The organism is Hymenobacter sp. DG01, assembly GCF_006352025.1.
Taxonomy (GTDB): domain Bacteria; phylum Bacteroidota; class Bacteroidia; order Cytophagales; family Hymenobacteraceae; genus Hymenobacter.
On sequence record NZ_CP040936.1, the window covers coordinates 1,600,252 to 1,715,594 of the forward strand.

92 protein-coding genes, 3 tRNA genes and 1 pseudogene (2 of these 96 only partly in view) are annotated in these 115,343 nt (G+C 60.1%); 54 read left to right on the top strand and 42 right to left on the bottom strand.

What is annotated here, in order from left to right; genetic code table 11:
* The 3 genes and pseudogenes from FGZ14_RS06865 to FGZ14_RS22330 form a co-directional block, all read right to left on the bottom strand.
* On the bottom strand, positions 1 to 408 hold the 5' portion of the coding sequence (locus tag FGZ14_RS06865; protein ID WP_139922601.1) for a hypothetical protein. Its footprint begins 132 nt before the window's first position; 408 of the gene's 540 nt are visible here — the first part of the coding sequence; its start codon is at positions 406 to 408; its stop codon lies beyond the left edge, outside the window.
* Positions 392 to 1,021: an ATP/GTP-binding protein gene (locus FGZ14_RS21700; protein WP_180754321.1), complete on the bottom strand. Its 630-nt coding sequence runs from the start codon at positions 1,019 to 1,021 to the stop codon at positions 392 to 394. Before FGZ14_RS21700 ends, FGZ14_RS06865 begins: the two co-directional genes overlap by 17 nt.
* Before the next feature lie 405 nt (positions 1,022 to 1,426).
* Positions 1,427 to 1,492: pseudogene (locus FGZ14_RS22330) on the bottom strand (hypothetical protein); the annotation flags it as partial.
* A gap of 86 nt (positions 1,493 to 1,578) precedes the next feature.
* Between FGZ14_RS22330 and FGZ14_RS06875 the strand changes: the two are divergent.
* The 3 genes from FGZ14_RS06875 to FGZ14_RS06885 all read left to right on the top strand — a co-directional run bounded on the left by FGZ14_RS06875 (position 1,579) and on the right by FGZ14_RS06885 (position 7,340).
* A complete protein-coding gene (locus FGZ14_RS06875) occupies positions 1,579 to 5,286 on the top strand; it encodes an Eco57I restriction-modification methylase domain-containing protein (RefSeq protein WP_139922608.1) in 3,708 nt (1,235 codons plus the stop codon).
* 250 nt (positions 5,287 to 5,536) lie between these two features.
* Positions 5,537 to 6,727 (top strand): lactonase family protein, encoded by a 1,191-nt coding sequence (locus FGZ14_RS06880; protein ID WP_139922611.1) that lies wholly within the window; start codon positions 5,537 to 5,539, stop codon positions 6,725 to 6,727.
* A gap of 115 nt (positions 6,728 to 6,842) precedes the next feature.
* The gene (locus FGZ14_RS06885) at positions 6,843 to 7,340 is read left to right on the top strand and encodes a hypothetical protein (protein ID WP_139922614.1); all 498 of its coding nucleotides are present in this window, start codon (positions 6,843 to 6,845) and stop codon (positions 7,338 to 7,340) included.
* A gap of 34 nt (positions 7,341 to 7,374) precedes the next feature.
* Here FGZ14_RS06885 and FGZ14_RS06890 read toward each other — a convergent pair whose 3' ends face one another.
* Together FGZ14_RS06890 and FGZ14_RS06895 are read right to left on the bottom strand one after the other, a co-directional pair.
* Entirely contained in the window at positions 7,375 to 8,925 is a 1,551-nt protein-coding gene (locus FGZ14_RS06890) for a carboxylesterase/lipase family protein (RefSeq protein ID WP_180754518.1), read from the bottom strand.
* 195 nt (positions 8,926 to 9,120) lie between these two features.
* Positions 9,121 to 10,329: an acetate/propionate family kinase gene (locus FGZ14_RS06895; protein ID WP_139922619.1), complete on the bottom strand. Its 1,209-nt coding sequence runs from the start codon at positions 10,327 to 10,329 to the stop codon at positions 9,121 to 9,123.
* Positions 10,330 to 10,563: 234 nt separating this feature from the next.
* On the opposite strand from FGZ14_RS06895, the gene FGZ14_RS06900 reads away from it, so the two are divergent.
* From FGZ14_RS06900 to FGZ14_RS06910, 3 genes are all read left to right on the top strand, one after another.
* Positions 10,564 to 11,667, top strand: a complete 1,104-nt coding sequence (locus FGZ14_RS06900; protein ID WP_139922623.1) for a serine hydrolase — start codon at positions 10,564 to 10,566, stop codon at positions 11,665 to 11,667.
* Positions 11,668 to 11,784: 117 nt separating this feature from the next.
* Positions 11,785 to 12,219, top strand: coding sequence for a hypothetical protein (locus FGZ14_RS06905; RefSeq protein ID WP_139922626.1), 435 nt, complete (start codon positions 11,785 to 11,787; stop codon positions 12,217 to 12,219).
* A 42-nt stretch (positions 12,220 to 12,261) separates the two neighbouring features.
* Positions 12,262 to 12,468, top strand: coding sequence for a LamG domain-containing protein (locus FGZ14_RS06910; protein ID WP_139922628.1), 207 nt, complete (start codon positions 12,262 to 12,264; stop codon positions 12,466 to 12,468).
* 160 nt (positions 12,469 to 12,628) lie between these two features.
* On the opposite strand, the gene FGZ14_RS06915 is transcribed toward FGZ14_RS06910, so the two are convergent.
* Together FGZ14_RS06915 and pta are read right to left on the bottom strand one after the other, a co-directional pair.
* Positions 12,629 to 13,567 (bottom strand): DUF808 domain-containing protein, encoded by a 939-nt coding sequence (locus FGZ14_RS06915; protein ID WP_139922631.1) that lies wholly within the window; start codon positions 13,565 to 13,567, stop codon positions 12,629 to 12,631.
* Positions 13,568 to 13,696: 129 nt separating this feature from the next.
* Positions 13,697 to 15,787, bottom strand: coding sequence for a phosphate acetyltransferase (gene pta / locus FGZ14_RS06920; RefSeq protein WP_139922634.1), 2,091 nt, complete (start codon positions 15,785 to 15,787; stop codon positions 13,697 to 13,699).
* A 351-nt stretch (positions 15,788 to 16,138) separates the two neighbouring features.
* Here pta and FGZ14_RS21990 point away from each other — a divergent pair, with 351 nt between their 5' ends.
* The 3 genes from FGZ14_RS21990 to FGZ14_RS06935 all read left to right on the top strand — a co-directional run bounded on the left by FGZ14_RS21990 (position 16,139) and on the right by FGZ14_RS06935 (position 20,205).
* Positions 16,139 to 17,617 carry a DNA/RNA non-specific endonuclease gene (locus tag FGZ14_RS21990; protein WP_139922637.1) on the top strand — a complete coding sequence of 493 codons (1,479 nt, stop codon included), beginning with the start codon at positions 16,139 to 16,141 and terminating at the stop codon, positions 17,615 to 17,617.
* Between the two features lie 285 nt (positions 17,618 to 17,902).
* Positions 17,903 to 19,012, top strand: a complete 1,110-nt coding sequence (locus FGZ14_RS06930; RefSeq protein ID WP_139922640.1) for an MFS transporter — start codon at positions 17,903 to 17,905, stop codon at positions 19,010 to 19,012.
* A gap of 104 nt (positions 19,013 to 19,116) precedes the next feature.
* Positions 19,117 to 20,205: an AI-2E family transporter gene (locus FGZ14_RS06935; protein ID WP_139922643.1), complete on the top strand. Its 1,089-nt coding sequence runs from the start codon at positions 19,117 to 19,119 to the stop codon at positions 20,203 to 20,205.
* 96 nt (positions 20,206 to 20,301) lie between these two features.
* Here FGZ14_RS06935 and FGZ14_RS22230 read toward each other — a convergent pair whose 3' ends face one another.
* From FGZ14_RS22230 to rsmA, 5 genes are all read right to left on the bottom strand, one after another.
* Positions 20,302 to 21,192 (bottom strand): nuclease A inhibitor family protein, encoded by an 891-nt coding sequence (locus FGZ14_RS22230; RefSeq protein ID WP_139922646.1) that lies wholly within the window; start codon positions 21,190 to 21,192, stop codon positions 20,302 to 20,304.
* Between the two features lie 193 nt (positions 21,193 to 21,385).
* On the bottom strand, positions 21,386 to 21,859 hold the full coding sequence (gene greA, locus FGZ14_RS06945) for a transcription elongation factor GreA (protein WP_139922648.1): 474 nt from the start codon (positions 21,857 to 21,859) through the stop codon (positions 21,386 to 21,388).
* Positions 21,860 to 22,125: 266 nt separating this feature from the next.
* A complete protein-coding gene (locus tag FGZ14_RS06950) occupies positions 22,126 to 23,067 on the bottom strand; it encodes an NAD(P)-dependent oxidoreductase (RefSeq protein ID WP_139922652.1) in 942 nt (313 codons plus the stop codon).
* Between the two features lie 25 nt (positions 23,068 to 23,092).
* Positions 23,093 to 23,422: a hypothetical protein gene (locus FGZ14_RS21910; RefSeq protein WP_139922655.1), complete on the bottom strand. Its 330-nt coding sequence runs from the start codon at positions 23,420 to 23,422 to the stop codon at positions 23,093 to 23,095.
* Between the two features lie 106 nt (positions 23,423 to 23,528).
* Positions 23,529 to 24,320: a 16S rRNA (adenine(1518)-N(6)/adenine(1519)-N(6))-dimethyltransferase RsmA gene (gene rsmA / locus FGZ14_RS06960; RefSeq protein ID WP_139922658.1), complete on the bottom strand. Its 792-nt coding sequence runs from the start codon at positions 24,318 to 24,320 to the stop codon at positions 23,529 to 23,531.
* Between the two features lie 243 nt (positions 24,321 to 24,563).
* On the opposite strand from rsmA, the gene FGZ14_RS06965 reads away from it, so the two are divergent.
* The 10 genes from FGZ14_RS06965 to accC all read left to right on the top strand — a co-directional run bounded on the left by FGZ14_RS06965 (position 24,564) and on the right by accC (position 33,747).
* Positions 24,564 to 26,012 carry a M17 family metallopeptidase gene (locus FGZ14_RS06965; RefSeq protein ID WP_139922661.1) on the top strand — a complete coding sequence of 483 codons (1,449 nt, stop codon included), beginning with the start codon at positions 24,564 to 24,566 and terminating at the stop codon, positions 26,010 to 26,012.
* 169 nt (positions 26,013 to 26,181) lie between these two features.
* A complete protein-coding gene (gene pdxA, locus FGZ14_RS06970; protein WP_139922664.1) occupies positions 26,182 to 27,234 on the top strand; it encodes a 4-hydroxythreonine-4-phosphate dehydrogenase PdxA in 1,053 nt (350 codons plus the stop codon).
* A gap of 335 nt (positions 27,235 to 27,569) precedes the next feature.
* A complete protein-coding gene (locus FGZ14_RS06975; protein WP_139922667.1) occupies positions 27,570 to 27,938 on the top strand; it encodes a helix-turn-helix domain-containing protein in 369 nt (122 codons plus the stop codon).
* A gap of 77 nt (positions 27,939 to 28,015) precedes the next feature.
* The gene (locus FGZ14_RS06980; RefSeq protein WP_139922670.1) at positions 28,016 to 28,555 is read left to right on the top strand and encodes a DUF177 domain-containing protein; all 540 of its coding nucleotides are present in this window, start codon (positions 28,016 to 28,018) and stop codon (positions 28,553 to 28,555) included.
* Between the two features lie 70 nt (positions 28,556 to 28,625).
* Positions 28,626 to 28,850 (top strand): 50S ribosomal protein L32, encoded by a 225-nt coding sequence (rpmF, locus tag FGZ14_RS06985; RefSeq protein WP_139922673.1) that lies wholly within the window; start codon positions 28,626 to 28,628, stop codon positions 28,848 to 28,850.
* A 142-nt stretch (positions 28,851 to 28,992) separates the two neighbouring features.
* Entirely contained in the window at positions 28,993 to 29,934 is a 942-nt protein-coding gene (gene plsX / locus FGZ14_RS06990; RefSeq protein ID WP_139922676.1) for a phosphate acyltransferase PlsX, read from the top strand.
* Positions 29,935 to 29,999: 65 nt separating this feature from the next.
* On the top strand, positions 30,000 to 31,013 hold the full coding sequence (locus FGZ14_RS06995) for a beta-ketoacyl-ACP synthase III (protein ID WP_139922678.1): 1,014 nt from the start codon (positions 30,000 to 30,002) through the stop codon (positions 31,011 to 31,013).
* A gap of 186 nt (positions 31,014 to 31,199) precedes the next feature.
* The gene (gene efp / locus FGZ14_RS07000) at positions 31,200 to 31,763 is read left to right on the top strand and encodes an elongation factor P (RefSeq protein ID WP_139922681.1); all 564 of its coding nucleotides are present in this window, start codon (positions 31,200 to 31,202) and stop codon (positions 31,761 to 31,763) included.
* Between the two features lie 28 nt (positions 31,764 to 31,791).
* Positions 31,792 to 32,280: an acetyl-CoA carboxylase biotin carboxyl carrier protein gene (gene accB, locus FGZ14_RS07005; RefSeq protein ID WP_139926040.1), complete on the top strand. Its 489-nt coding sequence runs from the start codon at positions 31,792 to 31,794 to the stop codon at positions 32,278 to 32,280.
* Positions 32,281 to 32,400: 120 nt separating this feature from the next.
* A complete protein-coding gene (accC, locus tag FGZ14_RS07010) occupies positions 32,401 to 33,747 on the top strand; it encodes an acetyl-CoA carboxylase biotin carboxylase subunit (RefSeq protein ID WP_139922684.1) in 1,347 nt (448 codons plus the stop codon).
* Positions 33,748 to 33,901: 154 nt separating this feature from the next.
* On the opposite strand, the gene FGZ14_RS07015 is transcribed toward accC, so the two are convergent.
* From FGZ14_RS07015 to FGZ14_RS07025, 3 genes are all read right to left on the bottom strand, one after another.
* Complete coding sequence (locus FGZ14_RS07015; RefSeq protein WP_139922687.1) at positions 33,902 to 34,438, bottom strand: hypothetical protein; 537 nt, start codon at positions 34,436 to 34,438, stop codon at positions 33,902 to 33,904.
* Between the two features lie 123 nt (positions 34,439 to 34,561).
* Entirely contained in the window at positions 34,562 to 35,140 is a 579-nt protein-coding gene (locus FGZ14_RS07020; RefSeq protein ID WP_139922689.1) for a DUF3109 family protein, read from the bottom strand.
* Between the two features lie 105 nt (positions 35,141 to 35,245).
* Positions 35,246 to 36,403, bottom strand: a complete 1,158-nt coding sequence (locus tag FGZ14_RS07025; protein ID WP_139922692.1) for a glycosyltransferase family 4 protein — start codon at positions 36,401 to 36,403, stop codon at positions 35,246 to 35,248.
* 223 nt (positions 36,404 to 36,626) lie between these two features.
* On the opposite strand from FGZ14_RS07025, the gene FGZ14_RS07030 reads away from it, so the two are divergent.
* The 4 genes from FGZ14_RS07030 to FGZ14_RS07045 all read left to right on the top strand — a co-directional run bounded on the left by FGZ14_RS07030 (position 36,627) and on the right by FGZ14_RS07045 (position 42,235).
* Complete coding sequence (locus FGZ14_RS07030) at positions 36,627 to 38,879, top strand: ATP-dependent helicase (RefSeq protein ID WP_139926041.1); 2,253 nt, start codon at positions 36,627 to 36,629, stop codon at positions 38,877 to 38,879.
* 255 nt (positions 38,880 to 39,134) lie between these two features.
* Complete coding sequence (locus FGZ14_RS07035; RefSeq protein WP_139922695.1) at positions 39,135 to 39,839, top strand: DUF4290 domain-containing protein; 705 nt, start codon at positions 39,135 to 39,137, stop codon at positions 39,837 to 39,839.
* A 124-nt stretch (positions 39,840 to 39,963) separates the two neighbouring features.
* Positions 39,964 to 41,268: a UDP-N-acetylglucosamine 1-carboxyvinyltransferase gene (gene murA / locus FGZ14_RS07040; RefSeq protein ID WP_139922698.1), complete on the top strand. Its 1,305-nt coding sequence runs from the start codon at positions 39,964 to 39,966 to the stop codon at positions 41,266 to 41,268.
* Between the two features lie 184 nt (positions 41,269 to 41,452).
* Positions 41,453 to 42,235, top strand: a complete 783-nt coding sequence (locus tag FGZ14_RS07045; protein WP_139922700.1) for a DUF4349 domain-containing protein — start codon at positions 41,453 to 41,455, stop codon at positions 42,233 to 42,235.
* Positions 42,236 to 42,298: 63 nt separating this feature from the next.
* Here the strand turns inward: FGZ14_RS07045 and FGZ14_RS07050 are convergent, their stop codons facing one another.
* The 8 genes from FGZ14_RS07050 to FGZ14_RS07085 form a co-directional block, all read right to left on the bottom strand.
* Entirely contained in the window at positions 42,299 to 42,640 is a 342-nt protein-coding gene (locus tag FGZ14_RS07050; protein ID WP_139922704.1) for a phage holin family protein, read from the bottom strand.
* A gap of 150 nt (positions 42,641 to 42,790) precedes the next feature.
* Positions 42,791 to 43,882 carry an agmatinase family protein gene (locus FGZ14_RS07055; RefSeq protein WP_139922707.1) on the bottom strand — a complete coding sequence of 364 codons (1,092 nt, stop codon included), beginning with the start codon at positions 43,880 to 43,882 and terminating at the stop codon, positions 42,791 to 42,793.
* A gap of 139 nt (positions 43,883 to 44,021) precedes the next feature.
* Complete coding sequence (locus tag FGZ14_RS07060; protein ID WP_257883364.1) at positions 44,022 to 44,660, bottom strand: chemotaxis protein CheC; 639 nt, start codon at positions 44,658 to 44,660, stop codon at positions 44,022 to 44,024.
* 60 nt (positions 44,661 to 44,720) lie between these two features.
* A complete protein-coding gene (locus FGZ14_RS07065; RefSeq protein WP_139922710.1) occupies positions 44,721 to 46,352 on the bottom strand; it encodes a chemotaxis protein CheA in 1,632 nt (543 codons plus the stop codon).
* Positions 46,349 to 47,383 carry a chemotaxis protein CheB gene (locus tag FGZ14_RS07070; RefSeq protein WP_139922713.1) on the bottom strand — a complete coding sequence of 345 codons (1,035 nt, stop codon included), beginning with the start codon at positions 47,381 to 47,383 and terminating at the stop codon, positions 46,349 to 46,351. Before FGZ14_RS07070 ends, FGZ14_RS07065 begins: the two co-directional genes overlap by 4 nt.
* 109 nt (positions 47,384 to 47,492) lie before the next feature.
* Positions 47,493 to 47,885: a response regulator gene (locus tag FGZ14_RS07075; RefSeq protein ID WP_139922716.1), complete on the bottom strand. Its 393-nt coding sequence runs from the start codon at positions 47,883 to 47,885 to the stop codon at positions 47,493 to 47,495.
* A 46-nt stretch (positions 47,886 to 47,931) separates the two neighbouring features.
* Positions 47,932 to 48,459 (bottom strand): chemotaxis protein CheW, encoded by a 528-nt coding sequence (locus FGZ14_RS07080; protein WP_139922719.1) that lies wholly within the window; start codon positions 48,457 to 48,459, stop codon positions 47,932 to 47,934.
* A gap of 72 nt (positions 48,460 to 48,531) precedes the next feature.
* A complete protein-coding gene (locus FGZ14_RS07085; RefSeq protein WP_257883365.1) occupies positions 48,532 to 52,902 on the bottom strand; it encodes a HAMP domain-containing protein in 4,371 nt (1,456 codons plus the stop codon).
* Between the two features lie 332 nt (positions 52,903 to 53,234).
* Here FGZ14_RS07085 and topA point away from each other — a divergent pair, with 332 nt between their 5' ends.
* The 6 genes from topA to FGZ14_RS07115 all read left to right on the top strand — a co-directional run bounded on the left by topA (position 53,235) and on the right by FGZ14_RS07115 (position 63,007).
* Positions 53,235 to 55,700, top strand: a complete 2,466-nt coding sequence (topA, locus tag FGZ14_RS07090) for a type I DNA topoisomerase (protein WP_139922722.1) — start codon at positions 53,235 to 53,237, stop codon at positions 55,698 to 55,700.
* Between the two features lie 122 nt (positions 55,701 to 55,822).
* Positions 55,823 to 56,710, top strand: coding sequence for a DUF4846 domain-containing protein (locus tag FGZ14_RS07095; RefSeq protein ID WP_139922725.1), 888 nt, complete (start codon positions 55,823 to 55,825; stop codon positions 56,708 to 56,710).
* Positions 56,711 to 56,771: 61 nt separating this feature from the next.
* The gene (locus FGZ14_RS07100; RefSeq protein WP_139922730.1) at positions 56,772 to 57,461 is read left to right on the top strand and encodes an NAD-dependent deacylase; all 690 of its coding nucleotides are present in this window, start codon (positions 56,772 to 56,774) and stop codon (positions 57,459 to 57,461) included.
* A 36-nt stretch (positions 57,462 to 57,497) separates the two neighbouring features.
* Positions 57,498 to 58,058 (top strand): metal-dependent hydrolase, encoded by a 561-nt coding sequence (locus FGZ14_RS07105; protein ID WP_139922733.1) that lies wholly within the window; start codon positions 57,498 to 57,500, stop codon positions 58,056 to 58,058.
* Positions 58,059 to 58,150: 92 nt separating this feature from the next.
* Complete coding sequence (locus FGZ14_RS07110; RefSeq protein WP_139922736.1) at positions 58,151 to 61,879, top strand: hypothetical protein; 3,729 nt, start codon at positions 58,151 to 58,153, stop codon at positions 61,877 to 61,879.
* Between the two features lie 135 nt (positions 61,880 to 62,014).
* Entirely contained in the window at positions 62,015 to 63,007 is a 993-nt protein-coding gene (locus tag FGZ14_RS07115) for a Ppx/GppA phosphatase family protein (RefSeq protein WP_180754520.1), read from the top strand.
* A gap of 159 nt (positions 63,008 to 63,166) precedes the next feature.
* On the opposite strand, the gene ppk1 is transcribed toward FGZ14_RS07115, so the two are convergent.
* The 6 genes from ppk1 to FGZ14_RS07145 form a co-directional block, all read right to left on the bottom strand.
* A complete protein-coding gene (ppk1, locus tag FGZ14_RS07120; RefSeq protein ID WP_139922738.1) occupies positions 63,167 to 65,452 on the bottom strand; it encodes a polyphosphate kinase 1 in 2,286 nt (761 codons plus the stop codon).
* A 53-nt stretch (positions 65,453 to 65,505) separates the two neighbouring features.
* Positions 65,506 to 65,886: a RidA family protein gene (locus tag FGZ14_RS07125; protein WP_139922741.1), complete on the bottom strand. Its 381-nt coding sequence runs from the start codon at positions 65,884 to 65,886 to the stop codon at positions 65,506 to 65,508.
* Positions 65,887 to 66,024: 138 nt separating this feature from the next.
* A complete protein-coding gene (gene gyrB, locus FGZ14_RS07130) occupies positions 66,025 to 68,013 on the bottom strand; it encodes a DNA topoisomerase (ATP-hydrolyzing) subunit B (RefSeq protein ID WP_139922744.1) in 1,989 nt (662 codons plus the stop codon).
* A gap of 435 nt (positions 68,014 to 68,448) precedes the next feature.
* A tRNA-Arg gene (locus FGZ14_RS07135) sits at positions 68,449 to 68,522 on the bottom strand.
* 47 nt (positions 68,523 to 68,569) lie between these two features.
* Positions 68,570 to 68,643: transfer RNA gene (locus FGZ14_RS07140), tRNA-Pro, on the bottom strand.
* 92 nt (positions 68,644 to 68,735) lie between these two features.
* Positions 68,736 to 68,823, bottom strand: a tRNA-Ser gene (locus FGZ14_RS07145).
* Positions 68,824 to 69,015: 192 nt separating this feature from the next.
* Between FGZ14_RS07145 and FGZ14_RS07150 the strand changes: the two genes are divergently transcribed.
* From FGZ14_RS07150 to FGZ14_RS07170, 5 genes are all read left to right on the top strand, one after another.
* Positions 69,016 to 69,999, top strand: coding sequence for a VWA domain-containing protein (locus tag FGZ14_RS07150; protein WP_139922747.1), 984 nt, complete (start codon positions 69,016 to 69,018; stop codon positions 69,997 to 69,999).
* Positions 69,996 to 70,961: a tetratricopeptide repeat protein gene (locus FGZ14_RS07155; protein WP_139922750.1), complete on the top strand. Its 966-nt coding sequence runs from the start codon at positions 69,996 to 69,998 to the stop codon at positions 70,959 to 70,961. The genes FGZ14_RS07150 and FGZ14_RS07155 overlap by 4 nt, the downstream gene beginning before the upstream one ends.
* 138 nt (positions 70,962 to 71,099) lie before the next feature.
* Positions 71,100 to 72,281 (top strand): acetyl-CoA C-acyltransferase, encoded by a 1,182-nt coding sequence (locus FGZ14_RS07160; RefSeq protein ID WP_308217170.1) that lies wholly within the window; start codon positions 71,100 to 71,102, stop codon positions 72,279 to 72,281.
* Positions 72,282 to 72,528: 247 nt separating this feature from the next.
* Entirely contained in the window at positions 72,529 to 73,986 is a 1,458-nt protein-coding gene (locus FGZ14_RS07165) for a toxin-antitoxin system YwqK family antitoxin (protein ID WP_139922754.1), read from the top strand.
* Positions 73,987 to 74,168: 182 nt separating this feature from the next.
* A complete protein-coding gene (locus FGZ14_RS07170) occupies positions 74,169 to 75,833 on the top strand; it encodes an SBBP repeat-containing protein (RefSeq protein ID WP_139922758.1) in 1,665 nt (554 codons plus the stop codon).
* A 95-nt stretch (positions 75,834 to 75,928) separates the two neighbouring features.
* Here the strand turns inward: FGZ14_RS07170 and FGZ14_RS07175 are convergent, their stop codons facing one another.
* The 9 genes from FGZ14_RS07175 to FGZ14_RS07215 form a co-directional block, all read right to left on the bottom strand.
* Positions 75,929 to 77,248, bottom strand: coding sequence for a PAS domain-containing sensor histidine kinase (locus FGZ14_RS07175; protein ID WP_139922760.1), 1,320 nt, complete (start codon positions 77,246 to 77,248; stop codon positions 75,929 to 75,931).
* A gap of 106 nt (positions 77,249 to 77,354) precedes the next feature.
* A complete protein-coding gene (locus tag FGZ14_RS07180) occupies positions 77,355 to 78,737 on the bottom strand; it encodes a sigma-54 dependent transcriptional regulator (RefSeq protein ID WP_139922763.1) in 1,383 nt (460 codons plus the stop codon).
* A gap of 119 nt (positions 78,738 to 78,856) precedes the next feature.
* Positions 78,857 to 80,050: an ABC transporter permease gene (locus FGZ14_RS07185; RefSeq protein WP_139922766.1), complete on the bottom strand. Its 1,194-nt coding sequence runs from the start codon at positions 80,048 to 80,050 to the stop codon at positions 78,857 to 78,859.
* Positions 80,051 to 80,079: 29 nt separating this feature from the next.
* On the bottom strand, positions 80,080 to 81,333 hold the full coding sequence (locus FGZ14_RS07190) for an ABC transporter permease (RefSeq protein WP_139922771.1): 1,254 nt from the start codon (positions 81,331 to 81,333) through the stop codon (positions 80,080 to 80,082).
* Positions 81,323 to 81,910, bottom strand: a complete 588-nt coding sequence (locus FGZ14_RS07195) for an RNA polymerase sigma factor (RefSeq protein WP_139922774.1) — start codon at positions 81,908 to 81,910, stop codon at positions 81,323 to 81,325. The genes FGZ14_RS07190 and FGZ14_RS07195 overlap by 11 nt, the downstream gene beginning before the upstream one ends.
* Positions 81,911 to 82,018: 108 nt before the next feature.
* Positions 82,019 to 82,762: an ABC transporter ATP-binding protein gene (locus tag FGZ14_RS07200; RefSeq protein WP_139922777.1), complete on the bottom strand. Its 744-nt coding sequence runs from the start codon at positions 82,760 to 82,762 to the stop codon at positions 82,019 to 82,021.
* Between the two features lie 449 nt (positions 82,763 to 83,211).
* Positions 83,212 to 84,666 carry a TolC family protein gene (locus FGZ14_RS07205; RefSeq protein ID WP_139922781.1) on the bottom strand — a complete coding sequence of 485 codons (1,455 nt, stop codon included), beginning with the start codon at positions 84,664 to 84,666 and terminating at the stop codon, positions 83,212 to 83,214.
* Between the two features lie 50 nt (positions 84,667 to 84,716).
* Positions 84,717 to 86,222, bottom strand: coding sequence for a serine hydrolase (locus tag FGZ14_RS07210; protein WP_139922784.1), 1,506 nt, complete (start codon positions 86,220 to 86,222; stop codon positions 84,717 to 84,719).
* A gap of 47 nt (positions 86,223 to 86,269) precedes the next feature.
* Positions 86,270 to 87,517, bottom strand: coding sequence for an efflux RND transporter periplasmic adaptor subunit (locus tag FGZ14_RS07215; RefSeq protein ID WP_139922787.1), 1,248 nt, complete (start codon positions 87,515 to 87,517; stop codon positions 86,270 to 86,272).
* A 580-nt stretch (positions 87,518 to 88,097) separates the two neighbouring features.
* Here FGZ14_RS07215 and FGZ14_RS07220 point away from each other — a divergent pair.
* The 14 genes from FGZ14_RS07220 (at position 88,098) to FGZ14_RS07285 (ending at position 104,356) form a co-directional block, all read left to right on the top strand.
* Positions 88,098 to 88,712 (top strand): RNA polymerase sigma factor, encoded by a 615-nt coding sequence (locus FGZ14_RS07220; protein WP_139922790.1) that lies wholly within the window; start codon positions 88,098 to 88,100, stop codon positions 88,710 to 88,712.
* Positions 88,709 to 89,149 (top strand): hypothetical protein, encoded by a 441-nt coding sequence (locus FGZ14_RS07225; RefSeq protein ID WP_139922793.1) that lies wholly within the window; start codon positions 88,709 to 88,711, stop codon positions 89,147 to 89,149. The genes FGZ14_RS07220 and FGZ14_RS07225 overlap by 4 nt, the downstream gene beginning before the upstream one ends.
* Positions 89,150 to 89,214: 65 nt before the next feature.
* Positions 89,215 to 89,652, top strand: a complete 438-nt coding sequence (locus FGZ14_RS07230; protein WP_139922797.1) for a hypothetical protein — start codon at positions 89,215 to 89,217, stop codon at positions 89,650 to 89,652.
* Between the two features lie 79 nt (positions 89,653 to 89,731).
* A complete protein-coding gene (locus FGZ14_RS07235; RefSeq protein ID WP_139922801.1) occupies positions 89,732 to 90,202 on the top strand; it encodes a hypothetical protein in 471 nt (156 codons plus the stop codon).
* Between the two features lie 166 nt (positions 90,203 to 90,368).
* On the top strand, positions 90,369 to 92,792 hold the full coding sequence (locus FGZ14_RS07240) for a TonB-dependent receptor domain-containing protein (RefSeq protein ID WP_180754521.1): 2,424 nt from the start codon (positions 90,369 to 90,371) through the stop codon (positions 92,790 to 92,792).
* On the top strand, positions 92,785 to 92,988 hold the full coding sequence (locus tag FGZ14_RS22335) for a Tn3 family transposase (RefSeq protein WP_139922808.1): 204 nt from the start codon (positions 92,785 to 92,787) through the stop codon (positions 92,986 to 92,988). The genes FGZ14_RS07240 and FGZ14_RS22335 overlap by 8 nt, the downstream gene beginning before the upstream one ends.
* A gap of 803 nt (positions 92,989 to 93,791) precedes the next feature.
* Entirely contained in the window at positions 93,792 to 96,254 is a 2,463-nt protein-coding gene (locus FGZ14_RS07250; protein WP_139922812.1) for a TonB-dependent receptor domain-containing protein, read from the top strand.
* A 444-nt stretch (positions 96,255 to 96,698) separates the two neighbouring features.
* Positions 96,699 to 97,085, top strand: coding sequence for a hypothetical protein (locus FGZ14_RS07255; RefSeq protein WP_139922814.1), 387 nt, complete (start codon positions 96,699 to 96,701; stop codon positions 97,083 to 97,085).
* 237 nt (positions 97,086 to 97,322) lie between these two features.
* On the top strand, positions 97,323 to 97,784 hold the full coding sequence (locus FGZ14_RS07260) for a carboxypeptidase-like regulatory domain-containing protein (RefSeq protein WP_139922817.1): 462 nt from the start codon (positions 97,323 to 97,325) through the stop codon (positions 97,782 to 97,784).
* Positions 97,785 to 98,007: 223 nt separating this feature from the next.
* A complete protein-coding gene (locus FGZ14_RS07265; protein WP_139922820.1) occupies positions 98,008 to 98,652 on the top strand; it encodes a TIGR02117 family protein in 645 nt (214 codons plus the stop codon).
* Positions 98,653 to 98,837: 185 nt separating this feature from the next.
* Entirely contained in the window at positions 98,838 to 99,230 is a 393-nt protein-coding gene (locus FGZ14_RS07270) for a hypothetical protein (protein ID WP_139922822.1), read from the top strand.
* Positions 99,231 to 99,326: 96 nt separating this feature from the next.
* The gene (hisS, locus tag FGZ14_RS07275; RefSeq protein WP_139922824.1) at positions 99,327 to 100,724 is read left to right on the top strand and encodes a histidine--tRNA ligase; all 1,398 of its coding nucleotides are present in this window, start codon (positions 99,327 to 99,329) and stop codon (positions 100,722 to 100,724) included.
* Positions 100,725 to 100,817: 93 nt separating this feature from the next.
* Positions 100,818 to 102,317 carry a histidine ammonia-lyase gene (hutH, locus tag FGZ14_RS07280; RefSeq protein ID WP_139922826.1) on the top strand — a complete coding sequence of 500 codons (1,500 nt, stop codon included), beginning with the start codon at positions 100,818 to 100,820 and terminating at the stop codon, positions 102,315 to 102,317.
* A gap of 134 nt (positions 102,318 to 102,451) precedes the next feature.
* Entirely contained in the window at positions 102,452 to 104,356 is a 1,905-nt protein-coding gene (locus tag FGZ14_RS07285) for a gliding motility-associated C-terminal domain-containing protein (RefSeq protein WP_180754522.1), read from the top strand.
* Between the two features lie 43 nt (positions 104,357 to 104,399).
* Here the strand turns inward: FGZ14_RS07285 and FGZ14_RS07290 are convergent, their stop codons facing one another.
* Both FGZ14_RS07290 and FGZ14_RS07295 read right to left on the bottom strand, forming a co-directional pair.
* On the bottom strand, positions 104,400 to 105,212 hold the full coding sequence (locus FGZ14_RS07290) for a universal stress protein (RefSeq protein ID WP_139922830.1): 813 nt from the start codon (positions 105,210 to 105,212) through the stop codon (positions 104,400 to 104,402).
* A gap of 98 nt (positions 105,213 to 105,310) precedes the next feature.
* Positions 105,311 to 105,658 (bottom strand): hypothetical protein, encoded by a 348-nt coding sequence (locus tag FGZ14_RS07295; protein ID WP_139922832.1) that lies wholly within the window; start codon positions 105,656 to 105,658, stop codon positions 105,311 to 105,313.
* Between the two features lie 149 nt (positions 105,659 to 105,807).
* On the opposite strand from FGZ14_RS07295, the gene FGZ14_RS07300 reads away from it, so the two are divergent.
* The 3 genes from FGZ14_RS07300 to FGZ14_RS07310 all read left to right on the top strand — a co-directional run bounded on the left by FGZ14_RS07300 (position 105,808) and on the right by FGZ14_RS07310 (position 109,034).
* Entirely contained in the window at positions 105,808 to 107,400 is a 1,593-nt protein-coding gene (locus FGZ14_RS07300) for a PAS domain-containing sensor histidine kinase (protein ID WP_139922834.1), read from the top strand.
* Positions 107,400 to 108,455, top strand: a complete 1,056-nt coding sequence (locus tag FGZ14_RS07305) for a response regulator (protein WP_139922836.1) — start codon at positions 107,400 to 107,402, stop codon at positions 108,453 to 108,455. The genes FGZ14_RS07300 and FGZ14_RS07305 overlap by 1 nt, the downstream gene beginning before the upstream one ends.
* A gap of 270 nt (positions 108,456 to 108,725) precedes the next feature.
* The gene (locus FGZ14_RS07310) at positions 108,726 to 109,034 is read left to right on the top strand and encodes a cupin domain-containing protein (protein ID WP_139922838.1); all 309 of its coding nucleotides are present in this window, start codon (positions 108,726 to 108,728) and stop codon (positions 109,032 to 109,034) included.
* An 84-nt stretch (positions 109,035 to 109,118) separates the two neighbouring features.
* Here the strand turns inward: FGZ14_RS07310 and FGZ14_RS07315 are convergent, their stop codons facing one another.
* On the bottom strand, positions 109,119 to 109,496 hold the full coding sequence (locus FGZ14_RS07315; protein ID WP_139922841.1) for a group III truncated hemoglobin: 378 nt from the start codon (positions 109,494 to 109,496) through the stop codon (positions 109,119 to 109,121).
* A 36-nt stretch (positions 109,497 to 109,532) separates the two neighbouring features.
* Entirely contained in the window at positions 109,533 to 110,027 is a 495-nt protein-coding gene (locus tag FGZ14_RS07320) for a hypothetical protein (RefSeq protein ID WP_180754523.1), read from the bottom strand.
* A 282-nt stretch (positions 110,028 to 110,309) separates the two neighbouring features.
* Between FGZ14_RS07320 and FGZ14_RS07325 the strand changes: the two genes are divergently transcribed.
* From FGZ14_RS07325 to ccoN, 3 genes are all read left to right on the top strand, one after another.
* Positions 110,310 to 112,766 carry a heavy metal translocating P-type ATPase metal-binding domain-containing protein gene (locus tag FGZ14_RS07325; RefSeq protein ID WP_139922843.1) on the top strand — a complete coding sequence of 819 codons (2,457 nt, stop codon included), beginning with the start codon at positions 110,310 to 110,312 and terminating at the stop codon, positions 112,764 to 112,766.
* Positions 112,767 to 112,778: 12 nt separating this feature from the next.
* Positions 112,779 to 112,943, top strand: coding sequence for a cbb3-type cytochrome oxidase assembly protein CcoS (gene ccoS / locus FGZ14_RS07330; protein WP_139922846.1), 165 nt, complete (start codon positions 112,779 to 112,781; stop codon positions 112,941 to 112,943).
* 190 nt (positions 112,944 to 113,133) lie between these two features.
* Positions 113,134 to 115,343: the 5' portion of a cytochrome-c oxidase, cbb3-type subunit I gene (ccoN, locus tag FGZ14_RS07335; protein ID WP_139922849.1), read on the top strand. The gene runs 40 nt beyond the window's last position; the window shows 2,210 of its 2,250 coding nt (coding positions 1-2,210); it begins with the start codon at positions 113,134 to 113,136; its stop codon lies off the right edge, out of view.

The window sequence follows — 115,343 nt, forward strand, 5'->3', positions numbered from 1 at the left end:
CTGAATACGACTCAGGCCGGCGGTATCTTCTTCCAGGAATAGCACCACATCCAGGTGCTCCGGCGGGGGTAGCACATAGCCACGCAGAGGCGCAAACTCCGGCTGCCCAAGGCGCAGGCCCAGGTAGAGGGCGCTCAGGGTATGCAGAAATTTCTGGCCCACTTCTTCTGCCAGTTCTCCCGATGTGATGCGCCTGCGGTTCGCCACGGCGTAGCCCCGAAAGTCCTTTACTTCCAATAAAACCAAGCGCCCGGCAACGGAATCAGCCGCTACAATATCTACGGCTTTTATATCGATGAAATTTCTGTCGATGAGCTGCTTATAGAATCCGGCAGGTTCATCGTACTTCAGCGCTACCCAGGTGCCCGGAAAATCAAACGTCAGGCGGTCCTCAGTTATCGTCGGCATCCTCCTGGTCTAAGACTTCCTGAAAACGATCCGCCAGATCCAGCTCCGCATCCAGGGCGGCAATGTCGGGCAGCTGCTCCAGGTCGTTGGTTGCGGTTACCTCCACGCCTTTGCCGGGCCGCTCATTCAGGCCGAAGTAGCGTACCTGGCCCGCCGGGTGCTGCCGGGACAGAATGTGAAACTCCTTGAGCAGAAACAGACTGTGGGTAGCCAGGATAATCTGAAAGCCCTGGGCGGCCAGCTGCACCAGCAGCTCCGCCAGCTTCCGCAGCAGCGCGGGGTTTAGGTTGGCTTCAGGCTCGTCCCAATACAGTGTGGTTTCCTTGGTGAGGGTGCCGTTGCCGAGCAGGTAGGCCAGAGTGCCCAGCTTGCGGAATCCTTCTGCCACCAAACCTATTTCAAAGGCTTCCCCTTCCGATGGCTGCAGGTAGAAGCGGCCGTTTTCTGCCTTGATGGTACCGCCCATAGCTTCGCCGAGCGCCTGTATCACCGGCTGCGCGGCGGCGGGTGGCTCGGATTTTAGGCGGATGGTGAGCTTGCGGGCAAGATTGATGTAGGTGGTATCTAGTAAATCAGGATACTGGTCACTCAGCCCAATTATATCGGGCATCATAGTTAGAATCTCCTTAGCAGGGATAAAGATGGGGTTGTCAAACTTTCCATTTTTTAGAGGAGGTGTCGGCTCGTCAAATTCCATTCCCCCTTTATAATCTTCACTATCATTGGGTGGTATAATTTTTACCATAAAACTCCCATGCTGCATAATATCCAGCTCAAATTCTATTACAGCTGGCTCACTACTACTTTCTCGTCTAACTAAACTGTGCCAATGCTCAGCTCGAAAATTCTTTTCTAAGAAAATTAAGCTCATCATCCAATGATGATTGATAATAGCCTTGTCTGCTGTCCGCAGCCGTGAAGATCGACCCACCGTTACCGCCGCTACCTCCACCGCATACCCCAGCTTCAAGACATGGCTCTTGCCCGTACCATTAGCCCCGACAAGCACGTTCAGGCCGGGACTGAAGTTGAATTCGGCATCCTCAAAAACGGTGAAATTGCGGACGTGAAGGCGTTTTAGCATGTGGCGAAGCTACCGATTTATTTCTGGTACGGAAACCGCGCGGCCGGGCCGCCCTCCCCGCCCGGCTGCGTATCTTGCCGTTTCCTATGAAACTCCATTCTCTGCTACCCTCCCAGGCCCTCGACCTGGCTTATCGTCGTCAGAAGGCGCACCGCGCTACCCTCGATACGTTTGAACAAGCCCGCCGCCAGCTGCTGCCCGAGCTGGATGCGGCCCAGGATGAGGCCGATATGGTGCTGCCCCTCACCAAATTTTTGAACGCGGTAGGCTTTGCGGGCTACTACATCAACTCACACAAGAAGCGCGACCTGGTGATGCGCACCGGCCCCCAGGCCACCGACCCGTTTGGGGTACTGTTCGAGCTGAAGCACCAGAAAAACAAGGCCGAGATGGTGCAGCCCGGCAACCTCAACCGCAAGGCCCTGCACGAGCTGCTGCTCTACTACTTTCAGGAGCGCACTTCGGAGCAGCAGCTGCCCGAGCTGCGCCAGCTTGTTATTACTTCTGGCTACGAGTGGTTTATCTTCGATGCCCACGAGTTTCACCGGGTGTTCTGGAAGTACCCCGAGCTGCGCCAGCAGTTCCAGAAGTTCAAGCAGGGCCAGACCACGGCCGGTGACACCAGCCACTTCTACCAGGACATTGCCCGGCCCCTGCTGGATAAGCTGGAAACCGAGGTAAAATTCACCTACTTCACCCTTGACCCCCGCGACGAGAAAGGCCAGCGCAAGGAGCTGGGTGAGCGGGGCCGGGTGTGGCTGAGCAAGGTATTCTCGGCGCCCCATCTGCTCAAGGAGCCCTTCGCCCAGGATGCCAACACCCTCAACCGGGCCTTTTACGAGGAGCTGCTCTACCTCATGGGCCTGGAGGAAATCAAGGACAAGGGCCGCAAGCTGATTCAGCGCTGCGCCCCCGAGCGGCAGCAGCGCGGCTCCCTGCTGGAAAACACGCTGGTGCAGCTGCGGGCCGAAGACATGCTGCGCAACCTGCCCGCTGACGAACTGAGCACCTACGGCGACACGCCCGAAGCCCAGGCCGAGGGCGTGGCCCTGGCCCTGTGCCTGACCTGGGTGAGCCGCCTGCTGTTTCTGAAGCTGCTGGAGGGGCAGTTGCGCCGCTACCACCAGCCCGGCCCCGACCAGCCCTTCCGCTTCCTCGACCCCCAGCAGCTCAAGGAGTACGACCTGCTTAACCGCCTGTTCTATCGCATCCTCAACCGGCCCACGCCGGAGCGCGAGCAGCCCGAGGCCGGCCTCTACCCCCACGTTCCCTACCTCAACTCCTCCCTCTTCGAGCCCTCGGCCCTAGAGCGCGTCACGCTGCGCATCTCGGGGCTCGATGATATGATTCCGCTACCCCTGCTGGGGAGCAAAGGCAAGGGCAAAGGCAGCCGCTCGGTGCTGCGCCAGGATGCCGCCGGCCTCCACCCCACGGCCCTCACCTACCTGCTGCGCTTTCTCGATGCCTACGACTTTGCCTCCGAGGGCTCCGAGGCGGTGCAGGACGACGAGCGGCCCCTGATTTCGGCGGCCGTGCTGGGCCTCATCTTCGAGAAGATTAACGGCTACCGCGACGGCTCCTTCTACACGCCCGGCTTCATTACCATGTACATGTGCCGCCACACCCTGCGCCGGGCCGTGGTGCGCCACTTCAATGAGCGCTACGGCTGGCAAGCCGACGACGTGAGCAGCCTGGCGGAACAAATAGCCGACGAAACCAAGCGCCGCCCCGAGTTCAGCCAGGCCTTTAACGAGCTGCGCGTGCTGGACCCCGCCGTGGGTTCGGGCCACTTCCTGGTGTCGGCGCTCAATGAGCTGCTAGCCATCAAGAGCGAGCTGGGTTTGCTGCTGGATGATGAGGGCAAGCGCCTGCGCTACCGCCTCACGGTGGCCCGCGACGAGCTGGCCGTAACTTCCGACGAGGACGACACCCTGTTTGAGTACCGCGCCACCTGGGACGAAACCGCCCAGACCCGCCGCGTGGGCCGCGAGCATACCCGCCTGCAAAGCGCCCTGTTCCGGGAAAAGCGCCACCTCATTGAGCACTGCCTCTACGGCGTGGACCTCAACCCCAACTCGGTGCGCATCTGTAGGCTGCGCCTCTGGATTGAGCTGCTCAAGCACGCCTACTACACCCCCGAAAGCCAGTTCCGGGAGCTGGAAACCCTGCCCAACCTGGAGCTGAACGTGCGCGCCGGCAACTCCCTCATCAGCCGCTACCCCCTGGGAGCCGACCTCACGGAGGTGTTCCGCAAAAAAGACTTCTCGCTGGCCGCTTACCGCCGGGCCGTGGGCGAGTTCTTCTCGGCCAGGGGCCGCGAGCAGAAACAGGTGCTCGAAGACTTCCTGCAGCGCCTCAAAGACCAGTTCCGGACCGATATTCAGCGCCACGACCCGCTGCTCAAGCGCATTACCCGCGCCAAGGAAGACCTGCTGCGGGCCGAGCTGGACCAGAAGCCCGACCTGTTCGGGAAGGCCCGCCTCTCGGCCGACGATGCCTGGGCCAAGCAAACCACCGCCCGCCTCAACCTGGAAAAGCTAGAGCAGGAGCGTCAGCAGCGCGAGCAGGGCACCCTGTTCCGCGACGCCTTTGAGTGGCGCTTCGAGTTTCCGGAGGTGCTGAACCCCGATGGCTCCTTCCGCGGCTTCGATGCCGTGCTGGGCAACCCGCCCTATGTTGCTCAGATTCAAGATAAACAAATAAAAGAAGCTCTTAAAAAGACCTTTGTTACATCACAGTACCAATTAGATCTATATGTAGCATTTATCGAAATGAGCGTCCGGCTTCTCAAAGGGGGCGGAATGATTAGTTTTATCACTCCAAATTCTTGGCTTAAGAATATGATGTTTAGCGAAGCCAGGAAATTTATATTAAATAATTTATCTATAAATGAGCTTGTTCCAAATTTACCTAACGTATTCACTGAAGCAAATGTAGATTCAGCAATTTTCATTGCAGAAAAGAACGCAACAATAGAGCCGCTTCAAGTGATACGATTTGAAAAAGGGCAATTCAACCAAGGTCACGTCGTAGATACAACACGTTTCCTTTCAAATGAAAGATATGTTTTTGATGTAGAGTCTGACAGCGACACTTCCGTTGTTTTAAATTCCATGAGGAAAGTAGCAGTCCAGCTGCAGGATTTATGTGACATCACGCGTGGCGTTAATTCATATGACAAAGCTCGTGGACAAACAGATGAAATTATTAAAAACCGTGGGTATCATGCTGATTTTAGAAAAGATTCAACTTACGTTCCTGAACTGAAAGGAAAACATATTAGACCTTTCAGCTATAAATGGGATGGTACAAGTTATATAAGCTACGGCACATGGTTAGCCGCGCCAAGAGAACCTAAGTTTTTTACCGGAAGCAGATTAATAATGAGACAGGTATTAGGAGATACTCTATTCTGTACAATCATTAAAGAAGATATGGTAATTGATCAAAGTGTGTTTATTGCAAAATTGAATACTAACACAAACAATAAATACAGCCTTGAATATATTCTTGGCGTTCTTGCCTCTCCAACATTAGCTTACTATTTTAAGCGTGCAGCTAATGAATTCGATGATTTGTTTCCAAAAATAAAAATCGGAGAATTCCGTGAACTCCCCATCCCCACCGCCACGGCGGAGCAGCAGGCGCCCATCGTGGCGCTGGTGGAGCAGGTGCTGGCCGCCAAAGCCGCCGATGCCACCGCCGATACTCAGCCCCTGGAGCAGCAGATTGATGCCCTGGTGGCCGCCCTCTACGGCCTCACGCCCGCCGAAACCGCCCTGCTCACGGCCTAGGGCCCGGGGGCAAAACCAGTAGCTAAAAGAACGTCATTCCGAGCGAAGTCGAGGAATCTCGCGTGCTGATGTTGCAACGCTATTCAGACGTCAGCACGCGAGATTCCTCGACTTCGCTCGGAATGACGTTCTTGCTTGCCCGGCGCTCTTGCTTTGCTGATTTCTGGCGTGCTGACGTTATTTCGGTGGTGTTCACTTATTCTTATCGGGCCCTGCCGGCTTTCCTTTCCGCATCCCTACCCCCTTTCCTATGCCCCAACCCTTCCGCAGCCGCCGCAATTTTCTCCTCACCCTCGGTGCCGGTCTGGCGGGTAGCGCCCTGCTGGCCGCCTGCACCCGCGCGGGCCTGAGTGCCTCCGACCAATCGTACCTGGTGTACGTGGGCACCTATGGTCCTCAGGATCAGGAGAACATTCTGCTCTACCGCCTCACGCCAGCCACTGGAGCCCTCACGCGGGTTACGGGCGCGAAAGGCGGGGCCAGCCCGTCGTTTTTGACGGTAGATGCCGGCCGCCGCACCCTGTATGCCGTGAACGAGGTAGATAATTTCCAGAACACGCCCAACGGCGGCGTCAGCGCCTTTGCCATCGATGCCAAAACCGGCGGCCTCACGCTGCTGAACCAGCAGGCTTCGGGCGGCACCATCCCCTGCTACATCAGCCTGGATAAACAGGGAAAGCACGCGCTGGTAGCCAACTACGGCAACGGCACCGTGGCCGCCCTACCCCTCGGCGAGGGCGGAACCCTGCGGGCCGCATCGTCGGTAGATCAGCACACGGGCCACGGTCCGCACAAAAACCAAACGAATCCGCGCGGCCACTGCATGCTCCCCGACCCGGCCGGCAAGTACTGCTTTGCCGTGGATTTGGGCAACGACACCGTGTACGGCTACACCCTGGCCCCCGGCGGCCAGCTGCAGCGCCTCCCTACCCCGGCCCACCAGACCAAGCCCGGTGCCGGGCCGCGCATCCTTACCTTCCACCCCAGCCAGCCCTGGGCCTACCTCATCAACGAGCTGGACTCCACAATGACAGCCCTGGCCTACGACGCCAGCAAGGGTACTTTCCAGGAAATCCAGACCCTGACGACCCTGCCCGCTGGCTTCACCGAGTGGAATGCCTGCGCCGACGTGCACGTGTCGTCCAGCGGCAAGTTCCTGTACGGCTCCAACCGCGGGCACAACAGCCTGGTGGTGTACGCCATTGACCCCGGCAGCGGCCGCCTCACGCTGGTAGAGCACGTGATGCTACCCGGCAAAACCCCGCGCAGCTTCACCTTCGACCCCAGCGGGCGGGTAGTGTTGGTAGCCCATCAGCAGTCCGATACGGTGGTTACCTACTTCGCCGATGCCCGCACCGGCCGCCTCACCCCCACCGGCGTGAGCGTGCCCATGACGGCTCCCGTGTGCCTGCAGGTGTACCCCGATTTTCTGCGAGGCTAAGGGGGTAGTACCTACAACTGAGTAGTGGTACTATTTCGGCTGGCCTGACGTTTGCTTAGCGACTCCTGCGCTTTGCATCAGCAAGCCAGCCGATTCCTATTTTCTACCGGTTTTTATGAAACGCTTTAGCAGTCTGGCTTTGCTGGCCCTTCTCCCTCTTTCCGTGCACGCTCAGCAGGCCGGCTCGGTACAGCGCTTAGATGAGAGCAACGGCTTCCGGGGGCTGCGCTTCGGCGCGCCGCTCACCGAGGCCCTGCACCTGCGCCTGGTGCAGGACAGCGGCGACGAGAAGATTTACGAGCGCACCGACGAGGATTTGCGGCTCGGCTCGTTTTCGGCCACCCGCATTCACTACAAGTTTTTCCGGGGCCAGTTTGCCGCCGTCACCATCATCGTGAAGGGCACGGAACACGCCCAGCGCGTGCTGCCTACCTTCCAAAATGTGTACGGGCCAGGCAAGATGGAGGGCTTTAGCTGCAAGTGGCAGGGCCGGCAAGTGGCCCTTTCCTGCGCTTCCTGGAGCGACGACAACGCCATTCTGGCCATGTCGAGCCTACCCCTCGCGGCCCAGATGAAGCAGGCCAAAGCCACACCTAAGCTCACGGGTAAATAGCCCGCTACCTTCTAGCAGACGAACTGCCCTGGGTTTACCGGCGGTAGCCCTGCACCGGGAAGGCTGGGTCTTCGTAGGGAGTCAGCACGGATTCCGGCTGGCTGTTGGCGTTGAAAATCATGACTTCGCGCCGCGCCGGGGTGTAGCGCGGCCAAGTGGGGCCGGGCAGCCCGGTCTTGATGAAGCGGGCCCAGTGTGCGTGCATGGCCGCGGCCAGCGCGGGGTTAGAGGCCTTGCTGGGGGCACCGGGGGTAGTGGCCGCCGTGGCCGCGGCGGAGCTGCCCTCCGGGGCATTCCACACGAAAGCCAGCTCCTGGGCGTGCGTAGGCTGGGTGCGGGCATCGGTGTAATCGAAACGGTAGAGCCAGGTGGGCGTGCCCTGCGCCGCCAGCTGGTTAGCCAGGCGGTAGGTGGCCAGGCGGTAGAGGTAATCGGTCAGAACAATGTTCCAGGCGGCTTCGTCGGGTTCCTGGCGGCGCTGCTGTTGGTAGGCCCGCCACACGAATGGGCTGTTGGCGGGGCCGAAGGTGAGACGCAGGGCCTCTTCGCTGGGCTGATGCAGTACTGAGCCAGGCCCACTAAACAGGCGGGCTTCCGTCAGGTTAGACCCTAGCAGCACCCGCACCGGCCGCGCCTGGCGCAGATACTCCGCGGGCGGGGCCGTGATGGTGTGCCCATCCAAAACCGGCCCGAACACCTGCAGCCCCCCCGACCCATTGGCGAAGCGGCCCTGGGCCCGCACCAGCGAGTCGGCGGGCAGGCGGAGCAGGGCGCGGGCATCGGTGGTGTTCAGCTCCTGCAGCAGCTGCCGGGTTACGCTGGCGGCCGTGGCCGTGTCGCGGACGGCCTGCACGGCGCCGCTTTCCAGAATGGCCTGCTGAAACAAGCCCTGGGCGGCGGGCGCCACCAGCAGGCCACCCACCAGCTTCGCTCCCGCCGACTCGCCCATGATGGTTACCCGCTCAGGGTCGCCCCCGAAGGCGGCAATGTTCTGGTGCACCCAGCGCAGGGCCGCCACGGCATCGAGCAGGCCGCAGTTGCCGGCCTGGGCGTAGTCGGGCCCCAGCTGGCTGCCGAGGTGCAGAAAGCCCAGGCTGCCCAGGCGGTAGTTGATGCTCACGGCCACTACGGTATCCTGCGCGGCAAAGGTCCAGGAGTCGTTGTCCTGCCCTGCGCCGCCGGTAAAGGCCCCGCCGTGCATCCACACTACCACCGGCCGCCGCTTAGCTGCAGCTGGCGCCCACACGTTCAGGTACAGGCAGTCCTCGGAGCCCTGCACGCCCGTGGGCCCGCCCGTTTGGGTGGCCCGGCTACTGAACTGCGTGGCCACAACGGTGCTGCCGTAGCGCTTGATGAGTTGGGGCGGCCGAAACCGCAACGACCCCACCGGCGGCTGCGCGTACGGAATCCCGCGGAATACCCGCAGCCACCCCTCCTGCACGCCCTGAACCTTACCTTGCTTGGTTTTCACCACCGGCGCGTTGCCTCGGCTCTGGGCCGATAGCATGCCAACGCCTGGCGCCAGGCTCAAAAGCACCACCCACAACACCCGACGGTAGGAACGATGGCTAGAGAAGCACGTCATGTAGTACTGGAAGAATGGGCACATATTGAGAAATGACGCTCTGAACTCTGTTTAGCACGTGTCATCCTGAGCAGAGCGAAGGACCTCGACCGCTGACTTACTAGGTAGCTACGAAGCGGTCGAGGTCCTTCGCTCTGCTCAGGATGACAAACGGCTTAATACTGTCTGGCTTTCTAAACAGCTGTACTACACTGTTCAATGTTCATTGTGCTTCAGCAGCTCCGCGCACTGGCGGGCAATTTCCAGCTCCTCGTTGGTGGGCACCACCAGCACCTTCACGCGGGAGCCCGCCCGACTAATTTCCCGGATGCCGGGGCGGCGCTGCTGGTTTTCGGCCTCATCCAGCTCAATGCCCAGGAACTCCAGACCCTGACAGGCTTTCTGGCGCACCAACGCGTCGTTTTCGCCTACCCCCGCCGTGAACACCACTGCATCCAGGCCCTCCAGCGCGGCCGCGTAGGCCCCCACGTACTTGCGGATGCGGTAGGCGTAGAGGTCGTAGGCCAGGCGGGCGCGGGCATCGCCCTGCTCCAGGGCTTTCGTGATGTCGCGCATATCACTGAGGCCGGTGAGACCCAGCATGCCGCTTTCCTTGTTTACAAGGTTGCTGATCTGCTCGGCCGAGTAACCCAGCTGGCCCATCAGGTGGAGCACGATGGAGGGGTCCAGGTCGCCGGTACGGGTGCCCATCACCAGTCCAGTAAGGGGCCCGAAGCCCATGCTGGTATCGAGGCAGCGGCCAGCGCGCACGGCGGCGGCGCTGCAGCCGTTGCCTAGGTGCAGGGTAATCAGGCGAGCCTCGGGGCGGCCCAGGTGGGCGGCAGCCTGCTGGGCCACGTACTGGTGGCTGGTGCCGTGGAAGCCGTACACCCGGATGCGCTCCTCGGTATAAAGCTGCTCGGGCAGGGCGTAGCGGAAGGCGTGCTCGGGCAAAGTCTGGTGAAACGCCGTGTCGAACACCGCTACCTGCCGGGCCTGGGGAAAGATGCGCTCGGCCACCTCAATGCCCAGCAGGTTGGCCGGGTTGTGCAGGGGAGCCAAAGCAAACAGCCGCCGGATTTCATCTTTTACTTCGGCGCTTATTTCCGTGGTGGCCGCAAAGGTTTCGCCCCCGTGCACCACCCGGTGCCCTACCACCTCCACCTCGGCGGGGTCGCGCAGCACGCCTTGCCGGGCATCCGTCAGCAGGGCCACCACCTCGCGCAGACCGGCTTCGTGGTTGGGCAGGGGTAGGGTGCGGCGGGTTTGCTGGGGCGCATCAGCCGTGAATACGTTGTGGGTGATAGTGGCATGGGGGTAGCCGATGCGCTCTACCAGTCCGCTGCACAGGGGCTGCCGGGCGGGCCACCGAAACAGCTGGTACTTGATGGAAGAGCTACCGGAGTTAACGACGAAGATGTTCATGCAACGTGGCTTGCCCCGCTGGTTGTCAGAGGTTTCACGGCTGTGCGCAATGACGGGGGCAGGTTTGTTTGGTGAAGGGAATATGCGGTATTTGGGCGCCAAAGTACAAGGCTTTGCCCGTAGCGCCCGTGCCGCGCCTGGCTGCGCTGCTCCGGGCCCGCCTATTCTACGCAGCCGCCTGCTTCTATAGCCACTTCCATTATTCTCTACCCCCTACTCCCTTCCCATCCCCTCATGAAACGCCTAATTACCCTGCTGATCGTTGTGCTGTGCAGCAGTACTTGTTATGGTCAATCCTCTGAAAAAGCCGCCAACAAACAGGTAGATGCCTTTATTGAAGGCAAAATGAAAGCCCTGAAGATTCCGGGCATGGCCGTGGCCGTTATCCGGAACGGGCAGCGGGTGAAGGTATCGACCTACGGCATGGCGAACCTGGAGTGGAACGCCAAAGTCACCCCGCATACCAACTTCCAGATTGCCTCCTGCACCAAGCTGCTTACCTCCACGCTGCTGCTAAAAGCCATTCACAGCCAGAAAATCCAGCTGGAAGATTACGTCAGCAAGTACCTCCCCGACGCGCCGGCCGCCTGGCGCACCCTGCAGATCAAGCACCTGATCAGCCATTCCAGCGGCATTCGCAACTTCAACGGCGACGCCTACCTGCCCACGGCGGCCGTGCTGCGGGCCCTGCAGGACTCCACGCTGGAGTACGCGCCCGGCCAGGGCCAGCATTACGCCCAGTTCGACTTCATGACCCTGGGCTACATTCTGGAGAAGCTCTACAACAAGCCGTTTCCGCAGCTCCTCCACGACGAAGTAGCCGCGCCGTTGGGCATGACCGACGGGGCCTTTGATATGGAGCAGCGGGTAGGCACCTTTATGCGCACCGATCTGGTAAAGGAAAAAGCCTCTACCTACTACGACCTCAACGGCAAGCTGCAAGCCTACAAGTTTATTTACCCGCAGTACACCTACACGGCCGGCGGCTACTTCGCCTCTATTGATGATATGGCTAAGTGGGCCGTGGCCCTCGACAAGGAAACCCTGTTTCCGGCCAGCTTCGCCAGTAGCTACATCTACGGGCTGGACAGCATCGGCCGCAAGCCTTCGGAGTTTACCAGGGTAGGCTGGGCCCTGGAAAGGGAGAATAACGTGCTGTACGCCGGCCACAGCGGCGGCCCCGGCCTCGGCGACGTCTGGCGCTTTCCCAAGGAAGGCTACACGTTCATCGTGCTGTCTAATGATGGCGAGCTGCTGCCCAACTTCGCCCGTGCCATTGCTGGTTTCTACATCAAGGAGCTACCCGCCAAAACCGACATCGAGAAGTTTGAGCGGTAACGCGCCTACCCCGCCCGCACGGCCCAACCCTGCCAGGCAGCAGACCAAGCCGGCAGCTGACGACCCGGATTTTCAGTTGCTTCAATTTTCGTTTGGCAGCGGTAAACCAGCGTTCCGATGAAATGTATTCTGCTCACTTTTCTGCTGCTGGTGGTTGGCGGCGCTGCTTTCGGGCAAGCTACCACGAAAGCCTACCCTCTAACTAAAACCACCGGCCTCCAGCCAATCCGGGTGCGGTTGGGGCCCGCCGTTTATGAGGGCAAAAAGTCCGTTATGGTCCTCGATACGGCCCGGGGCATCAGCTCGGAGCTGAAGTACGCCAGGCTGACCGATGCTTCTTTTCATAACGGCACCATTGAGGTAGAGCTGGCGGGTAAGCCTTCCGGCAAGGCTGGCGCTACGGCCCGGGGCTTTGTGGGCATTGCCTTTCGCATTGATGAGCAGAACACGGCCTTTGAGTGCATTTATCTGCGTCCTACCAACGGCCGGGCCGAAGCCCAGGTGCGCCGCAACCACTCCGTGCAGTATATTTCCTACCCCCACTACCCCTGAGAAAAGCTCCGCCAGGAAAGCCCCGAGAAGTATGAGTCCTACGTGGATTTGGAGGTAGGCAAGTGGACTAAGGTGAAGATTGTGGTGCAGGACGCTACTGCCCGGCTCTACGTGCACGGAGCCGCTCAGCCTACCCTGCTGGTGCTGGACTTAAAGCACGGCCCGGCCCAGCGGGGCGGCATTGGCCTCTGGATTGGCTCCGGCACGGAGGCCTACTTCCGGAACTTGGTAGTAACCCCGGCGAAGTAAGAAAGGCTACCTGTATCTCCCTACCCTCTTCATGATGCTGAAAAGAGTAGCGGCTCTGAATGACGCCAGTAAATACGTCATTCAGAGCCGCTGCTCTTTGCTTATGGTAGGCTCACGCTCCGCAGCGCGTGGGCACTGGCTGGGGTGCCAGTGCCGTAGGTTATGCTGTGTGCGCCTCTGTTTTCTTGGGCAATACTTTCTTCACCAGTCCCACTATCTTTTCAATTACGAAGCCCACCATCAGCCCGAAGATTCCGCAGGCCAGCACCTTGACCAGCCAGGCCACAGCCGGTATATTAGCCAGCGACTCTTCCAAATCGTGCAGCAGGTGGGCGGTAAATGGAATACCGTGAGCAATGATTTCGGCGCCTACCCACAGCATGGCTGCCGTACCTACGTAGCTCAGAATCTGCAGAAAGCGGGGCATAAACTTCACGAGGCCGCGCCCGAATTTCCGGGTAGCGGGGCCGTATGACTCGCCGGCCAGGTGCAGGCCAATGTCATCGGCCTTCACAATCAGGCCCACAAAACCGTACACGGCAACGGTAATGAATACGGCCACGGCCAGCATCACCAGCACCTGGTTGAGAATGGGTTGCTCGGTTACCTGGCTGTAGGCAATGGCCATAATTTCGGCCGACAGAATAATATCGGTTCTGACGGCACCTGCTACTCGCTCTTTCTCTAACTCCTCGGGGGTAATGGCCTTTACCTCTTCGCTTTCCGGATTTACCTCATGGTGCTTGCTGAACATGGAGTGTACCTTCTCGTACCCCTCGAAGCACAGGAAAGCCCCACCCATCATGAGAATGGGCGTAATGGCCCAGGGGGCAAAGTAGCCCAGCACCAGCGCCGCCGGACTCAGGATAAGAATCTTATTAATGAGGGACTTTTTGGCAATCTGGTAGATGATGGACAGCTCGCGGGAAGGGTCTAGCCCCACCACGTACTTGGGCGTCACGGCTGTGTCGTCAATTACGATGCCGGACACCTTGCCGGTGGTTTTGGCTACCTGCGCCGGCACGTCGTCGAGGCTGGCGGCGCTGACTTTCACCAGGGCCGAAATATCATCTAGTAAAGCAAAAAATCCTGAAGGCATAGGGTAAGTGGTGCGCTGTTTTTGTTTGGGAGAAGCAACCGGGCTTCTTTGTATGCTATGATTGAGGCGGCAAGCTACGGGAAACTGAACGAGGTAGCCGCATGGTGGGCTGCCGGCGGGGCCCGCGGCCTACCCCTGCTGGCTCTGGATAGCCGTGATGATGACCGTGTTATACACATCGTCCACGGTGCAGCCGCGGCTGAGGTCGTTTACGGGTTTGTTCAGGCCCTGCAGTACCGGCCCGATAGCCAGGGCCCCGGTTTCGCGCTGCACGGCTTTGTAGGTATTGTTGCCCGTGTTAAGGTCGGGGAAGATGAGCACGCTGGCCTGACCGGCCACTTCGGAGTCGGGCAGCTTCTGGCGACCCACGATGGGGTCCACGGCGGCATCGTACTGAATCGGGCCATCCACCTTCAGGTCGGGGCGCTTCTGGCGAACCAGCTCGGTGGCTTGGCGCACCTTCTCCACATCGGCCCCCGCCCCGGACGTGCCGGAGGAGTAAGACAGCATGGCAATGCGGGGCTCAATGCCGAAGGCCTGGCTGCTCTCGGCCGAGGAAATGGCAATTTCCGCGAGCTGCTCGGCCGTGGGGTTGGGGTTCACGGCGCAGTCGCCGAATACGGCCACGCGGTCGGGCAGGCACATAAAGAACACCGACGACACCACCGACACGCCCGGCTTTGTTTTGATAAACTGCAGGGCCGGCCGGATGGTGTGCTGGGTGGTATGCACCGCCCCCGATACCATGCCGTCGGCGTGGCCCTGGTGCACCATCATGCTCCCAAAATACGATACGTCGCGCATCATGTCACGGGCCATATCTTCGTTCACGCCCTTGCTGCGGCGCAGCTCATAGAAGGCCTGCACGTAGCCGGGGTAGTAATCGGAATTGACTGGGTCGAGCACCTGCAGATGCTCGCCTACCGGCAGATTTAGGCCCAACCGCTTAGCCGAAGCTGCTACTTCCTGGGGGTTGCCGAGAATGGTTAGGTCCACGATATCCTGGTGTAGGAGCAAGGCCGCGGCGCGCAGAATCCGGTCGTCGTTGCCTTCGGGCAGCACAATGTGCTGGCGCTTCCGCTTGGCCCACTGCAGCAGTCGGTACTGGAACATGTGGGGCGTGATGCCCTCGGGCTGGTAGCTCACCATACGCTCCTGCAGGGCCCGCACATCCACGTAGCGCTCAAATGTTTGGATAGCCAGCTGAATCTTCTGCGGATTATCGGGCGAGATGCGCGACTTGATGGCTCCTACCCTCGTGCTCGTCTCGAAGGTGCCGGTGGGCACGGCCAGAATGGGCACTACCGTCTGCAGGCCTTCAATCAGGCGAAGCACCGGCTCCTCCGGCTCCGAGCCGGCCGTGAGCACAATGCCGGCCACCCGGGGGTAGCTGGCCGACAGGTTGGCCTGTAGCGCCCCGATAATGATGTCGCCCCGGTCGCCGGGGGTTACGATGAGCACGTTTTCCTTGAGGTAGTTCAGGAAGTTGGGCAGCTGCATGGCCCCAATCACGTAGTTATCTACCTGGTTGCCCAGCTCCGCCTCGCCCAGCAGCAGCCTACCCCCCAGTCCCTCGTGAATCTCGCGCATGGTGGGGTGGAGCAGGTTTCTATCTTCCGGGATGACGGCCAGCAGCACTTCCTGGGGCAGCTGGGTGCGCAGCAGCTCGCGCACGTCCTCCACCTGCTCGGGCCGGACACGGTTGGCTACGGCGGCCAGCACCTGCACCTCGCGGGCCTCGAAGCTGCGCAGCACCGTCAGCACTGCACTAACCACCTGAGCCGTCGTTTTGCCCTCGCCCGACACGACCATAATCACGGGTACGCCCAGGTTTTTGGCGATGGAGACGTTGGCATCAAACTCAAACGCGGCGCCGGGCCCCACGAAGTCGCTGCCCTCCACCACCGTGAAGTCGTACTGCTCCTCCAGCTGCTTGTACTTGTGAATGACGGTGTCAATCAGCTCGCCTTGGGCGTCGGCTTCCAGCAGGCGCAGGGCTTCGGGACGGGTGTAGGCAAAGGTATCTTCGTAAGCCAGTGGGAGCTTGAAGTAGCTGAGCACGGTAGCAATGTGCGGGTCCTGGGGCTGGTCGCCGGCAATGATGGGCTTGAAGTAGCCAACCCGTTGGGCCTGGCCCAGCAGCAGATTTACCAGGCCCAGGGCCAGCACAGATTTGCCGCTGTACGGCTCGGCGGAGGCAATAAAGACGGTTTTGGTCATACCGAAACGGAGGTAGAGGCCAACTGCACCTAAGCGGCAGCGGGCATTTTCGGGGTAGAGTGGAGCTAGTGCCTACGCAGGCGGCCCGTGCAAGGATAAGACTCCTGCGCGGAATGGGAGCCGTAACTGCTGTCGTTTGGGCAATTTCCTGATCAGAATCATCCAAGTGCCGGACCCCGCTGTACTCGCCTGCCTGGGTCAAGCACCATCTGATACTTGAGCAAAACGCTTCCATTTCTATATTCCGGCACATGAAATGCTTGGGCCCTAGCCCAACCGCAGTGGCGGCTGTTTCACGTTCTTGCAGTGTACCAGTTCTGCTACCTTCGCCCGGCAGATTTCTTTTCTCTTATGCGTCGCTTCTCTCTCCCCCTGTTCTCCGGCCTCTTGCTCAGCCTTACGGCCCTGGGCTGCTCGCAAAACTCCCGCGAAACCTCCCGCCCTACCACCGCTCCTGGTGCCGACGCGCCACCCGCCATTCCGCTAGAAACTGGCGCAGCTGCTATAGTTCAGGGCGCCGGCCGCTTCCCCGAAACTTTTGAGGATGCCGACAAAGGCGCCTACGCCACCGCCGACGAAAACCTGACCACCGGCTCCTGGCACTTCGAGGACGCCCTGATTGGCTCTTCGGATGAAGACCACAAAAACGGCCAGCACGCCGCCCGTCTGCGCGGCCAGGGTCGTCTGCGCATGAACTTCGACGCGCCCCGCGGGGTGCAAACCATTCGCATTAAAAGCGCCGCCTACGGCAATGACCCGGCCAGCACCTGGGAGCTGTGGGGCAGCGTGGACGGGGGCCGCAGCTTCCGCCGCATCGGGCAGCCCGTGAAGGTGCAGGGCCCGCGCCTGCTCACTACCACATTTCAGGGCGGAGCCGCGGGTAGCCTACGCCTGGAAATCCGCAAAACCGATGGTGGCAAGGGCCGACTGAACATCGACGACATTGCCCTGGAAATGGCCAGCGGCGCGGCGGCTTCGGGCGGTTCGGTAGCTACCAGCCCTACCCCCTCCCCGGCACCGAAACCTTCCGGTTCGCAAGTCCCGTCTTCCTCCGGTCCGCAGGCCGGGCAGCGCGACGATAACATGGCCCTGGGCAACCCCAGCGGCGCCACGGCCAACGTGAACATGCCCACTAATTACCTGTTGGTGAAGCCCCAGTTTGCCATCGGCTATAACGCCCAGCGTGGCACGCCTACCTGGGTGAGCTGGCACCTGAGCCGGGCCTGGATGGGCGAGGCCCCGCGCCAGGACGACTTCCGCCCCGACCCCGCCCTACCCCGCCAGTTCTACCAGGTTACGCGCAGCTCCTACTCGGGCTCCGGCTTCGACAAAGGCCACAACTGCCCTTCCGCCGACCGCACCACTGACCTCGACGACAACTCGGCGACCTTCCTGATGACCAACATGATTCCGCAGGCCGGCAACAACAACCAGCGCACCTGGAGCAGCCTGGAGGAGTGGACCCGCGACCAGGTGCGCCAGGGCCAGGAAGTCTATGTCATCATGGGCAGCTACGGCAAGGGCGGCACCGGCCAGAACGGCAAAATGACGACCATCGACCAGGGTCGCGTGACGGTACCGGCCCGCGTCTGGAAAGTACTAGTGATTCTGCCCGAGGGCACCAACGACATCCAGCGCATTGCTGCCGGCCAGGCCCGCATTGTGGCCGTAGATACGCCCAACGACCAATCCGTCAGCCCCGACTGGAGCCGCTACCGCGTGAGTGTGGATGCCATTGAAGCTGCCTCGGGCCTCGACCTGCTCAGCAAGCTACCCCTGGCGGCGCAGGAAAAGCTGGAAGCCCAGGTAGATACCCGCCCAACCAAGTAGCCTGCTTCGCGCAGGTCGGGTTGCCGATGCGGCTATATCTCGGCAGCAACATCAGCAGGGGGTATGCGCACTACGGGGCACCTGGAAATTGTTTTTTTGCTTTCCTGATCTTTGCTCTAGGTACGTTTCCCACCGCGCCCACTCTGCTCCTACCTTGCCTGTCTCCCACCCATCATGCCCTCAAACAGGGGCTGATGGGTGTTTTTTTGACCTGCCTATCACAACTCTACTATGCTGACTCAAGCCTTCCCTACCCCTCAGCAACGTCCCCGAAGTACCCATCGTATGGCCGTTAGCGCCACCTTCCTGCTGCAGGGGCTATGCTTTTCTACCTGGGCGGCGCGTATCCCTACGGTACAGCAGCAGCTGGGCCTTTCGGATACCGAGCTGGGTGGGGTGCTGCTGGCCGTGCCGGTGGGCTCTATGGCCTCCTTGCCGCTTTCGGGGTGGCTGGTGGCCCGCTATGGCAGCCGGCAGCTGACGGTGCTGGGCTTGTTTCTGTACGCCGCCTTCCTACCCCTGCTGGGGCTGGCAACCTCTGTTCCGGTGCTGCTGGGCGCCCTGGTTTTGTTTGGGCTAGCCAGCAACATGGCTAACATCAGCATCAACACCCAGGCCGTGGGTGTCGAGGCCCTCTACGACAAGTCCATCATGGCCCGGTTCCATGGACTCTGGAGCCTGGCGGGCTTTGCCGGGGCCGCCATTGGCTCCTTCATGATTTCGCACGCCATTGCGCCCCTACCTCACTTCCTGCTGATAGCAGCGCTAGTAATAGGAGGCTTGCTTACCGCCCGCCCCTTCCTGCTGCCCGCCGATGCACCGCGGGAAGCCGACGCCCCCATTTTCGTGCTGCCCGATAAGTCGTTGCTCTTGCTGGGGGTGCTGGCTTTCTGCTCCCTGCTCTGCGAAGGCACTATGTTCGACTGGAGCGGGGTGTATTTCCGCAAGGTGGTGCAGGCCGATAAGGACCTGGTGGGGGTGGGCTTCGCGGCCTTCATGAGCACCATGGCCGCCGGCCGCTTTGTAGCCGACTGGTTCACGGACCGGTTTGGCCGGCAGCGCACTCTGGTGCTGAGCGGTTTGCTGGAAGCGCTGGGCCTGGCCCTGGCTGTGCTGCTGCCCGGCGTGGTACCGGCCACCGTGGGGTTCATGCTGGTGGGGCTGGGCGTATCGTCGGTGGTACCGCTGGTGTACGGGGCGGCGGGCCGGTCTAAAACGATGTCGCCGGGGGTGGCGCTGGCGGCAGTTTCCACGGTGGGTTTCGCCGGTTTTCTGCTGGGGCCGCCGGTTATTGGCCTCGTGGCCGGGGCTACCAGCCTGCGCGTGTCGTTTGGTCTCATTGCCCTGATGGGCCTGGCCGTGGCCGGGTTGGCGCGCCGGGCTGAGGTAGAGTAAAACCGATGGCTGCCGCAATAGCTATTTCCGGGCATATATAGCGTGCTGCCACTATACTCCACAACTCAAATCCGTACTTTGCGGCTGCTTTCTTTGCTGCTGCCATGTCTGCTTCCTCCCCTACCCCCGATACCAACATCTACACCCCGCGCCAGCAGTACGTGCTTCTGATTCTGTGCCTGGTGGGCATCAGCGTGCTGATTCTGGTGGGGCTGGGCAGCTACATCACGGCATTTCTGGGAGCGGGCATTTTGTTTGTGGTGTTCCGGCCCTGGTTTGTGGGGCTGGTGCACCGGCGGGGCTGGAACCGGCAGTTGGTAACGGTGGGACTCTTGGTGTTTGCCTTCGTGGTGATTATTCTGCCGTTCATGGCGCTGAGTCTGATGCTGGTGGACCGCATCCGCTTCTACGGCCAGGATACCAGCCAGATTATGGCGGTGCTGCACAAGATTGAGCAGAAAACCGGCTACACCTTCACCAACGAGCAAAGCGTCCGGACGCTGTTGCAGCAGGCTGTCAGCTGGCTGAGCCAGCGGCTGCCGTCCCTGGCCAGTGGGCTGCTGCACTTCACGGTTATCATTGGCCTGATGCTGTTTACGCTGTACTTCATGTTCACCCAGGAAGCCGGCTTTCTGCGCGGACTGCGGCGCTACCTCCCCTTCCGGCCCAGTACCCTGCACGAGCTCGGCGACTCCCTGAAAAACAACGTGAATGCCAACGTGCTCGGCCAGGCCCTCATTGCACTGGTTCAGGCCATCCTGACGGGCGTAACGCTGCGGATTTTCGGCGTGCCTGATTCTACGTTCTGGGGGGTGGTGGCCTTCTTTATGGCATTTATTCCGGTGCTGGGCACGCCACTGGTGTGGGGCCCGGCTGCCATCATCAAGCTAGCCCAGAACCAAACCACCCAGGGCGTGGGCATTCTGCTGGTCGGCGTTATCATCATCATGAACATCGACAACCTGCTGCGCATCCTGCTGGCTAAGCGTATCGGCGACATTCACCCCTTGATCACCCTGGCTGGGGTAGTATTAGGCGTCAACATTTTTGGTATTCTGGGGCTGGTGCTGGGCCCGCTGCTGCTCTCCTACTTCATCGTGCTCATCAAAGTATTTGAGCGCGAAAACCGCATCCTGCAGCGCTTGCGGGCGGGCAAGCCCGAACAGGATATGCTACCCCCAGCCAGCGGCTAGAGCGCTCCATTGAAAGCCCCTACCCCTGTATAAACGCCAAAGGGTCGGCTTTGCAAGAAAAGCCGACCCTTTGTGCAACATGTGGTGCTGCCGGGCTTAGGTTTCCGTCAGTACGGTTTTGAAGCCGGCCAGCTTGCCGCCTTCAGCCTCCCCGAGCACCAGCACGGGTACCTGCGGGCCGCTGCCGAAGCGGTACACCTGCACTTCGTTCAGCTCCTGCTTCAGGTACATCTGCAGGGCCTTGAAGCGGTTGGCCAGGTCGGCATTGCCGAGCACGCCATCGTCGGCGGTGTGGTTGCGCAGGAAGTAGGTCAGCTCCTGCTTTTCTACTGTGGTGCCCGCCGGTACGCCGGCCAGCTGGGCCAGGGCCGCATCCGTGAGGCCGCCGGCCGGAGCCGCGTAGCTCACCGGCTCCAGCGCCGCCTCCGATTCGCTCATGTACACCAGCCCCTGGGTTAGCTCCTGCAGTTGCTGCAGGGTCGCATCGTTGCCATTAGCGGCGGGGGTAGCTGCCGCGTTGGCTTCGGTGGTTTCGCGGCCGCCTTTGCTGTTTTGAGGGGCCAGCGTAGCGGCTGTGGAACTGGTTTCAGCGGCGGGCACCTGCGCCGAAATGGCGGCAGCCAGCTCTTTCATGCGCGCCTCGGCCACCTCAATCTTGGGGTTAGCGAAGTTCATGTCCGATACGTTGTTCATCGGAATCAGGTGGATGTGGGCGTGCGGCACTTCCAGCCCGATTACTGCTACTCCAATGCGGCGGCACGGTACGGCGGCGCGCACGCCTTTAGCCACGCGCTGGGCAAACTGGTGCAAAGCAGCCAGCTCCGCCGGCGGCAAATCAAAAATGTAGTCGGTTTCCTTTTTCGGAATGACCAGCGTGTGACCTTCAACCAAGGGCGTGATGTCCAGAAATGCCAAATGGTGGTCGTCCTCGGCTACCTTGTACGCGGGCAGCTCGCCGGAAACAATACGGGAGAAAATGGAAGGCATATGGTGAGATGATGAAATAGTGAGGTGGCGAGTTTGCCATTCTAGCAGGGGCCCAAAGGCCACCTAGCGTGGGCCTCCAAAGTACGGGGCAAAACGCAAAAGGGCGAAGCCGCTGGCCTCGCCCTTTTGCGTTTTAACCGGACGAAAACATAAGACGGCAAACTTGCCACCTCACTATTTCACCATCTCACCGTTAGCGGCTGATTTCCAGGATCTGGAACTGCAGCTTGCCAGCCGGCACGGTAATTTCGGCCGTGTCGCCGGCCGATTTGCCCAGCAGACCTTTACCAATCGGCGACTTCACCGAGATTTTGCCGGCGGCCAGGTTGGCTTCTTCCTCAGCTACCAGGGTGTAGTCGAGGACCATGTTATTTTTCAGGTTCTTCAGCTTCACTTTGCTCATAATGAGCACTTTGCTGGTATCCAGATTGGTTTCATCAAGCAAACGGGCGTTGCCTACAATTTCTTCCAGCTTGGAAATCTTCAGTTCGAGCAGGCCCTGAGCTTCCTTGGCCGCGTCGTACTCAGCATTTTCGCTCAGGTCGCCTTTGTCACGGGCTTCGCGCAGGTCGTCAGCTGCTTTGGCCCGGCCGCGGATTTTCAGGTCCTGAAGCTCATCTTTCAGCTTCTGAAGACCTTCCGGAGTGTAATAGTTGATAGTAGCCATGGTGGGGTGATGTAAGCTCAAAAAACAAGGAGAACGGCCAGCGTGGCTGGCCGTTCTCCCCGAACAGGTTTAGGCAAATATACGAAATGTTGGGGGAATAGGAGACGGCGGGATGAGGTGATGAGGTGACGAGAGGAGAGGCAAAACGTAAACAACCTGGCGCTCCGATGCATGACGGATCGGATGCCAGACTAAACCACGCCCGTTTTCCTATTACTTGTTACCCGTCACGCTTCATCTGCTCACCTGATTACCCTATCACCTCTTCACCTCTGTAAAAACTCGCGCAGCTTACGGGCCAGCACCTGATTAATGCGCTCGTAGCTCTGGAAGCTCCAGCCACCCACATGCGGCGAAAGCACCACGTTGGGAGCGGCACGCAGGTAGTCGAAGCGTGCTTGCTGCTCGGGGCTGATGGTAGGCAGCTTTTCATTTTCCAGCACATCCAGGGCCGCGCCGCGCAGCTGGCCGGTTTGCAGGCGCTGCACCAGGGCGGCGTGGTCGAGCACTTCGCCGCGAGCCGTGTTCAGCAGCCACAGGGGATTTTGAAAACCGGCCAGAAACTCTTCGTTCACGAAGTGGTGGTTGGCCGGCGAATAGGGAATGTGGATGCTCAGCACCTCGGCCCGCGCCTGCATTTCCGGCAGGCCCACGAGGGTAGCGTGGTGGTTGCCAGCCACGCTGGAGTCATGGTCGTAGGCCAGCACGGTGCAGTCAAAAGCCTGCAGGCGCTTGGCAAAGGCCTTGCCCATGTGCCCGTAGCCCAGCAGCCCAATAGTTTTGCCCCCCACTTCTTCGCCCCGGTTGGCCTCCCGCTTCCACTCCCCGGCCCGTACCTCCCGGTCGGCGCGCACAATGTTACGGAACAAGGCCAGCAGCAGCCCCACGGCGTACTCCCCCACCGCATCGCGGTTGCCTTCCGGCGCATTGAGCAGCGTTACGCCCGCTGCGGCCAAGGCTTCTTCATCAATATTATCGACCCCGGCCCCGGCCCGGCACACGTAGCGCAAGGCAGGCCCCTGGGCTAGCAGCCCGGAGGTTACGCGCACTTTGGAGCGCACGATTAGCCCGTCGTACGGGTGCGCGGCCAAAGCAGCCGGCACTTCCGCGGGCTTCAGGTCGGGGCGATAATGAAGCTCTACCCCTAACTCCTGTAGTAAGTCCGGCAAGTTGGGGTGCATTTCGTCGATGACGAGGCAGAGGGACATGGTAGGTTTTAGTGCCAAAAATGAATTAGTAAGTCTCTGCAGCAGAATATCTTTCTTTTAACAAGCTAAGTGCCGTAATACATACAGCGGCCACTGCAATTGTCAACAACCAAGAGTTGGAAATTGACATCTTTACTTCAGAACCATTGCGCTGAGCAGAAGCTAACCCAAGTAGTCCTAGCAGAACCAGAAAGCTATTTGTCAGGATGAACAACGTTCGCTTTACTTTACCCAATAGTCGTCTTTGATTATTCGATAAGAATTTCTCCCTTAGCCTGAGGGTACCAGCCATGATAAATGGTTGGAACATAGCGCAGCCGAACCAAACAAGAAAAAGCCAGTAACTAAGTTTCATAACGCTATAGTTGAGTTCTCTACTATCTCTATGATACCATTTCAGGTATAAAACCAACCATTTTGCAAGGGCTTAAGGTTATTCACCTGTAGGGAACTACACCTATTTATCCTACTGCTCTATACTCCTCCACGCGTTGTGTAAGCCCCACGAAATCCTGCACGCTGAGCTGCTCGGCCCGCTTATCGAAAATAGGGTCCGTGGTAGCTTCAGCAGGCATTCCGAAGGGTTTGAGAGCATTGCGCAGGGTTTTGCGGCGGGTCTGGAAAGCCTGTTTTACCACCTGAAAAAACAGCTTTTCGTCGCAGCCCAAGTGTTCCGTTTTGTTGCGGGTAAGGCGAATTACGGCCGACTGCACTTTGGGCGGCGGGTTGAATACGTGCGGGGGCACCGTGAACAGGTACTCGATGTCGTAGAAGGCCTGCAGCAGCACGCTCAAGATGCCGTAGGTTTTGGTGCCCGGTCCCTCGGCCAGGCGGTCGGCTACTTCCTTCTGAATCATGCCCACGCACTCGCGCACTTGCTGGCGGTGAGCCAGCACCTGGAAGTAGATCTGGGAGCTGATGTTGTAGGGAAAATTGCCGATGATGCTGATTGGCTGGCCTTCGTAGAGCTTCCCCAGGTCCATCTTTAGAAAATCCTGAGAGTAGATCCGGCCCTGCAGCGCGGGGTAGTGCTTGCCCAAGTACTCCACCGATTCCCGGTCGATTTCCACTACCGAGGTCTGGTACTCGGGGTGCTGAATGAGGGTTTGGGTCAGTACGCCCATCCCCGGCCCGATTTCCAGCACTTCGGCTACCCCATCGGGTAGGCGCAAAGCCTCCACAATGTTGCGGGCAATGTTGGGGTCGGTGAGGAAGTGTTGCCCGAGGTGCTTTTTGGCTTTAACGGAATCCATGTACAGGGAGGGGGTAGGTGGCTGAAGACGGCAGGGCAGCGCATTACATAAAGGTCGGTTGGAGCGAGGCCAGCGGCTTGTCGGCTTCCGACCAGCGCCGCTTCGATTGACTTTCCTCTTCCGGCCTACTAGCAACTACGTACTACCTGTTACCTTCACGCCCAAAGATACGCCGGCTGCTGCCGTTTCTCCGTGCCTCGGGTCCGGAGAGGGGTAGCCGTTCGCCTTACCCGACCCTGCTCTATGTCCCTATCACTCGCCTACGCCACCGATTTCCCCTCCTTTGCGGACGCTGTATTTATCCTGCCCGCCGGTACTACCGAGCTGCCCATTAGCGCCGCCGCCGACCTGCCCGAACCGGCCCGCCAATACGTGGCCACACAGCTGGCGGCCGGCGATAAGCTCCTGATCATCAACCAATACACCCACCGCCATTACTATGTAGTAGCGGAAGAAAAGAAGACAGCCGACCTCACCGCCGAAGCTCTGCGCAAGGCTGGCCACCAGCTCCACGCCCGTCTGAAAGCCGATAAGGTACCCGAGCTGTTCATCAACGACCTGACCGGCTCTGGGGCCCTACCCCTCGCCGAAGGTTTAGCCCTCACGGCCTACCAGTTCGAAGGCTACAAAACCGACGAGAAGTCGAAAAAAGCGCCGGACCTCCAGCTTATCACCCTGGTTGGCCCCGACCTGACCGCCGAGAAAGTACAGGAGCTCGGCAACGTGCTGCAGGGCGTGCAGCTGGCCCGCGACCTGGTAAATATGCCCTACAGCCACCTCAACGCTACCCAGCTGGCTCAGCGCTTCGAGGAAGCCGGCGACGCGGCCGGTTTTCAGGTAGAGGTGCTGGATCTGGTGCGCATTGAGGCCCTGCGCATGGGTGGCCTGCTGGCCGTCAACCAGGGTAGCCCCGAGCCGCCGACCTTTTCTATTATGGAGTACAAGCCCGAGGGCGCTACCAACGCCAAGCCTATTGTACTGGTAGGCAAAGGGGTAGTGTTTGACACCGGCGGCCTCAGTCTCAAGCCCACGCCCAATAGCATGGACCTTATGAAGTGCGACATGGCCGGCTCGGCGGTGGTGGTAGGGGTGCTGTCGGCGCTGGCCAAAAACCGGGTGCCCCTGCACGTTATCGGGCTGGTGCCCGCCACCGACAACCGCCCCGGCGGCCCTGCCCTGGCCCCCGGCGACGTCATTACCATGTACAGCGGCCTGACAGTGGAAGTACTGAACACCGACGCGGAAGGCCGCCTGATCCTGGCCGATGCTCTGGCCTTCGCCAAGAAATACGAGCCTGAGCTGGTGCTCGACTATGCTACCCTCACCGGCTCGGCAGCCCGCGCCATTGGCATTGAGGGCATTGTGTGCATGGGCACGGCCGAGGAAGAAACGATGAGTGCCCTCAAAAAAGCGGGCAGCGCTACTCACGAGCGTCTGGTGGAGTTTCCGCTCTGGGATGAGTACGCCGACCACATCAAGAGCAGCATTGCCGACATCAGCAACCTGGGCAAAGCCGAGGCCGGGGCCATTTCGGCGGGCAAGTTCCTGGAGCGCTTTACCGAAGGCTACCCCTGGGTGCACTTTGATATTGCCGGCCCAGCTTTCCTCACCGCCCCCGACTCCTACCGCGGCAAGGGTGGCACCGGCACTGCCGTGCGCCTCACGTATGAATTCCTGAAAAACCGGGTGTAACAGAGCGTTGGCCTCAAAACGTCATTCCCAGCCTAAGCGTGAAATCTCGCATGTTGCTGGCTGGATAGGATAGCAGCCTCAGCCCACGAGAGTCCTTGCTTGGCTTGGAACGATGGTCTGCCTGACAACCGGTTTTCTTTATTACCTCATCACCTCATTACCCCCACAAATGCTTCCACGCATTGGCATTTCCGTCGGCGACCTGGCCGGCATTGGGCCGGAAATCATCTATAAAACCTTTCTCGATCAGCGCCTGCTCAAGTTCTGCACGCCCGTGGTCTATGGTACGGCTACGGTGCTGTTCGATGATTTCCCGGCCGACGCAAACCACGAGCCCCTCACCTTCCGCCAGGTGCGCGAAGCCGCCGATATTGCTCCTGGCAAGCACAACGCCGTAACCTGCTGGGACGAAGACTTCACCCTCACGCCCGGCCAGCCCAGCCAGTCCAGTGGCACCGCTGCCCGCCAAAGCCTGCTGGCCGCCGCCCGCGACTTGAAGGCTGGTCTGCTCGATGCTCTGGTTACAGCCCCTATCAGCAAGGAAAACACCCAGGCCGACGACTTCCGCTACCCCGGTCACACCGAGTTCTTGACTACTTTCTTCGAGGCCAAGGAAAGCCTGATGCTGCTGGCCAGCGAAGACCTGCGCGTGGCTACCGTCACGGGCCATATTCCGCTCAAGGATGTGCCCGGCCGCGTAACCCGGGAGCTGCTGACCGCCAAGTTGCGCATTCTGGTAAACTCCCTGAAACAGGATTTCGGCATTGAGAAGCCGCGCGTGGCTGTGCTGGGGCTCAACCCGCATGCCGGCGAAAATGGCCTACTGGGCACCGAGGAAGCGGCGGTGGTAACTCCCGTGCTCCAACAGTTTCAGCAGGAAGGTCATCTGGTTTTCGGCCCCTTCCCCGCCGATGGCTACTTCGGTACCGGCCAGTTCCGGCAGTTCGATGCTACTCTCTCTCTCTACCACGATCAGGGCCTGATTCCGTTCAAAACCCTGGCTTTCGAGCGCGGCGTGAACTTCACGGCAGGCCTGCCCGTCATTCGCACTTCCCCCGACCACGGTACCGCCTACGGCTTGGCCGGGCAGTATAAGGCCGATGAAACCTCTTTCCGCGAGGCCCTTTATATGGCCTGCGACCTGGTGCGTAAGCGCAAAGCCCTGGCCGAAATAAAGCCCCTGATTCCCGGCCCCGCACCCCGCGGCGGCCGCCACGAGTAAATCTGCGGGCTCCCATACCGGCGCCCGATCTGCACATTTAGTAGAAACGGGCTTTTACTGTCGCGGCAGTGAAAGCCCGTTTTCCTTTATAGTCATAGCAGATTCCTGGAAGCTGTAGCCACTCTTATAGTTTACAACGCCTACAACTCACAACATCTTGGTTACAAATTAAGTAGCCTCACTATACGCGCTACTGATTTCAATTTGAACACTACTCTAAATAGAAATTATCTTTCCAAAATCGAAATTTAGTTTGCTGTATTAGAATCATGCTTTAACTTTGCAGCCGTAATCAGCGGAGCCTCTTCGGTTCCGTTTTGCTTTCCACCTCCTACATGACGCTGACTACTCCTTCAGACTACCGCACTGCCCTGCGTCGCCTCGACGCGCTGGTGGCCGCTGGGATTGAAGGCAACGCCACGCTGGAAGCGGAGTTTCGGGAGCTGATTACCGCCCTTGATACCTACGAGAGCAAGCTGGGTCTGCTACCCATCCCGAACCTGCCAACCTCTCTGGCTGAGATGATTGAGCTGAAGCGCCAGCAAATGCGGTTGAAACAGAAAGAGCTGGCTGAGCTGCTGGAAGTACCGGCCGGACGCCTCTCGCAAATCCTGAACGGCAAGCGCCGCGTAACCCTTGACTTAGCGAAGCGGCTTTATGAGCGCCTGGGCATCCCCTCAGACTTTATTCTGAAAAACGCCTAGGCCTACCTCTCTACCCCGCATCTGCTTTTACAAACCGGGCAAAACTTTCTACTTTTGCCCCCTGCTACAAACTAGCCGTGAAGAAGGACTCGCAATACGACATCAACATTGCCAAGCTGGCCGATAAAACGCACCACTTCGCGTTTGACCTGGACAAAGCCTTCTTTGAGCAGTTCGACCAGCAACTCATCCCCGATGGCCAGGTGCACGCCGATGTAACCCTGACCAAAACCGACCGGCTGATCACCGTGGATTTCGACCTGCACGGCACCGTGCGCCAGATCTGCGACCGTAGCCTCGATGAGTACGACCAGGAAGTAGAGGCTCAGGAGCAACTGCTGGTGCGCTTCGGCGACCAGAACCTGGAGCTGGACGATAACGTGCTGCAAATCACGCCTGATACCCAGACCCTACCCCTGGCCCAGCACCTGTTCGATTATATCGGGCTTTCGCTGCCCATGAAGAAGCTGCACCCCCGCTTCCAGAATGAGCCCGACGAAAACCCCGAGGCCGATGCCAAGCTCATCTTCACCACCCGCCAGGAAGGCGAGGACGATGAGGATGATGACAATGATGGCATTGACCCGCGCTGGAATGCGCTGCGCAACCTTAACTAAAGGAGTGCCTCTTCCGCTGACTTCCGTTTTTATAATTTCTCTTTGCTTTTAATCACCCCCTTTTTTAACCATGGCACATCCTAAGCGCCGGACCTCCTCCGCAACCCGTGACAAGCGTCGTAGCCACTACAAACTGACCCCGAAGGCTGTTTCGGTTTGCTCGACCACTGGTGAGCTGCACCTGCGTCACAAAGCTTATGTAGTTGACGGCGACCTGTACCTGAACGGTAAAGTAGCTATCAAAGACTACGCTCCCGTAGCCGCTCCGGCCGCTACCGACAACGACGAAGAATAGTCGCTCGTTAGCTGCTTACCCGCCTTGTAGTGGCGTGGCCCGTTTCAAGCATCCCCGGCTTTCGGCCTCTTAGCCGAGGTAGAGCCGGGGATGTGGGCGCCGCTGCAGTGCTTCTCTCCCGGACCTCTTTGATTTTCCGTTCATGAAGATAGCCCTGGACGCAATGGGGGGCGATTTCGCACCTCAGGCCGCCGTCGATGGGGCCGTACTGGCCGCCAAAGCGCTGGCCGGCAAGGCCCAGATTGTGCTCATCGGCCAGGAAGACGCCGTGCGCCCCCTGGTGGCCCAGCATGGCCCTGACGCTGCCGACCTACTGGTAGTTCCCGCTTCGCAAATCATTGAGATGGGCGAGCATCCGGCCAAAGCCTACCAGCAAAAGCAGGATTCCAGCATTGCCGTCGGGTACCGTATGCTGGCTACTGGCGAGGTGGAAGCGTTCTGCTCGGCTGGCAACACCGGCGCTATGCTGGTGGGCGCTATGTTCAGCGTGAAAGCCGTTTCGGGTGTGTTGCGCCCGGCTATTGCCAACTTCGTTCCGAAGCTGAGCGGGGGCATGGGCATTATGCTCGACGTAGGCGCCAATGCCGAATGCAAGCCCGAAATGCTGGAGCAGTTCGGGGAGTTAGGCTCCTTGTACGCCCAGTACGTGCTCGGGATTGAGAAGCCCAAAGTGGGCCTCATGAACCTGGGCGAAGAAGAAGGCAAAGGAACCGCTATTACCCAGGCTGCGCACCAGTTGCTGAAAGTGAACCCGCATATTCACTTCATCGGCAACATTGAGGGGCGCGACCTGTTCAACGACAAAGCCGACGTAATTGTCTGCGACGGCTTTACGGGCAATGTGGTCTTGAAAATGGCAGAGTCGGTGTACGATATCATTGCCGAAAAGAATATTCACGACCCTTTCCTCGACAAATTTAACTACGAAGCCGTGGGGGGCTCCCCCATTCTGGGCATCAATGACAACGCCATTATCGGGCACGGTGTAAGCACGCCGCTGGCTATCAGCAACATGCTGCTGCAAGGCTACCAAATGGCCAGCTCCGGCATCGCCGACCAGATAAAAAACACCTTCAAGTCCTAAGGGCAACCATGAGTCCGGCCGCTGAGCCGGACTTTTCCTTTGCCGCGTTTTCCGTCCTCCCTCTAATGAAGATCACCGCTGCCATCACCGGAGTTGGTGCCTATGTGCCCGACTACGTGCTTACCAATCAGGAGCTCGAAACCATGGTCGATACGACCGACGAGTGGATTATGAGCCGAACCGGAATTCAGGAGCGGCATATTCTGAAGGGCGAAGGCCAGGGCACCTCCGTAATGGGCATCAAGGCCGTGGAGCAGCTGCTGGCAAAAACGGGTAACAAAGCCGAGGACATCGACCTGCTTATCTGCGCCACTACCACCCCGGATCTGGTATTTCCGGCTACGGCCAACATCATTTCGGCGGCTGTGGGCGCCACCAAAGCCTTCAGCTTCGATATGCAGGCGGCCTGCTCGGGCTTCATGTATGCCCTGGCTACCGGCTCGCAGTTTATTGCAACGGGTACTTACAAAAAGGTGGTAGTAGTAGGAGCCGATAAGATGTCGAGCATTATCGACTATACGGACCGCGCTACCTGCATCATCTTCGGTGATGGTGCCGGGGCGGTGCTGCTGGAGCCCAATACCGAAGGCTTGGGCCTGCTCGACCAAGAGCTGCACTCTGATGGCACCGGCGAGCAATACCTGCACCAGAAAGCCGGCGGCTCGCGCCGGCCGCCGTCGCCGGAAACTGTGGCCAACCGGGAGCACTACGTGTACCAGGAAGGCGCGGCCGTGTTCAAATTCGCGGTGAAAAACATGGCCGACGTAGCGGCTCAGGTAGCCGACCGTAACGGCCTGAACCCCGATACCATTGATTGGTTGGTGCCTCACCAAGCCAACAAGCGCATTATTGATGCCACGGCTAACCGGGTGGGCATCGGGCCCGAGAAAGTAATGCTCAACATCCATAAGTACGGCAACACCACTAACGGCACTATTCCGCTGTGCCTGGCCGACTATGAGCAGCGCCTACGCAAAGGCGACAACCTGATTATTGCCGCCTTCGGCGGAGGCTTCACCTGGGGCTCCCTATACCTGAAGTGGGCCTACGACCCCAAGCCGGACCCCGCTACAGTGTAAATTGGCGGCCAACAAGTAGAAAACTTCTATACTTGCACTCCCGACGAGCCGCCCCGCCATCTTTCCGGGGCGGCTCGTTGCGTTTCCACCCTAGTAACTCACTTTCTGACTGTTGAAAATGCAGGTTTGAACCCGCCGTTTCCGGCCTCTCCTACCTGGTTTTTCCTCTCAAACTCTTTTCCCACCATGGCCACGACCGCAGACTTTCGCAACGGGCTCGTTCTGAACTACAACGGCGAGTTGCACGTCATCACCGAATTCCAGCACGTTAAACCCGGCAAAGGCCCGGCTTTCGTGCGCACCAAGCTTCGCAACATCAAAACCGGCCGCACCATCGACAACACCTTCAACGCTGGCGTGAAGGTAGAAACGGCCCGCGTGGAGCAGCGCCCCCACCAGTACCTATACAAGGACGACTACGGCTACACGTTCATGGACAACGCAACCTTCGAGCAGGTAGTGCTGCCCGAGGCTATGGTGCCCTTTGCCGACCTGATGAAGGAAGGCCAGGAGGTAACCATCCTGTTCCACGCCGAAACCGAGCAGCCGCTTACCGCTGAGTTGCCCACCACGGTGGAGCTGGTGGTAACCTACACCGAGCCTGGCCTGAAAGGCGACACGGCCACTAACACGCTGAAACCTGCCATTGTAGAAACGGGGGCCCGCATTCAGGTGCCGCTGTTTATTGATACCGACACCAAAATTCGCATCAAGACGAGCGACTACTCCTATGTCGAAAGAGTCAAGTAAGCAGCCCCACAAGCCCACCGACGCCCTCATGAAAGCCAAAGAACTACAGGAACTCATCGACTTCATTGCTAAGTCGGGTCTGAACAAAGTCAACATCGAAACCGAGGAGTTCAAAATCTCGGTTCAGCGCGAGCCCAACACGAAAGTGGTGAGCGGCGGCATGCTGGCTCCGGCCGCTGCGGCCCCGGCTCCCGTGGCAGCACCCGCTCCGGCGGCTGCTCCGGCTACTCCGGCGGCAGCGCCCGCTCCGGCCGCTACGGAAGCTGCTGGCGGCAACTACGTGCCCCTGAAAGCCCCGATGATTGGCACCTTCTACCGCAGTAGCAGCCCCGATTCGCCGGCTTTCGTGCAGGTAGGCGACCTGGTGGAGAAAGGGCAGGTTATCTGCATCATCGAAGCCATGAAGCTCTTCAACGAAATCGAAGCTGAGCAGTCGGGCCGGGTAGTGAAAGCCATGGTAGAAAACGCCTCCCCCGTGGAGTTCGACCAGCCTCTGTTCCTGATTGAGCCGATGTAATTTGAGTTAGGGACTTGGGGGCTTGGGGACTTAGGGACTTGGTTGACATTCTGCTGAGAGGTAGGAAAAACCAATCCCTAAGTCCCCAAGTCCCTAAGTCCCCAAGTCCCTAACAAACTTATGTTCAAGAAAATACTGATTGCCAACCGGGGTGAAATCGCGCTGCGCGTGATTCGGACCTGCAAGGAAATGGGCATTAAGACAGTAGCCGTGTACTCGACTGCTGATAAGGAAAGCCTGCACGTTCGCTTTGCCGACGAAGCCGTGTGCATTGGCCCGCCCAGCTCGGCGCAAAGCTACCTGAGCATCCCTACCCTGATTGCCGCTGCCGAAATCACCAATGCCGATGCCATTCACCCCGGCTATGGCTTCCTGAGTGAAAACGCCGAATTCTCGCGTGTATGTCAGGAAAATGGCATCAAGTTCATCGGGGCCTCGCCTGAGATGATCAACCAGATGGGCGACAAAGCCTCGGCAAAAGCTACCATGATTGCCGCCGGTGTACCCTGCATCCCGGGCTCGGTGGGCCTGCTGGACTCGGTGGAGCAAGGCAAAAAGGTAGCCGCTGAAATCAAATACCCCGTCATTCTGAAGGCTACGGCCGGCGGCGGTGGCCGTGGTATGCGCATCATCAACTCCGAAGACGAGTTTGAGAAGGCGTGGAACGATGCCCGTACGGAAGCAAAAGCCGCTTTCGGCAACGACGGCGTGTACCTGGAGAAGTTTGTGGAGGAACCCCGACACATCGAAATTCAGGTGTGCGGCGACCAGTACGGCCACGTCTGTCACCTCTCGGAGCGTGACTGCTCTATTCAGCGCCGCCACCAGAAGCTGGTGGAAGAGGCTCCTTCGCCCTTCATGACCGAGGAGCTGCGTGAGCGGATGGGCGCGGCGGCTATTGCCGGCGCCGCTGCCATTGGCTACGAAGGGGTAGGTACCATCGAGTTTCTGGTAGATAAGAACCGCGACTTCTACTTCATGGAGATGAACACCCGGATTCAGGTGGAGCACCCCGTGACGGAGGAAGTAATCAACTACGATTTGATTAAGGAGCAGATTAAGGTAGCGGCAGGCATCCCGATTACGGGCAACAACTACGGTCCGAAGCTGCACGCCATGGAGTGCCGCATCAACGCCGAAGACCCGGCCAACGGTTTCCGCCCCTCGCCGGGCAAAATTACGGTTCTGCACATTCCGGGCGGGCACGGCGTGCGCGTGGATACCCACGTATATGCTGGCTACCAGATTCCGCCGAACTACGATTCTATGATTGCCAAGCTCATTACGGTAGCACAAACCCGCGAGGAGTGCATCGTGAAGATGAAGCGGGCTTTGTCGGAGTTTGTGGTGGAAGGCATCAAAACGACTATTCCCTTCCACCTGAAGCTTATGGATAACGAGGATTTCAAGTCCGGCAACTTCACCACGAAGTTCCTGGAAACAAGCTTCGATTTCTCAGAGCTGTAAGTCGAACCGTTTCCTGTTTTCAGATAAAAGGGCTGATCCGCAAGGGTCAGCCCTTTTGCATAGCTTCAGCCCTCCTGATTTATGTGCGCAGTAGCGCAGGGACCAACGCGCCTACATCCTGCTGGACCAGAAGAACTATCAACGGAACCAGCAGTCAGCTATTGGCTATTCTCTTACAGGAATCGGGCTCTACGGCCTTTCTATGCGGGTAGCCCGGGTAGCAGCTGGCCGAAGGAGCCAAACCTGATTTCTGGCAAGGAGTAAGGCCCCAGCAGACGGACGGGTTTAGCCTCGGCTCCCCGAAATCGGTTTGGCTATCGTCGGCCAGATAGCTCACGCCCTGTAGAAATACGATGTCGTAGAACGGATCCTGCGGCTTCTCGGGGTGAGTAAACGGCACCAGCACGGTGAGGCGGTGCCATTTGGAAAGCAGCTGGGCCAACCACAAAGCCCGCGCCTCCTCATCAGCTGCTGGCGTGCGATAAATGGCTATATGCTGCGAAAACTGTGGCACTTCTGAGGTGGTAGCTTCAAAAAATATGTGGGTTGGGTTTGCAGAGTCAAACTCCATCGGCCCATTTTCACCCAGCAGCGTTGCCCAGGGAAACGCGGTAAGCCCCGGCATGGCTACCCGCAGGAATTGCTGTATCTGCGCGTCGTTCAACTCTTCGCTTACATACATGTCTTCCATTTTGAAAAACCGCCCAAGTGAGTAATCGAATTACAAAAAAGGCCGACTACACAGTCGGCCTTTTAACTTTTATCCGGCCGGCTGGCCTGCGGAATATTTTGTGTTGATCTGACGCGAAAGCACCTACCCCACTTGTGCGTCGCCGTGCTCGATTTCATGCACCAGCTCGCCGTACCACTCCTCGCCGTACTTGCGGATCAGGGGCTCCTTGAGGAACTGATAGACCCGAACACCCAGGTTGGCCCCAAAGGAGCAGGCGGGTGAACAGATGCTCCACCGGTCGTAGTTCAGGGCTTCGAAGCCGTCGTACTTAGTGATGCGAATGGGATACAGATGGCAGCTGATGGGCTTTTTGAAGGAAGTGACGCCCGCCAGGTAGGCCTGCTCGATGCCGCACTTCAGGATGCCCCGCTCGTCGTAGAGGGCGTAGGCGCACTCCCGGTCATTGATGGTGGTGGTGCTGAAGTCGCCCTCCCAGTCCTTAATGTACAGGCCCTGCTGCTCGATGGCCTGGCGGCCGGCTTCGGTCAGGAAGGGCTTGATGGCTTCGTATTCGTTTTGCAGAATCTGCAGCTCGTCTTCTTCCAGCGGGGCGCCCAGGTCGCCTTCTACGCAGCAGGCACCTTTGCAGGCTTCGAGGTTGCACACAAAGAAGTTGTCCCGAACATCGTCGGAAATCAGGGTATTCTGAATCTGAATCATGGGGTAGTGTCGGGCTCGGGGGTTCGGGGCCGCTGGGGCACTAACACGCGAGAAGTGCGGCTAGTGCCGTTGCTACCGAGCAAACAATCCGCAAAGATACCGGAATTAGACCAGCGTCCGCAGCACGTTTTCCGTCAGCTCGCACTGGCGATGATGCGAGTAGGTAGCCAGCGCCTCCTTCCGAGCCTGCTGGCCCAGGCGCTCAGCCAGTTCCGGCACTTCCAGCAGTTGCTCCACCGCGTCAGCAAACGCGGCTTCATCACGCAGCGGAAACAGCAGCCCGGTGTTACCATCGCGCACGATTTCCAGCGTACCACCGGTTGCGGAAGCCACCACGGGCAGGCCGGCTGCCATGGCCTCAATGGTAACCATGCCATAGGTTTCGTTCACGGAAGCTGTAATGGAAATATCGAGGGCGCGGTACGCTACCTCGGGTTTCAGGGTAAACTCCCGCACATGCACAGCTTCCGTCAGGCCCAGTTCCTGCACCCGTTTCTGCACGGCTTCACGGTAGGCGTTGCCCTCGTTGCGGGTAGGCTCGCCCACAAATAGCACATGTAGTTGGGAATGTTTTTCGCGCAGCTTTCCCAATGCCTCCACCACGAAATTCTGGCCTTTGCCATCATCAAAACGACCAATCAGGCCCATTAGTACGGCATTGGGGGGTAGGAACAGACCCAACTCAGCGCGGGCCTCGGCTTGCGAAAAACCAGGCTGCGCGAACTTCTCCAGCTCAATTCCTAGTGGGACAACGTGCAGTTTTTCGGCGGCAAGGCGGGTTTTTTCCTGCACCTGCCGGGCCAGACCAGGCAGAGGTGACAGCCAGGCATCCAGAGCGCGGTAGCGCAAGGTGTGCAACAGCCCGCGCTTGGCCAGCCCGAGCTGCATGTGCTGCTGATACACCAGCCGGAGTTGCGGCATCCGGAAGGTTTTGCACAGCACGGCCAGCCCCAGGTCTCCATTGCGCGTGACAATGAGCACCCGCGTATCAAACCCGCGCAGCAAGCTAGCCAAACGCCCGGCGGCCGGAATATCGGCGGCTTTCCAGGGATTTTGGAGGGTAGCAAGGGGTAGGCGCAGCTCAGTGGTGCGGGTAGCAATGGGCGAGCCCGGCAGAGTGATAATCTGTACGGGCCAGCCTCGCTGCCGCATCCAATCGGCGAAGCGCACAGTGTTCAGCTCCAGTCCGCCCCAGCTATTAGAAAGGCATAGCAACGAGATGGGAAACACAGCGGGGTTAGCGGAAGCAGTGGCAGAATTCACGCTGCGAAGATACGGCCGGCGCCTTACTGCGCGACAATGCTGTTGGAGCGCACCAAATGCCGCCGGTTTCGGTTAGTACTTTTCGGGGTGGCGCCACACGCTGGCAGGTTACCGCCAGTGGCGGGGGTAGGCGCCACATTGCGTTTCGCTACCCCACCCGAAAGCCCTACCTTTGCTAACAAGCCAAAAAGCTTAGTTTCCGATCTGACTGACACGCATGGCACTGGATTATCACTCGTTATTGAACCCCTCCCAGGCGGCGGCCGTGCTGCACACCGAAGGCCCCTGCATGATTATAGCTGGCGCGGGCTCCGGCAAAACCCGGGTGCTCACGTACCGCATTGCCCACCTACTCGAAAAGGGCGTAGATCCGTTTAACATCCTGGCCCTGACCTTTACCAACAAGGCGGCCAAGGAGATGCGCGCCCGTATTGAGAAGGTGGTAGGCCCCGAGGCCAAAAACCTGTGGATGGGTACTTTCCACAGCATCTTTGCCCGCATCCTGCGCTCCGAGGCCGATAAGATTGGCTACCCCCGCTCCTTTACTATTTACGATACCCAGGACTCCAAAACCCTCATTGGGCAGATCCTGAAGGAACTGGAGCTGGACGACAAGCTCTACAAGCCGAACATGGTGCTAGGCCGGATTTCGGCCGCCAAGAACAAGCTGATTTCAGTGCAGCAGTACCTCAACGACCCTGTGATTCGGCAGGACGACGAGGCGGCGCTGCGGCCCAAGCTGGGCGTCATCTACCAGCAGTACCAGAGCCGCTGCTTCAAGGCCGGGGCCATGGACTTCGATGACCTGCTCTACCAGACCAACGTGCTGTTCAAGGACCACCCTGACGTGCTGAACAAGTACCAGAACATGTTTCGGTATGTGATGGTAGACGAGTATCAGGACACCAACTACTCGCAATACCTGATTGCGCGCAAGCTGGCGGCCAAGGAGCGAAACATCTGCGTGGTAGGCGACGATGCGCAAAGCATCTACGCCTTCCGGGGTGCTGATATTCAGAACATTCTCAACTTCGAGAAAGACTACCCAGAGCTGCAGGTGTTCAAGCTGGAGCAGAACTACCGCTCTACCAAGAACATTGTATGGGCCGCTAACTCGGTTATCAAAAACAACCAGGCCCAGCTGCGCAAAGACGTTTTCTCCGATAACGAGGAAGGCCCGCTAATTGAGGTGTTCAAGGCGGCTTCCGATAATGAGGAAGGCAAACTGGTGGCCAACAGCATCTACGAGGACAAGATGAACCAGCATCTTTCCTACGATGACTTTGCCATTCTGTACCGCACCAACGCCCAGAGCCGGGCCATGGAAGAAGCCCTGCGCAAGCTCAACATCAAGTACAAGATTGTGGGCGGCCTGAGCTTCTACCAGCGCAAGGAAATTAAGGACTTGGTGGCCTACCTGCGTCTGACGGTGAACCCCAACGACGAGCAGGCCCTACGCCGCGTCATTAACTACCCCAAGCGCGGCATCGGCGACACCACCATTGCCAAGCTCATCAGCGCCGCCGAAGAATCCAACCACACCATCTGGGAGGTAGTCGCCAACGCCGACCAGTTCCTACCCACCCGCGCCGCTAATCCCATCGTGGACTTCGCGGAGAAGATTAAAGCGTACACGGCCGTAGCGGCCAAGGACGATGCCTTTGAGGCGGCCAAGTTTATTGCCAAAAACTCGGGTCTGATTGAGGACCTGTACGCCGATAAAAGCATTGAGGGCCTCTCCCGCTACGAGAACATCCAAGAACTGCTGAACGGCATCAAGGCCTTCGTGGAGGACCCGGAGCGCGAAGATAAGAGCCTCAGCTCCTTCCTGCAGGATATTGCCCTGGTAACGGACGCCGACACCAAAGATGCCCAGAGCGAAGGCGAGCAGGTGACTTTGATGACGATTCACTCAGCTAAGGGCCTGGAGTTCCGCAATGTGTACATCGTGGGTATGGAAGAAAACCTCTTCCCCAGCCAAATGATGATTACCTCGCGGGCCGACCTGGAAGAGGAGCGCCGCCTGTTCTACGTGGCCATCACGCGGGCCGAGAAAAAACTGACCCTCAGCTACGCTACCTCCCGCTACCAGTGGGGCAACCTGCGCAGCTGCGAGAAAAGCCGCTTCCTCGATGAAATCGACCCGCAGTACGTGGACTTTAAGTTCTCGGCGGGTCCGGTAGGTAGCGCCGGTCCGGGCGAGTCGCCGTTCGGGCACGTATTTGAGCGCCGCAGCAACCTGGTGCCACCCGCTCCGCGCAAAACCGTTGCCACCAAATACTCCCCCCCTGCCGACTTTAAGCCTTCTGATACCAGCAACCTGCAAACCGGCCAGCGTGTGGAGCACCCCAAGTTTGGTTTTGGCACCGTCACGAAGCTGGAAAATCAGGCTGGTTCCGTGAAAGCCATCATCCAGTTTGAAGAAGTTGGGGAGAAAACCCTGCTCCTGAGCTTCGCCAAGCTGCGCGTACATTAACTCTTTGTCATACCGGGCAAAGCGAGGAATCTGGGTTAAACTATTGGGTAGTAATTCCAGATTCCTCGCTCTACTTGGAATGACAAGAGGGGCGGCGCACCCAAATTGCCCCTTTCGCGTTACTTTAGACGCTGATAGGGCAGCTCCTCCCTACCTACCCATTCCTGCCAAACCTTGCCGCTGGCGCTCCTGTGCAAAATAGGATGCCATTGGGGCAAGGTTTGGCGTATATTTGGCCCTTCGAATACCATTTTCATGACCTTACCTTCTCTTCATAAGCACGAGCTGCTCCAGCGCGAATACGGCCAGAGCACCTTCCAGCTCGTGCAGCAGCTGCGCGACATCGAAGACCGCGCGGAGCGGACGCGCCGTGCCCAGCAAATCGTTCAGCTCATCTTCCGGATTCAGCCTGCCCTGCGCGACCAGCCCGACTCTCAGCAGAAAGTCTGGAACCACCTGTTTGAAATGGCCGACGGCGAACTGGATGTGGATGCGCCTTTCCCGCTGGCGGCCCCAGCCAACCAGACACCACCCCAGCGGGTGGCCTACCCCAGCAAAGGACCTAAATTCCGGGCTTATGGCCGGGCTGTGGAACAGCTGGTAGAAAAAGCCCTGACTCTGGAAGATCCCACCGAGCGTGAGCAGGCCGCCATTGTCATTGGTCGCACCATGAAATTCCTGTACCGTTCCCACAATAAGGAAAACGCCAAGGATGTGACCATCCTCAAACACCTGAAGGAGCTGTCGGGTGGTCAATTGACGCTGGACCCGGCTCAGGTAGATGCCCAGAACCTGTTTGAGTTTACCAGCAGCGGCCGCCCTACCCCCTTCATCGTACCCCAACCCCGCCAGGAGCGCGACGTGCGCCGAGGCGGCGGTGGCGGCAGCAACAACCGGCGCGACAAGCAGCGCCGGGGCGGCAAAAAAGGCCGGCAGGAACCTCAGCAACCCCCGCAATAATTTTCATGAGGATGAGGGGGAAAGGATCTGACATGAAGAAACAAGCAACTCCGGCATTGCGCAGGTGTAGCTGTTGTGCCATTGTCTGTTCTTAATCCCTAATCCTTCATCTTTAATACTTTTCATGGCCTCTTTTGAAGTGATTGGCGGTAAGCCGCTGAAAGGTGAAATCGTGCCCCAGGGCGCTAAAAACGAAGCCCTCCAGATTCTGTGCGCGGTGTTGCTCACGGATGAGCAGGTGACGATTTCCAACATCCCTGACATCCGCGACGTCAATAAGCTGATTGAGCTGCTGCGCGACATGGGTGTGAAAGTGGGCAAGCTGTCGAATGACACGTACCGCTTCCAGGCCGACGATGTGCACCTGGACTACCTCGATACGCCCGAGTTTGTGGCGCAGGCCGGTGCCCTGCGTGGCTCAGTAATGATTCTGGGCCCGATGCTGGCCCGCTTCGGCAAATGCCAGCTGCCCAAGCCCGGTGGCGACAAAATCGGCCGCCGGCCCATGGATACCCACTTCCTGGGCCTGGAGAAACTGGGCGGTAAGCTCACGCTGGAAGGCAACGACTTCTACCGCATCAACACCGAAGGCCGCCTGCGCGGCGCTTACATGCTGCTGGACGAGGCTTCCGTAACGGGTACCGCTAACATTGTGATGGGCGCGGTACTGGCCGAAGGCATCACGACCATCTACAATGCCGCCTGCGAGCCGTACCTGCAGCAGCTTTGCAAGATGCTGGTGCGCATGGGCGCCAAAATCAACGGCATCGGCTCCAACCTGCTCACCATTGAAGGGGTAGAGCGCCTGGGTGGCACCGAGCACCGCATGCTGCCCGACATGATTGAAATCGGTTCGTTTATCGGGCTGGCGGCCATGACGGGCTCGGAAATCACCATCAAAGACTGCCAGATTCCGGAGCTGGGCCTGATTCCGGACACGTTCCGCAAGCTGGGCATTCAGCTGGAGTTCCGCGGCGACGACATCTTCGTGCCGGCTCAGGACCACTACGAAATTGCTACCTACCTCGATGGCAGCATCCTGACTATCTCGGACCACACCTGGCCCGGCCTGACGCCTGACCTGCTGAGTGTACTGCTGGTGGTGGCTACCCAGGCCAAAGGCACCGTGCTTATTCATCAGAAGATGTTTGAGTCGCGCCTGTTCTTCGTGGACAAGCTCATTGACATGGGCGCCCAGATCATCCTTTGCGACCCGCACCGCGCCACCGTTATCGGCCTCGACAAGCGCACCCAGCTGCACGGCATAACCATGACCTCGCCCGACATCCGCGCGGGGGTAGCCCTGCTGATTGCGGCCCTGTCGGCCAACGGCCGCAGCGTAATTGAGAACGTAGAGCAGATTGACCGGGGCTACCAGAACATTGATAAGCGCCTGACGGCGCTGGGGGCGCAAATCCGCCGCCTATAACCTCTTCGGCCCATTCAAGCCACTACCTAATCTCCGCCTGGTTTCGAAAGAAGCCAGGCGGTTTTCTTTTGTCAGGACCCTACCCCATGGCGCCAGGCCAGGCCGGTGGGTTACGTTCTGGCGAGGCCTGTATAAACCAGCAGAAGCTGCGCAGCTTTTTCATCCACCATCTTGTGTCTTTCCGATGAAAAAATACGTGCGTCTGCTCCCGCTGCTGGGACTGATGCTGGCGGGGTGCGCCCAGTCAGCCGAGCAGGAAGTTTTCCCAGGCCAAGAGGCGGCTTCTACGGCCTCCGTTTCTGCTGCTTCCCCCACCGCTACTGCGGCAAGTGAGGCCGAGGTGCCGTTGGCCCGGCTGTGGCGGGTAGCGGGCCATCCGGTTATCTATCAAGGCACTATGGAGCTGGAAGTAGCTGATTTTGCCAACGCGTCAGCCCACCTCGATAAGACCCTCATGCGGCGGGGTGCCTACCTCACTTCCGCCCTCGAAACCACCGACCCCGAGCGGCATCAGCAGGTGCTAACCATTCGGGTGCCCTCGGCGCAGTTTCTGGCCCTTACCGCCGACCTCACCCAGCTGGGCACGGTACATAGCAAAGAGCTAACCTCCCGGGATATTGCTGCTGAGCTGGCCAAGCTGCGCACCACCTCCGCCACAACCGACACCGGCACCGCACGGGCCGCAGCCCAGGAAACCCAGGCCTTGGCCGAACAAGCTGCCCTTGCCACGCTGCGTCTCACCTACTTTCAGCCTCGCCCACCCCTCGAAGCCTCCCCAACTACCGCTATTGCGCCGCAGCTGCAGGCAGGCCTGTGGTTCGGTTGGCGGGTGGTAAGCTTGGTACTGATTTCGGCTTGCTACATCTGGCCTCTTTTACTTGGTGTGGCAGGCTGGGCCCTGATGCGCTGGCGCCGCCAGACTTATGCGCCGTCTTTATCAGGAGCCGCCCACCATACAGACTATTGAAAGCAAAAAGCCCGGACCAGTACACTGGTCCGGGCTTTTTGCTTTCAGCAGAGGGCCGGGTTGTTAGTCTCGGTCAGTTACCATATCAATAACCGATGTTACCAGGGACAGCACAATGCTGAAAATCAGCGCCGAAATAAACCCATCGAGCTTGAAGCCGGCGAGCAGCCAGTCTGCTATCATTACAATGAGGGCATTGATAACGAGCAGAAACAGCCCCAGAGTGAAAACCGTAATTGGAAAGCCGATAATCTTGAGAATTGGCTTTACTACGGCGTTCAGGATGGCCAGCACTATCACCAGAATGAAGGCTGTGCCAATGCCATCGATATAGGCTCCGGGCAGGAACTTAGCCAGCACGTAGGTGATGATGGCACTGAGAATGAATTTGAGAATAAAGCCCATTGGGAGAGAGGAGTTAGGTGAGAGACAGAGTAAGGGAGTTGGGCTTTTTACGGGCAACAGGCAAAAAAGTGCGGCAAGCGGTTGAAACGGTTCAACTACCTGCCGCACTTTTTTTGCCTCTCAGAGAAGAATAAGCCGCTTAGGCGGATCCTATTTCTCTACGGCGCGGGCCTGCAGCCGGCCCTGCGACACGCCCATCCAGTTGGCCATGTGGTAGAGCAAGCGGGCACCAACAATGGCATTCCATTCGGTATCGCCGGGAGCTACTTCGTTCAGGTCGCAGCCGATAATGGTACGGCCCGAGCGCACCACCATCCGAATCAGGTACAGGGCCTGCTCGAACTCCAGACCGCCTGGTACGGGCGTACCGGTACCGGGGCACAGTTTGGGGTCGAGGCCGTCGATATCAAAGCTCAGATACACTTTCTGGGGTAGCTGGGCAATGATCTTTTTGCACTCCTTTCTCCAGGATTTGCCACCCAGCATCTCTGCCTGCAGAAACCGGTCGGCAAACAAGGCTACGCGCCCGTTGCTCTGGTCGATAAACTCGGCCTCCTGCTGGCAATAGTCACGGATGCCCACCTGTACCAGCTTCTTTACCTGGGGCAGCTTCAGGGCATTGTACATGATGGAGGCGTGCGAAAACTCAAAGCCTTCGTAGGCCGGGCGCAGGTCGCAGTGGGCGTCAATCTGCAGAATCCCGAACTCCTCGTGGCGCTCGGCTAAGGCATGCAGGTAGCCCAATGGCGTGCTGTGGTCGCCGCCCAGCACGACTACCCCCTTACCGGCATCAAGCAGGGCGCCGGTTTTGGCTTTCAGCCACTCCAGCAGCGCCTGCCCCCGCTCATTGATGCGGGCCGGTACCTGGGAGAAGGTGCCGTAGGTAGCCTCCGGCTCGCCTTCTTCCAGCCAGCCGATGTAGCTTTCAGCGGTGGGACGCAACTCCAGGCTTTCAGCCGCAATTTTCTCGTCAGACTCTTCCATGGCCAAGCCCATTTTCCAGGCATCGGGCAGGTCCGGGTCGTAGAGGTCAACCTGAAGCGAAGCTTCCCGGATGGCCTCCGGACCTTCGGCGGTGCCGGCCCGGTAGGAAACCGTCACCTCCCAGGGTACGGGCACAATAACTACCTGCGCTTCCTCGGGGGTAAAGGGCAGGCCGTAAATACCGCCGGCAGCATCACCGAGGGCATTAGGGTCGAAGTTGGCAAGCTTTTGTTCCAGCGCAGACGCAGAATCAGCCATAAACAGAAAAAGTTGAAGTGAATGTATGGGTAGGCGCCATAACGGCGGCGGCCCCCGCGCCCAGTTCCTGCCGCCTTACGGGCGTGGTAACTGGTGTTGGGAGCCGCACTGGCCGCGCCTGATCCAGACGAAAAACTAACTAAGCGCCAGATTGCTGACCGCCCATGAAGTCATAGGTCCGGATGATGTCCAGGATTTTCTCAAACGTATCCCGGTCAAAGAAAATCATCAGGGGTAGCTCCACGGAATTATCCTTGTCTGAGAACTGGGTAACAACCGAGAAAATTAGTGGCTGCACCATGGGACGGTCCAGCAGCAGGCTGTTCAGGGAGTTGGCCATATCCCCGCGCGGATGCGTGGGAGGCGCACCGTAAATACTGGCTTTCAGAATGTTAGCAAGCTGCGTAACCAGAGCCCCAGTAATGATATTGCTAATCTCCAGCAGCAAAGACTCCTGCATCTCATCAATCTGCGTTGAGTCGGAAGTGCTCATGCGCAGGCACACCCGGGAAAGTCGCTGCACATGCTGGCCCGAGAAAAACATAAGCGTGGTGCCGTTAAACTCGCCCCGGATATCGGATTGAATAATAACATGGCCAGCCTGCAAGTCGCGTACTTTATCCAGAATGGTTTTACCCGACACAATATCGAGGTTGGGCACTTCCAGCAACACCTTCTCCTGGGCGACAACCGCGAATGAATCGGCGGCGCGAGCCAAGCCGATATTCAGGATTTCGCGGATGATATCCCGCTCCAGTTCCGTCATGTGCAAATCCATAGGAGTCAATTGAAAGGGCTTTGGGCTACTGCCGTCCGCCACAGGTCTGCAATACGTGAGTTACGGTCGTTTGGCCAGAAATAATCGGGTAAGCGCGGGTACATCCAGTACCAGGCACACCTGCCCACTACCCAGCAAGGTAACGCCGCCAAACAAGTCAATGGTATCCAGCGGCTTACTCATGGGTTTCACCACGATGTCCTGCTGGCGTAAAAACCGGTCGACAATGAGACCAAGCCGACGATTGTTGTAATTTACAATGATGATATCCTGGCGGCCATTGAGGTCCGCTCTGGTGGCAGTGGGCAGTGGCCCGTCGCCGTTGTGCAGTAGCCGGCGCAAGGATACCACCGGTACGTTCTCGTCCTGCACACGGGTAAGCAGCACCCCACCCACCACGTTGAAATTTTCGGGGAGCAATGATACCACCGAATCCGTATGCATGAGCGGGATGGCGTAGTTGCGCTGATCAAGCTGGAACAAGAGGGCTCCCTTAACAGCAATGGAAGTGGGTAGCACCAACGTAAAGGTAGTGCCCTCGCCCAGTACCGACTCCACGCGCAGCTGGCCACCCAACGAGTCGATGGCTAATTTCACTACGTCAAGCCCCACACCACGGCCCGAAATTTCGGTTACCTCCTGGGCCATGGAAAAGCCTGGCTCGAAAAGGAAGCTGCGTACCGCATCATCGTCGAGGTGAGCGGCAGCTTCGGCCGACACGAGCCCACGCTCCACGGCTTTGCGCCGCACGCTGTTCACATTAATGCCACGGCCATCGTCGCGCACCTGAATCAGCACATCGTCGCGCTCCGCCTGCGCCGACAGGATTAGGTGGCCCTGGGCAGTTTTGCCGGCCGCTACGCGTTCTTCCGGCGTTTCCAGTCCGTGGCCGATGGCATTACGCACCAAGTGCAGCAGGGCATCGGCAATGATCTGCAGGATGTTGCGGTCAATCTGAATGTCTTCCCCGACAATGGTCAACTCCACATCTTTTTTCTCCGTGGTGGCTACGTCGCGTACTACCCGCGGAAACTTACTGAACAACGAGCCGACACCTACCAAGCGCGCGTCCATCACGCTGTACTGCAGCTCATCTGCTATACGCGAAAGATGGGCTGCCGCCGCCGCCAGGGCCGGGTTCCCGATTTCCTGGCTCAGGGTAAGCACCCGGTCCCGGTCAATAGTGAGCTCTCCCACCAGATTCAGCAGATGATCCAGCTTCCGAATCTGGATGTACACCAGGTCTGATAGCTCCAGCTTGCGGCTGGCATCCTCATCATCCTCGGTATTTGCGTCCAGAATCGGCTCTTCGCCTCGCACCAGCCGGTCCAGATTTTCCAGCAGCTGTCCTGCATCGGGTAGTTCTTCGCCAGCGCCAACGGCGCGTACCATCTCCCCAATGGTATCAATACCGGTGAACAGCACCGGCACTACGTAACCGGTAAAAGCCATTTCCCGGCTGCGAATCAGCCCGAAAATGGTTTCCATATGGTGGGCTACCTCTCCAATGCCGTTGTAGCCCATTGCCCGGGCATTGGACTTGAGGTTGTGCATGAGTCGGAACAGCTCATTGAGCGCCGGCTCGTCGGAGGGGTTACGCTCTAGCTCACTGATGTGGCGGCTCATGGCGTCGTAGTACTCCAACGCCTCAGCCATGAAAATCTCGCGGTACTCCTGCTCTCTTGACTTCATCGTGCTTGCACAGGTTGAGAGAGCGGCGAGAAATGGCTGGCATGAACAGCCGGTACTGTGCGCACGTAGCGCACAACGAAATCAGCGATGGCAGGCAGGGGCAGAACCGCACTAGCCAGGCCGGCATTGATAACGGATTTGGGCATGCCGAACACCGCCGACGTTGCTTCATCCTGGGCTACCACTACCCCACCCTGCTGCCGGACGTAGCGGGCGCCGGCTGTTCCATCCTGCCCGAAGCCAGTCAGCACAACGCCCAGTACGTTACGGCCTACTACCCGGGCGGCAGAGTGCATCAGCACATCCACAGAGGGAACATCGAGGCTGGCTTCGCTTACGAAATCGGTTTGCCAGCCTACCCAAGGGCTATCTGCGACAGCCCGTACGGCCAGATTGCGCCCCCCAGGAGCCACTAGAACGTGCCCGGCCCTTAGGAGCTGTCCGCTGCTGGCCGCGGCTACTGGCAAGGAAGAAGCCCGGCGCAGACGCTCGACGAGCGTATCGGTAAACAGCTCCGGAAGGTGTACTGCCACCAGCACAGCCCACGGGAAATCGGGCGGGAGCCCACGCAGTACGGCTTCTACCGCAGGCGCGCCGCCGGTAGAGCCGCCAATAACTATTACCCCTTGTGGAGGCAAGGGGGCAGCGAGGCGCCGCTCAGAAACAGGCCGCCGCGCCTCAGCCACCGGCGTAAGCCGGGGTTTGGCTGCCAGCAGCTTACGCCGGATACTGTTCCGCCACTCAGGTAATTCGGCTGGATTTGCTGGAAGCTGCGCAACGTAATCATACACTCCCATGCGGCTTACTTCTCGCAGCATGGCAGGCAAGGGAGGGCGCATGCTGTACAGCAGCACGGGCACCGGAAAATAACGCTGCAGTTGCTCCAGTCCCAGCAGCTGATCTTCCCCCACCAGCACTACTCCCGGCCGCAGGCGCCGGGCGGCGGCTCGCAGCTCGTTGGCAGCCACAGCTGTACCTACCACCTCCAGTTCCGGATCGGTATGTAGCAGCCGCGTAAGCTCCGTGCGCACACTTGTGGGCAGGTTGCCAAGCAGTATAGGAAAAGACTCAGTTGGGAAGGACACGGGAAAAGAAACTACTGGAAGCAAGCAAAAAGCTACCGGACCGGAAGGTCAGTCTTTACTCCTGCTCGGGGGCAGAAGCAGACGACTCCTGAAGGGCACTACCTACTATTTCCAGCACCTTTTCCTCCGAGAAAGGCTTCACGATATAAGCCGTGGCACCACTCTCAAGAGCCTCGTTAACAATAACTTCCTGCCCAACTGCCGAGCACATCACAACTTTTACCTCGGGTTGCTCCTGACGGATACCTTTCAGCACATCTAACCCGGTGTTATCGGGCAGGATTACGTCCAGCGTGATTAAATCGGGTTGGGTTGCGGCGGCCATTTCCAGCGCTTGCTGCCCATTTGCAGCTTCTCCTACCACCTCATAGCCGGCGTCGGTAAGCATGTTTTTAAGCATCGTGCGCATGTAAAAAGAGTCGTCGACGATGAGGATGCGGTTTTTCATGGAAAGGGAGAATGAGGAAAGACTGGAAGCTGAACGGTACAATGAACTATGCCTTTGTACGGCTGCCGGCAGCGGAAGATTCCGCCTTGGGCTGCAACTGCATGATTTCGGAGGGGGTGAGCAGCTTCAGCATGTCAAGGACCACGATAATGCGGCCGTCAACTTTGGCAATTCCCTCAATGTATTTATCGTGAATGTTGATGTCCTGGATAAATTCAGGCGCTTTCTCAATGCTGGAAACCGGAATGGACAACGGCTGAGGTACCTCGCGTACCATAATGCCGATGGTATATTCCTTAGCCTCTATTGCCATGGTATAAGACATGGCCGGCATCCCAACATCAGCTGAGCGTAGGCGAAAACGCTCCTCCAGATCAACAATGGCAATAATGTCGCCGCGCAGGTTCGCAATGCCCTTAACAAAGGGGGGCGTTTTGGGCATACGGGCAATTTCGGGGGTTATGGTTACCTCCTTCACCTGCTCAATACGAATCCCGTACTCTTCATCTCCCAGCCGAAAAACAATCAGCTGAATGATGAGGTCCTGTTTGACGTTTTTTTCTGATTCAGGCATGCCTGAGCGGCTGGTCGCCATACCCAAGCCACTGCCAACAGCAGCAACTTGGGGTGCGGTTAAAACAAATATTTATTTGGTTTTCCCTTTGCCGGTCCGGGCTTTGGGCGTAGCGGGGGTGTCAGCGGCGGGAGTGTCCTTGCTGGCTTCCTTCCGACGCGGACGGGCGGGCTTAGAAGTAGCCTGAGCAGCCTGATCCGGGTTGCCGTTATCCTCTACAGCTGCGGCTGGGGTAGCTGTAGTAGCCTGGCGCGCTGTTTTGCGCACAGGTGCCACCGTAGCCTCTGCCGTAGCCGATGCGGCGCGCCGGTTGGAACGGCGAGCGGCGGGGGTAGCAGCAGCGGGAGCCGGAGTCGTTGCCCGACGCAACAAGGACCGACGACGAACCGGTTCGGGCTCGGGCTCCGGCTCGGGCTGCAAGTCTTCCATCAGCTGGAAGGCGGACAAGCCCAGCTGCAGGTCGTCGGCAATGTCGGTCAGGTTCTGGCTGCTGGTGGTCAGTTCCTGCATGCTTGTGGAAAGCTGCTTGGCAGTGCTGGCTACCTGCTGGGTACCGGAGGCCGTTTGCTCGGCAATAGCTACTACCTCTTCCACGTATTTCACCACGTCGCCAATCGACGTTTTCTGCACTTCGGTAGCCGTCAGAATGTCGCGGGAAGTACGGAGCGTTTCGCCGCTGCTGGTGGCAATGTTCTTAAAGGCTGAGCTGGCTTCGAACGTAGCGTTCTTGCCCTTGAGTACCCGGCCTTCCATGGTGCTGATTGCTGTGGCCGCCGAGGTAGTATCCTTCTTAACGTCTTCAACCAGGGTAGCAATTTCACTGGCCGACTTGCGGGAACCTTCGGCCAGCTTGCGGATTTCCTCGGCTACTACCGCGAAACCACGGCCGGCTTCCCCGGCGCGGGCCGCTTCGATGGCAGCGTTCAGAGCCAGCAGGTTGGTTTGCGAGGCAATGTCGGTGATAACGCCCAGCGACTTGCTGATTTCCTGGGAGCGGGTGCTGAGTACTTCGATGGTCTTGGAGGTCTGGGCGGCAGCCGAGCTGATTTCCTCCATGTTTTTCACCACTTCTGCTACCGTTTTCAGACCCAGCTGTGATGTTTGCTCACCGAGGATAGCAGCCTTGATACCAACGTCGGCTTTACCGGCCGTTTCCTTGGTAGCCTGCATGATTTCTTCGATCAGCTTAAAGGCCTGGTCGGTTTTGAGAGCTTGGTTCTGAGCGCCTTCGGCCATCTGCTGCATGGCCAGGGCCACGTCAACGGTTACCCGGCTCATCTCCTGCCCTTTCACTACCATTTCCTCCGATGACTCCCCTACAATCTGCGACGACTCGTTGATTTCGCCGAGCAGCTCGTTGAGGTTATCTACGGCCAGGTTCAGAGCGTCGGCCATGGCGCGGATGTCGCCGGTGGTTTCGATTTCAACCTGCTGCTGCAGGTCGCCCTCTGAAATAGCCCGTACCACGCGCGACACTTCCAGTACCGGCGAGGCAATGGATTCAATCAGGGCGTTCAGGGTGTCCACCAGTTCTTTCCAGGAGCCCGATACGTCGGTTACCGTGGCTCGTTCGGTCAGCTTGCCTTCGCCACCCGCTACGCGAGCCACGCGGCTAACTTCCGAAGCCAGACGGTTCAGGTCGTCTACCATTCGGTTAATGGTTTCGGCCAGATCTGCTACCTCACCTTTAGCGTCCAGAGTCAGCTTCTGGGTCAAGTCGCCCTGCGATACGGCCGTTACTACCTTCACGATACCGCGTACCTGCGTGGTGAGGTTGGAGGCCATGGTATTTACCCGGTCGGTCAGCTCCTTCCATACCCCGCTCACGCTGGGCACGTTGGCCTGGCCCCCGAGGCGACCTTCCGTACCTACTTCAAGAGCCACACGGGTTACCTCGCCCGCGAATACGTTCAGGGAGTCCACCATCACGTTGATGTTGTCCTTGAGGTCGAGCAGCTCGCCTTTAACATCTACCGATACCTTCTGGCTCAGGTCGCCGCGGGCTACGGCGGAGGTTACGTTGGCAATGTCTCGCACCTGAGAGGTCAGCGAGGCCGCCATGGTATTTACGTTGTCCGTCAGGTCTTTCCAAGTGCCGCGTACGTTGGGCACTACGGCCTGGCCGCCGAGGCGGCCTTCCGTGCCTACCTCGCGGGCCACGCGGGTTACTTCGTCGCCGAACGTGTTCAGCGAGTCCACCATCTGGTTCAGGTTCTCTTTCAGCTGCAACAGCTCGCCGCGTACGTTTACCGTCACTTTCTGGCTTAGGTCACCGCGGGCTACGGCGGTAGCCACATTGGCAATGTCTCGCACCTGAGAAGTCAGGTTCGAGGCCATCGTGTTTACGTTGTCGGTGAGGTCTTTCCAGGTACCCGAAACGCTCGGCACGTTGGCCTGGCCGCCCAGAATACCCTCCGTACCTACCTCGCGTGCTACGCGGGTTACCTCGCCGGCGAAGATGTTGAGCGAGTCCACCATCTGATTAAGGATGTTTTTCAGGTCGAGAATCTCGCCTTTTACATCCACCGTCATCTTCTGAGTCAGGTCACCTTTTGCTACGGCGGTAGCCACGTTAGCAATGTCTCGTACCTGCAGCGTCAGGTTCGAGGCCATCGTGTTTACGTTGTCCGTCAGCTCCTTCCAAGTACCACCTACGCGGGGCACGTTGGCCTGGCCGCCGAGCTTCCCTTCCGTACCTACCTCGCGGGCCACACGGGTTACTTCGTCACCGAAGATGTTGAGCGAGTCCACCATCTGGTTGAGGATGTTCTTCAGCTCCAGGATTTCTCCCTTCACATCCACGGTCATTTTCTGCGACAAGTCGCCGCGGGCTACGGCCGTGGCCACGTTGGCAATGTCTCGTACCTGCAAGGTCAGGTTCGAGGCCATGTAGTTTACGTTGTCGGTCAGCTCTTTCCACACGCCGGCCACGTTCGGTACCGAAGCCTGGCCGCCGAGTTTACCTTCCGTACCTACCTCTAGTGCTACACGCGTTACCTCACCGGCGAACAGGTTGAGCGAGTCCACCATTTGGTTGAGGTTCTGCTTGAGTTGCAGCAGCTCGCCCTTTACGTCAACCGTAATTTTCTGCGACAAGTCGCCTTTTGCTACGGCGGTAGCTACGTTGGCAATGTCTCGCACCTGAAGCGTCAGGTTCGAGGCCATGTAGTTCACGTTGTCCGTCAGCTCTTTCCATACGCCAGCCACATTCGGCACTACGGCCTGGCCGCCCAGGCGGCCTTCCGTACCTACTTCCTGGGCCACGCGGGTTACTTCGCCAGCAAACAGGTTGAGCGAGTCCACCATCTGGTTCAGGTTCTGCTTCAGCTGCAGCAGCTCCCCTTTCACGTCCACGGTGATTTTCTGGGTGAGGTCACCCTTTGCTACGGCCGTGGCCACGTTGGCAATGTCTCGTACCTGAAGGGTCAGGTTCGAAGCCATCGTGTTTACGTTGTCCGTTAGCTGCTTCCATACGCCGCCTACGTTGGGCACGCTGGCTTGACCGCCGAGCTTACCTTCGGTACCTACTTCCTGGGCTACGCGGGTTACCTCGCCGGCAAACAGGTTGAGCGAGTCCACCATCTGGTTGAGGTTCTGCTTGAGTTGCAGCAGTTCGCCCTTTACATCAACCGTAATCTTCTGGCTCAGGTCGCCGCGGGCTACGGCCGTGGCTACGTTGGCAATGTCTCGCACCTGAGAGGTCAGGTTCGAGGCCATGTAGTTTACGTTATCGGTCAGCTCTTTCCAGATACCACCTACGTTGGGTACGCTGGCTTGACCGCCGAGCTTACCTTCGGTACCTACTTCCTGGGCCACGCGGGTTACCTCGCCGGCAAACAGGTTCAGGTTGTCGATGGTCTTGTTGATGGTTTCGGCCATCACCTTGAAGTCGCCCGACACCGGAATCTGGAAGGTTTCATCCAGATTGCCTTTGCTGATGTTCTTGAGCACCTTGCCTACCTCTAACACCGGCACGGCAATGCTATCTACTAGGCCGTTGATGTTGTTGATCATGTCGCGCCAGAAACCGGCGGCATTATCAGCGGAGGCGCGGGCTTTCAGGTTACCTTCCACCCCGGCAACTTTCGAAATGCGCGATACCTCACCGCCTACCCCGCCAATCATCTCCACCATGGAGTTGTAGGCTTCGGCTATTTCGGCGAAGATGTCGTCGTTCTGTTTGGTCAGGCGCACCGATACGTCGCCTTTTTTGAACGCATCGAGGGCGTAGAGTACCCGGTTCAACTGATCATTGATATAATCAGGATCCTGGGTGCTATAGCCGGCCGTGCTGGCCGTACCCCGTTTGCGGGTATAGTTATTAGGCTGCGGCAACGAGGCAGCACCGTCGTCATCGGCGGCGGTTACTAGCGTTGCTTCTTCAAACGTATCCGGAGCGGCGGGAGCCGGGCGGTTGTTTCTGGGCGTCTTAGCTGATGCCATAAACTAGGTGTGGTAGCGAAACCTGCCTGAGAGCAAGGTGGTGCACTAACAGAACCCCAGATAGCAGGGTTCATGAACAGGCAAAGGTAGCAAATAGACTTGTCAGCTCACAATTCTTCTTAAAAAGTTACCACTGGCTAATAACTACCGGATTGTGAACTAATTGTCCCGGACAACGGTACTCATTGCCTGCCATCAGAGCCCCTGGCGAAGCCTATATTCTATTGCCAGCGCTGCTACGCCGGATTATTCCAGCATCTTTGCGGCAAAATTCAACTTTTGCGCTGCCCCCGCCGTTTCCTACGAAACAAGCCTAGCGTATCCCACCCCCTATGGTTAAAAATCTAGTCATCGTCGAATCTCCCGCCAAAGCCAAAACCATTGAAGGCTACCTGGGCAAGGATTTCGTGGTTAAGTCCAGCTTCGGCCACGTACGCGACTTGCCCAAGGATAACAACGCCATTGATATTGCCAATGGCTTTAAGCCTACCTATGTAGTGTCGGCTGATAAGCGGGAAGTTATCAGCCAGCTGAAAAAGCTTGCCAAGGAAGCGGAAACCGTATGGCTGGCCAGTGACGATGACCGCGAGGGCGAGGCCATTTCCTGGCACCTAGCCGAAACCCTGAACCTGAACGACGAGAAGACGCGGCGCATTGTGTTCCGCGAAATCACCAAGAATGCCATTCTCAATGCCATTGCCACGCCCCGGGAAATTGACCTGAACCTGGTGAATGCCCAGCAGGCCCGGCGCGTACTCGACCGCCTCGTAGGCTTCGAGCTGAGCCCGGTACTGTGGAAGAAGGTGAAAACCGGCCTCTCGGCCGGGCGGGTGCAGTCGGTGGCGGTGCGGCTGGTGGTGGAACGCGAGCGGGAAATCAGCCAGTTCAAAACGTCCTCGGCTTACCGCGTGGTAGCTCGCTTTGATGCGGGCCGGGGCGCGGTGCTGGAGGCTGAGCTTCCTACCCGCTTCAAAACCCGTGAAGAGGCCGAAGCCTTCCTGGCCCGGTGCGTGGGCGCGGCCTACCGCATCGAAAACCTGGAGAAAAAACCCGGTAAGCGCAGCCCCGCGCCGCCGTTTACTACCTCTACCCTGCAGCAGGAAGCCTCTCGCAAGCTGGGTTTCTCGGTGGCTCAGACCATGAGCGTGGCCCAGAAGCTCTATGAAGCGGGTAAGATCAGCTACATGCGGACGGACTCCGTGAATCTGTCGCAGGATGCGCTGGCGGCGGCCAAGGAAGCCATTACAGCTGCCTATGGCGCGGAATACGCTAACACCCGGCAGTTCAAAACCAAGTCGGCCTCGGCTCAGGAAGCGCACGAAGCCATCCGCCCTACCGACTTCGCGCTGGTAAAGGCCGGCTCCGATTCGCAGGAGCAGCGCCTCTACGACCTGATTCGGAAGCGTGCCCTGGCTTCGCAGATGGCCGACGCGGTGATTGAGCGCACGGTGGCCACCATTGGCATCAGCACCCAGCCTGGCACTACCCTCACGGCTACCGGCGAGGTCATTACGTTTGAAGGCTTCCTGAAGGCTTACGCCGAAAGCAAGGACGACGAAGAGCAGGACGGCGAATCGTCGTTTTCACGGGGGCTGCCCCCGCTGAATGTGGGCCAGGAGCTGCCCCTGCAGCAACTGCGCGCCACGGAGCGCTACGCAACGCCGCCCGCTCGTTACACAGAAGCTTCGCTGGTGAAAAAGCTGGAAGAAATGGGCATCGGCCGGCCTTCCACTTATGCACCTACTATCAGCACTATTCAGAAGCGCGGCTACGTAGAAAAGGACTCACGCGAGGGCAAGGAGCGCAAGTTTCATGTGCTGACGCTGGACGGTGCCGAGGTGAAAACGGAGGTAAAAACCGAAACCTACGGTGCCGATAAGGCCAAGCTCTTCCCCACCGATACGGCTATGGTGGTCAACGACTTCTTGGTGGAGCACTTCCCGGTAATCGTTGATTATCAGTTCACGGCGAAGGTAGAGGACGAGTTTGACCGCATTGCCGACGGACAGGAGCAGTGGACCGATATGCTGGCGGGTTTCTATGGCACTTTCCACGAAACCGTAGAGCGCGGCCAGGATATTGAGCGCAGCACCCTGGGTAGCAACCGCGAAATCGGGACTCACCCCGAAACCGGACAGAAAATCACCGCTCGTTTGGGCCGCTTCGGGCCCTACGTGCAGATTGAGCCCAAGGAAGGCTCGGAAGAAAAAGCGGTGTATGCAAGCCTGCGCAAGGGACAGTTCATTGAAAGCATAACCCTGGAGGAAGCCCTAGACCTATTCAAGCTGCCGCGCATTGTAGGCCAGTTCGAGGACAAGGACATGACAGCGGCCCTCGGCCGGTTCGGGCCCTACATCCGCCACGACAGCAAGTTCTATTCGCTGACCAAGGAGCAGGACCCGCACACCATCACGGCCCAGGAAGCCATTGACCTGATTGAAGCCAAGCGCAAAGCCGACGCCGAACGCCTGATCAAGGAGTTCCCCGAAAACCCCGACGTACAGGTGCTCAATGGTCGGTTTGGTCCCTACATTGTGGCTGGCAAGAAAAACGTGAAGATTCCGAAGAGCGAAGACCCGGCGGGCCTGACGCTGGAGCGCTGCCTGGAGCTGGCAGCAGCTACCCCCGACAAGCCCGCTAAAGGCAGCCGCTTCGCCAAGAAGGCAGCTCCTGAGGCCGCTGAAAAAGCGGATACTCCGGCTAAGAAAACAGCCGCCAAAAAATCCGCCGCTAAGAAACCAGCAGCGAAAAAGGCAGCCAGCACTACTGCTAAGAAAGCAACCGGAAAGGCCAAGTAATCCGGGTTGTACTTTTCTAGAAAAGGCTCACCTATAGCAGGTGGGCCTTTTTATTTTGCGGACGGCTCCAATACGAGCTTATCCTTGCCGTTATATTCGCTCTGCCTAATATCTGGTGTAGTATGCTTAGAAAGATTATCCTGTTGGGTGCTACGTTAAGCGTCGTTACGGCCTATGTGCCGGCTACTTCACTACCTTCCCTACCCCTTCCTGATACCTCAACTCCTACGCTAAACCGCTACCCCTGGCTGCCAGCTGGGCGTTACCGCGCGGGCCAGACGCTGGCTGCCCGGTTTCCGGTGCCGGCGGGCTACCAGCGCGTGGCAGTGGCGCCCGGTTCGTTTGGGTCCTGGCTGCGGGAGGTGCCGCTGTTACCGGCGGGCACGGCGGTGCACCTGCACAACGGTAAACTAAAGGACCGCCAGGATGTGCACGTCGCCGTGCTGGACCTGGACGTAGGCCCCCGCGACCTGCAGCAGTGCGCCGATGCCGTGATTCGGCTGCGGGCGGAGTATCAGTTCAGTCAGAACCCTGATCAAGTGCACTTTCACCTGACCAGCGGCCACGATATCCGGTTTCAGGACTGGTACCAGGGCCGCGGCTTTCGGGTGGAGGGCAACGACGTAGTGCCTACCCCCAAATCTGTGGAGAAACCCGACCACGCCACGTTTCGCCGCTACCTCGACCAGATTTTCACCTACGCAGGCACGCTTTCCCTGAGTAAAGAGCTGCGCCCGATGCCTCTGGCCCAAGTGCAGCCCGGCGACGTGCTCATTCGGGGTGGCTCGCCGGGGCACGCGGTGCTGGTTCTGGATGTAGCCACCCAGCCGGCCACGGGACGGCGGCTGGTGCTGCTAGCCCAGAGTTACATGCCGGCCCAGCAAGTACACGTCCTGAAAGCCGGACCGCAGCCCAAAGCCGGAGCGTGGTTTAATCTGGAAGCTGATAAGCAGCACGTATATACGCCGGAGTGGACGTTCAGCCGCACGGAGCTGGGGCGGTTTGAGTAGCGCCTACCCCAACCTGGGGGTGGCAACCTGCGTCTTTCTCCTGAGCATGGCCATTTGACTTATGAAAAAGAAACTTGTAGCCCTGACTGGGGCCGGGATTTCCGCCGAAAGTGGCCTGGCCACCTTTCGGGGCTCCGATGGACTTTGGGAAGGACACCGGATTGAGGAAGTAGCTACCCCCGAGGGCTGGGCGAAAAACCCGGCGCTGGTACTGGACTTCTACAACCAGCGCCGAGCCGCCGCCCGCGCTGCCCAGCCCAATGCCGGCCACCGGGCGCTGGCTGCTTTGGAAGACCAGTTTGAGGTCGTCATCATCACCCAGAACGTGGACGACCTGCACGAGCGGGCGGGCTCCTCGAACGTTATTCACTTACACGGCAAGCTGTTTGAATCGCGCAGCTCTTACTTCGATCAGCTGATTTATCCTATGGATGATGATATGATTGAGTTGGGCGACCTGTGCGAGAAAGGCCACCAACTGCGCCCTAACATCGTGTGGTTTGGGGAAGCCGTGCCCCTGATGGAGCGAGCCGCCGAAGAAGCCGCCACCGCCGATGTGTTTCTGGTGGTGGGCACTTCTCTGCAGGTGTATCCGGCGGCAGGCCTTCTTGGCTATGTACCGCGCGCTACCCCCGTGTATATCATCGACCCCAGCCGCCCGCCCGTCACTTCCCGGCCCAACCTGCACTTTATCACGGAGCCGGCCACCACGGGCGTGCCCAAGGTAGCCACGGAGTTGCAGGCCGGGTAGCATCTCTGATTTCTGGCATTTCTTCCGCTCCCACCTATGGCCTCCATCTTCGGGCACTGCGTACTGGGCGCAACCCTGGGTAAACTTCTGCTGCCCGAGCGTCACCACTGGCCCTACTGGGTCCTGGCTGCCGCTTGTGCCTTTCTGCCCGATGCGGACGTAATTGGCTTCAAATTTCACGTAGCCTACGGCAGCCTGTGGGGCCACCGGGGGCTCAGCCATTCGCTGCTGGCGGCGGGGATGGTGGCTTTCGTTGGGACGGGGCTGTGCCAGCTACTACGACGGGGCCCTACCCCCTCCCCAGCCCCAAAGCGTCTGTGGCTGCTCTTGTTTCTGGCAACAGCCTCACACGGCGTGCTTGATGCCATGACCACCGGCGGGCTGGGGGTTGCTTTTTATAGTCCGTTTCAGTCGGAACGGTATTTCTTCGGTTTCCGGCCCATTGCCGTGTCACCGATTGGGGTAAAGAATTTCCTGGGCGAGTGGGGTGTCCGCGTGCTTCGTAGCGAGGTGCAGTGGGTGTTGTTACCGTGCTTAATGGCACTGCTGGCGCAGAAATTATTGCGGCGCTTTGCTACCCCACAGATAGCATCGTAAGGCTGCCTTTAAGGCTCAGCCATGAAATTAAAGCCAGATTAAATCAGATTATTGATTCCTGCGTAGAAGAGGGTTCTACACTCCCCTCATCTATGCCCTTACGTTACACCTGCGCGCTGCTGACTGGTTTAGGTCTGGCGGCCACGTTTCCAACCTTCGCCCAAACCGCGCCGCCGGCTCATACCGTTTTCCTGTTGGGAAATACGGCCTCCGCCCAGCTCCCGGCCAGTCGTTTGCAGGCCCTGCGCCGGACCCTAGAGCAGCAGTCGGGCTCCTTCACCGTTGTCCACCTCGGTGATATTGTGGGCAATGAGGGCCTGGGCAGCCAGAAGGATTCCAGCCAAGCCGGCCAAACCGCCCGCGCCGATGCCCTGATTGCTCTGGTGCAGGGCCTGCCTAACGGCAAGCTCTACTTCGTGCCCGGCGACAAGGACTGGGCTAACTCGGGTCCCGATGGGTTGAAGCGGGTACGCCGCCTCGAAAAGTATATCGAGGAAAAGCTGCCCGGCCAGAATGCCTTTGTGCCCACGGGCGGCTGCCCCGGTCCTGAAATTGTGGACGTAGCGCCCTTGGTGCGCCTGGTAGCCATCAACTCGCCTTGGTGGACTCATCCTTTTGACAAGCCCGAAGCCCCGGATACCGACTGCAAAACCATGACCCAGGAGGAGTTCCGGGAGCAGTTGCAGGACGTGCTGGATGACACCAAGGGCCGCAACGTGCTGCTGGTGGGCCACCAGCCCGTTATCAGCAATGGGGTGTACGGCGGCCACATGCCCCTGAGTCGGCACCTGCTACCCCCCGTGGCTGGCACCATCTACGCTGCCTACCGCCAGAACGTAGGCTCGCCCCGCGACCTGGCCAACCCGGCCTATCAGCAGTTCCAGAAGGAAATGCTGAACACCCTGAAAGACCACCCCGGCGCCGTGTATGCCGCCGCCCACGATTTCAGCCTGCAGCTCACCCAGGCCGAGGGAAGCTACCACTTGGTTTCAGGCTCGTTCGCGGAAAAACAGCACGTAGGCGTCAATGCCCGCTCCCAGTTCAATGAGTCGGCCGAAGGCTTCTCGAAGCTGGATTACTACCCCGATGGTTCCGTCAAAACCACCTTTTACACCTTCGAGGGGGGTAGTAACAGCGTGAAGGAAGCCTACGCGGCCACTTTGTTTCAATCGGCTTGCCAGGAGCCGCGGCTGCCTCAGGTGCCCGTAAACAGCTTTATTCCGGAATGCCCTACAGCTCCGAAGGGAGTAGCGGAAACTAAACCCGATGTGCCTTTTCAGGCTACCCAAACCATAGCGGCGGGCAAGCAGTACGCCGGTAAAGGCTCGTCGCGCTTCTGGCTCGGCGACTTGTACCGCACTTCCTGGACCCAGCCAGTGCAGGTACAAACCCTCAACCTCGCCACTGAAAAAGGCGGCTTGCGCCCGTTTGGTCGTGGGGGCGGGCGCCAGACTACTTCCCTGAAGCTGATTGCCGCTGATTCTTCGGAATACGTGTTCCGCTCAGTGGACAAGGACGTGACGCGGATTCTGCCCCCGGAGCTGCGCCGTTCCTTCGCCGCCGACGTATTGCGCGACATCACCCCCACGGCTCACCCCTACTCGGCGCTGGTTACCGGCTCCCTGCTCGATAAAACCGACATTCTGCACGCCCGGCCGCGCCTGTTTGTGCTGCCGGACAACAGCCAGCTGGGCCCCTACCGCCAGGAGTACGCCGGCCTATTCGGCACCCTGGAAGACCGCCCCGTGGACCCGAAGCCCAACCTGCCCGGCTTTGGCGGTGCCGACGATGTGCGGCGCTCCTTCAGCTTCTTCCGCCAGCTCTATAAAGACAACGATAACCGCATCGACGCCGTGAACCTGGGCCGCGCCCGCGCCTTCGATATGCTAGCAGCCGACTTCGGCAAGCACGAGGACAACTGGAAATGGGCCGGCTACAAAGACGGGAAGAAAACCGTGTACAAGCCCATTCCGCGCGACCGGGACCAGTCGTTTACCAAGTGGAACGGGGTGCTTACCTACCTGGCGAACCGCGAGTGGGCCGTGCCCAGCATCGAGGATTTCCAGACGGAGTTCCACGATATGAAGAGCTTGAACTGGCCGGCCCGCCACCTCGACCGGTTTCTGCTGCAAAGCCTGAGTCGGGAGCAGTGGCAGGACATTGCCCGCTACCTGCAGGAGCGCATCACCCCGGCCGCCATTGATGAAGCCACCGGCACGCTGCCGCCCGAGCTCAAGGCCATTTCTACCGACGAGCTAAACCGCAAGCTTAAGGCGCGCATTCAGGCCTTACCCCAGGCCCTCGACGAATACTACCTGCTCCTGGCCAAGCGGGTGGACGTGGTAGGCTCCAACAAGGCCGAAGTATTCCAGGTGAACCGGATGGCCGATGGCAAAGTGCGGGTACAGATGTTTGATAAGGCCAAAGAAGGCAACGAGCCCAACGGCCCGGCCTTGTTCGACCGCACCTTCTCGCCCCGCGAAACCGACGAAATCAGCCTCTACGGTCTCGATGGTAAGGACGTGTTTACCGTAACAGGCTCGGCGAAAAAGAGCATACTCGTTCGAGTTATCGGGGGCGACGGCAAAGACCAGATTACGGACGATTCCAGAGCAAGCGGTCTGCGCACTCTGACCAAGGTATACGATGTACCCGATACCGACCTGAAACTGGGCTCCGAGAGTGACAACCGCACCTCCACCCGCCCCAACGTGAACCGCTACGACCGGGAGGAGTTTGAGTATGACACCTACAAGCCCCGTGCTACCGTCATTGTGAATGCCAACGACGGACTGGGGGTAGGCGCCGGAGTTGATTTCGTACGCCAGGGCTTCCGCAAGCCGGGGTTCAAAAACCTGTATTCCTTTGATATCCGGGGCTCTAGCGGCGGCAATTTTCAGGTGTCACTGGCTACGCGCCACCGCTTCGCCTTCGGGAAGTGGGACATTGGTGCCCGCACCGAGTACGGCAACTTCTTCCCCTTCTATAACTTCTTCGGCCTCGGCAATGACACCCGCAAGGACCAGGACCTCTACGACGATAAATACTACAAAGCCCGCTACAAAGGCTTCACGCTGAATGCCTTCACAGAGCGGGTATTTTGGCAGCGCAGCCTCTTCCGCATCGGGCCTACCTACGAGCAGTACACCTCCAGCTATGCTTCCAGCAGCTTCCTGGGCCAGTTGGAGCGCCAGCAGATTCCTGTGCCCGACGACCGGATTCCGAACACCGATTTTCAGCGGCTGATTGGCGTAAATGCCCTGCTAGATGTGGACTTGCGCGACCGGCAGCAGTTTGCCCGCCGCGGGGTGCGCCTGCGGGTGCAGCACGATACCTACCACCAGCTCAACGGCAACAAGGGCAACTTCGGCCTGACCCAGGGCTTCGCGGAGTATTACGGCACGGCCCGCCTCGGTATTCCGGTAACGCTGGTCGTGAAAGGCGGCGGCGGCAAGAACTATGGCAACGACGACGATATTCCGTTCTATAAGTTCACCAGCCTGGGCCTGCGCGAAAACCTGCGCGGCTACTACCGCAACCGCTTCACCGGCGACGCCAGCCTGTACCTGAACACCGAGCTGCGCCTGGCCCTGGGCCGCGTCCAAACGTCCTTTCTACCTTTCTCCTACGGGGTGTTCGGCTTCTATGATAAAGGCCGCGTGTACTTCAAAGGCGCTTCGCCCGATGGCTGGCATGACGGCTACGGCGCAGGCTTCTACATAGCGCCCGTTTCCGATCAGCTGGCCTTATCGGTTTCCTACCAAAAGTCGCCCGAGAATGGGCTGATTCAACTAGGACTAGGCTTCCGCATTGATAACTAAGACCTTGTCTGTCTAATGAAGCGCCCTGTTTCTTCGGAAGCAGGGCGCTTTCTTTTGCTGAGCTACGTAAATAACACCCCTACCTGCCCCGAACGGCTATATTTGCCTCATATTCTTCCGTCTTACCCTTTCTGCATGGAATATCCGCTCCTGAAACTGGCCGCCATTGACATCGGGTCCAACGCTGTACGGTGCCAGATTTCGGCTGTGCTACACTACGGCGACCGGTACCGACTCAAGCGCGTGGAGTACGTGCGCTACCCCCTCCGCCTCGGCGAAGATGTATTTGCTACCGGCCACATTTCGGAGAAGAAGCAGGAGAAGTTCATCAAGTTTCTGCACGCCCTGCGCCTGCTGATGGAGGTGCACGATGTGGCCCCCAACCACTACCTGATCTGCGCTACCTCGGCCATGCGCACGGCCAAAAACGGCCAGGAGGTAGCCGCCCGTATCCAGCAGGAACTGGGCATGACGGTGCAGGTGATTGACGGTCAGGCCGAAGCCGCCTACATTAACCGAGTCATCGAAAACCTGCTCGAAGACAAGAAACACTACATCCACATCGACGTGGGCGGGGGTAGCACTGAGTTCAATATCTACCACGACCGGCGCAAAGTGGCCTCGCAGTCGTTTGAGGTGGGCTCCATCCGCCGCATGCAGCAGGAAGAAGCCGGCCTGAGCACCGAAGCCATGCGCGAAACCTGGCAGCGCATGGAAGAGTGGGTAACCGAAAACGCACGGCGCTACCACGTAACTCGCGCCATTGGCACGGGCGGCAACATCAACAAGCTCTACAGCATGGCCCAGCCTTCCGTAGATAAGCCCGTCACGCGTCGCCGCATTGCCACCATCCTCGACCATCTCACCTCCATGAACATGGACGAGCGGGTAAACGTGGCCCTGCTCAACCCCGACCGCGCCGACGTGATTGTGCCCGCCGGCCACATCTACCTTTCAGCCATGGAGTGGGCCAACGTCAGCCAGATGATTGTGCCCGATATCGGCTTGAAAGACGGCATGCTCCAGACCTTGTTCGAGGAGCATTTCGACGAGTTCCGCGCGGCCGGCGACCTGAAGCCGGGTCGCCCTAAAACCGCCGTGCAAAGCCGCTCCACGGAAGTAGAATAAATGCCTCTTTTACCGTGGGCTGATAGCCTGACTGGCTTGTTTAGCGCGTCGGTCCTGGCTTATTCCCTACCCCCTGGAAAGTAGCAAACCCTTACCTCCAAATCTGGAAGTAAGGGTTTGTTGTGTTAGCTCTGTAAGATATGCCGATGGCTACCTGATTTACTCCAGCGCCGCTTCTTGTTCGGGCTCTGGCTCAGCGCCCAGGTCCACGGTCACTGCCCTTTCGTCGGAGGCATTGGGCTCGTCGTCCACCGGTACGGAGGGCGGGTTTTCGGCCGCATCGGAGGTAGCGCTGGCCCGGATGGTGGCGCAGGACAGCCATTCGTCGTAGAGCAGCGTTTCCGACACCAGTCCGAAGTTCTTGCTGTAGAACTCTTTGTGCACGTTGAAGGCCGGTTCTTCGGCCTCGGGCTGGCGCTGAATGTAGGCACCATCCTCGCGCATCACGTAGGTATTCTGATTATCCTTTAGGTTGAAATACAGGATGTTGATAGCCTCGCGCTTAAGCTGCGGGTTTACAATCAGGAACAAGGCCTCAATCCGCCGGTCGAAGGAGCGCACCATAAGATCGGCCGAACCGGCGTACACTTTGGGTTGGCCGGCCTGGTGGAAATAGAACATACGGGAGTGCTCTAAGTAGTCGCCCACGATGCTGCGCACCTCGATGTTTTCGCTGAGGCCCGCCCTACCCGGCCGCAGGCAGCAAATGCCGCGCACAATAAACCGAATGGGCACACCAGCCTTGCTTGCCTTATAGAACTCGTCAATCATCTCCTTGTCTTCCAGGGAGTTCATCTTCATGACGATACCGCTGGGCAAGCCTTTCTTGGCGTTGCGCACTTCCTCCCGGATCAGGGAAATAAGCTGCTGACGCATGTCTTTGGGCGCCGTAATCAGGTATTCGTAGTCATCGGGCTGAGAGTGGCCGGTGATTACGTTGAAGAATTCCGACACGTCGTGCCCGTACACGTCGTTGGTCGTCAGCAGGCTTACGTCGGTGTAGATGCGGGAGGTCTGCTCGTTGTAGTTGCCCGAGCCGATGTGCACGTAGCGCGTCACCTTCTCGCCTTCCTTCCGGATAATCATCATCATTTTGGTGTGCGTCTTGTACTTGCTCACCCCATAAATGACGAAGCAGCCAGCTTTTTCCAGCTTGGCACCCTCCCGAATATTGCGCTCCTCATCAAAACGCGCCTTCACCTCAAACAGCACCGATACGTGCTTGCCGTTCTCCGCCGCCTTCAGCAGGGCGGCCGTCACCCTGGAGTCGTCGGCTAGTCGGTAAATGGTTTGCTTGATACCCAGCACATGCGGGTCCTCGGCGGCCTGCTCCAGCAGCCGCACCACCGGGTCGATGTTGTTGTAGGGGTGATGCAGCAGCACATCGTGGTGCTTGAGGTACTCGAAGAGGTTGTCATCGGCGCCCTCCGGCAAGCTCAGGGGCGCTACGGCGGCCGGCTGCTTGAAGCCCTTACCCCGGAAGTTGGGGTGCTTTAGGATCTGAAGCAGGCCCTTTAGATCAATCAAGGAATTGATAACAAACACGTTGCCGTTATCGATATTCCACCGCTCCTTCAGCACCTGCATCAGCAAACCCGAGGCATTGGGCTCCACTTCCAGCCGTACTACCCTACCCTTCTTCCGGGTCTTAAGTCCCAACTGAATTTCCTTGATGAAGTCCACATCAATATCGTCGGACTCCTCCAGGGTGAAGTCGCCGTTGCGGGTGATGCGGAACAGGTTGGCCGACACGATTTCCACGTTACGGAACAGCTTGGGCAGGTTGGCCCGCACGATTTCCTCAATCGGCACGAACATCACTTTATCCTTGCGCGTGAGCTCAAAGAAGCGCGAGAGGTTCTGCGGAATCTGCACAAAGGTCAAGCGCTCCTGTCCCTTGTCGGGCTCCGCGTCCAGGATGCTGCCGGCCCGGGTTACTACCCCGAAGATGAGCATCTGGTTCATCATCAGTGGGAAGCCATGGTAGGAGTCGTACACCATGGGCGTGAGCAGCGGGAAGATGGTGTTCTTGAAGTAGCCATCGGCCTTCTTCAGCTCCAGCTCCGTCAGCTCTTCCATCTTGAGCACATTGAAGCCGTTCTTCTCGAACAGGGGCTTCAACTCATTGAGGTAAGTCAGGGACTGATCATTGATGAAGCGGTGAGCAAAGTCCAGCAGCTTGCGCCGGAAAGGCAGTTCCCGCAGCCCCGAGTAGTCAACCCGCTCCTTGCCGTAGTCGATATAGTTATAGAGCGAGCCCACCCGAATCATGAAAAACTCATCGAGGTTGCTGCTGGTAATAGCTATAAAGCGCAGCCGGTCAAAGAGGGAGCGGCCGGCGTCGCGCGCCTGGTCCAGCACCCGATAGTTAAAGCGCAGCCAGCTCAGGTCGCGGCTGATGTACTTGCTTTTGCGGATGAGGTCGGCGGATTTGAACAGTTTCATGCTAGGGAAAGAAAGGCCGGACAAAATACGAGCAAACGGCCGTAGAAGTATGGCTACTCCGGAATAATAGCGGTGGCTTCTATTTCCACCAGCAGGCGTGGATCAATCAGGGCCCTCACCGCTAGCAAGGTAGAAGCCGGCCGGATGGCCCCAAAAACTTCTCCGTGGGCCCGGCCTACCGCCTCCCAATCGGCTATGTTCACCACGAAGATGCGGGTCCGGACGACGTGTTCTGGTCTGGCTCCCGCCGCCTGCAGCGCCTCCCCAATCTTTTCCAGCACCCGCTTGGCTTGGGTGTACGCATCGCTGCCCGTAATGGTGTCGCCATCCTGAGCGGTAGTGCCGGCTACCTCTACCACGTTGCCAAACCGCACCGCACGGGAATACCCAATAATCGGCTCCCAGGGAGCACCGGAGGAAATAAGTTTGCGCATAGAATAAGGGTAGGAAAAGAGGATGTTCTGTTTAACGTTGGGCTTTGCTATGACATGGAAACAAGCATCCAGCACATAGCCCATCTGTTTTACATCAACAAAAAAGGCCCGCTTTGCAGCGGGCCTTTTCAGCGTCAGTTACACGTCGAGTTTCGCGTATTTGGCGTTTTTCTCGATAAAGTCGCGGCGGGGAGCAACCTCGTCGCCCATGAGCATGGAGAACAGGTGGTCGGCTTCAGCTGCCGATTCTACCGTTACCTGCTTCAGGGAGCGGGTGGCCGGCTGCATGGTCGTTTCCCAGAGCTGCTCGGCGTTCATCTCGCCCAAGCCTTTGTAGCGCTGCACGTTTACCGTTTCGGGCTTGCCGCGGCCGAGCTCCTCCTGAGCCTGGGCACGTTCCTCTTCGGTCCAGCAGTAGCGCTCCTCTTTACCACGTTTCACGAGGTAGAGGGGGGGTAGGGCAATATAGATATAGCCCCGGTCCACCAGCTCACGCATATAGCGGAAGAAGAACGTCAGAATCAGGGTCCGGATGTGGGAGCCGTCGATGTCAGCGTCGGTCATGATGATGACCTTGTGGTAGCGCAGCTTGGTCGTGTTCAGAGCCTTGGCATCGGCCTCGATGCCCTTCTCAGGATCGGCTGGTACCCCGAAGGTCACGCCCAGGGCCGTAATCATGTTTCGGATTTCCTCATTTTCCAGAATGCGGTGCTCCTGAGCCTTTTCTACGTTCAGAATTTTACCCCGCAGCGGCATAATCGCCTGGAAAGCGCGGTTGCGGCCCTGCTTAGCCGTACCGCCGGCCGAGTCACCTTCCACCAGGTAGATTTCGCAGATGGTGGGGTCCGACTCAGAGCAGTCGGCGAGCTTGCCTGGCAGGGAAGCGGAGCCCAGCACGGTTTTGCGCTGCACCATTTCGCGGGCCTTGCGGGCGGCAATCCGGGCTTTGGCAGCCAGAATCACCTTCTCCACGATGATGCCCGCCTCCTTGGGGTTTTCCTCCAGGTACTGGGTTAGAATTTCACCAACTACGGTGTTCACGGCCCCGTTGACCTCGCTGTTGCCCAGCTTGGTTTTGGTCTGGCCTTCGAACTGCGGCTCGGCCACTTTCACTGAAATAACCGCCGTCAGACCCTCGCGGAAGTCCTCGCCGGAAATTTCCACCTTCGCCTTTTCCAGCTTACCCGATTTATCGGCGTAGGCTTTCAAGGTACGGGTCAGGGCCGCCCGGAAGCCGGCTACGTGAGTGCCGCCCTCGTGGGTGTTGATGTTGTTAACGTAGGAGAAGATGTTCTCCTGGTAGGAATCGTTGTACTGCAGGGCCACTTCTACCGGCACATTCCCCTTCTCGCTTACCACGTGAATGGGGGTAGGCATGAGGGCATGACGCTCCGAGCCATCGAGGTACTGCACGAACTCCGCCAGGCCGCCTTCTGAGCGGAAGGTTTCGGTCAGGAACTCGGCGCCGTCCTCTCCCTTCTCACGACGGTCCGTCAGGACGATGGTAATGCCTTTGTTGAGGTAGGAAAGCTCCCGCAGACGCGAGGCAATAGTGGCGTACTTGTACACCGACTCAGTGAAGATGGAGTCATCGGGCAGGAAGTCCACCTGGGTGCCATGCTCCTCGGTTTCGCCGATTTCGCGCACGGGATACTGAGGTGCCCCGATCTTATACTCCTGCTCGTAGATTTTGCCGTTGCGGCGCACGGTTACTTTCAGGTCCTGGCTAAGCGCGTTCACGCAGCTCACCCCTACCCCGTGCAAACCGCCGGATACTTTGTAGGTGTCCTTATCGAACTTACCGCCGGCGTGCAGCACCGTCATAACCACCTCCAGGGCCGAGCGGCCTTCCTTCTGGTGAAAATCGACGGGAATACCGCGGCCGTTGTCGCGGACAGTAATGGAGTTATTTTCGTTGATGGTAACCTGAATGGTGTCGCAGTAGCCGGCCAGCGCTTCGTCGATGGAGTTATCGACTACTTCCCATACCAAGTGGTGGAGGCCTTTAATACCGATGTCACCGATATACATCGCCGGGCGCTTGCGCACGGCTTCCAGCCCTTCGAGTACCTGAATGCTATTGGCGGAGTACTCGGCGGGGGCTTTTTTCTCTTTGGTTTCGCTCATGTTGCGGTTGGTTCAGCGCTTAGTGCGTAAGTAGGCAAAGATACCGAAAAAATTCGGTTTTTGCCAGCGGGAAGGCCGATTTGCTACCCCTACAAAGCCTACTACTCTTCTGCCTGCAGCCGGGTGTCCAACGCAGGCCTGCGGCCTCTGAGAAGTCTATACGCACCGCACTCAGGACCCGCTGATTCCTAGCAGCTTTTGTTTCTGAAATATGCCCCAGGCCGCGCCCCAAACAGCCCTGGCTCAGCCGGGAAGCCGGACGGTAGCCGACGCGGCCGTTCGACTTAGCAAGCCACCGAAACTTCAGGCACGGGGTAGCGGGGCCAGCTGGGCCGCAGCCCACCCCGCTGGCGCTACCAGCACACCCAACAGATAGTTTGAATTCAACAAGAAAAAAGCCACTCAGCGCAAATGCTAAGTGGCTTATACTTGATGTGGCCCCGATGTGATTCGAACACATGACCGGCTGCTTAGAAGGCAGCTGCTCTATCCAGCTGAGCTACGGGGTCAAAAACAAATAGCCGCCCGCCCCAGAGGCGGGCTGACGGCTATTAAGTCGGGGTGGCAGGATTCGAACCTGCGGCCTCCTGCTCCCAAAGCAGGCGCGATACCGGGCTACGCTACACCCCGTTAGAAATTAAAAATTGAGAATTAAAAATTAAAAAAATGCGGATCTGAATCGACCCACTTTCAATTTTTAATTCTCAATTTTTAATTGAATGCGGAGAGGGGGGGATTCGAACCCCCGGTAGCCTTTAGAGCTACGGCAGTTTAGCAAACTACTGGTTTCAGCCACTCACCCACCTCTCCAGGTAGAAGTCCTTTCCGGCTGAAAGGTGTGCAAATATACAAGCAGATTGGAGAATCAAATCCTTTTCAAAAAAAATATCTTCCATCTTGCTGCTTCAATAGCGGGCCGTACGCGCCGTTTTGGGCCTTTCCGGGCCTAAATCCGCTGCGCCTGTGCAGGGCTTGTATTTTGAACGCTAAGAAGTTACCGTAGTGCTGAACTGGGCGTATCCGCTGGGCTGGCCCGAGGGGCTGGCGGCAATTATTTTTTTTCTGCTTTACCTGGGCTACGCGCTTCGCACCCGTCGGCTGGCCGCTCCGCTGGGGCAGCGCGGCTGGGCCCTGGGCTGGAAACTGGTGTTGCGGGTGGCATACGTAGGCCTGCTGGGAGCGGCGCTGCTAGGGCCCGCTTACGGCATAACGCAGCGCCCCGTCCGGACGGAGGGGAAGGATGTATGGCTGCTGGTGGATCTTTCCCGCTCCATGGATGCCGGGGATGTGGCCCCATCCCGACTGCAAAAAGTAAAGCAGGAGCTGACTACTCTTGTCAGCCGGTTTCAGGCCGACCGACTGGGACTTATCGTGTTTGGGGGGGAGGCCTACGTGCAATGCCCGCTTACCTATGATCAGGCGGCCCTGCAGCTGTTTCTGAATACGCTGCAAACCTCACTGGTGCCTGCGGCCAGCACCGACCTGGCGACTCCGCTGGAACTCGTGCTGCAGCGTTTGGAAAGCTCGCAGTCGGGCACGGCGGAGGCCCGCCCCCGCGCCGTAGCTATTGTACTGGTAACCGACGGCGAGGACTTTGGCGAAAACCTGGAGCCGACCACGCGCATTCTGGCCCGCTCCGGCACCCGCGTGTTCCCGATGGGTGTAGGCACTGCTGAAGGCAGCCGGATTCCGCAGGCGAGTGGCCGGGGCTACCTCCGGGATGCCCGCGGCCGGGAGGCTATAACGCGGCTTGTACCGGCTCCGCTACGCCGCCTGGCGGAGCAAACCGGCGGGCAGTATTTTGAACTTACGGACCGACGCAACGAGTTTCCGCTGTTGCTGAACGCCCTGAACCGCCTGGAAGGACAGGCAGAGCAGGTGCGCACCGTTTCGGTAGCCGATAACCGCTACCGCTACCCCCTGGTGCTGGCGCTGCTGTTAGTGCTGCTGGATGTGGTAGTTACCGTTAAAGTAATTCGGCCGTGAAGAATATTGTAGTAGGCAGCCTGTTACTGCTTAGCACCTGGGGTAGCCTGACCCGCATCCATGACCGAAACGAGGCCATTCAGCAAGGCGCCGATGCTTATGCCCGGGGCAATTACAGGGTGGCGGCAGCGGCCTACAAAAGAGCCACGCTCAGCCTGGGAGCCCGCGATGAAGCCGTGTGGCTGAACCTGGCCCACGCCACGGCCCGCGCCGGCCAGGCCGCCGAAGCGCGAGGGTATTACAGCCGGCTGGTTACCAGTAAGGAGCCCGTTACCCGAAGCGTAGCCCTGCAGCAGCTGGGTGTGCTGGCCGCGGCCCAGCAGGATTATGCTCAAGCCGTGGGCCTGTTACGACAGGCCCTGGTGGCTAACCCCACCAACGCCGATGCCCGCTTCAACTACGAGGTGCTGCGCACATTCCTGGCACAACGCGCCCCGACCCCGCCGCCCCCCGGAACCAACGGCGGCTCAGGGCCCCGCAAACCCGGAGAAAGCGCCCCGCAGCCACGCCCCGGAGCTGATAACCCAGGTGAAGTGACCGACCCAACCCAGCAGCAGGATCCACGCGCTACCCCGCAAACCCGCCCCGACGCGGCGGGCCAGACCGACCCGAACCGTCCGTCTTCCAGCCCTAGCACTTCCGCGGAGGGCAGCTTCCGGCCGGGACAGGGGCCGCAGCGCAACATGGCTCAGGGCAACGAGCCGGGGGCAGTCCGGGGCCTCAGCGACTCTGACACGGGAGCCGAAGCAGCCACCGGCGCCAGCCGCCGGGGCGGTACCGAGGCAGCAGCAAACGCCGAGGCCAACATCCAGACCCAGCGGGCCCGCCTGCAGCAGCTGAACCTGAGCACAGGTCAGGCCCGCCAGATTCTGGAAGCCCTGCACGCGGCCGAGCAGCAGTACCTGCAACAGCTCCCGCGTAAGGCGGCTCAGCCGCAGCCCAAGGGCAAGCCCGGTTGGTAAACAACCCGCCCGGTCAGGAGTTCATGTGCCCAAGGCGTTCATGAAACCCATGGGGGTAGGAAAAGGGCTTTCCTTCTCCCCTATCGGCCGAATTTCTACCTTTACCTCACCAAGTAACCAACCCCACCCAACCTGTTTATGCAAATCAAAGAAGTTGTTATTGTCGCGGCCGTGCGCACGCCTATCGGCTCGTTCGGGGGTAGCCTCGCCTCGCTGTCGGCTACGGAACTGGGCGCCATTGCCCTGAAAGGTGCCCTGGAAAAAGCCGGCATCGAGGGCAAGGAAGTGGACCAGGTCATCATGGGCAACGTTATTTCGGCCAACCTGGGCCAGGCGCCTGCTCGCCAGGCCGCCAAGAAAGCCGGCCTGCCCGATACCGTAGAGTGCACTACCGTGAACAAAGTATGCGCTTCGGGTACCAAAGCCATCATGTTCGGGGCCCAGGCCATTATGCTGGGCCAGTCGGAAGTGGTACTGGCGGGCGGCATGGAAAGCATGTCGAACGTACCGTATTACCTCGACAAAGCCCGTTTTGGGGCTAAATACGGCCACGGCCAGATGATTGACGGCCTGATGAAGGACGGCCTCTGGGACCCCTACCACGATTTCGCCATGGGCGTGGCTGCTGACCGCACGGCAGCTCACTACGGCATCACCCGCGAGGAGCAGGACGCCTTTGCCCAGCAGAGCTACGAGCGTAGCGCCGCCGCCGCCCAGGCCGGCAAGAAAAAGGATGAAATCGTGCCCGTAACCATCATGGTGCGCGGTAAGGAAACCGTTATCAGTGACGACGAGGAGTATACCAAGGCCGATTTCGCCAAGTTTGCCAGCCTGAAACCGGCTTTCGGCAAGGAAGGCACCGTAACGGCAGCCAACGCTTCTACCCTCAACGATGGCGCGGCCGCCGTGCTGCTGATGAGCCGCGAGAAAGCCGAGGAGCTGGGCGTGAAGCCCCTGGCCCGGATTCGGGGCTTTGCCGATGCCGAGCAGGCTCCCGAGTGGTTCACCACTTCTCCAGCCCTCGCCATTCCGAAAGCCCTGAAGCACGCCGGCCTGGAAGCCAAGGATGTTGATTTCTATGAGATTAACGAGGCTTTCTCGGTGGTTTCGTTGGCAAACAACAAGCTACTGGAGCTGGAAGGCACCAAGGTAAACCCCTACGGCGGCGCCGTGTCATTGGGTCACCCGCTGGGCGCTTCGGGCGCGCGCATTGTTACAACCCTGGTCAATGTGCTGCACAACGAAGGCGGCAAAATTGGCGTGGCCGGCATCTGCAACGGCGGCGGCGGCGCAAGCTCCCTCGTGGTAGAAAAACTATAAACACCGAGTAAGACGGCTTTTCCGGATTACCCGGATTTCGACGCCGAAAACGAGCGTCTGAGTTTACTGGAGCCCTGCTGCATCTTTTTGCGGCAGGGCTTTTGTTTGGGAATTAGGTTGGCTGGACGTTGGTGGACCTAACGGGTGGAATGAAAGAGCTCAACCCGGGGTATTAACCCGACGCCCCCTACCCCCTCTGCTGGCTCTAACCCGAAAATACTTTCTGATTTACCGCGTTCTTGCGCCTATGAAACGACTTGTCTTTGCGCTGCTTCTGCTGGCTTCCACGGCTGCTCAGGCCCAGAAGCTGCGGCGCCTCACCACCTATTTCGATTCTACCAATACCCGCAAGCGCGAAATTTTCTCCGCTGTGGTGGGGCCCGACACCGTGATGCAGGGTCCTTACAAGCGGTTTTACTACTCGGGCAAGCTGGAGGCCCAAACCCGCTACACCGACGGCAAGCGCGACTCGGCTTACGTGGAGTTTCACCCCAACGGCGGCCGGCGGCTGGAGGTCACCTACCGCCAGGGCGTGCGGCAGGGGCCCTTCAAAACCTATTATGATAACGGCAAAGTAGCCCAGGAAGGCGCCTATGAGGAAGACCAGCCCACCGGCCTGCTGCGCTACTACCACCCCAGCGGGGAGGTAAAGCTGGAAACTTCCCTCGACCACGGGCAGCCGGCCGGAACCATCCGGGAGCTGTACCCCTCGGGTAAGCCCCGGGTGGAAATCACCTACCAGAACGGGCAAGCCAACGGCCCCGTGAAAACCTACTACGAAAACGGGCAGCTGCAGAGTGAGGGCGTGTTCAGCAAGGGTTTGCTAGCTGGCCCCTACAAAACTTATTATGACAACGGGCAGGTGGAAACCGACGTGCAGGCCGATAAATCGGGGCGGGGCAGCTACCGCAGCTACTACCGCTCCGGCAAGCTGCGCACCGAGGGCACCTACGCGCCGGCTACGCTGGTGGGCAGGGCCGTGAAAAACCCGCTGGCCGACGACCTCACCAAACAAGCCAAAAACCTGGTGGGCGGCACCAGCAACCTCGATGGCCCAGCCAAATCCTACTACGAAAGCGGGGCCGTGAAAAGCACCCAGACCTACCGACAGGGCGTATTGGTGGGCACCCAGCAAGACTACTACGAGTCCGGGAAGGTGCAGCAGAAGATAGAGTACGCCAACCAGGGCCGCGACCGGAAAATTACGGGCTACTACGAGGATGGCCTGCCCAAAGAGGAGCAGCAGTATAAGAACGGTGTTCCGGCGGGTATCTGGCGCGTGTTCCACCCCGGCGGCAAGCAGGTGCAGAAGCAGGAAACCTACGTAGGCGGCAAGCTGGCCGGCGAACAGCTTACCTACTACCCCACCGGCACCGTGCAAAGCAAGCTGACGTATGAGGCCGGCAAAACTACCGGGCTGGGCCAGGAGTACTACCCCTCCGGCAAGCTCAAAGCCGAAACCACCTATGTGAAAGGTCTGAAAACGGGCCCCTACCGCCAGCTGCGCGAAGACGGTACCCCGGAGGTAGCGGGGGCCTTCCGCAATGGCAAGGAAACCGGCGTGTGGAGCTACTTTGAGGCTGATGGCAAAACCGTGCACGAGAAGAAAACCTTCCGCAATGGGCAGGTGGTAACCGCGGGCACTACCCCCGCCGCCAAGCCAGCCCCGGCTCGCAAGCCCGCTACGCCGGTTAAACGCAAATAATAGCTTAACGCTATATCTGGCCCTACTTTTGCGGAGGTTCGGTCAGATTGGTTTTGCTGCTCCGGGACGCTACCCCTATCTTTCCCCAGAAGGCCTTTCTGCTTGTCATGCAAGACTCAGGAAGGCCTTCTGCTTTTCACTAATCACGCCTGTATCGATTCTACCCTCTACCCTTCTTCTTTATGCCTTCCTTTTTACAGTGTGCTGGTGCGGCCTTCGGGCTTTTACTTCAAACTACCGCGGCATACGCCCAGATTCCCGTGTTTTCCTGGGCCTCCGGTGGTGAGAAACCAACCCGTTTTGGGCAGCAGGCTCAGGCGCGCAGCATAGCCACCGATGCCGCCGGTAACACCTACGTAGCAGGTACATTCCGGGAAACCCTCACCCTTGGTGCCACTACCCTCACCGCTACTGCCGACTATGATGTGTTCGTGGCCAAGCTGGACCCAGCGGGCGTCTATACCTGGGCCGTACGGGCCGGGGGAAACGACGAAGACATTGCGACGGCCGTGGCCCTGGATGCGGCCGGCAACGTGTACGTGACCGGGCACACTGAAAGCTACCTACCCAGCTTCGGCAATCAGCAGATAGTAAACTCCGGCTACGGCACCCACCTGTTCCTGGCCAAGCTGAGCCCCGAGGGCCAGTGGCTGCGGGTAAGTCACTCCAGCGGCGTTAACACCAACAACTTTATTTTCCCGGAAGGGTTGGCTGTGGATGCAGCCGGCAATGCCTACGTGACGGGCGGCTTGCGCTGCTACGATGCCACCTTCGGTTCGCACCTTGTCCGTAATGAGGGGGTGTATAATGCTTTTGTGGCTAAGCTTAGTGCCGCCGGCACCTGGGACTGGGCCGTGACCGAAGGCGGTAGCCGCAGCTACGATTTCGGGCAGGGCATTGGGGTTGACGGCAGCGGCAACGTGTACGTGACCGGCACCTTCGAGGGCGACTTGGCCCGCTTCGGCACTATACCGCTGCGCCGCGACAACTGGCGCAGCAATATGTTCGTGAGCAAGCTCAACGCGCAGGGCCAGTGGCAGTGGGCCGTGAGCGGAGGAGGCAGCGCCCAGACGCGGGGCAATGGCCTAGCCGTGGACGCAAGTGGAAATGTATTCGTAACGGGCGCCGTAGCGGGCAAGCAGGCACGGTTTGGCACTGTGCCTGCTTCCAAAGAAGATGACAGCTTCGACTTGCTGGTGGCCCGGCTGAGTCCTGAGGGCCAGTGGCAGTGGGCCGTGCGCGGCGGCGGACCCGAGCAGGATGCGGGCCTGGATGTTGCGCTGGACGCTGGGGGTAATGTACTCGTTGCTGGTAATTTCGCCGGAACTCGCGTCTCGTTCGGGTCCCTACCTCCTCTGTCGGCAGCGGGCCCAACCGATGTAGTGGTGGCGGGCCTTACCGCCGCAGGTAGCTGGCGCTGGGCCGTGGGCAGCGGCGGCCCCGGCGAAGACCTTGCCCTGGCTATAGCCAGCAACCCCGCCACGGGTGCCACTCAAGTGGCGGGCACTTTCCAGGGTGCCTCCATTTCCCTGGGCGAAACCCAACTGCCGGGCGGCACGCCGTACTATGAGTATTTCGCGGACCGTTTTTTCGTGACCAGCGTTCAGGATTTGGCCCGGCCCGCTGCGGCTACCCTTACCCTTTGGCCCAACCCCAGCCGCGGTACCGTGTGGGCTACGGGTCTGGAGCCCGATCAGCCGGTGCAGGTGTTCGACGCCCTAGGCCGACTAGTAGCCGCCAACGCCCGGCCCGCCTACGAAGTTCAGGGCTTAAACCTACCCCCTCTAACTCCTGGCATGTACGTGGTGCGCTGCGGCAAGCAAAGCCAGCGCATCCTGATTCAGTAGCTCCCCATCCAAAACAAGCCAGCACCCCCGCCTACCAGTTGCCGCTAAGCGGAATGGTAGGTGGGGTTGCTTTTTCATAAGACGAGGGGGAGTAGCTAGTTGCGGCCGGCGGCTGGCGTTAGCCAAATGGTGAAGGCCGTGGTGCTATGGGCGGTGGCGGCTAGCTCGAACCGGAAATGGTGGGCCAGCAGGATGTCGCGCACCAGCGTCAGGCCAATGCCCTGGCCGTCGCGCTTGGTGCTGAAAAAGGGCGTGAACAGGCGGCGCTGCACCTCGGGCGGAATGCCGGGGCCGTCGTTTTCAATGATAATGCGGGCGGGCTGTTGCGTGGTCCGGACCCAGATGTTCCCATTTTCGCCAATAGCTTCCAGGGCGTTTTTGCTGATGTTCAGCAGGGCCTGCTCCAGCTGCAGGGGGTCCAGCACTACCACCAACGCCTCCGGCGCCAGCTCCCAGTGCCACAGGATGCGGCGGCGCTCCGCCTGCACCTGCAACAGACGGCCAATGGAGCGGAGCTGCGCGTGCACATCGGTGGGCTGGCACTGGGGTAGCGGCAGGCGCACCAGGTTGGCGAAATTGGCAATGAAGTTGGCCAGGTGCGTATTGCGCCCGGTGGATACGTCCAGGGCCTCCGTGAAATCGGGCTGGTCGTCGGGGCGGAGCTGGGGGGCGTAATAGTGGAAGCTCTGCAGAATGGAATTGATGGCGCCGATGGAGTTGTTGATTTCGTGCGACATCATCCGGATCAGCTTCTCGTAGGCCCGTTTCTCCTGCCGGATCAGGTCCTGGGTCAGCTCTTCCAGCATAATAAACTGGCGGGTAAAGCCCCGGTCCACGAAGTGGGAACAATGCGCGCGGTAGGTCTGGATGCCGGAGAGCTGCACCACCTGCGGCTCCCGGCTGGAAAGCCCCGTCAGGGCCGCGCCCCAGTCGCCGGGCAGCTGGGCCGGCAGCTGACCCAGCAGCTGCGGCGCCGACAAGCCCAGCATGCGCTCGGCGGCGGGGTTCACGCCCTCAATGTGCCCATCAAAGGACAGCAGCAGCACCCCGGCCGGCGAGGCCTGAATCAGGCTTTCGAGCAGGTAGCTTTTCTCGTGCTGGGTTACCCGCTCCCGGCGCAGCTCGTCAATCATGTGGTTGTACACATCAATGAGCTGGTCCATCTCGCGTTGCCCCACGGGCACAAACTTCATGGAGAAGTCCCGGACGCGAATGGCCTCGGTGCCGGCCGCAATCAGCTGAAACGGCCGCACAAAGCCCCGGTACAGCTGCACCGTCAGAATTATGCTGATCAGCAGTAGCACTTCCAGCCCCACAAACAACGGCGGATTTGTGCGCATTACCTGCCCGGCCAGCACAATGAGCACAGCGTGAATTATCGTGACAAAGAGCAGAAACTTAACGCGCAGGGTCATGAACGATTTAAGAAGCTAGTAGTGCGCTAAAGCTATGCGTAAAACCAGTTCCTCTCCTCGGTTGAGGCGGGGAACTGGTTTCAGTCTCTGCCTATTTGCCTACCCCCTACTCCGCATCAAACGGAATGGCGTACTTTTCCAAGCGGCGGTAAAGGGCGCCGCGACTCAGGCCCAGAGCTTTGGCTACGCGGCTGATGTTGCCGCCGTAGTGCTCCAGCGTGCGCCGGATCATCTGGGCCTCCAGCTCATCCAGGGTCATGGTACCGGGTTCGGGCAGCTCGCCGGTTTCGGCGGGGCGCGGGGGTAGGCGCTGAAACTGGGCCTGGAAATCTTCGGGACCCAGCTCGTCTTTGCCGCTGACCAGTATGGCCCGCTCCACCAGGTTTTTCAGCTCCCTGATGTTGCCCGGCAGCGGCTGCTCCTGCAGCCAGTGCTGGGCCCGGACGCCTACTTTCAGGGCCGGGCGGTTGTAGGTGGCGCGCAGCCCATCCACGAAGTGCTGCACCAGCAGCGGAATATCCTGGGGCCGCTCGCGCAGGGCCGGGAGGCGCACCGTAATCAGGTTGATGCGGTAGAACAAGTCCTCGCGGAAGCGGCCCTGCTGCACCATTTCGGCCAGGTTGCGGTTGGTGGCGCAAATCACCCGGATATCAAGGCGGCGCGGCTTACTGTCGCCGAGCACCTCGTAGGTGCGGTCTTGCAGTACCCGCAGCAGCTTTACCTGGCTGCTCAGGTCCAGCTCCCCTATTTCATCCAGGAAGATAGTGCCGCCATTGGCCAGCTCGAAGCGGCCGATGCGGTCGGTTTTAGCATCGGTGAAGGCCCCACGGCGGTGCCCGAACATCTCACTCTCAAACAAACTGGCCGAAATGCCGCCCAGGTTTACCTTCACGAAGGGCTGACGGCGGCGCTGGCTGTTCTGGTGCACGGCCTCGGCAATCAGCTCCTTGCCCGTCCCCGATTCGCCCTCAATCAGTACGGAGGCATCGGTGGCGGCCACCTGGCCTACGTTGCGCAACACGTGCAACAGGCGGGCATCCTGCCCCACAATGCCTTGGAAGTTGTACTGCTTATCAAGCTGCCGGCGCGTGAGGGTGGCGGGGTCGGTTTCCTCGTCGGGCTCGTGCAGGGCCAGGATGGTGCGGATGGTCTGGAGCAGGGAGTCGTTGTGCCAGGGCTTGGTAATGAACTCAGCGGCCCCAGCTTTCATGCCTTCCACCGCCAGCGCAATAGAGCCCCAGCCGGTAATCAGGATGACGGGAACCTGCGGGGCGAGGCGCTTAACCTGGGCCAGCAGGCGCACGCCATCCTGCCCGCTGGTTTCCAGCGAGTAGTTCATGTCCATGAGCACCAAACGAGGGGGAGCCTGCTGCACCAGCTGCAAGGCTTCTTCGGGGGTAGCAACGCCCTTGGCGGGGTAGCCGGCCTGCTTCAGCAGCAGCCCCAGCGAGGTGCGTATTGCCACATCGTCGTCAATAATCAAGATCATAGCTCAGAAGCGAAGGACGGAATTTAGAGTAGAAAAGAAAATTCCGTGGGGCTCTACCCTACCCCCTGACCCCACCCCAACCTCTGCCTATTAGGGAGAGGCTGGAGTGGGGTTTCGAGCTACTCCTCCCGAAGCGCAACGGCCGGATGAATACCGGCGGCCTGCCGGCTGGGCTGCAGGGCACAGATGGCCGTGAGCAGGAAAATGAGCACCGTGGCCAGCACCATGGCCACGATATACACCTGCTGGGGCAGGCCAAACACGCCCAAAAGCGGGAATTGCGCGGCCAATACCAGCCCCCCCAGCACGCCAAACGTAGTAACCACCAGCATTTCGCCCAGAAACTGCCCGCTGATGGCGTTGCCAGTGGCGCCCAAGGCCCGCCGCAGCCCGATTTCGGATTTGCGTTGGCTGATGTTGAACCACAGCACCCCAAACAGGCCCAGCGCCACGTTGAGGATCAGGAATACGCCTACCATGCCCAGGGCAATCAGGGGCGTCATCATGAACTTCATTTTATCCTTGCGGTTCTCGGCCAGGGTATTCACGTTGGCATCCCAACCCTTGGTCACGGCCTTGATTTTGCGCACCAGCTGCTGCTCCAGCACGGCGGCGCTGCCGGGCTGCACGCGCACCAGCAGAATAGGTTGCTCCGTGTTGCCTAACCGGGCCGTATCCTGCAGCGCACGCCGGGAAAACAAGGCGGGGTCGTTGGCGGCGAAGTCGCTGCCGGAGCGGTAGGCATCCACTACACCTACCACCTGCCATTCCTCGTCGTGCTTCTCATTGGTCATTACTTTACCTACCGCCGACTCCTGCCCGAACATCTCTTCCGCAAACCGCTTATTTACTACCACGTGGTGGCGCGACGAGGCATCGTCGCGACGGTCGAACCAGCGGCCGGCTACCACGTTCAGGCCCAGTACCTTTGCCATGTCATCGTCGGCATCATAATATTCCGTGAGGGGAGCCTGCTTGTCTTTGTAGAGGTACTCATCGGTATTCATGTTGCTGAACGAGAACGGCGTATTGTCGCTGGTCCAGGTAACGGCGGCCACGCCGGGCGTAGCTTTCAGCTCCTGCACCAGCCGCTGGAGCGTTTCCTTGCGGCTGATGGTATCTTGGCCGGGGTTGATGTTGAACTCCCACACGTTATCCGAGGTGAAGCCCATGGGCTGCCGGTAGTTGTAGTAGTTGTTGACGAGCAGTACGCTCACCACGAACAGCACGAAAAACGACAGCAGGATTTCGGCCATCAGCAGGAAGTTGGAGCGCTTCCGGTTCCAGATCAGAGTAAACAGATGACGGATCATGATTCTACTTGTTATACCGTGTGCATGAATTACTTACTACCCCCCTTCAGGGCTTGAACCGGCTGCAGCCGCGACATTTTGAAGGCCGGATACACGCCCGAGAGCACGCCGAAAATCAAGGTCACGAGCAGGGCCCAGCCGAAAATCCGCCAGTTCAGCTCGAAGTGGGCGTAGGCCAGCACCTGTGAGCCCCCGATAAGCTGCAGGGCCCCGTAGGCGAGCAGCAGCCCCAGCAACCCACCGATGGCCGTGAGAAAAATATTCTCGACCAGAAACTGCCCGATAAGCGTGCGGCTGGTAGCCCCGAAGGCCTTGCGAACCCCGATTTCAGAGGAGCGCTCCATAATGCGGCTCACGTTGATGTTCACCAGGTTCAGGGCGGGCAGCATCATAAACAGCAGGGCCAGGCCCGAGAGAATAGAGAACAGAATCGTCAGGCCGTCGGAGGCGTAATCGGTGAAGGGGTTCATGAGTTGCCGCGAAAAGGACGCCAGCAGCGGCTCGGCGTGCATTTCCATATACTTCATGTTCTTCGGGTCGGGCAGGGGCACGCGTTTCATCATCTGGTCGAACTCAGCCTGCACGGCCGGTATATCCGCTTCCGACTTCACCTGGATGATAGCGGCATAATCGCCGTTGAGCTGCACGCGCTGCAGGTCGTTGGGGCTGGTGGTCAGGGGCACCCACACGTCGGCGTAGGAGCTGAAGCGCAGGGCCGGCACATTTTCCACCACTCCCTGAACGCGGTAGTTGGTTTGGTTGATTTCGATGGTGCGGCCTACCACGCCTTGGTCGGTGCCGAAGTACTTGCGGGCCGTGGCGCGGTTGATAACGGCCACCCGCGCCGCCGATTTTACTTCGCCCTCGCTGAAAGGCTTGCCTTCATGAAAAGTAAAATCCAGTACCTGCCAGAACACCTCATCGGTGTACTTCAGGTCCAGGTCGAGGCGGTTGTTGCCGACGTAGCTGGGCGTGGAGTGAAAGTTGGAGTACACGGCCACCTTCTCGGGCGTTTTGAGGGGGCGCACAAACTTATCGAGCAGGTAGTAGCTGGGCGGCGAGTTCTGGTTACCCCCACCCGTCCACCGAACGTGCATGAAGTTGACGAACAGCATCTTATTGATGCGCGTTTCGGGGGCATGGGCACCCACTAAGTGGTCGAACATGGCCGCCACCACCAGCAGCACCATGAGGGTGAAGGAGATGCCGAACAGGCTGATGAAGGTGAAGAACTTGCGGCGCAGCAAGACTTTCCAGGCAATTTTGAGGTAGCTAAGCAACATGAGCTTGGGCGTAGGAAGTAGAAAAGGAAGAATGAAGCGCGGCCACCTGCCGCTGCAGCACCGCGCGGGCTTTGCTGAGCTGCGACTTACTGGTGCCTTCTGAAATACCGAGCAGCGCGGCCACCTCGGGGTGGGTGTAGCCCTCCAGGGCGCAGAGGTTGAACACGGCCCGGTAGCCGGCCGGCAGCTCCTGCACCAGCCGCAGCAGGTCAGCTGCTTGCAGCTCCACGTCGGCGGTGGGCAGGTCGGTGGCCAGGTGGCCGGTGTGGCAGTCCTCCAGGCGAAGCGTAAGGATTTCGCGGCGGCGCAGGTAGCTCAGGGCCTCGTGCACCACAATGCGGCGCACCCACCCTTCCAGGCTGCCCCGGCCCTCGAACTGACCCAGGCACCGAAACACCTTCACGAAGCCGCGCGCCAGCACCTCTTCGGCGTCGAACTCGTGGTGGACGTAGCGCAGGCAGAGGGCCAGCATCTTCGGGGCGAAGCGGTGGTACAGCTCCTGCTGGGCCGCAGCGCTGCCCCGGCGGCAGGCCGCAACCAGTTCAGCGTCAGAAAGCGGGAGGACTAGCGTTTTCATTTTCTGGGGTATGAGGGTAGGAGGGTGTGAGGGTGAAGGATTTAGGTGGTTCTACAGGCGACAGGTGGATGTACCTCCTACCCCCATACCCTCCTACCCTCCTACCCCCTAGCTAACCTGGCTGCCGTCGAAGAAGCGGATGAGGCGCTCGGTGCGGCGGGCCTGCTGCTCGTCGTGGGTTACCATCACGATGGTAGTGCCGTCCTGGCGGTTCAGGCCCAGCAACAGGTCCATGATTTCCTCGCCCATCACCGAGTCAAGGTTACCGGTGGGTTCGTCGGCCAGAATGATTTCCGGGCGGCCGGCCAGGGCCCGGGCAATGGCCACGCGCTGGCGCTGCCCCCCGGAAAGCTGGGTGGGGAAGTGGTTGGTGCGGGCGCTCAGGCCTACCTTATCGAGGGCGGCGTAGGCCCGTTCCCGGCGCTCCTTGCCGCCTACCCCCGGCCGGTAGAGCAAGGGCAGCTCCACATTATCGAGCACGGTAAGGTCGTTGATGAGGTGGTAGCTCTGGAATACGAAGCCGATTTTGTGGTTGCGCAGCGCGGCCAGCTCCTTATCGGAGTAGGACTGCACCGGGCGGCCATCCAGCTCAATCACGCCGCTGGTCGGCTCATCGAGCAGGCCCATAATGCTGAGCAAAGTCGATTTTCCGCAGCCCGAAGGCCCCATGATGGACACGAACTCGCCCTTGTTGATGGTCAGGTTTACCCGGTTCAGGGCTACCGTTTCAATGGTTTTGGTCTGGTAGATTTTCTCGATGTCGCGCAGCTGAATAACGGGTTGGCTGGTAGCCGCGAGGGTAGCGCCGTTGGCCTGGGGCCGCACGGCCGATTGGGCGAGGATGTTTTCCATGGGAAGGCGGAAGAGAAGATGAGGAAGGTGCTGAAAGAGTGTCCGGTTTTGAGCCAAGCCCCACCCGGTGTACAGTAGTGTAGCCAAGCAGCGTACCAATTTTATAAATTATTATTAATCAATAACTTATACCATTATTGCAAATAATACATTCAACAAAATCTGTCCATTTCCGGACAGGGTGTTCGTTCTTACAAAGCTGAGGTGTTCACCTGACTTTCTCTCTGTCATCCTGACGAGGGAAGGACCTCTCCCGCTTCGTTTCAACCTTCTGAATTAGCCAGCAGCAGAGGTCCTTCCTTCGTCAGGATAACGACCGTAAGTCCTGTGGTTCTGAATGACAACTATGAACCTCAAGGCCCATAACGACCGCCGCCCTACCCCTCTTCAGACACCTGAAGGGGGTAGGGCGGCGGGATTCTGCCAGCGAGTTTTGCTTGAGTTTTTGGCTACTTCGCAGCCAGGGGCAGCTGCCGCTCGAAGTCATAGAGGGTGAGGGCGCGCAGACGGTAATGGGCTACCCAGGCGGCGCGCAGGGCCAAGATGTAGGCGCGGCGGGCCTGATCCTTTTCGGCGGAAGCAATGGTGAGGTCGGTGAGGCTGATGCGGCCGACTTTGTAGGTAGCCTGGGCAATGGTGTAGCGCTGCTGAGCCAGGGAGTCGGCGCGGGCCGAGAGGTTTAGCTGCTCACTGAGGGTAGCCAGCTGGGTAGCCTGCACCTGCACATTCAGCTCGAAGGAAGTTTCTTCCTGGGCTACGTCGGTTTGCACCTGGCGGCGGGTCAGCTCGGCGGTTTTCACAATGGATTTCTGCTTACCCCAATCTACCAGCGGCAAGGCAAACGTGAGCTGCACCTGCTGCTGGTTTTGCAGGGCCAGGTAGGTATCCCAGAGGTTGCCGGCCTGGTTTACGTAGCCCAGATTAGCCGACAGCGTGGCCTGAAAGCCTGTGGTACCACGGGCCAGGGCCACTTCCCGCTCGGCCTGCAACAGCCGCCGCCGGAAGGCCAGCACCACGCTCCGGTTCTGGCGGGCCTGGGCCAAAGCCTGCTCGGCGAGCACTACCAGGCGCGGCGCGGCGGGCGGCACCGCCAGCCGTATAGTTGCGGCTTGCAGCCCGGTGTAGCTCTGCAGACTCACGGCGGCATTCTGGGCATCAAGCTGCCCCTGGGCCATGGCCTGGCGGGCGTTCAGCAAGTTGAGCTCTAGCCGCAGCAGGTCGCTTTGGGAGAGGCGGCCCAGTTGGTAGCGCTCCTTCCCTATCCGCAGCAGCTCCTCGTTGGCCTGCACGTTCTGGCTGGCTACCTCGGCGTTTACCTGCTGTTCCAGCACATCAAAATACAGCTCCGTGATGCGCTGGGCAATGCTTTCGCGCTCCTCCACGTACTGGCGCTGACTTTCTTCGTAGCGCAGGGGCTCAATGCGCCGGTCCCACTTCAGGCCGTTGAACTTGCCCAGGGGCTGGGTCAGGCCGATGGCCACGGGCTGGTTGTTGTAGCGCTTCAGGCGGCCATTGAAATCGTCGAAGCGCTGCACCTCGGAGGCCACAAACACCTGCCCGCCCGTCAGGCCAATGTTCTGGGTTACCGATAAAGCCAGGTTGGAGTTGTTGATGCGCACGGCCCGGAAATCAGTGGTGCCATCGGGCTGTACTACGGGCGTCACGGCGCGGCTGAAGCCCGGCAGCGTGCCCTGCAAGCCTAACTGCGGGCGGTAGTTGGCCTGGTAAGTGCGCCACACCCAGTAGCTTTTGTCGCGGGTGGTTTGGGTTTGCTTCGCGGCGGCCGACTGGTTCAGGGCCAGGTCGATGACGCTGGGTAGCGTGAGGGCGGGAGCCGGAGCCTGCGCGGCGGCCGGTTGGTGCAGGAGCCCTACTACGGGCAGCAGCCACAGGAAAGGCTTCATGGCTTAGAGATATTCATACAACATGGGCGCACATGGCAAGGGCCACCGGCCTAGCGTGCGGACTTCGTCAGGGTAGCGCTGGCTACGGAGGGTAGCTCCTGCTGCAGGTACTGCTCCAGCTGGGTCAGGCGGCTTTGGCTGATGTTCTCGTTTACCAGCAGCACAATGCCCAGATTTCGCTCGGGGTACACCACAAAGCGCGTGTTAAAGCCGATGGACTGCCCATCGTGGTAAATCCGGCGGCGGCCGTTGGTATCGGTGTCCAGCATCCATCCCAGGCCCATGCCAAATTCTCCCTCGGTACCGCGGGTGCGCTGGTGCGCCAGGCGCACGGCCGGCTCGCGCTCTGCTAAGTTGGCCGCGGCGTACTTCAGAAGGTCGGCGGCGGTGGAGCTCATGTTGGGCCCGCCCCAGTAGCCAGTGTAGTTGGGGTGTTGCTGGGGCTGCTGTTGCTTATCGTAGCCGGTGGCGTAACGCTGGTGCTCGGTGGCCGACAGAACGCGTTTCGTGTCCGTCATGCCAAAGCGAGTCCGGACGAATTTGGTCACGAGTTGCTCGTAGGGCTGCTGGTACACGCGCTCCAGCAGCAACTGCAGCACCAGCATGGCTACCCCATTGTAGCGGTAGGTAGTACCGGGCTTCGTGGCGAGCTGAAACTGATGCATGTCGCGCAGCAGGCTGTCGGCAGAATACTGGTTGTAGTAGGCCGTTCTTTCTACCAGGCTCATCTTGCTTTGCCACTCCTTCCGGGCCGGGCTGTACACCTGGGACGTGGTGGGCATGCCGGAGGTATGGTTGGCCAGGTGCAGCACCCGGACAGGCTCACCTTCAAAGGCTAGGTTGGGGTAGGAACCCGGCAGGTACTTCCGGATATCATCGTCGAGCTTCAGCTTCTTATCCAGCACAGCCTGCGCCAGCAACGTCCCCACAAAGGTTTTCGCCACGGAACCCATGTCGTAGTAAGTAGCGGCAGTCGGCCGCCGGCCCGAGCCTTTTTCAACTTCGCCGTAGTTGTAAAACGACATCTTGCCTCCCTGGTAGATACCGATGGAAAGGCCGGCCGCATCGGGGTGCTGCATGTAGAGCGTGGCGGCGCGGTGCACGGCCTGGTCCAGGGCGCTTTGCTGGCGGTTGTCCGTCAGGGCCGGGGTAGTACGGGCGTTGGGCTGGGCAATGAAATCCGAAATGGTATAGTCATCCAGCACGCCAGGAGCCGAGGACACCAACATCACGCGCAGGTTTTGCTTTTCGCCCCGCCACTCAAACTCATGGCGCTTGCCCTGCTCGCTCAGGGCCTTGGTGGCCGTAATCCGACCGGTTTTGGCTTTCAGGTCCGTCAGAAACCGCGTCATGCTGCCCGCCTCCTCCAGCTGGCGCAGGGCCGGGCTGCTGGAAGCTTCACTGGCTTTAAAGTCGCCGCGGTTGAACTGGGCAATCAGCGAGTCGTTGAACTGCTGGTAGGAAGTAAAGGCGGGCGCCTGGGCCTGGGCAGACAAGCTGCACAGCGTTGAAACGGAGAAGGCCAGGGCGGTTGTCAGGGAGCGAAGGAGTAGCATGGGATAGAAAGGATTAAGAAGTGGTAGGGAGTAGTTTGGCGAAGGAATTAGTCTTGAATGGTCAGCTCGGGGGTTTCGGTGTGGTCCTTCATATCGGACACAATGACTTCTTCGCCCGCCCTGAGGCCACCGGTTATCTGCACGTAGTCGAAGTTGCTTTCCCCGAACTGCACGGTGCGGCGCACAGCCTTGCCGTCCTGCACCACAAACACGGGCTGCTCTTTGCCTCCTTGGTAGAAAGGGCCGTTTTTGACGCGCACCACGTTGTGCAGGGATTTGGTTACCACAAATACATCGGCCCGCAGGTTGGCGCGCAGGGCGGGGTGGTGGTCTTGGGTCAGGTTGGCGTAAAACGTGACTACCCCCTTCTCCACAGCCGGACTGATAGTGCTGATGACGCCCCGCAAATCGGTGCCGTTCACCCGAATAACTACCGGGTCCTGGAGGTGGAGGGCGTCGGCGTAGGTATCGGAAATGGTGGCGCGCACCCGGAAGCGGCTCAGGTCGGCCACGCGGGCCAGGGCGTCGCCAGCCTGCACGGTGGTGCCCAGGTCCTCATTCACCCAGGTGAGCACGCCAGGCTGCTGGCTGCTGATGTTGGCCTGCTGCAGCTTGCCGGCCAGCTCGGCAATGCTGCGGTCCTGAATCTGCATGGTAAAGCCCAGCTCGCGCACGTCGGCGGCGTTGGCGGCGCGCTGGTTCCGGATCTGCTCCCCGAGGCGCTGTAGCTCTAGTTGGGCTACCCGCAGGTTCAGCTCGGCCTGGCGCACGCTCTCGGAGGTTCCGCCACCAATTTTAAGCAGGTATTGCTCGTCGCGCAGGGCCGACTGCAGGCTGCGGACTTTCACCTGCTGCACCTGCTCCTGGGAGCGGAGGTCGTTGAGGGCTTTTTCGAGGCTGAGCTGCAGCTGGCCGTTCTTGTTGCGGTTCTGCTGCTGCTCGTCCTGGAGCTTGGCCAGAGCCGTGTTGGTCAGCTCCTTGTCCAGTTCCAGAATAGTTTGGCCGGGCTGCACCTTGCTACCCACCGGCACTGCTACCCGCCGGATGGTGCTCTGAATGGGGCTGGTAATGACCGCCTCATGAGCCGGAATAATGATGCCGGCGGCCGTGAGTGAGGCCTCTACATCGCCGGTTTCGGTGCGGGCCGTCAGGATGCTGTTGCGGTTGAGACTGGGCTTGAGCACGCTGCGGAACGCCCACAAGCTTAGCATAACAATCAGAACGGCCCCGGCCCCCACCAGCCAGCGGTGGCGCTGACGGCGAGCTTGGGTAGTAGAAGATATGGCTCTGTCCATTTTCGTACAGGAAGGAAAGGGATTCCTGTACAGTCAGCCAAGGGCCATGCCATATTGATAATGTATTGATAATCAACATATTATCATTAGGATAACTATTCTACGCTTTAAGAAATATGTCCATAAATGGACACGCTGTTCGGAAACGCTTTGAGAGCAGGAAGCCAACGGACAAACAATGAAGTAGCGGGAAGCCCTATTATCAAGTCGCTTGGAAGTATCCCATGTGCTGCAGCCGAACCTCATCTCGGCCTTCTCTCATTGGGGAGGGGTAGTAAATCCGATGGCAAGGTCAGCAGGCTAAATGTTCCGGCAAGCCCGCCAGGCTGGGATGGTATAGACTCCTACCCCTCTGCGCCACCGGAAGGGGTAGCAAAAGAGCAGAAACAGAACGTATCGATAGGGAAAGATTGCGCGTGACTGTCTCAGGAAATGGCTGTTTTAGCACCCACCTGATTAGGCCCACTAGCGGCCTTGCTACGCCTACCTGAACTGTTGGTAGAGAATTATTTCTAATAATAGAGCCACCGCCAGAACATCTTTGTGCAACAACATCCCGGCTGACCGGTCTCATGCCTTGATGAGCAACCTGCCCACCTCCCCCGCGACCGACCAGCAGCTTGTGGCGCAAGTGTTGGGGGGAAACACTGCGGCTTTTGGGCAACTCGTGCAGCGCACGGAAGGGCTCGTCACGCAGATGGTATTCAAAATGATTCGACATTCCGCTGACCGCCCGGATGTCGCGCAGGAGATTTACCTGAAGGTTTTTAAAAATTTAGCGGGGTTCAAATTTCAGGCGAAGTTCTCGACGTGGGTGGGGCAAATTGCCTACAATACCTGCCTGCACTACTTAGAGAAGAAAAAACTGGTGCTGGTGGACTTGTCGGAACAACGACCGGACGACTCCTCGGAAGAAGGCCGTAGCCCTCCCGTAAGCCTGGTAGCCGGGTCGGACTACGACCCAGAAACGGCCTTGTTTGACCAAGACCTGACCACTATTCTGAGCACTGCCATCGAGCAACTGCCGCCCCTCTACCGCACCTTAATTGCCTTGTACCATCAGCAGGAACTGAGCTACGAGGAAATTGCCCAGATAACCTCCCTGCCGGACGGAACCGTGAAAAACTACCTTTTCCGGGCACGCAAACGGTTAAAGGAATACCTACTGGCCAGCTATCACCGCGACGACTTATGACGAGCCCCCATCTTTCCGAGCGCGCCCAGCAAGAGGCCGCCGAATCGACTTCCCTACTGCCCGTTGCCCAAGCAACCCACCTGCGCGGCTGCTCCCTGTGCCAGAGCCGGGTAGCTACCTACCGGCACTTGCTGACGGCCGTAGCGCACCAGGCACACCCCACCTTTTCATTCGACTTGTCGGCGAGCGTCCTGGCGCAGCTGCCCCGGGCCAAACCCGGTTTTTCTTGGGTGTTGGCTGGCGTGGCCACACTTGTACTGGGGGTGGTTATCTCATTTTTAGCCTTGTTTGGTGGCCTGCTGACACCAATTTTCCACAGTATGACTACTGGCCTGGGAGCTGGGCTGCTAACTGTGGCGGGCCTATTCGTGGCCGGGCAGTGCCTGGAGCTGCTGACCCAGCATCGCCGGCAGATGCGCCAGCTCGCTTTTTCTTAAAACTTTTGCAACATGATGGGCGGTGGCCGGTCTCATCCGGTACCGCCTCTCTTCCGGCTCGCCCTATGAAACGTTTTTGGCTGCTCCTGCTTTTTTGCCTGGCCACTTGGGAGGCCTCCGCCCAAGGTGCTGATGCAATGGCCCCCGTCCTGGATGGCAGTGCATTGGAATTGGCCCGCCGGGTGTTTATGCCTCTGGCAGGACTTTTCCTGCTCTGCAATTTCGTGTTGGCCGCCGTCAGAATGGTGTTGAACTACCTGCTGAAAAAGCAGATTGTGACAGCCGCTACTTCGGAAAGCATTGTCGAGCGCCTGCTGCCCCGCCCGCAGGATGAGCAAAACAAGGTGGTAAAGTGGGTCGTGTTGCTGCTGAGTACTGGCACAGGGCTCGCGCTTTGCAACCGGTACCTGCCTTGGGGTCTGCACTCGGTCATCATCCTGCTCTTCAGCACCGCCGTCGGCTTCCTGGCCTACTACCTCTTCCTGCGTCGCCAAACGAAATAGGCAGCCCCTTCCATCCGGCACGATTTCCTTTCTTCCTGCTACCCCAAAGGTAGTTAGCCAACCCTCTTATGCTCTTTGTATGTCCTCCTTGACCGTCCTTTTTCGCGCCCTTTCCGTGGCAGTCCTGTGCGCTGGCGCCACGTTCGCCCGGGCCCAAACATCCGGGGCCATTAGCCTTGCCCAGGTAGCGCCCGCCGCCCTGCGCCTGCGCATCGAAAATCCTAGCGCCTGGGCCGGGAGCGTGCAGGTCGTGCGCCTGAGTAGCGGGCAAACTCTCTTTACCGAAACCTACACCGTTCCGGCATACGGCCATCGGTTTGATTTCAGCCAAGTGCCCAGCGGCCGCTACCTCGTGTGGGTGCAGGCGGGTGGCACTGTGCACCGCTGCCTGGTGCGGGTACGTACCTGGAACCAGGGTTCATCTATCCGGAGGATTAAGCTGATTTACCCTACAATGCCAGTCTTCAGTAGTGGGGTTACCGTGCCTGCCGTAGCGCTTGGCTCAACCAATTTTCACCAGGTTCTACAAGAGGATTCACTGAACCAGTAATCAGTCCGAACGCAACCAGCTTTCCTTACCGTTTCCGTCAAGCCTCATGAAAAAGCCTGCTTCTTGCGCACTTATTAGTATGCATTGCAAGGTAATATGCATTGCAAACGACGTTAATAATCAACTCCTTGCGCTATTATGGACCCGAATTGCTGTTTGCTCTCGAGTGATAAGCTACCTCGGCTTGTTTGGGCTGATGGCGGGGCTGTTGCCCGGTAGGGTGCTGGCCCAGGGGCTAGGGGAAGTGTCGGGCACCCTACTGGACCAACGCACGCGTCAGCCCTTGCCCTTTGCCAACGTGGTGCTGCTGCGGCTGTCGGACTCAACCCTGGCCGCCAACACCCAAACCACGGAGAATGGCAGCTTCGCCCTGAACAACCTCGCGCTGGGCCGGTACGTCGTGCGGGCCGAGGCGTTGGGCTACCAGGTCGTCCGCCGATCGGCCACGCTGGAGGCTGCCACTCCGGTCGTTCGCTTGGGGGAGTGGCTGGCACTCCCAACCGTCGTGCAGCTGGGCAACGTGGTCGTGCAAGGCGAAAAAGCGGCGGTAGTCAACGAACTGGGTAAAATCACTCTCAACGTGGACAAGGACCTTACCAGCGCGGGCGGTACGGCGGCGGATGTACTCCAGAAAGTACCCTCAGTAGCTGTGGATGACAACGGGCAAATCAGCCTGCGAGGCAATGCGAGCGTCACGCTCTACCTTGACGGCCGGCCCGCCCCCCCCAACCTGCGCCTAGACCAGCTACCTGCCAGCCGCCTCGAAACCATTGAGATTATCACTAATCCCGGCGCCCAGTATGCGGCCCAAGGCACCGGAGGTATCATCAACTTGGTGCAGAGAAAGCAGGATAAACCCGGCTGGAACGGCGACGCCCTGGTTACCATAGGCACTCGGGATAAATACACTGCGTCGCTCAGCGGCAACCGGCAGGTCGGCAAACTCAATCTTTCTGGCAGTGCCGACGGGTTGAGCAATCGATTCTACGGCAGTTCGTCCCTGCGGCAAGTTGCTACGGTGAATGGCCGTAGCATTCGCACCGACCAGACGGGAACCAGCACCCGTCTTCAAACCAATCATAGCCTACGCCTAGGCGTTGAGTACACCTTCAGCGATGAGCAGCGCGTTAGCCTGACAGCCCAATACTATGCCCAGGACTTTCGCACCACGCAGAACTTTGCTACCCAGCTTGCTCAGGACTCCTACCCCTCCTATTTGCTGCGCAACCAAAACGCGGAAGCCGATAACCTGTACGGCAGCCGTTTCTCGGGTACGTACCGGCGCACTTGGGCGGCGGCCCCGGGCCGGGCGTTAACCATCAGTACCTCGTATTACCTGGACGGCGGCACCGTCATGCCCCAGCAGCGTGTTCTGGAGGGGCCGGCGGGCTACCCGCTTGGCGCCCGTCAGCAACTGCTCGACGTTACTATTCAGATGCCTTCGGTGCAGGTAGACTACGTGCATCCCCTGGACAAGCAGCGGCGCTGGGAGGCGGGCGTCAAGACCGACGCTCTGGTAACGGCTGGTACGAGCGACTATGGGGTGCAATCCACCCCGGGGGGCGAATTTGTCCGGCAGGACGCGGGCTCGTACCGCTATACCTACCGGCAACTCATTCCGCAGGCTTACGGGGCCTACCAACATAAATCGGAGGCGTGGGAATATCAGGCCGGATTGCGGGCCGAGTTCACGGGGCTCTCCGCCCAGGTGCTGCCCACGGGCTCGGCCCACCAACGGATTCTCAACGTGTTTCCCTCAGCCACGGTGGCCCGTACGCTACCCCACGACCAGCGCCTGCAGCTTAGCTACTCGCGCCGCGTGAACCGGCCCAATTTCTTGCAGATCATTCCGCTGCCTATCTACTCTGATGCCCGCAACTACGTAGTGGGCAACACTGACTTACGGCCCGAGTACGTGCACGTCGGGGAGTTGGGTCATCAGTTGACCTGGCGCGCCATGACGCTCAGCACGACTCTGTTTGGACGCTTTGCCAGCCAGTCCATCCAGAGCCTGCGCACCATCGATACGGTGGCGACCCGCCGCAGCGGCCAGCCTGATTTTATTACCCGCACCAGCTACGCCAATTTCGGCCGCACAGCCAGCTACGGGGTGGAGCTCTCGTTGACTCAGTCCGTGACCAAGTGGTGGAAACTTACGGCCAACGGCTCCTACTACCGCAATCAAGTAGCCAGCTTTACCACCGACGGCACCCGCGCCGGCTTCACTGGCTCGGCGTACCTGCTCAACCAGTTTAGCCCGACTAAGACCCTGGCTTTGCAGCTTAGCGGCCACTACCGTGCCCCGCTAGTGGTACCCCAGGGCCGAATTTTGTCCGTGTACGGGGTGGACGTAGCCCTGCGCCAGCGCCTGTTTCACGACCGAGCGGCGCTGACCCTGCGCGTGAGCGATGTATTTAATACACGCCGCCAGTACACGCAGCTTGCGGCCGATGGACTTGTCACCGACATTCGAACCAAATACGAAACGCACGTAGGCTACTTAGGATTCTCCTGGTTTCTGGGGACCAGAAAGGCCGCCAGCACCATCGAGGACCAGCCGCAGGGCGATAAGGGTGGAATAGGTGGCTAGCCCTTTCAGTCCCCACTTAGCGGATCTTTCCGACCAACGATTTGGGCGCCTCAGTAAGGAAGACGGTTACGGTCTTCTCAACAAATTAAGCCGGCCCGTCGTCAGCACCCGGCTCATCAGTGACCATTGGGAGCATATGCTGCGGCTGGCCGGCTCTTTAAAATTAGGCCGTGTGAAAAAAACGCTCTACTGCTAGCCTACGTCCACGACGAGGATTATTGGCGACGCGTTCTGGTGCAGCTTAACCGCGGCGCGGGCCCCTATACGTGGGCCCGCGCCGTTTTGCCTCGGCACAAAGGGCGAACTGCGCCAGCGCCACCGTGAGAGCATAGAGGTCCCACTAGGGGCGCTGGGTAGCGCTTGGTGAATTGGCCTAGCGGTATTTTCTGTTCCTACTCTTGTGTTGCCCCCTAGAAGTGCTATAGCTGTCGATTCCCTACCCCCTACTACCTGCCAAACCTGCCGGGTTGGGTGCTTTTGCCTCTATATATCAGATTGATAAGATATTTTCTGCATTTCAGGCAACGGATAATCTACGCCTCGCATCTATTCTCCTGACAGCCAGTTAGCAGCGCTGTTCGCGCACTTTGCTCCTGCTAAATAGGCGAAGGGCTACCAGCTCAATTCCCGCAGAACACAACGTTTTCACCGAATCGAAAAATAAATTCTGCTAGTACCTTGCGTTACATAGTACCTTCGCTTACCTTTGGACCATTGATTAGCTGAACTCTTTGCCACGGCGCTTCTCCTAACCCGAGCCGCCCGGGGCAGATGCCAGACACCACCGCAGGCCAGTCGGGCCGGGTGCTGGGCAGCCCGCCGGAAACGCTGTTTCCCGCCGCTGCGCTCGTGTTCTGGCCGCTTGGCAGCCCGCATTTGGTGCGGCGCGTGTCCCTGCTTTTCGTGTCTGAATTTCTGGCAACCATGCCAGCCCAGCGGAACCGCGGCCGCCGGGCACGGCCTCTCCTTGCCTGATTCGTCCTCCAACCACTCCCTTTTATGACTTCCTCCCTGTCTTCCGGCCGGGCCCTGCGGGGCCTGGGGTTCCTTGCTATGCTCTTTCCGCTGGCCGCCGCGGCCCAGCAGCAACCCGCCGGTTCCGTCAGCGGCACCCTGCTCGACCAGGCCAATGGTCAGCCTCTGCCCTTCACCAACGTAGTTCTGCTCCGCGCCCAGGACTCCAGCTTTGTGGCCGGGGCCGAAACCCTGGAAAACGGCCGTTTCGAGCTGGAGAAGCTGGGATTGGGCAACTACCTGCTAAAGGCTTCGGCCGTGGGCTATAAAGGATTCCGGCGCTCCGTGAGCCTGACCAGCGCTACCCCCACCGCGCAGCTGGGCACTATGAAGCTGACGCCCACCGCTACCCAGCTGGCCGGCGTAACGGTGCAGGGCGAGCGGGCCGCCGTGCAGGAAAGCCTGGATAAGAAAGTCATCAACGTAGAAAAAGATCTGAGCAGCGTGGGCGGTACGGCCGTAAACGTGCTCCAGAACGTGCCTTCCGTAACGGTAGCCGCCGATGGCACTGTGAGCATGCGGGGCTCGTCCAACATCACCATTTTGATTGACGGCAAGCCCAGCAACTCGGCCAACAGCGGGGCGGGCGGCAACCGCCTGGAGCAGATTCCGGCCAGCAGCATTGAGCGGGTAGAAGTAGTAACCAACCCCTCGGCCCGCTACGACGCAGCCGGCGCCGGCGGGGTACTCAACATCATCCTGAAAAAGCAGAAAAAGGACGGCTGGAACGGCCAGGCCATCCTCAACGTGGGCACCCGCGACAAGTACAACACCAGCCTGAGCCTGAACCGCCGCACGGGCAAGCTCAACGCGTTTGGCTCCTTCGACCTGCGCGACGACCATTACCGTAGCCGTATGTGGAGCGACCAGTACACCACCCGGGAGGGCCAGGAGCTGCGCACCTATCAGCAGGGCACCAACCTGCGCCACCAGCAAAACTACAGCGGCCGCCTGGGCTTCGACTACACCCTCCCCGCCAACCAGACGCTTACCTTCACGGTGGAGCCCAACTTCAACCGGGGCTATAACACCGGCACCCAGCTGGCTACCCTCTCGGGGGCTACCGATGCCCGCATTGGCAGCACCTTCGCCGTAACGGAAAAGGTAGATAACATTGATAACTCGGTGGATTACCGCCGCACCTGGGAGGCCCACAAGGGCCGCGAGCTGAGCGCCAGCGCCAACTACACCTACCTCAACGCCGACGTGGTAGTGGCCCAGCGCAACACTGAGGGCACCGCCGACCTGCGCGAGTGGAAGCAGGACCTGCACGTAAATCTGCACGCCATGAATGGCCAGGTAGATTATGTGCAGCCCCTGGGCGAAAAGGCCCGCCTGGATGCCGGCCTCAAAACCCAGTACCAAACCAACGAGGGCACCGACGACTTCCTGCGCCAGCAAACCGATGGCCCCGGCTTCGACCGCCTCGCGGACCGCTCGTATCAGTACACGTTCCAGGAATACCAGCAGGCCGGCTACCTCACCTATCAGCAGGAAATAGGCAAGTGGCGCATGCAGGGCGGCCTGCGGGCCGAGTACACCAATACCAACGGCGAGGTACTGAACGGCAATGGCCCCTTCAAGCTCAGCTACCTGAACCTGTTCCCGTCGGCTACCGTGGAGCGCACCCTGCCTACCGCCGACCAGCGCGTGAAGGTGAGCTACTCGCGCCGCCTGAACCGCCCGAACTTTATGCAGCTGCTGGCTTTCCCGCTCTACCAGGACCAGCGCACCTACCGCATCGGCGACCCTTCTTTGCGGCCGGAGTACATCAACGCCTTTGAGCTGGGCCACCAGATCAGCATGGGCCAGGCCTCGCTGACCTCGACGCTGTTTTTCCGCCACACCGATAATACCATTCAGCGCCTGGTGCGGGTTGATGAGGAGGCCACCCGCCGCTATGGAGCCGGGGCGGTAATTACAGCCCAATACGTCGATAACTTCGGGCAGGCCACGAGCTACGGGGCCGAGGTTTCCCTGAACCAGCCCCTGGCCAAGTGGTGGCGCCTGACGGCCAGCGGCTCGCTGTTCCAGAACACGGTAACGGCCGCCACGGGCAACGAGGCCAACCGCCGGGTGGTATCGGGCACGGCCCGCGTGATGAACTCCTTCACGCCTACCCCCAAGCTTGACCTGCAGCTGACGGGCAACTACCGCGCCGCCGCCGTAACGGCCCAGGGCCGCATTGCTCCGGTGGGCTCCGTGGATATTGCGCTGCGCCAGCGCCTGCTCAACGACCGCGCCGCCCTGACCCTGCGCGTTTCGGACCTCTTCAACACCCAGCGCAACCGCACTGAGTCGTACACCGAGAATTTCCGGGCCGAGTACTACAACAAGTGGGAGTCGCGGGTGGGCTACCTGGGCTTCAGCTGGTACCTGGGCTCTAACAAGCCGCCCAAGAAGATTGAAAACCAGCCCCAGGGTGGTGGCGGCGGCTTCGGCGGCTAACTCCTGAAAATAAATTTTCAAAACGCTGTAACGCCTGGCTGGCAGGGCAGTTTCCACAACAGCTGCCCCGCTCCGGCTCCAACCCCGCACTCCCCTCCTAGCTTATTACCTGATATACAAGTATTTATTGTAGCCCAGGCATCCTTCCTGCTTAGTTTATCATCTATTCATCAGTTGCGCATCTTACCGGCAGACAGGTAGCTACTTCTGCTGGTTTTCGCTCCTGCCTCGGTCCGCGGCGACTTGCCTTTGCCAAGTCATGGCCACCCGCCTACCGAAGCCGCCCCGCCCCTGGGCGGGGCCTTATCTCCCTCGGGGTTGCTAAGGCAGCCATCGGGGTCTGCCGCTCACATTTTCTTCTTGCTGCTCTTGATTTCTCGGCCAGCCCGCAGGTGTGGGTAGCCGGAGAGCGGCTTCTTACACCCTTGTTTTTCCTGTAAAATCATGAAAACCTCCTTGCTTTCCCGCCTCAGCCTGCTGGGCCTGACCCTGGCCCTTTCCACTACTCTGGCCCAGGCCCAAACCACCTTCTACAGCGAGGCGCCCGTTGTGGCCAAATCGGGCTACTGGACCCTGGAAACCAACCCCAAGCAGCCGGACTACACCATCATCCGCTTCTACAACGACGACCACTCGGTGCTGTACGAGGAGCGTCTGAACGGCATCTGCCTGAATCCGCTGAAAAACATGACCACGCACCGCCGCATGGCCCGGCTGCTGGGCACCGCCCTCGACCAGGTGCAGCGGATGCAGGCTAACTCCGTGGTGGCTAGCAATGTACTGGCCCTCAACCGCCGCTATACCCAGCGCGCCTACGCCTCGCTCCAGTAAGCGGCACCCCAGCGGCGGCCCTTGCCATTTCGCACTCCTCTGTAGCCCGGCTACCTGCCCGTTTATCTCAGGAAGCTGCTGCTTTTGCCCCACCCAGTGCCCGGCTCGCGGCCGTCACTGCTCTGGGCTCGATGCTACCCCCTCGTTGCCTGCCGACGTGTTTCCGCCCCGGAATGGCTTACGCCGTTTCCCGGCCCCGCTCATGCCGGCGCCCCTTCCTTTTCCATTGTATCTGCCATGAAAACTTCCTTCGCTTCCGCTGCCCTGGTGGCAATGTCTGTTCTGGTTGCCGCTCCTCAACTGCCCGCCCAGGCTACTCCGGTGCCTGCCCGCGGCACCGTATCGGGGCGCCTGTTCGATGGGCAAACCCAGGAGCCTATTCCTCACTCCTACGTGGTTGTGCTGCGCGCTTCGGACGGGCGGTTTATGAAAGCCGTGGAAACCGACGCTCAGGGCCGCTTCCGGGCCGCCGGGCTGCCCTTGGGCCGCTACACCGTGCGCACTACGGTGCTGGGCTACCATGGCATCCGGACGGCGGTGGCCCTGCATTCGGCCCGGCCCCAGCAGGCCCTGGGCACGGTGGTGATGGTGCCCCTGGGCATGCAGGTAGCCCGCGCTGACAAGCAGGCCTGGGCCAGCCGCAGCAAGGCCGTAGCCGCCGTGGAGCCCCGCCGGCCCGCGGTGCGCGTGGGGTCCTAGCAAAGTAGCCTACCCCCGCATCAGCGCCAAGGCACCTGTACTACTGCCGTTCGTTGGCTTTCCCTGGAGAGGGCCGACGGGCGGCAGTGGCGTTAGGGGGCAGGTGCAGCCAGTCCGGCGGCTCCGTGGGTTACAACCGCGCCAAATCGGTATCAAACCTGCTGCCTACCTCTTGCTCAGCCCTGTGCCCTTACCTTCGCCGCGTGTTGTTACCTGCCTGCTGATGTCGGCTCTTGCTGCCTTTCTGTTGTTTCTGCTGACGGGGACGCTGGTGCCCGTGAACCGCAGGTTTGAGCAAACTCCCGGGGGAGTTCCCATTTACGTGGTGTCCAACGGCTTCCACACCGATGTGGTCCTACCCCTGCGTGATGCCCAAACCGGCCAAGACTGGCTCCGGACGCTAAACCAGCCCGCCCTGACGGCCCGGTTTGCGCGCTACCCCTACGTGGCCTTTGGGTGGGGCAACGAAGGGTTTTACCTGGGCTCCATGGGCGGTAAGTTTCCGGGTCCGAAGGCCGTGGTGGGCGCCTTGTTTCCGTCCCGCACCCTCATGCACGTCGATTTTTACCGGGCCGCCCCCGACTCCAGGGCGCGGGTAGTACCCCTGCGCATCTCGCCGGAGCAGTACCGCCGGCTCACGGCTTACGTGCAGCAGTCTTTCCGGGCCGATAGCCTGGGCGGGGTACAGCTGCGGCAGCCGGCGGGCTACACGCCAGAAGATTTTTTCTTTCTGGGCCGGGGCCGCTACCACGCCCTGCGCACCTGCAACGACTGGACCAACCAGGGCCTGCGCCGGGCTGGTTTGCGTGCCGCCCTGAAGGCTCCGCTGGCCGGCTCCGTGCTGTTTCAGGCGCGGCGGGCCCGCTAAGCCGGTTACGCTTACTGGTTGAGCTTAAATCCAATTCCTTCAATCGTTAACCCAAATTAAGCGCAATAGAGCCGGTTTTCGGTCACAAAGTTCTATTTATTCCTTTTTTCTCGCAGAACTTTCCCCTGTTATCCCGCGCTAATAGAGGATACGTTAACCTACCTATGCAATGCTGCATTTTGGCTATGCTAGATGTACACCGCGAGCTGCTACCAAACGGTTTCCTGCTTATCCTTTCGCCTGATACCTCTTCCTCCGACGAAGTAAAACTTACCCGAGCCCTGCACCGGGCCAGCCGCAGTGACAAAGTGGCTATTCTGGTGGACCTGAGTTTGGTGGATACACTCTCCGACGAAGCTATTGATTTGCTGCTGGCCTATGCCTTCATGCTGCACGCCCAGGGCCGGCGCCTGATTCTATGCCACGTTCCGCAGCATGCCCAGCACCACTTCCTTTACCTGGATGCGGCCTCCCAGCCCCTGCTGGTTCCTTCCCTGCTGGATGCCATGCAGGAAATAGATTTTACCGTGGGGCATAATCAGGCTCCGGACCTGCATAGCAGCTATTACCCGCGGTAGTGCGGGCGCTTTCTGAGGGCTCTGGAAAAGCCGGACCGGAAAATTCGATGTAAACCCCGAATTTCGCGGCCGTATTTCCGCATCCCGATTTTCCTGATGAGCGCCCAGAAACCCAGCATCCCCCGCGGCACCCGCGACTTCGGCCCCGCCGTGGTGGCCCGCCGTAACTATATTTTCGGCGTCATCCGCCGCGTGTTCGAGAAGTTCGGCTACGCTCCGCTCGAAACCCCTACCCTCGAAAACCTGTCGGTACTCACCGGCAAGTACGGCGATGAAGGCGACCAGCTCCTGTTCAAAGTCCTGAACTCCGGCGACTTTGCCAAGGACGTTACAGCAGAGGACCTGGCCGCTGAAAACCGGAGCAAGCGCCTGCTGCCCAAAGTAGCCGAGAAAGGTTTGCGCTACGACCTGACCGTGCCCTTCGCCCGCTACGTGGTGATGAACCGGGGTACGCTCACCTTTCCATTCAAGCGCTACCAGATTCAGCCCGTGTGGCGCGCCGACCGGCCCCAGCGTGGCCGCTACCGCGAATTCTACCAGTGCGACGCCGACGTGGTGGGCACTGATTCTTTGCTCTGCGAGGCGGAAATTGTGCTGATGATGTCGGAGGTGCTTACCACGCTGGGTCTGACGGAGCACACCATCAAAATCAACCACCGCCGCGTGCTGGGCGCCTTTTACCAGGCCCTGGGCGGCGAAGGAACCGAGGTGGATCTGTTTACGGCCATCGATAAGCTCGACAAGATTGGGCGCGAGGGCGTGGAGAAAGAGCTGGCGGAACGCGGGTTTTCAACTCCGGCCATTGAGCGGTTGTTTGATCTGCTGGGGGTAGGCGGCGGCTTCGAGGAGAAGCTGGAGCGCCTGCTGGCGGCCTTCGCCACGGCCGGCGTGGAGCCCGATAACGCCAACGGCTACAAAGGCCTCCAGGACCTGACGCGGGTGCTGGAGTACCTGCGCAGCTTTGGTTTCGAGAAGTGGCAGAACCTGGAGTTCGACGTGACCCTGGCCCGCGGGCTGAGCTACTATACGGGCTGCATCTTCGAAATCAAGATCAACAATGTGAACATGGGCAGCGTCTCGGGCGGCGGCCGCTACGACAACCTCACCGGGGCCTTCGGGTTGCCGGGTGTGTCGGGGGTAGGCTTTTCCTTTGGGGTTGACCGCCTGTACGACTGCCTGGAGGAGCTGCAGCTTTTCCCGGACGCCGTGGCTACTACCACCCGCTGCCTGGTGGCCAACTTCGATGCCGAAAGCGAGGCGGCCGTGCTGCCCGTACTGCGCCAGCTGCGCGAGGAGGGCATCCCGAGTGAGCTGTTTCCGGAGTCCGGCAAGCTGGGCAAGCAGTTCAAATACGCCGATGCCAAGGGTATTCCCTACGTGCTGATTCAGGGCTCCGAAGAACGTGCGGCCGGCCAGTTTAAGCTGAAAACCCTGGGCACCGGCGCCGAACAGACCGTAAGCCTGGAGCAGGCACTGGCCGAGTTGAAGAAGTAACTTATTTAGCGCCCGGCCTCCCGGCGGCAGACGTAGGCGGCTCTACCGCCTACGTCTGCCGTCAAGCGTCTTAACTACCCTTTCTTCCTCCGCATGGCTCAGGATTTCGCCCTCACTCCTTCTGCTTTCCTCGACCTGACTACCCTTGAAGAGCTGCTGCGCACCAAGGCCCGCGTGGTGCTCAGCGAAGAGGCCCGCCAACGCATACAGGACTGCCATGAGTACCTGCACGGGCGGCTGGAGCGCACCCCGGATGCCGCTATTTACGGCATCAATACCGGGTTTGGGGCCCTGTGCAGCCAGGCTATTCCGGTAGAGCAGCGCCAGCAGCTGCAGGCCAACCTGGTCATGTCGCATGCCTGCGGAACGGGTGAGGAAGTGCCCGCCGAGCTGGTGCGGCTGATGCTGCTGCTGAAAGCCCAGAGCCTGAGCTACGGCCACAGCGGCGTGCAGGTCGGCACCGTGCAGCGCCTGCTCGATTTCTATAACCGGGGCATGCTGCCGGTGGTGTACCAGCAGGGCTCCCTGGGGGCTAGTGGCGACCTGGCTCCGCTGGCCCATCTGAGCCTGCCGCTGCTGGGCCTGGGCGAAGTAAACTACGAGGGTTACCGCCTGGCCGCCGCCGATGCCATGAGTTTGTTCAGCTGGCAGCCCCTGACCCTGGAAGCCAAAGAAGGCCTGGCCCTGCTGAACGGAACCCAGTTTATGCTGGCTTACGCCGTGCACGCCCTGCTGCGCACCCGCCGCCTGCTGGCCGCCGCCGATGTTATCGGAGCCTTGTCGTTGGAGGCGTTTGATGGCCGCCCCGAGCCGTTTGATGAGCGCCTGCACCGCCTGCGGCCCCACGCCGGGCAGCTTACGGTAGCAGCCCGGGTTCGGGAGCTGCTGGGGGGTAGCGAGTTGCAGCAGCAGCCCAAAACCGCCGTGCAGGATCCCTACTCCTTCCGCTGCCTGCCCCAGGTACACGGCGCCTCCCGCGATGCGCTGGCGTATGTAGAGGGGGTAGTAGAAACCGAGTGCAACGCCGTAACTGACAACCCCAACCTCTTCCCTGAAGATGACGCCATTCTGAGCGGGGGCAACTTCCACGGGCAGCCCCTGGCCCTGGCCCTCGATATGCTGGCTATTGCCACGGCCGAGCTGGGTAGCATCTCGCAGCAGCGCACCACCCAACTCATTAGCGGGCAGCGGGGCCTGCCGCCCTTCCTGGTGGCTGAGCCAGGTCTGAACTCGGGCCTGATGATTCCGCAGTACACGGCCGCTGGCATTGTCAGCCAGAATAAGCAGCTGTGCACTCCGGCTTCCGTGGACAGCCTCGTGAGCAGCAACGGGCAGGAGGACCATGTAAGCATGGGTGCCAACGCCGCTACCAAGGCCCTGCGGGTGGTCCAGAACGTGGAGCAGCTCCTGGGCATTGAGCTCCTCAACGCCACCCAGGCCCTGGAATTCCGCCGGCCCGCCCGCACTTCCGCGGCGCTGGAGCAGGTAGTAGCCGCCTTCCGGGAGAAGGTTGCTTTCGTGGGGCAGGACCGGGTGCTGTATCCTGATCTGCACGCCGCCGCGGCCTTCGTGCGGGGTTTTGAGTGGCAGTAGCACCCGCAAGCAGCGGCCCGCTGATTTGAGTTGAAAGCACCGGTACCTCCCGAAACCTGCTACTTTAGCCCGGCGCGGGTACGCAAGCGCGCGGCTGCTTCGTTATGGGGATAGTGAAACCTCTACTTGTCTTTTTGCTACTGCTGAGTGCCGGTTGGCTGGGTACCCAGGCTCCGGCTTATGGCCAGTGTACTCCTACCCCCAACTCCGGCGCCTGTTTCAAAGCCTACGATGCCGTAACGGGCCAGGAGCTGCCGTTTTACCTGTGCGCCAACCGCCCCGTGCGGCTGCGCGACTGCAGCGGCAAAAACCTCGACCCGGCCCAGATTTACTACCAGCGCGGCCCGGCCATTACCTGCAGCGGCTTCACGGATACGGCCACCACATTTACCCCCACGGCGGCCGGCGTGCTAGTTATCACCCAGAACACCCAGGGGCCCCAGGGCGGCAGCCAGGGCATTATCTTCTCCCGAAACTTCGAGGTAAAAACCACCCCCGACCCTGGTTTTACCCTCACGGCCTGCGCCCCCGGCTTTGTGGAGGTAACCGTTACGGACACCCACTACGACCAGTACACGGTGCAGGTAGGCACCGCCGCCCCCGTACCCGCCGCGCGCAACACCCCGGCTACCTACCCCACCAATGGGGCCAATACCGTAACCGTTACCGGCCGCTACGCCATTGCCAGTCTGTGCGCCGGCGTCAGCACCCGCACGTTTACGCCCCTGCCCGCGCCCCGGACGCCGGTACTGACCCGGCTTGCTGTGGAGGGCTCCACGGCGCAATTCCAGTTCGGGCCGTTGCAGCCGGAGTACCAGTACCGCCTGCAGCTAGCCGATGCAGCCGCGACGGGCGGCTTCCGCACGGTGGCCACCGTGCCGGGCACGGCTACCTCTTACACCCTTGCCAACGCTGCCCTGCCCGGCTGCTACCGCCTGCTACTTCAGGACGCCTGCCAGCCCGCGGTAGCCAATAGTCCATCGGCCACGGTCTGCACCGTTAGCCTCACCGGCACGGCCCTGAGCGGGCGCAATCAGCTGAACTGGAGCACCGGCAGCACCGGCCCCTTTACCCTGACCCGGACGGATGGCTCGAACACGGTTCAGCTGCCGCTGCCGGCCGGCACTACCCGCTACGAGGACCCCGACGTGGCCTGCGGCACTACCTACCGCTACCGCCTGAGTTTGGCAACCGGCGCGGCCACCTCGGTTTCCGATGAGGTAGCGGTAACGGCCTTGGCTGGTCCGGCCCCGGTAGCGCCCCGCCTGACGGCCTCCTTCACCCTGCGCAACCAAATTGAGCTGCTGGCCACCGGACCAGGTAGCGGGCTGCTCACCTACCTGCGTAATGGCAGTCCGCTGGCAACTACGGCCGCCCGCTCCTTCATCGACTCGCTTGCCAGCCCTACCCCCGGTGCCGAGCTGTGCTACACCGTGCGCCAGCAGGATGCCTGCGGTAACCGCTCCGGCGAAAGCACTGCCGTATGCCCGGTGATGCTGGAGGCCCGCCCCGAAGCGGCCGATGCCAGCACCATTCGGCTGAGCTGGACCGCCCTGCGGGGCCCCGACGCCACGGCGCCGGTAAGCTACCGGGTACTGGTTTTGTCGGCGACCAACGCCGTGCTGAGCAGTCGGCCGGTCAGCGGCGGGGGCCTTACCTACCTCGATCTGCAGCCCCCCCCCGATCAGCAGGTGGTGTGCTACCGCATTGAGGCCACCATAGGCGCCCTTGTCAGCTACTCCAATGTGGCTACGGTAGCCCGGCGGGTGCAGGTGTTTGTTCCCACGGCCTTCACCCCCAACGGCGACGGGCTTAATGATGTGCTGGAGCTGAAGGGCCGCTATTTGGAGAACTTCCGTTTTGTCATCATTGACCGCAATGGGCAGCCGGTGTTTCAGGCCACCTCGCGCACACAAACCTGGGATGGGCGCATCGGTACGGCGGCCCCGGTGCCGGGCACTTACGTGTGGCGCTTCGAAACCACCGACCAGCTGGGTAACCGGGTGGTGCAGAGTGGCACCGTCACGCTGCTGCGGTAGCCCGAGCGGCGTTTATCAGCTCACCGGGCCACCTGTACGCCGGCTATTGGGCGGGTAGCACCAGCACCGGCAACTCGCTGTGAAGCAGCACCCGGGCCGTAACGCTGCGGTGGAACAGGTTGCCCAGGAAGCTGCGCCGCCGGGCAATCAGCATTACGGCATCGTAGTCGGTGGGGCGGGCAGCCTGCAGAATACCCTCGGCCGGGTCGGTCCCGCTTACTACCCGGGTATCGGTAACCGGCCAGTCGAGCCCCAGGCTTGCCGGCAGGGCAGCTTCCAGGCTGGGCTCGTCGGTAGCCGCTTCGGGGCGGCGGATGTGCACTACGGTTATCTGGGCCTGCAGGGCCGAGAGCAGCTCGCGCACCGGGCCGGCGTGCTGACCCAGGTCGAAGGCTTCGCCGTCCAGGGCCAGCAGCAGGCGCCGGGGCGGGCCGCTGCTCTCCACGCTGTGGGGCACTACCAGCATGGGGTAGGGCGCGGCCCGCAGAATATCCAGGGAGGTAGTTTGCACCAACTCGTCGGGGGTAGCACTATAGTCAGGGCGCCCGAGCACTACCAGGGCCGGCTGATGGCGGCTGACGGCATCGGCCACGGCAAAAGCTACCCGGCCGTGGCCTACTTCGGCTACCACCGGCACCCGCAGCTGCCGCGTCACGCTTTGCAAGGCCAGGGTAATGGCCTCGCGGCTGAGATTGGAGAGTTGCCCGCTGAACATTTCGGGGTCCAGCACAGAGTCGCGGCGCACATGCAGCAGCACCAGGCGCGCCTGCAGGGGCTCGGCCAGGTTGGTGGCATAGGCCAGGGCCCGGCCCGCGGCCTGAAAGAAATCGGTGAGCAGAAGCAGGGAGGTTGCCATGAGCTGCGGGAAGCGGTTAAGGGAAAAACACGGAAAAGCCTACCTCGCCTACCCCAGGGTGACCCCACAGGCCGCCCAGGTCCGGGCCAGGCGGCAGCTCAGCCAGCCGACTCGGCCCAGTCGGGGGCTACTTTAGCCAGCACCAGGGGCACTACCTCATCGGCGTGGGGCAGGCCCTGCTGCCGCCACAGCTCCCGGCCCTCGCGCACCAGCACGTAGGCCGGCAGCTGCACCGGGGCAAAGCTGCGCACCACGGCGGGGTAGTTGGCTTCGTCGATGGTGAGCACCTGCACGGCCGCCCCCAGCCGCCGCTGCAGACTGGCCTGGTCAGCGGCCGAGAAGGTCTGGCCCGGAGTCCCGCCTCGTCGGGCAAGCGGCGGCACCATCACCAGCAGCATGGCTGCAATGGGTGGGTCGGTGGCGGAAAGAGGCAGAAGACCGGACATGGCGAGCAGAGTAATTGATCCTAGTTCAAAACTACTGGCCGGCCCCGGCCCGTGGCATGACAGGCATCAGCCGGGCTAACTGATATTGATCATCTGCCGTTCTTTGCGGAAGTTGCCCCGTTATCTTCTCTTTGTGGTGTCTTTCGCCTATGCCCCTTCCCTTCGCTTCTGGTTCACTTACTGATATTCTCTTTGCGCAAGCCAAGGACTTTATTGGGCTTTATGACGTTGAGCTGGGCTGGTTTACCCACGTAAATCCGGCCGGTTACCAGCTGCTGGGCTACCCCTCGGCCCCGGCCCTGCTCACTGACCCGGCCCGCTCCCTCCGTTCCCGGCAGCTGACACCGGCCGAGTGGGACCAGCTGCGCGAGCAGGTGCTGCGCACCGGCCATCAGGAGATGGACGTAGAGCTGCGCCGCCAGGACGGCAGCACGTTCTGGGCCAGCATGGAGCTGCATAGCCTTACCCTGGAGGAGCGCCTTCATTTTCTGGTCCGGATAACGGATACCGACCGCCTGCGGGCCACTGAGCGCCGCCTCAGCCAGAGCGTGGGCCGCTTCGAGGCCGTGTTTGCCCACGCCACCATCGGCATTATCGTGTGCAACCGGCAGGGCGATATTGTGCTGGCCAACGAAAAGGCTCAGGAGCTGTTCGGCTACCCCGCGGGCACGCTGCTGGGCCAGCGCATTGATGTGCTGGTGCCCGATGCCGTGAGCCACCGCCACGAGCAGCTCCGGGCCTCTTTCAACGCCAACCCCCAGGTGCGGGCCATGGGCCACAACCGCGACCTGCAGGCCCGGCGCCGCGACGGTTCGGTGTTTCCGGTGGAAGTCAGCCTGAGCTATTTTCACCTCGAAGACGAACTGTTCGTGGTGTCCTACGTCATCGACATCACCTTTAAGAAGGAAGCCGAGCGGGAGCTGATTGACCAGCGCCAGCGCGTGGAGCGCCTCAACGCCGAGCTGGAGCAGAAAGTCACGGACCGCACCCACGCCTTGCTCACCACCCTGGCCCAGTTGGAAAAGCGCACCGAGGAGCTCGGCCAGGCCCTGCGGGCCGAGCAGGAGCTCGGGGAGCTGAAGTCGCGCTTCGTGAGCATGGCCTCCCACGAGTTCCGGACTCCGCTCACGGCCGTACTCACCTCCACGGCCCTGATTGAGAAGTACCCCGGCACCGAGCAGCAGGACAAGCGTGTGAAGCATCTGCAGCGCATCCGGGCCTCCGTAAATCACCTCAACGACATCCTGGAGGAGTTTTTGTCGGTAGGCCGCATTGAGGAAGGCCGCATTGAGGCCCGGCCCGTGCAGCTCGATTTGCCGGCTCTGCTCCAGGAAACCATTGCCGACCTGCAGGGTCTGCGCAAGGCCGGCCAGACCATTGTGCCCGAGCTGGAATGCACCCAGCTGGTACGCCTCGACCCCTCCCTGCTGCGCAAAATTCTGGTGAACCTACTCTCCAACGCCCTGAAATACTCAGGCGAGGGCTCCGAGGTGCGGGTGCGTGCCGAGTGCCACCCCCACCAGGTGCTGATTCGGGTGCAGGACCAGGGCGTGGGCATCTCGGAGGAAGACCAGCAGCATTTGTTTGAACGCTTCTTCCGGGCCCGAAACGTGGCCAACGTGCCCGGCACGGGCCTGGGCCTCTATATTATTGCCAAGTACCTGGAGCTGATGGGCGGCACCATTGCCCTGGAAAGCCAGGTAGGCGCAGGCACCACCGTCACTGTTACCATTCCTCTCTGATGAAGACCATTCTGCTGATTGAAGACAACGACCTGATTCGGGAAAATACGGCGGAGCTGCTGGAGCTGGCTGGCTACGCGGTGCTGACGGCCGAAAACGGCAAGCAGGGAGTGGAACAGGCCCTGGCTACCCGCCCCGACCTGGTGGTGTGCGACATTATGATGCCCGTGCTGGATGGCTACGGCGTGCTGCAGATTTTCAACCAGAACCCCCAACTCTCGGGGGTGCCTTTCATCTTCCTGACCGCCAAAACCGAGCGCACCGACCAGCGCCGGGGCATGGAGCTGGGCGCAGATGATTACCTGACCAAGCCCTTCGATGAAACGGAGCTGCTGAGCGCCATTACCGGACGCCTCAACCGCTTCCGCCACCTCAAGCCCGACTACGACCTGCAGCAGCCCGGCGCCCTTACTGAGTTTCTGGACGATGCTTCGGCCGTGGGCAAGCTCTCTGACCTGGTGGCCGACCGGCGGCCTCATACCTTGCGCAAAAAGCAGGAAGTGTACGTGGAGGGCGACGAGCCCACGCGCCTGTACTTTGTGCAGGAAGGCCGGGTAAAAACCGTGCGCCGCACCGCCGCCGGCAAAGAGCTGATTACGGGCGTGTACGGGGCCGGCGAGTTTTTCGGCTACCTGCCCCTGCTGCAGCAAACCCCGCATGACGACACGGCCGTGGTGCTCGACGACGCGACCCTGCTTTACATCCCGCGCGAGGATTTCACCCAGCTGGTGCACCGCAACCCCGCCGTGGGTCAGCAGTTTATCCGGCTGCTGGCGGGCCGCGTGAGTGAGCGGGAGCAGCAGCTGGTAGGCATGGCCTATAACTCCCTGCGCCGCCGGGTGGCCGATACGCTGCTGCGCATGCACGAGGAAGCCGGCGCCACCCCGGAAGCCCTCATTCAGCTCTCCCGCGACGACATGGCCGCCGTAGTTGGCACCGCTCCCGAATCCCTGATCCGGACTCTGAGCGAGTTCAAGCAGGATGGTCTGGTAGAATTGACGCCCAAAGGAATTCGGGTGCTGCAGCCTCAGAAGCTGCGCCAGCCCAACTGGTAGCCTCCAGCACGAAGCCCCGGTCGGAGGAACGCCTACCCCCATCAACCACCCAAACCCAGTGGCCGGTCCGCCGTCGAAGGCGTCCGGCCGGTTGGCTTCGTGCCAACTCATGCTCGGTTGGGTTTAGGTGGTTGATGGGGGTAGGCGTGGCTGAGTGCGGAAGCTCAGCCGTTGGGGTGAGTTTTGTCATGCCGAGCGGACGGATTGAGGGCGTACTTCGGGCCGGCAAGCCGGGGCGGAAGTCACCGCCCGGCTCAGCCTTTTCCGCTCATGTTCCCCTCCCTGAAAACCGGCAGCCTGCTCCAGGGCCAGCACACGCCCGTTGGCCCCCAGAAAGCCCTGGTTTTGCTCGACAAAGCCGGCCAGAAAATCATCTACAAAACCTTCACGGCCGGCGAAGTTATGCCTACGCACCACGCCAGCGTGGACGTACTGGTAGTGGTACTGGCCGGGCGGCTCATCATCACCCAGGAAAGCAGCCCGGTGGAAGTAACCACCGACGACTATGTGGTTATTGCCAACGGCGCCCCTCACTCCCTGCACTGCCTTGAAGACGCCCGCATTCTGATTTACCGCTAGCCCAGGCTCCCGGTAGCACCACGGCCCGCTTCCATCCGGTATGGAAGCGGGCCGTGGCATAGGGCACAAAAGGAGCAGCGAAGCTCAGAGCACCGATAAGGAACCGCGCTGGCGCAGCCGGTACTCGAACATGGTGGCAATGTTGAGGGCGCGCACCTTAGCCTCCTCCGCCTTGGGGCCGGTGAAGAGCGTGTCCACGGTGGCCTCGAACAGCTCCAGCCAGCGCTGGAAATGGGTAGCATCAATAGGCAGGGGCAGGTGCTTGGGGAAGGGCCGGCCATGGTAGCGGGCCGAGCCCAGCAGAATGCTGCTCCAGAAATCGTACATAATGGGCAGGTGCCGGGGCCACTCTACGCGGGCCACCTGGTTGAACACGGGGTCCAGCAGCGGGTCGTGGTTTACCTGCTCGTAAAACGTATCAACCAGCAGGCGGATGTCGGTTTCCGATTCAATATCGGGCATTGCGGTGAGGATAAGGGGTAGGGAGAAACAGGGAAATCAGGCGGCCTGGGGCACGGCGGGTTGGCCCTGGGGCTGCTGGCCGGCTACCCGCAGCGCCCAGCGGAACCCCCAGCAGCCGGTCAGCAGCAAGGTCAGGAGCTTCACCACTTCCAGCCCGATGTACACCGTGTGCAGGGAGTTGGGCGGGGCCGGGTGGCCGGCCAGCAGGGCCAGGGCGCGCACATCCAGGGCCGGCAGCAGCCAGGCCGTCTGCAGCAGCAGCACCCCGCTCAGCAGCCCCAGCGCCGTGCCGATGTGGGCCGGCACCCGGCCGTAGAAGCCACTTACAACGGCCACTGCGGCCAGCAGCAGCTCGGCCTTGTTGAGGGCCGCAAACACAATCCGCCCGATGCCCAGGCCCAGCGGCACGGTAATGTGCGGGGCCGTAAACTTGAGCGGGGCTTCCAGAAACGAAATACCGGCCACCATGCCGGCCCACACGAACAGGGCCAGGGTGAGCAGCAGAGAGGCCGTAGCGTGCGCGCGGGGCATAGCAGTAAAGTTTGCGTGTGATTTGATATCGAAGGCTAATCAAAGGTCAGCGCCAGGCCGAACAGCGCCAACCGTCATGAGGCTCCCGCTCTCCCCAAGGCGAGGGGACCGGGGGAGGTTCCATCAGGTGCTACCCCAGGGCCTAACGGCTAACCTGTCGCAAAGGTCGGCTGGCGCAGCCAGCACTAGGCTGAGATAAATCAGGCGGGCGGGCTGACATTCATCAGGGAACGGGCGCGCCAGCCGGGGGAGCTTTGGGGTTGAAACAGCCCGCTTTTGCCCGTGCCTACTCTTGCCTCTGCCCCTACCCCCGTCCGCGTTGCCTGCTCGCACTGCGGCGACGAGTGCCCCGACCAGCCCATCCGGCTGGCGGCCCGGCCCGAGCTGCATTTCTGCTGCCAGGGCTGCCAGGCCGTGTACGAGCTGCTCGACCAAAGCAACCTGTGCACCTACTACCGCCTCGACGACAAGCCGGGCCAGAAAGTAAAGGACGTGGAGCTGCCCGGCCGCTTCGACTACCTGGAGGTGGAGTCGGTGCAGGGGCAGCTGCTGGCGTTTCGCTCCGACACGCTGGCCCGCCTCACCCTGAGCATTCCGCAGATGCACTGCGCCTCCTGCATCTGGCTGCTCGAAAACCTGTTCAGGCTCAACCCCGGCATCACGGCTTCGCGGGTAAATTTCCTGCGCAAAGAGCTTACCGTCAGCTACAATCCCACGGCCACTACCCTCAAAGACGTGGTGAAGCTGCTGGCTTCGGTGGGCTATGAACCTCAAATTACCCTGGCCGAGCTGGGCGCCCAGCCCCACCACGCGGGCCGCACGCTCTACTACCAGCTCGGTCTGGCGGCGTTTGCCTTCGGCAATGTGATGCTGATGGCCTTCCCCGACTACTTTTCCTTCACGGAGCAGCTGCAGGCCTCGTTCGGGCGGTTTTTTGGGTGGCTGAGCGTGCTGCTGAGCTTGCCGGTGCTGCTGGTGAGTGCGCGCGGCTTCTACCGCTCGGCCTGGCAGGGGCTGCGCCAACGCTACATCAACCTCGATTTTCCCATCAGCCTGGGCCTGACGGCCCTGTTCCTGACCAGCCTCTACGACATTGCCACCGGGCGTGGCCCCGGCTACCTAGATTCGTTTACGGGCCTCGTGTTTTTCATGCTGATTGGCAAGTGGGTGCAGCAGCGCACCTACGACGCCCTGCGCTTCGACCGGGACTTCACCTCCTACTTTCCGGTGGCCGTCACGCTGCTCGGGCCGGGCGGGCAGGAGCAGTCGGTGCCGGTGCGGGAGCTGCGGGCAGGCCAGCGGATACGGGTGCGCCACCAGGAAATTGTGCCGGCCGATGCCGTGCTGCTGCGCGGACAGGGCCAGATTGACTACAGCTTCGTGACGGGCGAAAGCGTGCCGGTGGCGCGCACCTCGGGCGAGGTGGTGTACGCTGGCGGCCGGCAGGTAGGCGAGGCCGTGGAGCTGGAAGTAGTGCGCGAGGTGTCGCAGGGCTACCTCACCCAGCTCTGGAACAACCCCGCCTTCCAGAAGGAGGAAAAGGCTACCCTGGAAACCTACGCGAACCGTGTGGGCCGCTACTTCGTGGCCGTGACCCTGGTGCTGGCCCTGGGCGCGGTGGCCTACTGGCAGCTGCAGGGCCAGCCCGTTATGGCCTTGCGGGCCTTTACCTCGGTGCTGGTTATTGCCTGTCCCTGCGCCCTCTCGCTGGCTACGCCATTTGCCCTGGGCGCCGCGTTGCGGGCGCTAGGGCGCCGCAAGCTCTACCTCAAAAACTCAGGGGTAGTGGAAACCCTGGGCCGCGCCGATACCATCGTGTTCGACAAAACCGGCACCCTCACCGATGTGAAGCGCTCCGAGGTGGAATACCGCGGCCCGGCCCTGAGCCCGGCCCAGCAGCAGGCCCTGGCCGCCGTGGTAGGGCAGTCAACCCACCCCCTGAGCCAGCGCCTGGCCGCCGAGCTGCCCGCCGCCCTGGCCGTGGTGGAGAACTTCCGGGAAGTGCCGGGCCAGGGCCTGACGGGCACCGTAGGCGGAATGGATGTGCGGGTGGGGTCGGAGGCGTTTGTGGGGGTAGGAAGCGCCGCCCCAGCAGCCCCAGTACCGGAAGCTCCCGCTGCCACTTCCGATGCGCTGCAGTCCCGTGTGTACGTGCGCCTGGAGGGGGTGCAGGGCTGCTACCTGCTGCGCAACGTGTACCGCGAGGAGCTGCGCCCGGTGCTGGCCGAGCTGGGGCAGCACTACCACCTGGCGGTGCTCTCCGGCGACAACGACACGGAGCAGGACCGCCTGCGCGCCTTGTTCGGCCCCGAGGCGGAGCTGCACTTCCGGCAGTCGCCCCAGCAGAAGCTCGACTACATTGCCCACCTCAAGCAGCAGGGCCGCACCGTCATCATGGTCGGTGATGGGCTCAACGACGCGGGCGCCCTGCAACAGGCCGACGCCGGCATTGCCCTCACCGATACGCTCACCAACTTCTCCCCCGCCTGCGACGCCATTCTGGACGCCGGCAGCTTTGGCCGCCTGGCCACCTTCCTGAAGTTTTCTCAGGACTGCCTGCAGGTGGTGCTGGGCACGTTTGTGCTCTCCTTCTGCTACAACGGCATCGGGCTGGGCCTGGCCGTGCAGGGCAGGTTCACGCCCATTGTGTCGGCCATTCTGATGCCCATCAGCTCCCTGAGCGTGATGGTATTTGCCACCCTGCTGGTGCGCTACGCCGCCCACCGGCGCCACCTCTAACCCTGCCTGCTCATGAATATTATCTTTCTGCTAATCGGTATCAGCCTGGTAGTGGCCCTGTTGTTTTTGGGCGGCTTTTTCTGGGCCGTGCGCTCGGGTCAGTACGAAGACGACTACACGCCCTCGGTGCGCATACTGTTTGAGGACGAGGACCCCACCCCAACCCCTCCCCACTAGGGAGGGGGTTGAGTTTGTATCTCAACGATAATCAGTCAAATCGTTGCAATGGTACAATAAGCCCCCTGCCTATTGGAGACGGGTTGGGGTGGGGCCTGACATCAATCAACCCCCGGGCTGACTTTCGTCATCCCTTCCGCAGCAGCCTTGCAGGACCTTTGGAGAAGTAAATCACTCACTTCTACAGGCTATGCAAGTCGAAGCCATACCGCCGGTTGCGGCGCCCCAGTCGCCGGCCCGCCCCCACACTCCCCCGCGGGCGGTTGATACCTTTTTCTACGATAACAAAATTGTCCGCGACTTTGGCATTGCCACGGTAGTATGGGGCATTATTGGCATGCTGGTGGGCATTCTGGCCGCTTTCCAGTTGGCCCGCCCCGAGGTGAACATGGGCACCGCCTACACCACCTTCGGCCGCATCCGCCCCCTGCACACCAACGCCGTGATTTTCGCCTTCGTCGGCAACGGCATCTTTATGGGGGTATACTACTCCCTGCAGCGCTTGTGCAAGGCCCGGATGTTCTCCGGGGTTCTGAGTAAAATCCACTTCTGGGGCTGGCAGCTCATCATCGTTTCGGCGGTAGCTACCCTACCCCTGGGCATTACTACCTCCAAGGAGTACGCCGAGCTGGAGTGGCCCATTGATATTGCCATTACCCTGGTGTGGGTGGTGTTCGGCTGGAACATGTTCGGGACCATTGCCCGCCGCCGCGAGCGGCACCTGTACGTGGGCATCTGGTTTTACATTGCCACCTTCCTGACGGTAGCCGTGCTGCACATCGTCAACTCGATGGCGTTGCCGGTGAGCTTCCTGAAAAGCTACTCTATGTACGCCGGCGTGCAGGATGCCCTGGTGCAGTGGTGGTACGGCCACAACGCGGTAGCCTTCTTCCTGACCACGCCTTACCTGGGCATGATGTACTACTTCCTGCCCAAGGCCGCCGAGCGCCCCGTGTACTCCTACCGCCTGAGCATCATCCACTTCTGGTCCCTGATTTTCATTTACATCTGGGCCGGACCTCACCACTTGCTTTACACGGCCCTGCCCGACTGGGCCCAGAGCCTGGGGGTAGCCTTCTCCGTCATGCTGATTGCGCCCAGCTGGGGCGGCATGATCAACGGCCTGCTCACCCTGCGCGGGGCCTGGGACAAGGTGCGCGAGGAGCCCGTGCTTAAGTTTATGGTGGTGGCCGTAACGGCCTACGGCATGGCCACCTTCGAGGGGCCGATGCTCAGCCTCAAAAACGTAAACGCCATTGCCCACTTCACCGACTGGATTGTAGCCCACGTACACGTAGGCGCCCTGGGCTGGAACGGTTTCCTGACCTTCGCCATCCTGTACTGGCTGTGGCCCCGCCTCTACCGCACGCCGCTCTACTCCAAGAAGCTCGCCAACACCCACTTCTGGCTGGGTACCCTGGGCATCCTGTTCTACGCCCTGCCTCTGTACTGGGCCGGCTTTACCCAGGGCCTGATGTGGAAGCAGTTCAACAGCGAGGGCATGCTGCAGTACAGCAACTTCCTCGAAACCGTGCTGCAGATTGTGCCCATGTACTACCTGCGCGGCATTGGCGGGGTTCTTTACCTGAGCGGGGTGTTCTTCATGGTGTATAACCTGGTGAAAACCGCCAAAGCCGGCACGCTGCTGGCCGAAGAAAAAGCCCAGGCTCCGGCCCTGGTACCCGCCGAGCTGGTAGAAGAGCACCAGGGCGGCCACTGGCACCGCTGGATTGAGCGCCGCCCCGTGCAGCTAAGCATTGCCGCCACTGTGGCCATCCTCATTGGGGGTGCCATTGAGATGGTGCCGACCTTCCTGGTGCGCAGCAACGTGCCTACCATTGCCTCCGTGAAGCCTTACACGGCACTGGAGCTGCAGGGCCGCGACATCTACATCAAGGAGGGCTGCTCGAACTGCCACACCCAGATGGTGCGCCCCTTCCGCTCCGAAACCGAGCGCTACGGCGAGTACAGCAAGGCGGGCGAGTTCGTGTACGACCGGCCCTTCCTGTGGGGCTCCAAGCGCACCGGCCCCGATTTGCACCGCGTAGGCGGCAAGTACCCGCACTCCTGGCACTACAACCACATGCTCGACCCCACCAGCATGTCGCCGGGCTCGATTATGCCGGCCTACCCCTGGCTGTTTGAGCAGGATATCGACTACAAGATTCTGCCCGCCAAAATCAAGGCCCTGCGCAACCTGGGCACTCCCTACGCCCAGGACTACGACCAGGTAGCCGTGGACGACGCCCGCCGCCAGGCCCAGGGCATTGTGCAGGAACTGAAGAAGGAAGACATCGAGGTGAAGACCGACAAGGAAATTGTGGCCCTGATTGCCTACCTCCAGCGCCTGGGCACCGACATCAAAGTAAAGCAGGAGCCCGCTACCGCCGCCGCGCCGCC

Coding starts and splice junctions, on each gene's coding strand:
- pdxA (WP_139922664.1), top strand. CDS start 26,182: ATGCTTCCACGCATTGGCATTTCCGTCGGCGACCTGGCCGGCATTGGG.
- FGZ14_RS07265 (WP_139922820.1), top strand. CDS start 98,008: ATGTCGGCTCTTGCTGCCTTTCTGTTGTTTCTGCTGACGGGGACGCTG.
- FGZ14_RS06885 (WP_139922614.1), top strand. CDS start 6,843: ATGAAACGCTTTAGCAGTCTGGCTTTGCTGGCCCTTCTCCCTCTTTCC.
- FGZ14_RS07175 (WP_139922760.1), bottom strand. CDS start 77,248: ATGACCCTGCGCGTTAAGTTTCTGCTCTTTGTCACGATAATTCACGCT.
- FGZ14_RS06930 (WP_139922640.1), top strand. CDS start 17,903: ATGGCCGTTAGCGCCACCTTCCTGCTGCAGGGGCTATGCTTTTCTACC.
- FGZ14_RS22230 (WP_139922646.1), bottom strand. CDS start 21,192: ATGCCTTCCATTTTCTCCCGTATTGTTTCCGGCGAGCTGCCCGCGTAC.
- greA (WP_139922648.1), bottom strand. CDS start 21,859: ATGGCTACTATCAACTATTACACTCCGGAAGGTCTTCAGAAGCTGAAA.
- FGZ14_RS21990 (WP_139922637.1), top strand. CDS start 16,139: ATGCGTCGCTTCTCTCTCCCCCTGTTCTCCGGCCTCTTGCTCAGCCTT.
- gyrB (WP_139922744.1), bottom strand. CDS start 68,013: ATGAGCGAAACCAAAGAGAAAAAAGCCCCCGCCGAGTACTCCGCCAAT.
- FGZ14_RS07255 (WP_139922814.1), top strand. CDS start 96,699: ATGAAAACCTCCTTGCTTTCCCGCCTCAGCCTGCTGGGCCTGACCCTG.
- FGZ14_RS07235 (WP_139922801.1), top strand. CDS start 89,732: ATGTCCTCCTTGACCGTCCTTTTTCGCGCCCTTTCCGTGGCAGTCCTG.
- FGZ14_RS07105 (WP_139922733.1), top strand. CDS start 57,498: ATGGCCTCCATCTTCGGGCACTGCGTACTGGGCGCAACCCTGGGTAAA.
- FGZ14_RS07080 (WP_139922719.1), bottom strand. CDS start 48,459: ATGCCTGAATCAGAAAAAAACGTCAAACAGGACCTCATCATTCAGCTG.
- ppk1 (WP_139922738.1), bottom strand. CDS start 65,452: ATGAAACTGTTCAAATCCGCCGACCTCATCCGCAAAAGCAAGTACATC.
- hutH (WP_139922826.1), top strand. CDS start 100,818: ATGGCTCAGGATTTCGCCCTCACTCCTTCTGCTTTCCTCGACCTGACT.
- FGZ14_RS07060 (WP_257883364.1), bottom strand. CDS start 44,660: ATGGATTTGCACATGACGGAACTGGAGCGGGATATCATCCGCGAAATC.
- FGZ14_RS07020 (WP_139922689.1), bottom strand. CDS start 35,140: ATGATTCAGATTCAGAATACCCTGATTTCCGACGATGTTCGGGACAAC.
- FGZ14_RS07205 (WP_139922781.1), bottom strand. CDS start 84,666: ATGAAGCCTTTCCTGTGGCTGCTGCCCGTAGTAGGGCTCCTGCACCAA.
- FGZ14_RS07050 (WP_139922704.1), bottom strand. CDS start 42,640: ATGGGCTTTATTCTCAAATTCATTCTCAGTGCCATCATCACCTACGTG.
- FGZ14_RS07250 (WP_139922812.1), top strand. CDS start 93,792: ATGACTTCCTCCCTGTCTTCCGGCCGGGCCCTGCGGGGCCTGGGGTTC.
- FGZ14_RS06915 (WP_139922631.1), bottom strand. CDS start 13,567: ATGCCTTCAGGATTTTTTGCTTTACTAGATGATATTTCGGCCCTGGTG.
- FGZ14_RS07125 (WP_139922741.1), bottom strand. CDS start 65,886: ATGCGCAAACTTATTTCCTCCGGTGCTCCCTGGGAGCCGATTATTGGG.
- FGZ14_RS07200 (WP_139922777.1), bottom strand. CDS start 82,762: ATGGAAAACATCCTCGCCCAATCGGCCGTGCGGCCCCAGGCCAACGGC.
- ccoS (WP_139922846.1), top strand. CDS start 112,779: ATGAATATTATCTTTCTGCTAATCGGTATCAGCCTGGTAGTGGCCCTG.
- FGZ14_RS07295 (WP_139922832.1), bottom strand. CDS start 105,658: ATGTCCGGTCTTCTGCCTCTTTCCGCCACCGACCCACCCATTGCAGCC.
- FGZ14_RS07300 (WP_139922834.1), top strand. CDS start 105,808: ATGCCCCTTCCCTTCGCTTCTGGTTCACTTACTGATATTCTCTTTGCG.
- FGZ14_RS07190 (WP_139922771.1), bottom strand. CDS start 81,333: ATGTTGCTTAGCTACCTCAAAATTGCCTGGAAAGTCTTGCTGCGCCGC.
- FGZ14_RS06880 (WP_139922611.1), top strand. CDS start 5,537: ATGCCCCAACCCTTCCGCAGCCGCCGCAATTTTCTCCTCACCCTCGGT.
- FGZ14_RS06975 (WP_139922667.1), top strand. CDS start 27,570: ATGACGCTGACTACTCCTTCAGACTACCGCACTGCCCTGCGTCGCCTC.
- FGZ14_RS07015 (WP_139922687.1), bottom strand. CDS start 34,438: ATGGAAGACATGTATGTAAGCGAAGAGTTGAACGACGCGCAGATACAG.
- hisS (WP_139922824.1), top strand. CDS start 99,327: ATGAGCGCCCAGAAACCCAGCATCCCCCGCGGCACCCGCGACTTCGGC.
- FGZ14_RS07305 (WP_139922836.1), top strand. CDS start 107,400: ATGAAGACCATTCTGCTGATTGAAGACAACGACCTGATTCGGGAAAAT.
- FGZ14_RS06995 (WP_139922678.1), top strand. CDS start 30,000: ATGAAGATCACCGCTGCCATCACCGGAGTTGGTGCCTATGTGCCCGAC.
- FGZ14_RS07225 (WP_139922793.1), top strand. CDS start 88,709: ATGACGAGCCCCCATCTTTCCGAGCGCGCCCAGCAAGAGGCCGCCGAA.
- FGZ14_RS07210 (WP_139922784.1), bottom strand. CDS start 86,222: ATGCTACTCCTTCGCTCCCTGACAACCGCCCTGGCCTTCTCCGTTTCA.
- FGZ14_RS07170 (WP_139922758.1), top strand. CDS start 74,169: ATGCCTTCCTTTTTACAGTGTGCTGGTGCGGCCTTCGGGCTTTTACTT.
- FGZ14_RS07185 (WP_139922766.1), bottom strand. CDS start 80,050: ATGATCCGTCATCTGTTTACTCTGATCTGGAACCGGAAGCGCTCCAAC.
- FGZ14_RS06875 (WP_139922608.1), top strand. CDS start 1,579: ATGAAACTCCATTCTCTGCTACCCTCCCAGGCCCTCGACCTGGCTTAT.
- FGZ14_RS07270 (WP_139922822.1), top strand. CDS start 98,838: ATGCTAGATGTACACCGCGAGCTGCTACCAAACGGTTTCCTGCTTATC.
- FGZ14_RS07075 (WP_139922716.1), bottom strand. CDS start 47,885: ATGAAAAACCGCATCCTCATCGTCGACGACTCTTTTTACATGCGCACG.
- FGZ14_RS07180 (WP_139922763.1), bottom strand. CDS start 78,737: ATGATCTTGATTATTGACGACGATGTGGCAATACGCACCTCGCTGGGG.
- FGZ14_RS07310 (WP_139922838.1), top strand. CDS start 108,726: ATGTTCCCCTCCCTGAAAACCGGCAGCCTGCTCCAGGGCCAGCACACG.
- FGZ14_RS07065 (WP_139922710.1), bottom strand. CDS start 46,352: ATGAAGTCAAGAGAGCAGGAGTACCGCGAGATTTTCATGGCTGAGGCG.
- FGZ14_RS07085 (WP_257883365.1), bottom strand. CDS start 52,902: ATGGCATCAGCTAAGACGCCCAGAAACAACCGCCCGGCTCCCGCCGCT.
- murA (WP_139922698.1), top strand. CDS start 39,964: ATGGCCTCTTTTGAAGTGATTGGCGGTAAGCCGCTGAAAGGTGAAATC.
- FGZ14_RS07045 (WP_139922700.1), top strand. CDS start 41,453: ATGAAAAAATACGTGCGTCTGCTCCCGCTGCTGGGACTGATGCTGGCG.
- accC (WP_139922684.1), top strand. CDS start 32,401: ATGTTCAAGAAAATACTGATTGCCAACCGGGGTGAAATCGCGCTGCGC.
- FGZ14_RS07320 (WP_180754523.1), bottom strand. CDS start 110,027: ATGCCCCGCGCGCACGCTACGGCCTCTCTGCTGCTCACCCTGGCCCTG.
- FGZ14_RS07095 (WP_139922725.1), top strand. CDS start 55,823: ATGCTTAGAAAGATTATCCTGTTGGGTGCTACGTTAAGCGTCGTTACG.
- FGZ14_RS06895 (WP_139922619.1), bottom strand. CDS start 10,329: ATGAACATCTTCGTCGTTAACTCCGGTAGCTCTTCCATCAAGTACCAG.
- FGZ14_RS07290 (WP_139922830.1), bottom strand. CDS start 105,212: ATGGCAACCTCCCTGCTTCTGCTCACCGATTTCTTTCAGGCCGCGGGC.
- efp (WP_139922681.1), top strand. CDS start 31,200: ATGGCCACGACCGCAGACTTTCGCAACGGGCTCGTTCTGAACTACAAC.
- FGZ14_RS06900 (WP_139922623.1), top strand. CDS start 10,564: ATGAAACGCCTAATTACCCTGCTGATCGTTGTGCTGTGCAGCAGTACT.
- FGZ14_RS07315 (WP_139922841.1), bottom strand. CDS start 109,496: ATGCCCGATATTGAATCGGAAACCGACATCCGCCTGCTGGTTGATACG.
- accB (WP_139926040.1), top strand. CDS start 31,792: ATGAAAGCCAAAGAACTACAGGAACTCATCGACTTCATTGCTAAGTCG.
- FGZ14_RS06890 (WP_180754518.1), bottom strand. CDS start 8,925: ATGACGTGCTTCTCTAGCCATCGTTCCTACCGTCGGGTGTTGTGGGTG.
- FGZ14_RS07160 (WP_308217170.1), top strand. CDS start 71,100: ATGCAAATCAAAGAAGTTGTTATTGTCGCGGCCGTGCGCACGCCTATC.
- FGZ14_RS07260 (WP_139922817.1), top strand. CDS start 97,323: ATGAAAACTTCCTTCGCTTCCGCTGCCCTGGTGGCAATGTCTGTTCTG.
- FGZ14_RS21700 (WP_180754321.1), bottom strand. CDS start 1,021: ATGATGCCCGATATAATTGGGCTGAGTGACCAGTATCCTGATTTACTA.
- FGZ14_RS06965 (WP_139922661.1), top strand. CDS start 24,564: ATGTCCCTATCACTCGCCTACGCCACCGATTTCCCCTCCTTTGCGGAC.
- FGZ14_RS06905 (WP_139922626.1), top strand. CDS start 11,785: ATGAAATGTATTCTGCTCACTTTTCTGCTGCTGGTGGTTGGCGGCGCT.
- topA (WP_139922722.1), top strand. CDS start 53,235: ATGGTTAAAAATCTAGTCATCGTCGAATCTCCCGCCAAAGCCAAAACC.
- FGZ14_RS07100 (WP_139922730.1), top strand. CDS start 56,772: ATGAAAAAGAAACTTGTAGCCCTGACTGGGGCCGGGATTTCCGCCGAA.
- rpmF (WP_139922673.1), top strand. CDS start 28,626: ATGGCACATCCTAAGCGCCGGACCTCCTCCGCAACCCGTGACAAGCGT.
- FGZ14_RS07110 (WP_139922736.1), top strand. CDS start 58,151: ATGCCCTTACGTTACACCTGCGCGCTGCTGACTGGTTTAGGTCTGGCG.
- FGZ14_RS07035 (WP_139922695.1), top strand. CDS start 39,135: ATGACCTTACCTTCTCTTCATAAGCACGAGCTGCTCCAGCGCGAATAC.
- pta (WP_139922634.1), bottom strand. CDS start 15,787: ATGACCAAAACCGTCTTTATTGCCTCCGCCGAGCCGTACAGCGGCAAA.
- FGZ14_RS06935 (WP_139922643.1), top strand. CDS start 19,117: ATGTCTGCTTCCTCCCCTACCCCCGATACCAACATCTACACCCCGCGC.
- plsX (WP_139922676.1), top strand. CDS start 28,993: ATGAAGATAGCCCTGGACGCAATGGGGGGCGATTTCGCACCTCAGGCC.
- rsmA (WP_139922658.1), bottom strand. CDS start 24,320: ATGGATTCCGTTAAAGCCAAAAAGCACCTCGGGCAACACTTCCTCACC.
- FGZ14_RS07215 (WP_139922787.1), bottom strand. CDS start 87,517: ATGGACAGAGCCATATCTTCTACTACCCAAGCTCGCCGTCAGCGCCAC.
- FGZ14_RS07115 (WP_180754520.1), top strand. CDS start 62,015: ATGGAATATCCGCTCCTGAAACTGGCCGCCATTGACATCGGGTCCAAC.
- FGZ14_RS07195 (WP_139922774.1), bottom strand. CDS start 81,910: ATGAAAACGCTAGTCCTCCCGCTTTCTGACGCTGAACTGGTTGCGGCC.
- FGZ14_RS07220 (WP_139922790.1), top strand. CDS start 88,098: ATGAGCAACCTGCCCACCTCCCCCGCGACCGACCAGCAGCTTGTGGCG.
- FGZ14_RS07230 (WP_139922797.1), top strand. CDS start 89,215: ATGAAACGTTTTTGGCTGCTCCTGCTTTTTTGCCTGGCCACTTGGGAG.
- FGZ14_RS21910 (WP_139922655.1), bottom strand. CDS start 23,422: ATGAAACTTAGTTACTGGCTTTTTCTTGTTTGGTTCGGCTGCGCTATG.
- FGZ14_RS06950 (WP_139922652.1), bottom strand. CDS start 23,067: ATGTCCCTCTGCCTCGTCATCGACGAAATGCACCCCAACTTGCCGGAC.
- FGZ14_RS07165 (WP_139922754.1), top strand. CDS start 72,529: ATGAAACGACTTGTCTTTGCGCTGCTTCTGCTGGCTTCCACGGCTGCT.
- FGZ14_RS07055 (WP_139922707.1), bottom strand. CDS start 43,882: ATGGCTGATTCTGCGTCTGCGCTGGAACAAAAGCTTGCCAACTTCGAC.